The sequence below is a fragment of the Streptomyces sp. x-19 genome (assembly GCF_046549115.1).
In the GTDB taxonomy this organism is placed as follows: domain Bacteria; phylum Actinomycetota; class Actinomycetes; order Streptomycetales; family Streptomycetaceae; genus Streptomyces; species Streptomyces albulus_C.
In genome coordinates this window covers 1-112972 of sequence record NZ_JAJPWK010000008.1, presented here as the reverse complement: position 1 = coordinate 112972, position 112972 = coordinate 1, and the positions used below count along the sequence as shown (strand labels likewise).

Sequence of the window (112972 nt, the reverse complement as noted above, 5' to 3'; positions counted from 1 at the left end):
ACCTGTCGGACGCTGGGCGAGCGCGGTCCACGAGCGCAGGAGCAGATCGAAGGCGTCGACGACGTCGTCGTCGGGGATGCCGTCGGGGGCCAGCAGGCGTTGGACGAGCAGGCCGTCCTCCAAAGCGTGGACGATCAGGGCGAGGAACGCGGGGTCTGCGGGCGATGCGACGCCGCGGGCGGCGAACGCCTGCTCCAGGCCGCGATGCCAAGGCTGTTCACCAATCGCTCGATCCCGTTCGCTCTGGGACTGCCACTGGTGGCGTCGCGAGGTCAGACGCGGAGCAGGTTGGTCGAGTCCGTCCAGAGGCGCTTGGCGGTGGCGGGATCGAGTGCCCACTCCTTGACGCCGTGCGGGTGCTGCGCGAGGTCGGCGTCGTTCGGCACGGTGTAGGCCACTTGTGCATCGTCGAGGTAGTGGCCTCCGGAGTGCGCGAACTCCGGGGCGACGGCCGCGACGATGCTGGTGGCGGCCCCTTGCTCGACCGTCTTGTACCTGAAGACTCCCGCGGCCTCGGCCGCGTCGAGGGACTCCTTCTGCTGCGTGGTGAAGTTCCGCTGCAGTCCCGTCGCGACACCACCGGGGTTCACCGCGTTGGCGATGATGCCGTCGGAGGCCCACCGGCGGGTCGCCTCGACGGCGAAGAGCGAGTTCGCGGTCTTCGACTGGGCGTAGGCGATCTGCGGGTCGTAGCGGCGACGCTCGAAGTGGAGGTCGTCGAAGTCGACGCCGGAACGCATGTGCGCTGTCGAACTGACCGAGACGATCCGCGCCCCGTCGCGGTCGAGCGCTCCCTGGGCCAGGGCGCCGTGAAGGCTGGTGGCCAGGGCGAAGTGGCCGAGGTGGTTCGTCGCGAATTGAAGCTCCCAGCCCTCACGGGTTCGTTCGAGGCCACCGGTGACCACGCCCGCGTTGTTGATCAGCAGGTGAAGTGGGCCGTCCCACGCGTCGACGAAGCGGGTGACGGCGGCCCTGTCGGCGAGGTCGAGCCGCACGACGCGAGGCCGGATCCCTCCGGTCGAGCTCGCGATCGCCTCAGCGACGGCGTCGCCCGCAGTCGTGTTCCGGACGGCGAGCGTCACCTCTGCCCCGGCAGCGGTCAAGGCACGAGCCGTCTCGATCCCGAGTCCGGAGGAAGCTCCCGTCACGATCGCGCGGACGCCGGTGAGGTCGACGCCCCGCAGTACGTCGTCGGCGGTGCTGGAGGAGGTGAAGGGCGTGGAGAGGGGTTCGCGAGCAGCCATGGCAGCGACTATACGCACTAGACTTACTCTGTATAGTGCGAATCCTGGTCCCGTATGCTGGTCGCATGAGCAGCACCAGCACCGATGTTGGCCACCCGCCGACGCCAGTCGCCGATACCGCCGGCCGTCGGACCGCGGTTCTGGACTCCGCCATGGTCACGTTCGCGCGATTCGGTTACAGGAAGACCTCGATGGAGGAGGTGGCGCGGGCGGCGCGCATCTCCCGGCCGGGGCTCTACTTCCTCTTCTCCTCGAAGGAGGCCCTGTTCCGGGCCGCTGTCACCCAGGCATTGGAGCGGGACATCGCAGCGGCCGAACGCGCCTTGGCCGACACCGGCCGACCCCTCAGAGAGCGCCTCGTCGAAGCGTTCGACCAGTGGACGGGCCGTTACATCGGACCGCTGACGCGCGATGTCGCGGTGGTCATCGAGGACAACCCCGACCTCCTCGGAGAAGTCGTCGAGACCACGCCGCGACGTTTCGAGGAACTGGTCACAGACGCGATCGCCGTCGAGTCAGGACAAGAGGCAGCCACCCCTGTCGCACAGACGATGATCAGCGCATCGATCGGTCTCAAGCACCAGACCGCATCACGAGAGTTCTACCTCGGACGACTGGAGGTCGCCATCGATCTCCTGATGCACTGAAGACGCAGGCCGCTCTGCCGGTCGTGCCGGTCCGGGAGTTCAGCGGTCGTCCGGATCGCCGGGGAAGGCGCGGACGCGGCGACGGTGGTCGATCCGTTCACCGGTCGACGGCGACGGGCCCCGTGCGGCACGACGAAGCCCCCTGGAGCCACCCGGGCACGTCCGGCTGGCACAGGGCGGGGACGGGGCGTTACGTTTCTCGTTCGTGGCAGTGAGCGCGCGTACCGCGGGTCAGTCGCGACTTCTGGGATGACGACGGGCGGGCCGGGGCGCGGCCGTGACCGATCTGCGCGGCTGCCTCGATGACCCGGTCGTACGCCTGGCGACTCGGCGACTCGCTGGGGCGACTGCGGTGGGCTTGCCCATCGAGGCCCATCGCGGCCCGGCCCGGAGTCAGCCGATCGCGAGCTGTCCGCCGCGTGCTTCGAGAACCGTGCCGGTGATGTAGCTGGCGCGGGACGAGACAAGGAACGCAACCGCTTCGGCGATTTCCTCAGGGTCTGCGACCCGCCCCAGTACGGTGGTTCGCCCGATCGCCTGGAGGGCTTCCTCTCCCATCTCCTCCGTCCCGGGGGTGTAGACGGGGCCCGGGGCGACGGCGTTCACGCGGACGCCCTGGGCGCCGAACTCGTCAGCCCATACTCGGGTGAGAAGCTCGAGCGCGGCTTTGGAGGCCCCGTAAGCGCCCGATTCCCGCACCGGCGTGGTAGCCGCCGCCGTACTCATACTCACGATGGCGCCATGCCCCCGCGCAGCCATTCCCGGGGCGAGGGCGCCGACCAGGAGCATCGGCGCGCGTGCGTTGACGGCCATCTGGGCGTCGAACATCTCGGCGGTGGTATCCGGTGTACTGGCGAACCGGTAGATACCGGCGTTGTTGATGAGAATGTCCACTTCGCCCGCTTCGGCGGCAAGGCGCAGGACGTCTTCGGAGCTGCTCAGGTCCGCGGCAACGAACCGAGCGGCCTTCCCGCCTGCGGCAGCGATCTCTTCGACGATCTCATTACCTCGTTGCTCGTCCCGCCCGTGGACGATGACCGAGGCCCCCGACGCTGCCAGGCGCAGGGCAACGGCCCGGCCGATGCCGGCGGAGGCGCCGGTGACAAGAGCGGTGGATCCGTCCAGTTCTGCAGTCATGGAAAGCTCCTCCAGGTCGAGAGGAACGACATGCTGTTGGTTGTTCCTCGTGTAACTGCTGATCCTGATGGTTCCTTCCATGGCCAGGACGGTCCCACGCCGGGCCGATCGTTGAGCGTGGTCCAGCCCGGGGCCGTGGCCGACGTCGTCTTGGGAGGCCGGTGAGCTCGCCTTCGCCGATCACGTCCGGAGGTGAGTGGAGCGCTCCGCCCTGCTCGTGGAGAGCGACGGGTGCGCTGCGTCCGGATCGGTGACGGCGGATGGCTGGTCGGGGACATCAGTGAGGCCACTGTGGCGCCGTGCGCCAGCCGACTGGACCGCGGCGTCCGTCTCGCCTCGCTCCCGGCTCAGCCGTGGGGTGAGCCTGGCGGGCGCGTGCGGCGGCGACGCCGTGGCGCCCGCCGTCGGTGTTCACCAGGTGCTGCCGCGCCGTTCGGTGGGTCAGGGGAGTTCGGATTCGAGGCGGCGTTGTAGTTCCCTGAGGGTCTCGCGGGCGAGGTGGAGCCTTTCCGCGTCGAGGCCTTCGGTGGTGCGGAGGGCCAGCTGGGTGTAGGCGGTCTGCATCCTGTGCAGTGCGGCGCGGCCGGTCGGGGTGACTTCGAGCAGCTTGGCCCGCTGGTGCGCGGGATTGGGCCGATAGCAGGCGAGTTCGTCCTCGACGAGCAGGTCCGCGACGCGCTGGACGGCCTGGCGCGTGTGGCCGAGCCGACATGCGATGGCCCCGACCGGGGCGGCTTCCTGTTCGACCTCGGCGAGGACCTGCCAGCGCGCCAGGCTCTGGCCGGTGGGTCGGGCGATGCCGTTGCCGATCGCCTCGACGACGTTGGCGAGACTGCCGACCTGGTCGATCAGTGCGCTGTAGGCATCGCAGGCCCGGTCACCATTGTTGACAACATGTTGTCGTCTCGCTAGCTTGTCGGACATGGCAACATGTTGTCATGTTGCGCTTCGTGCCGCAATGAGTTGCGCTTCGCGCCGCCATGAGCGAACCAGGAGAACCGAATGTCCTCCACACCCCGCCCACTCCTGATTTCACGCGACATCGTTATCGCCGCAGCGCCTCCGGCGGTGTTCGCGGTGCTCGCCAATCCGCACCGCCACGCCGATTTCGATGGTTCGGGCACCGTGAAGAACGCGGTCTCGGGGCCGGAACGGCTGAGCCTGGACGACACGTTCACCACAGCCATGAAGCTGTTCGGCGTCCGCTACCAGATCGTCAACACGGTCGTCGAGTTCGAGACGGACCGGCGTATCGCGTGGTGCCACCCCGGCAAGCACCGCTGGCGCTACGAACTGGAGGAGGTCGACGGCGGCACGCGGGTGATCGAGACCTGTGACCTCTCCACCTCGCCGGTGCGCGGACTACTCGTGCGCACACCGTGGCCGCGCTGGAACGCCGAGGGCATCGAGAAGACTCTGCCGCGGCTCAAGGCCCTGGTCGAGAACGGCGTCTGAACCGACCGGTGGGGTCAGCGCCGCCCGGCTCACCCCGCCCGTAGTGAGACCTGCGGCCCGCGGCCGAACACCTCGCCAGCGGCCTGTCGCCGCAGCACGCGCTTCACAACCCAGGAGACTTGCATGACATCCACACCCCGGCCATTCCGGATCGACATACCCGAAGCGGATCTCGCGGACCTCGCGCAGCGTCTGGACCGCACCCGTTGGCCCGATGAATTACCTGGGGCGGGTTGGTCCTACGGCGTCAGCAAGGCATGGCTGCGGGATCTGGCCGATCACTGGCGAGAGGGCTATGACTGGCGGGCGCACGAGGCAGCTCTGAACGCGCACCCGCAGTACACCGTCGAGATCGACGGGCAGAACATCCACTTCCTGCACCTCCGCTCTCCCGAGCCGGACGCGACCCCCTTGATCATCACGCACGGGTGGCCCAGCACGATCGCCGACTTCCAGGCGATCCTCGGACCACTGACCGATCCCCGCGCACACGGCGGCGACCCGGCCGACGCCTTCCACGTCGTCGCGCCCTCACTGCCCGGGTACGCCTTCTCCGGCCCGACCCACGAGCGCGGCTGGGGCGTCCATCGCACCGCCCGCGCCTGGGCCCAACTGATGAGCGACCTCGGGTACGAGCGCTATGCGGCCCAGGGCGGAGACTTCGGCAGTCTCATCGCGCCCGAGCTGGGTCGGGTAGCCGGTGACCGGGTGATCGGAGTCCACGTCAACGCGTTGGCCTTCGCCGCCTGGCCCACGTCCCCCGATGAGCGCGAACTGCTCAGGGAAGCGGACCGCGAACGGGCACTCAACCACGAACGCTGGTGGTACGGGCGCTCCGGCTACATGCACGAGATGAGCACACGCCCGCAGACGATCGCCTATGCGCTCAACGACTCGCCGGTCGGTCAACTGGCCTGGAACCTGGAGTGGTTCGTCGACTACGACCCCACGCAGACGCAGCAGACCGCCATCGACCGGGACGCGATCCTGACCAACGTCACCATCTTCTGGCTGACCAGGACCGCGGGCTCGGCGGCCCGCCTCTACTTCGAGGCCGGAGCCGAACTGCCGGCGGGCAGGCCGTCGCCGTCGGAGGTGCCGACGGCGGTGGCCAACTTCCCCGGCGACAACGCCATCCAGGAACTGGCGAACCTGTCCCACACGGTCAGGCGCTGGCGGGAGTACGACCGCGGCGGGCACTTCCCCGCCCTGCAAGCCCCGGAGCTGTTGATCGCCGACATCCGAGAGTTCTTCCGCTCCCTTCCTGGCAAGCCCTGACTCAGGATTGATCCCACCGCAGAGAGGAACCGCCGTGCAGATCGGCATCGGACTTCCGAATCAGGTACGCCATGTCACCGCGTCGGCCCTGCCACGCTGGGCGGCCCGGGCTGAGGAAGCCGGGTTCTCCACCCTCGCCACGACCGGCCGCTACGCATACCCGGGGGTGAGCGACACCGTCGCGCTCGCGGCCGCGGCGGGGGCGACCACCACGATCGGACTGCTCAGTGCGGTGCTGCTGGCCCCGACGTGGCCTGGTGCCCTGCTGGCCAAGGAGATCGCGGGCATCGACGGTGTCTCCGGCGGCCGTCTCACGCTCGGTGTCGGCGTCGGGTCGCGCGCGGACGAGTTCACCGTTCCCGGGCACGAGCTGCACGGTCGCGGCGCGCGACTGGAATCCGACCTGGACACCTACCGCGCGGTCTGGGGCGGCGAGCCGGTCGGCAACGGACCGAACCCGGCCGTGCCATCGGGCACCCGGCAGGTCCCCATGCTGTTCGGCGGGTACTCCGCTCGCGCGCTGCACCGCATGGTGCGCTGGGGAGAGGGCTACATCGGCGGTTCGCTGCCCCCGGCCATCACGGCGCCCAGCTTCGAGGCGGCGAGGCGGGCCTGGCAGGAGGCAGGCCGCCGAGGCGCTCCGAAACTCGTCGTCCTTGCCTACTTCGCGCTGGGCGACACCGAGGCCGGACAGGCGAACATCCAGGACTTCTACCGGCTGGCCCCCAAGGACATCGCCCGCAATGCGGTGCTCCACACCACCCGGTCGACGATCGAGCAGTCCCTCACGGAGTACACCGACCTCGGGGTGGACGAGATCATCTTCGTGCCCGCCACGGACGACCTCGACGAGGTCACCCGGCTCGCCGACATCACCAACTGAACAGCCGTCAGGTGCGTGCCGCGCATCGAAGATGCGCGCACCACCTCCCCCACGGGTGCAACCCGCTACGTCGACGCCTGCGTCAGCCAGCTCCAGGCGCGCCCAAGGCCGCAGTCCATCTGCTGCGGTAGTGCAGAGAAGGGCTCCGCGCTCTTCCAGCGGACCACCGACCAGAGCGCGGCAGGACCAGGTCCCGCCGCGCGCATGAACCCGGCTCCACTCATCAGGCCCCCGTGGAATCGATCATCTGGGGAACCGGGAGGCCCTCTACCGGCGGACCGCCGAGATCAGTCCGCCGGGCTGCTCCTCGCGCTGCGGCGGGGTGCTGAACGGGCGGCCGTAGGCGGCAGCGCGCTCGCGCAGGGTGTGGCTGTCGGCCTCCCAGCCGTGCCCGGCCAGCCAGCCCGCCGGGTCGTCGGGCATCTCCGAGACCCACATGGACGCCGCCGATCCCGGCGCGGCGTTCGCGCCGAAGCGGTCGAGCACGCCGCGCGAGCCCAACGTCAGCCCCATCCGACTGCCTGCCGCTGACTGCGCGCCGATCCGGGTCAGCAGCAACTCCACCGCGTCCTCGGGCAGATAGATCAGCAGTCCCTCGGCGATCCACACTGTGGGCACGGCCGGGTCGTGCCCTGCGGCGGCCAGCGCGCCTGGCCAGTCCGCACGCAGATCCACCGCGACGGTGATCCGCTCGCAGTGTGCGACGGCCCGCTCCTCGCGCAGCACCGAAGCCTTGAAGTCCAGTGGCGCGGCGGTGTCGACCTCGAACAGCCGGGTGCCCTCGGGCCAGTCCATCCGGAAGGCCCGGCTGTCCATGCCGGCGCCGAGCAGCACGACCTGCCGGATCCCGGACGCGGAGGCCCGCTGCAACAGGTCGTCGAGGAACTTCGTCCTGATGACGATGGAGGCCGACACGGCCAGTCGGCGGCGGCGCGCCCCCTCGTCATCGGGCAGCGGCGCCGAGGAGGGCCACAGGCCGCCGGCGGTGGCGAAGGCCCGTGCCAGTGGGTCGCGGAACAGCGCGTCCTCCCGCTCGGTCTCCAGCGCCCGCACCCTGGCCACCCCCACCGCCGTGGCCCATACGCCCGACGGCTGCACCCGCTCCTGCTCATCAGTCACCGAGCCAGCCTAGACGACCGACTCCAAGGAGCGATGACGGGTGGAGCCAGGCTCATGCGCGAGCGGTGAATGCTCGCCGCCGCGCCGGAGGCAGCAGTCAACGCGTGCATAGCCGAGTTGACCGAGTCGGAGTTGGTCTTCGCTCAGGCGTGATGCCGCAGGAAAGTGGTGAGCGGCCCGTTGGTTGCTTCGGGGTGCGTCAGGTTCGGGGTGTGGCCGGCGCCGGGAACGACGAGCATGTCCAGGGCCCCGGGCAGCTGGGCGCGGAGCATCTGCCCGAGGGCAAGGGGGACCGGCTGGTCACGTTCGCCGTGCACGATCAGCGCCGGCGCGGTGATCTCGCCGAGGCGCCCCGAGACGTCGTCCACGCTCATGAGCACGGCAACCGCGTCCGCCAGCCGCGTGCGGGGCTGCTCGCGCCACGAGCGCAGCCACTCCTCGTGGATCGCGGGCTTGCCGAGCAGCAGGTCGAGCAGCACCGGGGCCACCATGTCAGGGCCGCCGGCCCGGAAAGCCTCGCTGACCCCGCTCATCTGCGCCAGAGCCGCCGGCGGCCAGGCCACCGCCGCGGTGTCCACCAGAACCAGGGCCCTGACCCGCTCGGGCGCCCGCAGCGCCGCGCGCAGCGACAGGAACCCGCCCTGCGAATGCCCGACCAGCGTCGCCCGCGAGACCCCGAGGTGGTCGAGCAGACCGAGCAGATCGTCGGCGGATTCCCAGTACGTGTACAGCTCGCCGTCGTCCCTGGACAGGCCGTGCAGCCGCTCGTCCCACACCACACACCGGAACTCGCCGCGCACCGCCTCGACCTGCGGCGCCCACATCCGCCGGTCCATCAGGTTGCCGTGGCTGAAGACGACCACCGGGCCGTCGCCGCCGCTGTCTTCGAAGTAGAGCTGCTGACCGTTCACAGTCGCGTAAGGCATGCGCGTTCTCCCATCGGGTTAACTTGGTCCTTCCACAGTGCCGGGGGAGCGAGCGGCCGAATTGCCGTCACGCGCACACCCCGTTGTCGCTACGCGCACGGAAGCAGGGGAACGAGCCATGGCGGTCGTGCTGCGGACCCAAGACCACGCGGTGGCCGACCGGCGCGCGTTCTGGCAGGACGTCGTCTGCGACAGCTTCGTGCCGGTCCACGTCAAGCCGCTGACCGGCGAGCCGTTCCACGGCCGGATCCAGGCAGACTGCCTCGGCGCCGTCCAGATCGCCGAGGTGGTGGCCGATCCGAGCCAGGTGGACCGCACGCCCCGGCTGATCACCCGCTCCGACGCCGAGTTCCTGCTCGTCGGCGTGATCCAGGGCGGCAGCGCGCTGATCCAGCAGGACGGCCGGGAAGCCGAGCTACACCCCGGCGACATCGCCTGTTACGACACCACGCGCCCCTACACGCTCGTGTGCCGCGAGGGCTTCTCCATGCTGGAGTTCATGCTCCCGCACCGCCTGGCACACCTGGACAGCGGCCAGACCGGCGAGGTGACGGCGACTCGCTTCTCCGCGACCGAAGGCGTCGGTGCCCTGGTCTTCCCGTTCCTCGTCCGACTGGCCAGGCGCCCTCGCGACTACGCGGACAGCGCGGAGAGCCTCGCCCGGACCACCGGTGACCTGCTCGCCACCATGTTCGCCGAGCGGTGCACCCGCCCGAGCCGGGACGACGCACATGCCGCGCGTCGCACCACGTTCCTCCGCATCCGCGCCTATATCGACCGGAACCTCGGTGACCCCGACCTGTCGCCGGCGCAGATAGCCACGGCACACCACATCTCCCTGCGCTACGCGCAAAAGCTCTTCGCCGAGGAGCAGACCACCATCACCGCCTGGATCAGACAGCGCCGGCTGGAGGGCTGCCGCCGCGACCTCACTAGCCCGTTGGCGGCAGGCCGCACCGTGGCCTCGACCGCGGCCCGCTGGGGCTTGCTCGACCCGGCCCACTTCAGTCGCGTCTTCAAGTCCGCCTACGGCCTCAGCCCTGTCGACTATCGCGCCGCGCACAGCGAGAAGTGACCGCTCGGCAACGCAACATCGGCAACGTCTCGCACCGCCGGGCGAAATGCCCCCGCACCTTGTTGCCGTGCCGCCGTTGCTCGCCGAGCGGTCAGTGTCCGGTGAGGCGGGCCGTCAGGCGGGAGAGCAGGGTGACGGACTCGCTCAGCCGCCGTCGTTCGTCGGGGTCGAAGGTCTCGCGGATGGCGGCGCCGAGGGCGCCCGCGCGGAGAGTGCGCTCCCTTTGGAGGCGGGCGCGGCCGGCGTCGGTGAGGTGCAGCAGAAGCTTGCGACCGTCGGCGGGGTGCTGTTCGCCGTGGACCAGGCCGCCGGCGGAGAGGTCTTTGACCGACTTGGCGGCCGACTGGTGTGTGACGCCGCGCAGGCGGGCGAGGTCGGCTGTGGTCAAGGGGCCGCCGCGGTCGAGGAATCCGAGAATGGCGGCCTCGCCGGGAGGCATGGTGTCCACGGCTCGTACGGCCCGGACCAGTTCACCGAGTGACCGCCGCAGTTCCTCGCCCAGTGCTTCTTCGTCCATGGGGCCATCTTAGCCATAGTTGTGTCACCTAGTTGTACAGTCAGGTTGTAGAAATTGGTTGGATGGAGAGGGAAGGACGTGTCGGCCATGGAGCTCACCAAGTTCGGTCATGCGTGTGTGCGGCTTGAGAAGGACGGGCGCCGCCTGGTCATCGACCCGGGCGGCCTGAGTGACCCGAGGGCGTTGGAAGGCGCCGACGCCGTGCTCGTGACGCACGAGCACTTCGACCACTTCTCGGAGGAGGTACTGCGCCGGGCGGCCGCGGCGCGTCCGGGGCTGCGTATCTGGACCAACTCCTCCGTCGCGAAGCGTCTGGACGGCCTCGGTACACGGGTCGCCACCACCGGGGACGGCGACGCCTTCAGTGCGGCAGGCTTTGACATCCGGGTTCACGGGGCCTGGCACGCGGTCATCCACCCGGATGTGCCGCGCATCCCCAACATCGGTTTCCAGGTGGACGAGGCCCTCTTCCACCCAGGCGACGCCCTGACCGTCCCCGACGGTCCGATCGGAACGTTGCTGCTGCCCGTGCACGCTCCCTGGTCCACCGTCGGCGATCTGATCGACTACGTGCGCGAGGTCGCTCCCCACACCGCCTACGCGGTGCACGACGGTGCCCTCAACGACGTGGGCGCCGCGATGGTCGAGGGCTTCCTCGGCGAGCGGGGCCCCGGGGTCCCGGCCCGCTACCAACGGATCGCCCCGGGCACGACCACCCGGATCGCCTGAGGTCCGGCGCCACCGGCAGCGGCGGCGCCGCACCTGCCGGTCCGATTCCCCGCCACCGTTCCGCGGGCTCACATGCCTGGCGCGGAGGCCGGGAGGCCGTGCCCGGACACCTGCCTGTTATGTCCCCAAGGGGCCGATGTGGCCTCACCGCTGCAGGCCATCGATCCGGCGACCCGCCTGTGATGCCGGACGTGGTCCCGTGGGTCCGAATGACTGCGGCTTCTCCTAATTTCGGTTGTGTTATTCGGACCCAGGGACGCAGTGGGGGCAACCGCTAGGCTCTTTTCAATGCGCTCTTCACGCTTCGTACACACACGCGCGGGCGCGGCGCGGTCTCGAAGGGACGACGACCGCCGCCGGTCGCTGTCGTGCGGAACCGGGCTGGGCCGGGCCGCTTCCATCACGGCCATCACGGCCCTCATGGCCGTCGCAGCGATCGTGTTGAGCGTGGCCGTGGCCGGATACGCGTCCGACACAGGGGTACGGGACGCGGGCACGACGACGGATCTGCCGCAGCCGGCGGGCACGTTCCCGTCGGGGCCGGACTGGACGCCCCCCGAACGCCCTCCCGTCGAGGGGGCAAAGCGGCGTCCACGCCGTGCCGATGCCGTTCTCCTCCGGTACGGCGCGCCCAGGCACCTTCCGGCCTTCGCCGGCGTCTTGCCACCCCTCACCGGAACAGCGAGGACATTGCCATGACCGCCACCCCCGCGCTCCTCGACGAACCCGCCGGTCCGCACATCCTGTTCGTGGAGGACGACGCGGTGATCCGGGACACCGTCCGCATCGCGCTCCAGCGTTACGGCTTCACCGTCTCCACCGCGGCCGACGGCCTCACCGGCCTCGAACTCTTCCGGAGCGCGCACCCGGATCTGCTGCTGCTCGACCTCATGCTTCCGCAGCTCGACGGCATCGGACTGTGCCGGAGGATACGGGAGTTCAGTCTCGCGCCGGTTCTCATGGTGACCGCGCGCGGCGACGACCTGGACGTGATCTCCGGGCTGGAGGCGGGCGCGGACGACTATGTGGTCAAGCCGTGCGAGAGCGCGGTGCTCGTCGCGCGCATACGGTCGTTGCTGCGCCGCGCCTCGTTCCCGTCCCTGTCCGGGGAGCCCGCACGCGAAGAACCCGCACGCGACGAGAGCGCGGCGGACGCCCGGCCCGTCCTCACCTTCGGGGAACTGACCATCGACACCTCCGGAATGGAGGTGCGGCGCGGGGGTGAGATCGTGGCACTGACCCCCACGGAGCTGCGACTGCTGTTGGCGTTCGCCGAGTCGCCGGGCGTCGTACTGGAGCGCAGGACCCTGCTGAGAAAGGTGTGGGACCACACCTGGGACGGCGACACGCGCGTGGTCGACCTGCATGTGAAGCGGCTGCGTGCCAAGGTCGACGCCGAACGGATCGAGACCGTACGCGGCTTCGGATACAAGCTGCGGCGCTGACGATGCCTCCGCACCCGCCGTCCTCTCCGAGGGCCTGGTCCTGGTATCCCTCACGGTCCTTACGGTGGCGCATCGCGGGACTGGTGGCCGCGGCGACCTGTGTGACCGTCATCGTCCTGGAGATTCTGGTCGATCGCGCCTCGCACGCCTTCACGTTGGAACAGTCCCGCTCGGTCACCATGCTCACGCTCGACCGTGCCGCCGTGTCCTACTCGCGTACGGGCCTGGTCGCCGGAACCGGCGCCGAACTCGACGCGACCGAGGTGCCCGGAAAGCTGCGGGCGTTGGTACGCGAGGGGCGTCAGGGCACGCAGTACACGGACGGTCCCGACGGTCCCGCCATGTGGGCCGCCCGCCCCGCCGGCACACGAACCCTGTCGGTACGGCACTCGTTGCGCACCACGCTGGGCGACCTGGAAGGCTTCAACAGGTCCATCCTGCGGGCCGGCCTGTTGGCGATCCTCGTCGTGCTGCCGCCCATCTGGCTCGTCACCGGGGAGATGAGCCGCCGGCTGCGAACGGCCGCGGGCACCGCCCGACGGATAGCGGCCGGTGACCTGGACGCCCGGATCTCCGCGATGCCCCGCCCGTTCGACGAGATCGCCGAGATCTCCGGTGCCGTCGACTCGATGGCGGCCTCCCTCCAGGCGCGACTGCGAAGCGAGCAACGCTTCACCGCGGATGTCGCCCATGAACTGCGCACGCCCCTGATGGGGTTGGTCACCGCCGCCGAACTCCTCCCGGACGGTGAGGCGGAACGCTATGTGCGGGACCGAGTGCGCGCGCTGTGCGCGCTGGTCGAGGATCTGCTGGAGATCTCCAGACTCGACGCGGGCGTGGAGCGCGCGGACCCGCAGCACTGCGCGCTGGTGCCGCTGTTGGAGGAGACCGTGGAGCGGGTCGCGGTTCCGGCGACGGTGCTCGTCGGGGGCCCCACCAACCCGGCGGACGTCCGTGTGTGGACCGACCCCCGCAGGCTGGAGCGCATCGTCGCCAATCTCGTCGTCAACGCGCACCGGCACGGCCGTCCGCCCGTGACGGTCACGGTGGGCGTGGACGCCGACACCGGCGTTCCCACCGTTTCCGTACGGGACCGGGGGCCCGGCTTTCCCACCGGACTGCTGGACGACGGCCCTCAGCGGTTCCGGACCGGCGCCCGTGAACGTGGCAAGGGACACGGACTCGGGCTGACCATCGCGCTCGGGCAGACCCACGTCATCGGCGCCACTCTGACGTTCGGCAACGCGCCGGACGGCAAAGGCGCCGTGGCCCTCGTACGGCTTCCCCGCGGCCCGGCGGCGGACCCGATACGCGACTGACACACCGCCGACCCCGGACGGACGTACCGCTGACACGCCGTCGCGGCACAGCCGAGCCGGCCTCGACCTCTCTCCTACCTCAGGACGACACATTCGCTTCACAGGATGGCACCCGCACCTGAACTGACGACGTTCCAGGGAAGGACTGCCGCAATGAACGCGAAGACCACCCACGGCGCGCGGGAAGAGACCGTGGTCGACCTCGCCGCGTACGGCGCGCAATTCGTCGAGAACCCCTATCCCGTCTACGCGGAGCTACGCGCGAAAGGACCGGTGCACCGGGTCCGTGTCCCCGGCCAGGAGCGGGACTTCTGGCTGGTCGTCCGCAACGAGGAGGGCCGCCGCATCCTCGCCGACGAGCGCCTCAGCAAGGACTGGCGCTCCCAAGGGGTCTGGCCGGCCGACGCGCTGCCGATCAACGAGAATATGGTGGAGAGCGATCCGCCCAAACACACGCGCCTGCGCGCCCTGGTGACCCGCGCGTTCACCGCGCGGCGCATCGAGGCACTGGCTCCCCGGGTGCACACGCTGACCGCGGATCTCCTGGACGCGATGTCCAAGGCCCCCAACGGGCGGGCCGACCTGGTCGCCGCCCTCGCCTTCCCGCTCTCCATGACGGTGATCTGCGAGCTGCTCGGCGTGCCGGACCTGGACCGGCAGTCGTTCCGGCAGTGGACCAACGAGATCGTGGCTTCCTCCTCCCCCGAGGCGACCGCCGAGGCCGTGCGGGCGGTCAACGCCTATCTCACCGGCCTCATCGAGCAAAAGCGCGCAGAACCGCGCGACGACCTGCTGAGCGCGCTGCTGCGCACGACCGACGAGGAGGGGGACAGGCTGAGCCCGGAAGAAGTCGTCGGCATGGCCTTCCTGCTGCTCGCGGCCGGGCACGAGACCACCGTCGGCCTGATCTCGAACACCGTGCTGGCGCTGCTCCGCCACCCCGACCAACTCGCGCTGCTTCAGGCCGACTTCTCCCTCATCGGCAACGCGGTCGAGGAGACACTGCGGTACGACAGCCCGACGGAGAACTCGACCTACCGGTTCGCCACCGAGGCCATGGACTTCTGCGGCGCCCGCTTCGAGAAGGGCGATCCGGTGCTGGTGTCGCTCGCCGCCGCCGGGCGGGACGGCGAACGCTTCGAGGACGGCGAACGCTTCGACATCACCCGCAGCGCACGCGGACACCTCTCCTTCGGCCACGGCATCCACTACTGCCTGGGCGCCCCGCTGGCCCGGCTCGAAGCCGGCGTCGCGGTCCGGGCCCTGCTGGAGCGCTGCCCCGATCTGCGACTCGACACCTCCGAACCCCTCGTGTACATACCGGGGATGCTCGTCCGCGGCGTGCGCCGGCTGCCGGTGCGATGGACCGGGTGACCCCGTGACCGTACCGAACCCTCAACTCCCCGTCCCGAGCACCCCGAGCACACCCCGGAGCACTCCATGAGTACCGACACGGTGAACCCGGCGCACGACACGGCCCGCGGCCCGATCAGCGAAACCGCCAAGATCAGCACGGACGACACCCACACGTTCTTCTTCGACCACCCCCTCGATCACATACCGGGCATGCTGCTCGTGGACACCGCCCTGCACCGGGCGGAGCAGTCCGCCGGCCGGCACGCCGCGGGTCCGCTGCGGGTCCAGGACCTCGATCTGACGTTCAACGGCCTGTGCGAGCACGGTTCCGAGGCCCTCGTCCACCTCAGGGAGAACCGGCCGGGCAGCCGCACGTTCAGCCTGGACGTACGCCAGGACGGGACGAGCGTCTGCACCGGATCGCTGCGACTGGAGCCGGCTCCACGGCGGGAACTCTTCGTCGAACCGCCAGGACGGGCACCGGGACACGACCGCCCGCGGCGCGCGTCCGCGGAACTGGTCCACAAGAGGTCCCTGGACAACGTCCTGATCGGGCCGCTGCGGCAGACCGGCGAGCACAGCTACACCACCGTCATGATCGCTCCGCCCGCCGACCGATGGCCCGACGTGCATCCCACGACCGTGCTGGTGGAGGCGATCCGGCAGACCGCGACCATCACCTCCCACACCGCGTGGGACATCCCCACGGACTGGCAGTACATCCTGATGTCGATCCGCCTGACGCTCACCGACACCGCGACCTGGCCCGCCGCCCCCGAACTCATCTGCCAGGTCAGCCCGTTGAAGGGCCGCGCCCGCGGCGGGATCGACATCGTCGTCCAGGTCGACGGGACACAGGTCGGCCACATGCACCTCAAGGCCCGCGCCGTACCTCCCGCCGCGTACCAACGGATGCGCGAGGCCAGCGCGAAGACGGCGGAGGCGACGGCATGAGGCGCTGGATCACCGAGAAGTTCCCGGCACTCTTCTTCTTCACCGGGCTCCTGGCCGGCGTCGGCGCCCTCGTCCGGGCGGCGCGGGACACCGGGAGCCCCGCCTCCCCGATGCCGGCGGTGATGATCGGCGTCTACCTGTGCTGGGTCCTGCTGGAGGCGCGCATCACCTTCCGCACGGCCAGGATGCAGGACACCGAGGACGACCACGGCACGGAGATCCTCTACGGGCTGTCACGGTTCGCGACCGTTCTCGCCGCGCTCTACGGCCCGCTGCCCGACGCGTCGCCGCTCCTGGCGGCCGGCCCGCTGCTGGTCCTGCTGGCCGGAATCGCGCTGCGGCTCCTCTCGATCCGGACGCTCGGCGCCTTCTACTCGCACCGGGTGCGCACGGACGCCCAGCACCGCGTCGCCACCTCCGGACCGTACCGGCTGCTCAGACACCCGGCCTACGCGGGAATGATCCTCGCGCACATCGGGCTGGTGGCGTACTTCCTGAATCCGTTGAGCGTCGCGCTGTTGCTGCTGCTGTTCGTCCCCGCGGTCGTGCGCAGGATCTCCGTCGAGGAGAAGGTGATGTCGACCGTCGCCGGCTACCGCGACTTCATGGCGAGCCGCAAACGGCTCGTGCCGTTCCTGTGGTGACCGAAGCACCGCACACCGGCCGACTGCCCAGGATCGCCCTGACCGGGGCCACCGGTTACGTGGGCCGCGCGTTGCTGCGGCACCTGTCGGGAATGGCCTCGCCCTGGCCGGTCACGGCGCTGGTCCGGCAACCGCCGCCGCGACGGCTGCCGTTCGTCACCTACGTGCAGGGCGAGATCCCGGGGCGGCTGCCCGCCAGCTTCCCGCCGCCCGGCACCGACGTCCTGATTCACCTCGCCAACGAGAACCGCAGCCGCGACCAGGACCTCCTGCACGCCGTGAACGTGGCGGGCACCCGCGCCCTGATCTGCGCAGCCCCCGACTCGCTGAAGGGCGTGCTGCTCGGCAGCTCCCTGTCCGTCTACGGCAGGGGCGCTCAGATCCGGGTGGCGGAAACGGCACCCGCCCGGCCGTCGACGTCCCTGGCCCACGCCCGGCTGGGCGCCGAGCGCGAGGCCGTCGAGGCCATGCGGCAGCGCGACGCAACGGCCTACCTGCTGCGGCCGCGGTTCATCACCGGCCGGGACGACACCTCGTTCCTGCCCGGCATCAGCAAGCTTCGGCGGCTGCCGCTGCGGGTGCCCGCCGACCGGACCCACTTCAGCCTGATCGACGTGGACGACTACGGCTCGGTGATCGCGCAACTCGTGCGCCGGGTGCTGGAGCGTGCCGCGGCCGGCACGCCCGTCCGCACGGCGGTGAACGTCGCCTACCGCAGACCCGTGACCCTGCGCGCCCTGTTCGACCTCCTGGCGGCCCCGCCGAGCCCCGTCCCCCTCCGCTGGCTGCCAGCCGCTCCGGTACGGGCCCTGAGTTCCGTGCTCCCCGGGCAGGGGGCGTCCCGGCTCGCGGAGCAACTCGACCTGGTCACCCGGTCCCACTGGGCCGACGTCGGCCTCCTGGAGAGCGAGATCGGAACCGCACTGACCGCGAAATCACCGGAAACGGTGGTGCGCTCCTACCGGGCGCACCAACCCCAACCCGAACAGGGAAACTCGTGAACGAGACTCTCATCGAGACACTCGACGACGGCATGACCCCGGACAGCGTCGGCTGGAAGTTCGCCCGGCTCAAGACCCTCCAGGAGCGGGGTGTCCGGGTCCCGGGACTGTTCTGCCTCACCGGCGCGGCCTACCACCGGGCGGTGGCACCGGTCGCGGACGCCATCGACTCCCTGGTGCGCAACACCGATCTGGACGACTGGGACCAGGTGTGCGCCACCAGCGCCCGGATCCGTGAGGTCATCGCCCAGGCCGGACTCGGCCCCGAGGTGGAGCCGGCCCTCGAACGCCGGCTGGCCGCCGATTTCCCCGACGGCCCGCTGCTGGCGGTGCGGGCCTCGGTCATCGGTGCCCTGGGCCAGGGCGAGGACTCGGCACGGAACCCCTTCGCGGGCATGAGCGACAGCTTCCTGTACGTCCCGCCGTCCGGGGTGAAGGAGGCGGTGCTCAAGTGCTGGGCATCGGCGTTCAGCCCGGAGGGACTGCTCTACCGGCACCGTCAGGGGCTGCCCTTCTCCGGGCTGTCCGTCGCCGTCGGCGTCCAGCGCATGGTCTTCGGTGAGCGTTCGCTCGTCCTGTTCACCTGCGACCCCACCAGCTACGCGCGCAACACGGTGATCAGCGCAAGCTGGGGCATCGGCGAGGGCGTCGTCCAGGAGAAGGCCCCCGTCGACCACTACTTCGTGCACTCGCGCACCGGGAACGTCGAGAGCGTCGTGGCCCGCAAGACGACCATGGTGACCCTCGACCGCGAGCGGGGACACGGAACCGTCGAGACCGCCGTGCCGAGCGAACGCGTCGACGTTCCCGTGCTGAGCGACGCGGAGGCCAGGTCGCTGGCCGAACTCGGCCGCGACATCGAGAAGATCTTCGGCGAGCCGCAGGACATCGAGGCGACCTTCACCGAGGACGGTCTCGTGCACGTGGTGCAGTCGCGACCCGTGACCATCGAGGCCGACCGGCACCGGATCTGGAGCAGCGCCAACGTGTCCGAGAGCTTCCCGGACACGACGACCCCGATGACGTACTCGGTGGCGCGCCGCTTCTACTGGCTGCTGAACCACGACTACCTGCGCCGCAGCGGAGTCCCCGAGAGCGAGCTGCACGATCTGCACGAGACGATGACCCGGCTGCTCGGGTTCCTCGACAACCGCATCTACCACAGCATCAACGCCTTCATCCAGATGCTGTCCGCCGTGCCGATGTTCGACAGCGTCCGGCGCGACTGGGAACGCCTCGTCGCCGAACTCGACACGTTCTACCACCACACGTCCGACAAGCCCACGGGCTTTCGCGCCCGCGGTCGCCGGGCGGTCCGACTGGTCACCGGGTGGGGCCGGGTGGCGCGTGCCTACCAGACCCTGCCCCGCGACTTCAAGGATTTTCAGGAGCAGTGGAGCGGGCTGCTGAAGGAGGTGCGGACCGGGGCGACGGCGACCGAGCATCCGCTCAAGCTCGTCGCCGACTACCGGCACACCTGGCGCACGGCGGGACGGCTCTGGGGCGTCACCCTCGTCAACTACCAGTTCATGGTCCTGTTCCACAAAGCCGTCGAGCTGGCCATGGACCGCTGGGGCGTCGACGAGCAGGAGACCCTCTTCAGCCAGTTGCTGTGCGGCGGCCGGCAGCTCAAGGGCGCGGAAATCGCCCTGAGCGCCGTTCGGCTGGCCGAGCGGGTGCGGGCCGACGCGGGACTGCACGATGTGTTCCTGGCCGACCCACCACGCGCGATCTGGGACCGCTTGGAGGCCGGGAAGCTTCCACGCGAGTTCACCGAGGAAGTGCGCCGGCACATCGAGGGGTACGGCGACCGCGGCATCGCGGAACTGAAGCTGGAGAAGTCCAACCTCCGCGACACGCCGTGGGAACTGATCCGCCTCGTCCAGCAGTACGCCGCGAGCGACCTGACCGTCGCGGACATGGAAGAGGTGGAACGCGAGACGCGCCTGGCGGGCGAGGCACTGCTGCGCTCCAAACTCCCTCGGGCCCGGCTGCGGCGCGCGGTGCTGCTCGGTCTGTTCGACCGGCTGCGCACCACCCTGTACTACCGGGAAGTCGGCCGGTACATGCGCAGTGAGCTGTTCGGCTACAGCAAGCAGGTCATCCGCGCCCTGGGTGCGGAGTTGCACCGCCGCGACGTGCTCGGCGACCCGGAGGACGTGTTCTTCCTCGATCTCGACGAGCTCTTCGGCTTCGTGGACGGTACGGGCTCCACCCGCGACCTGGCGGGACTGGTCGCGGTCAGGAGGCGCGATCTGGAGAAGTCCCGGGCGCTACGGCCGGTGCGCGAGTTCGCCACCGGCGACGTGGTGGCGACGTCGGTGCCGCAGCAGGAGGACGTGTCGCCGGACGGCACGGAGGGCGTCGAGGGGCTGCGCGGCCTCGGCTCGTGCCCGGGAAAGGTCCGCGGATACGCGCGTGTCCTGTCGGACCCGGCCCTGGACGGGGAGTTCCCCGCCGACAGCATCCTCATCACCCGGGAGACCGATCCCGGCTGGCTCTACCTCATGCTCGCCTCGAAGGGAATCGTCGTCGAACGCGGCAGTCTGCTGTCGCACACCGCCATCACCGGCAGGAAGTTCGGCATACCGACGATCGTGGGGGTGCCGGACGCGACCCGGAGGATCCCCGAGGGGAGCCTCATCGAGGTCGACGGGGGCACCGGCAGCGTCGTGATCCTGGACGAGGCCCCCCGGTGAGGCCGCTGCGGGCCTTCTGGCGCTTCTTCTCCCGGCGCTTCCCCGCCCTGCGCTACCTGGCGTACGTCGTGCTGTGGCCGGCGGGCGTGCTGGGCGCGCTGGCGGCGTTGCGTCCCGCCGGGGCGGCGGTGGGCCCTGGCGTCGCGAAGCAGGTGTGCGCCGCGCTGGCCCTGTTCGTGATCCTGTTCTTCATGCGCGCGGTCGACGAGGTCAAGGACCTCGACTACGACCGGGAGTTCCACCCCGACCGTCCCCTCGTGACCGGCGAGACGGATGCCGCGACGATCCGTGTCTACCTGGCGGTGGCGGCGGTGGCCGCCGTGGCACTGAGTGCCGTCGTCGGCACGGCGGCCGTCGTGACGGGCGTGGCGATCATGGCCTACAGCGTGTTCCTGCTCCTGCTGGAGAGGACGTCCGAGCGCTTCCGCGAGAGCGTCTGGGGGAACATCGCCATCACGATCCAGCTCAAGACCGGACTGATCTGCTACCTGGCGCTGCTGGCCGCCTCCGGCGGCGCCGGAACGCCGCCGCTGCCGACCGCGCTCGTGGTGCTGTCCTTCCTCCTGGCCTATCTGCACTGGGAGATCGCACGCAAGACGGTACGGGCGCGATTCGCCTTGCCCGGCGAGAAGCTCTACTCGACGGCGTGCGGCGCCCGGTGGAGCCTCGGCGTGGCCGCAGTCCTCATGGTCACCGCCTGCTTCTTGCGCGCGGTGGTGACCTTGAAAGCGGACGCGGGCGCGGTACGGCCCGCCACGCTCGCGTTGTTGGCCGCACCACTCGCCCTCGTGGTCTGGGGCGTGATCGGCTTCCACAGGCGCGGGGAGGCGCGGCACACCGCCGGCGGGCCCGCGTTCGCCGCGTACCTGGCGTTCCTCGCGACCGGGGCGGTGCAGCCCGCCCTGATGGGCGAGGCGCCGCCCTGGTTCGGCTGAGCCGAGCCCCCTCCCCGTCTCCTTCTTTCTCCTTCTTCACTCTCCTCCTTCTCCTCTGACGAAAGGTGTGGCGTGTCATGAACGGACGTGTCATTTACGCCGACTTCGAGTACCCCATCCCGCTGGGCGGCGCGCGCATTCTGTCGGCGCACGTGAAGCTGCTGGCGGAGGCGGGGGTGGACGCCTACCGGTGGTCGCCGACACCGGGCTTCCGGTACGCCTGGTTCGACGACAGCGGCGTCCCGACCCTGTCGGGCATGGAGATCGACCTGACCGCCGACGACCTTCTCGTCGTCCCGGAGATCTCCGTCCTGCCCGGACACGACCCGGCGCCCGGCGCCCGCAAGGTCGTCTTCAACCAGGGGCACTTCCTCACCTTCCTCACCAGCGGCGCGGAGGGCCGGTACCCGGGCTTCACCCCCGATCCCGGCATCTGGACGATCTCCCGGGAGAGCGTCGACGTCCTCAGCCGCGCGCATCCGTACCTGCCGACGCCCCTGCTCATCCCGAACCCCATCGACGGCGAGCTCTTCCGCCCCGCCGAGCGGCGGGTGCCGAGCATCGCGTGGATGCCGCGCAACCGCCCCGCGGAGTCGCTGCTGCTGGAGCGGCTGCTCCGCGCCGATCCGCGCGGCGAAGGCGTCGAGTTGCGCCCCATCCGCGGATTGAGCCACGAACAGGTCGCCCAGGTCCTCGCCGACACGTCGGTCTTCGTCGCGCTCGGCTCACCGGAAGGAGAGGGGTTCGGCCTGCCCGTCGCCGAAGCGCTGGCGAGCGGCTGCCTGGTCGCCGGCTATCCGTTGGGCGGCGGCGAGGAGCTCTTCGACGCGCCCTCGGCCTGGCGCGTACCCGACCTGCGTACGGGCCTGCTGGCGGACCGCGCCCTGGAACTCGTCCGGCGGCCGGAGGACGGCCTGCGCGCCGAAGGGCGTCAGTGGCTCCTCGACCGGTACCACCGCAAGACGGCCACGGACGCCCTGCTGGCGGCGGTCGACGCGGCCCGGGCCCTGCCGGGCGGCCCGGCCACGGCGACGCATTTCCTGGCCTGGTCGGAGGAGTACCGGCCGTTCTTCGTGTCCCAAGTGGCGGCCATGGAGGCGGCACAGAAGGGCAGTTGACCGTTCCCACCGTGCGGAACCCGCCACGGCCGAGGTGACCGGCACGCGCTTCCCCCTCTGTGCAGGGCGGCTGGTGATGGCCACCGGCGGGTTCACCGGACTGGATCCCGCAGAGGGGGACATGCCGTTGACGGGGGTGGTAGTGGGTTGGTGCCCGGCCGGCTCGGCCTGGGCTTCGGTGAGCGTGCACGGTGTGGGGTGGGTTCCCGACCGCGTCCGAACCTTCAGGGGGCGGCTGACGGAACCGAACCCGGTGCCCCTGCGTGGCCCAACCGCCGGTCGAGCGCCGCACCGACGTCGGGGCAGTTCCGGCGGACGGTGTCGAGGAAGGCGCCCAGCACGGGGGAGCGGTCCTGGCCGTTGAAGGACAGGATGAGTTCGGGCAGTGCCGTGCGCGGGGTCACCTCGCAGAACCAGGTGCCCGGGCGCGGGGCCGACAGCATGCGGGAGGGCCCGAGGCCCACGCCGATTCCGCAGGCGGCCAGGCCGATGATCGTGTGCACGTCCCTGGCGACGGACGCGCCGTCCACCGCGTCGTCGCCCAGCAGGGTGCGCAGCCCGGCGGTGACCGCGGGCTCGTCCTCCCCGGCGGCCACGATCAGCGGTTGCCGCCGCACCTGGTCCACGCTCACCGACGCCTGGCCTGCGTAGGGGTGCGTGCTGTGGACGACGGCGATCAGGCGGTCGCGCCCGACCGGGACGGACACCAGGCGCTCGGCCCCGGCGCCCCGGGGCGGTCCGAGGGTGACGGCCACATCCAGTTCGCCGGAGATGAGGGCGGCGGCGCTGCGGCTGGACGCCATCTCGTGCAACTCCAGCCGTACATCCGGACGTTCGCGGCCGAACCGGCTCAGGACGTCCGGGAGCGGGTCGAGCAACGCGGAGGCGATGAACCCCAGGCGCAGCCGTCCCGTCTCGCCGCGCGCCGCCCGGCCGGCGTCCACTGTGGCCGCCGTCATCTCCTCCAGCGCCCGCCGCGCCCGGGCGAGGAACGCCTGGCCCGCTGCGGTCGGGAACACGCCCTGGCGCGTGCGATCGAACAGCCGGGTTCCTATCTCGCGCTCCAAGTCGGCGACCTGTTTCGAGAGCGGGGGCTGCGCGATGCCCAGCGCGTGGGCCGCCCGGCCGAAGTGTCCGTGCTCGGCGAGGGTGAGCGCGTACCGCAGATGCCGCGCCTCCATGACCACCCCTTCATACACAGAAAGTATCGCCACTCAGCCTGCCATATCTTCTGCTGGATGACACGGCCGTCACCGACTGTGATGGCACCCATGACGACCTCCCCCAACTCCGATGTGAACGACACCGTCTTCGTCCTCGTCCACGGTGCCTGGCACGGCTCGTGGCAGTGGGCGGCGACGCAGCGCGCACTCGCCGGTCTCGGTGCCGCGAGCCTGGCTGTCGACATGCCCGGGCACGGCTTCGACGTCCCCCTGCCCAGCGGGTACCTCCTGCCTGGTCAGCCCGCGCTGCTGACCGAGAGGTCGCAGCTCGCCGACGTGACGATGGACGACTGTGCCGATGCCGTCCTGGACACGCTGCGCCGGGTCCGCCACTACGGCCGTGTCGTGCTCGTCTCCCACAGTGCGGGCGGCGGACCTGCGTCGCTGGCCGCGGAGCGCGCCCCCGAGCTGGTCGACCGCATCGTCTACCTCTCCGCGTTCGTCCCCGCCGGCCGCCCCCGGTTCTTCGACTACCTCAGCACCCCCGAGAACGCCACCGCACGGGGACAGAACCTCAACCTCGGTGATCCCGCGGCACTGGGCGCCGTACGCATCAACCCGCTCTCGCCGGACCCCGCTTACGTCGAGGAGCTACGGCAGACCCATTACCACGACACGCCCGTCGACCGCTTCGACCGCTGGCGCTCCGCGCTCAGCCCCGACCTGCCACTGGCCATCCCGACAACCCCGATCACCCTGACCGCGGCGCGGTGGGGCCGCATCCCACGCACCTTCCTGCGCTGCGCGCAGGACCGGGCGCTGGCGCCGGCCGCACAGGACCTGATGATCGCCGAGGCCGACCGGGCCATGCCGGGCGAGCCGTTCACCGTCCACACCCTGCCGAGCAGTCACAGCCCGTTTGCCGCCCGGCCGCGGGAACTCGCCGAGGCCCTGGTCCGGTAATCGGCGGTCGGTTGCTGCCGCCGGTGGTGCTGAGTGCGCCCTTCGTGCAGCTGCTCAACGTCAATCGCGCCGATCGCCGCTCCGGCCACTCAGTCCGGCTTGGGCGCGGGCCCAGGGGCCAAGCTGCACGGGGGCTTCTGACGCACGATCAGGTATGCGGTGCACCACTGTCTGCCGCCAAGCGCGTGAGCCACTCACGCAGTAGGTGCTGTTCGGCGTCGCTCAGGACGTCGGCGTCGTCGGGGAGGGCGGCGCGCAGCGCGCGGGCTGCCGCGGCCGGACCGGACTCCACGGCGATCTCGCCGAAGCCACCGCGGTGATCCTCGCCGAGGAGGCCCGCTTCGAGGGGCCCACCCCGCCGCTCACCGGCCCGGCGGCGCTCGACTTCGACACCGTCGCCGAGATCCTGACCCAGGCCACCGGACGACCCTTCACCCGCACCGTCATCCCTGACGACACCTTCCACGAGCAGGCGCTGGCGCACGGCGCCCCGGCCCCGATCACCGACCTGATGCTGAGCATCTTCACCGCGGCACGCAACGGCGAGTTCGCCGCTGTCGACTCGACACTGGCCGAACTGATCGGGCGAGAGCCCACCACCTTCCGCACCCAACTGGAGCGCGCCTGGGCCGAATAGATCCAGTGGGGCGCACACCCGGCTCCGGCCCCACTCGCCGCCCGCAAAGGCGTATTGACCGCGAACGTTGTTGACGGTGGACGACGGAGGCTACGGACGACGACGCAGTGCATCCAGTGCCGGACCGTTTGCGGGAGAACCGGGTGCCGGGTGTCGTCGGGGGAGAGGGCGGGGCTGGCAAGTGCTCCGCCGCCCCGACAGGTTGCGTGCCATCCCGCTCTCGGCATTGCCGACGGTGGTGGGGGCGCTCACGTTGGTTGGTGCTGGACCGGATTCTCACCGAATCCGCCGATGCCCGGCCCTACTGAGAGGATCTCGTCCGGATCGAGTTCGTGCCCCAAGTTCGGTCACGGAAAGGGGCGTTCAGGGTGTCGGGGTCGCTGCGACGAGGAGCACCTGGCTGTTCTGGGCGTGTTCGAGTAAGCGTACCTGGAGCCCGCAGTCGGTCAGCTGGTCGGCCACCGCCGCACTGTCCTGGTAGAGGTAGCGCCAGACAACCACGGTGTCGTTCGGCTCGAACGACACCGTTCGGTGGCCTCCCGCGGCGTCGAAGGTCACGGTGACCGGCTCCAGGAACCGCGCGCGGACGAAGATTTCGCTGCGCGTCCGGTCGAACCCGGTTTCGGTGACGTACCAGGAGCGGTCGATGGCAAGCAGGTCCAGCCCCGCCAGTTGCTGCGGCTTGTGCGGGCCGCCGACGCTGACCTGCTTCATGAACGCGGGCCTGTCGGCGCCGATGTCGATGCGCAGCGTCAGTAGCAGCACGTCGTGGTCACTCATGGCGCTGCGCACGTGGCGTAGCACCTGGTTCGGTTCGGCGAAGTTGTACAGGGTGCCGCCGGCCAGGATGACGAGGCGGAACGGCTCGGCACCGGAGTGCCCGGAGGTGCGCTCGGGTGCCAGGACCCGCTTGAGATCCGGCCCGGTGAAGTCGCCGTGCCACAGCTCGAAGTTCTCCGCGTGGTCCGGGAATTCGGATTGCAGGTTGTCCCCGGCCAGTTCGAGGATCTCGGCGCTGATGTCGACGGCGCGATAGCCGGCCAGGCGGGTGCGCTCCAGCAGGTGGCGGATCAGACCGCGTACCGGACGCGTGGTGCCCGGCCCGAGATCGACGAGCTGTATGGGCGACGATGGCGGCGCAAGGGCGAGGAGTTGCTCGGCGTGCCGGGTGAGCAGGCTGTTGATGTCACGCAGCATCGGCACGAGGTCGGGGTTGGACGGTGCTTCGCCCGCCCGCCACATTTCGCTTCCCTCGCCGAGGTAGGTCAGTTGGTAGGGGAACTCGGCGTGGAGGCTGAGCGAATCGGCGACTGCGTCCACCTGGGCGGCCGAGTAGAGGCGATAGAAGTCTTCGCGCGGGGTCACCGCATGCCGTTGTCTACCCATGGCGGAGAGTAGACCGTCAGCCGTACGTATCCGTCCAGCATGTGCTATGGCCTTTGGCTGAGTTCAGCCGACTGTTGGCCGCTCCTTCAAGTCCGACCCGAGGTGTTCCCAACGTCGTGACCAGGAGTTCGTTCATTCCCTGGCCGCGGCTCACGGGCTGACGTAACTTCGGGATCTTTCCTCTGGGGTCTGCCGTCAGTTCTCGGGGAGCCGCGGTGGCACGGATTCCAGTCCGTCCAGGGTGAGGTCGAGGAGGCGTTCGGCCTGCTCTCGCTGCTCGGGCTTGGCCGAGGTGAGGGCGATGCCGGCGAGGGCGGCGAACATGTCGGTCGGACTGATGTCAGACCGGATCGTTCCGGCAGCGGCACCGGCGTCCATGAGGGAGGAGAGGGCGGCCTGGATCATCTCGTGACTGTCGGCGTAGGGGTTGGTTCCCGAATCGACGACGGCGCGCAGGGCTTCGGCCATGCCGAGTTTGGCGGTGGCGTAGTCGATGAAGCGGCGAGTCCACGCACGCAGGGCCGCAGACGGCGGCACCGCTGCAAGAAGGCCGGGGGCGGCGTCGCACAGCCGGGCCACTTCGTTGCGGTAGGCCGCCTCGATCAGGGCCTCCCGGTTGGGGAAGTTGCGGTAGAGGGTGCCGGTTCCCACGCCCGCTTCCCTGGCGATGCGCTCGAAGTGCGCATCCAGTCCCTCCTCGGTGAACACGCGCACCGCAGCGGCCAGGATCTTGTCCCGGTTCCGTTGTGCGTCAGCCCTCAGTGGGCGTCCTGCATCTCGGGCCATCGGCGGTTCTCTCCTGTCTCCACTTGCTAAGTGGAGGCGCCGCCACTTATTGTCGATGAAGTGGCGGCGCCTCCACTTTCACTTTAGGGCATGGGCATGTGCATGGGCTTGGCCTGCCCGCACTCCTCTTCTGGAAGGACTGTCAATCGTGTCGGGAATTGAAGGCAAGGTCGTGGCGATCACGGGCGCCAGCAGCGGCATAGGAGAGGCGACCGCGCTTCTGCTTGCCGAGCGTGGCGCGAAGATCGTCCTCGGGGCACGCCGTCCGGAGCGCCTTGAGGCCCTGGCCGCCCGCATCGAAAAGGCCGGCGGTGATGCCGCCTGGGCCCGCACGGACGTGACGCGACGCGAGGACCTCGCCGGCCTCGTCGAACTGGCACGTGATCGGTACGGCAAGCTCGACGTCCTCGTCAGCAATGCCGGGATCGGCTTGATCTCCCGTCTGGACGACCTGCGCGTCGAGGACTGGGAGGAGATGATCGACGTCAACCTCAAAGGCGTCCTGTACGGGATCGCCGCAGCCCTTCCCGTCTTCCGGGAGCAGGGTTTCGGGCATTTCGTCAACACCGTGTCCACCGCCGGACTGCGCATCGTGCCGCTCCAGTCGGTATACGCCGGCACGAAGAACGCCGTGCGCACCATCTCCGAGGGCCTGCGCCAAGAGGCCGGAGACAGCCTGCGGGTGACCGTCGTTTCACCCGGCGCCGTCCGCACGGACTTCGCAGAGCGCATGGGTCCGGCTGCGAAGGCCCAGATCGACAAGATGATGGAGATCGCTCTTTCGCCGGACGCGGTGGCCCGCGCCATCGCCTTCGCCATCGAGCAGCCGGACGGTGTCGATGTGGGTGACATCGTCGTTCGCCCCACCGTCCAGGGATAGGTCTGCGCAGCCACGCAGCCCACCCCGCGTCCCTACCGAACCCACGGACGCCCTCAGCTGATGCACACGGACCGACTCGCGAGTTCCCGCTGAACAAGCTTCAGTTCCGCTGAACCCGTGGGCCTCACCGGTGTCGGGACTGGTGGGCTCGCGTGTTGACGCGTCGTGTATTCCTCGGTGAGGCCAGTCATGGTGTCACCGTGTGTGTCGCCGAGGGCGCCATCGTTTGCTGGCACAAGGCCCCGTTCGTCCGCTGCCTGAATTCGTCCGGTCGGACGCGGGCGACGTCGAGTGTCGCGCCTGCCCGAGGCCGTCCAGTGGGGAACGGCGCCCGGCGCGGTCGTTGGTCAGCGCGGTTCTCGGATGCCGTCGATGATGCAGGTCCAGTTGTGGCCGCCGTGTCCGTTGTCGATCGCGCACTCGTTCAGCCGGCCCGTGTCTGTTCCTGCTCGGCCGGCGGGGCGCTGCGGGCCACCAGGATGTCGCCGACGTCGGACCGACGGCTGCCGGGCCGCAGCAGCACCCCCGACGCCAACTCCTCGCACTGGCAAGGGACATGTGCTCATTCGGCGATGGGGTAGCGCGGGGCCTGCGGGCCTTCGATGGTGATCCACTGGAGTTCGGTGAATGCTTCCAGTCCGGCCCGTCCGCCGGACTTGCCGTAGCCGCTGTTCTTCACCCCGCCGAAGGGGACCTGCGGTTCGTCGTCGAGGGTGGCACCGTTGATGTGGCACATGCCGGTGTTGATGCGTTTGGCGAGGTTCAGGGCGAGGGGGATGTTGCGGGTGAAGATGGCCGAGGTGAGGCCGTATTCGTTGTCGTTGGCTACGCGCAGGGCCTCTTCGTGGCCGTCGACGGTGATGACGGTGACCATGGGGCCGAAGGACTCCTCCTGGTAAACGCGCATGCCGGGTGCGACATCGGCCAGCACGGTCGGGGCGAAGCACGGGCCGTCGGTCGTTCCTCCCGCCAGCAGGCGCGCGCCCGCTCCGACGGCGTCCTGGACCAGGCCGGTCAGACGGGAGACGGTGTTCCGGCCGACGACGGGGCCGAGGACGGTCTGCGGGTCACGGGGGTCGCCGTAGGTGATGGTGCCGGCCAGGGCGGCGAGACGCCGGGTGAACTCGTCCGCGATGACGCGGTCGACGATGACGCGTTCGGTGGACAGGCAGCCCTGGCCCGAGTTGGCGAACGCGCCGAAGCCCACTGCGCCGACCGCGTGGTCGAGGTCGGCGTCGGCGAGGACGATGACCGGTGCCTTGCCGCCGAGTTCGAGGATCGCCGGCTTCAAGTGCGAGGCGGCCTTCTCGCCGATGATGCGGCCGACTCGGGTGGAGCCGGTGAAGTGGACGCGCCGGACGGCCGGGTGCGCGATGAGTGCGTCGACCACGTCGGGGGCGTCCTCGGGTGCGTTGGTGACCAGGTTGAGCACCCCGTCGGGCAGTCCGGCCTCGGTGAAGCACTCGGCGACCAGGCCGTGGGTGCGCGGTGTTTGCTCCGAGGCCTTCATCACGACGGTGTTGCCGAGGACCAGTGCCGCCGGGAGCGAGGCGCCCACCAGCAGCGCCGGGGCGTTCCAGGGAATGATGCTCGCGACCACGCCGACCGGCTTGCGGATCGCGATCGAAGTGCGCCCCGAGGTCTCGGAGGGGATGACCTGGCCGGTCAGGCCCTCGTGGGCGGCGCTCGCCGCGTAGCGGATCTTCTCGGTGAGGACCTTGACGTTGTAGGCGCCCCAGGCGGCGGGGCCGCCCATCTCGGCGGTGAGCGCCTCGGCCAGTTCCTGGGCCCGTGTTTCCAGCTTCTCGGCCGCTGCCCACAGGATGCGGCGGCGCTCGCTCGGTGCCAGCGCCGCCCAGGCGCCGAATGCCTGCTCGGCTGCTTCGGCTGCGCGCACGACGTCCGCGGTGCAAGCGGCGGCGGCACGGGAGGCCACCTGGCCGGTGAACGGGTCGTGTGCCGCGTAGCTACGGCTGTTCGCCGCCGGCTGCCAGGCGCCGCCGATCAGCAGCCGCTGGATGGGGGGCTCGGTGGTGGGGGTCATGTGCTCTCCCGTCCTGCTCGCCCCGCCCTCGGGGGGCGGGGCGAGCGGTGGTGGTGTGCGGGTGTCCGGGTTACCGCTGGGCGGCCAGGCCGTCGCGGTGGATGCGGGTCTGCTCGGCGACGCGGCGGCCGAGGTGGCGCGCGGTGCTCAGGTCCGCGTCGTGCACGGCGGCGGTGTCGTTGAAGCTCTGCGCACCGGCGCCGAGGTAGAAGCCGAGCCGGTTGTCGTCCCCGGGGCTGGAAGCCGTGGTGTTCCAGCCCGGCAGCAGGCCCAGGCTGACCCAGAGCATCCCGTGCTGGGCGGCCAGGAGGGCGAAGTACTGCAGGGTGTGCATCTTGTCGCCGCTCATGGAGCCGGAGTTGGTGAATCCGGCGGCGAGCTTGTCGCTCCAGGCACGGGTCATCCATCGCTTGCTGGTGGCTTCGGCGAAGGCGTGGAAGGCCCCGGAGGCGGTGCCCATGTAGGTGGGGGAGCCGAAGACGATGGCGTCGGAGTCGTCCAGCGTCTCCCAGTCCGTGTCGCTGAGGGAGGCGACGTCCACGCGGTGGACCTGCGTCCCGGAAACGGAGTGTGCGCCGTCGGCCACGGCCGTGGCGATCTGCGCCGTGTGACCGTAACCGGAGTAGGAGGCGATGCTGATCGAGATGTCGGACACGGTTGTTTCCTCTCATGGCGCCGGCGAGTGCTGGCGCGGCGTCTTCGAATGCCGACGAGGTGGACTGGCCGTCCGCTCGGGCGGCGAAGAGGTGTGGGACGCGCTCGTACGGCCCGCGGTGCGTGGCCGGAACGAGAGGCCCATGGACCTCTGTGTGGGTGTGGGCCTGTTGAGGAGCAGCCCTTGATCGACGATCACCTTTATCGGTGATCCGCTATTGAGCGTAGCACTGATAAGGCGGCGATACGCAAGAAGGCGTATCGTTGTTCCATGGATGAGGGAAGGCACGCCGCCAGGTATCGGGTTCTGCAGGTCGCAGCCGAGCTGCTGGAGGAGGGCGGCAGCGAGGCGGTTTCCACGCGGGCCGTCGCGACCGCGGCAGGGATCACAGCGCCGGCGCTGTACCGGATGTTCGGGGACAAGGACGGACTGCTCGCCGAGCTGGCCACCCACGGATTCGAGATGTACCTGGCCGAGAAACACGAGGCACTGTCCCAATCCGAGGACCCGGTGGCCGATCTCTACCGGGGCTGGGACCTGCACGTCGACTTCGGCCTGCGACACCCCGCGTTCTACCTGCTCATGTACGGAACGGCCCGCCCCGGTCGCAAGCCCCCGGCCGCCGACGAGGCGCACGCCCTGCTGGTGAGCCTGCTCGACCGGGCCGCCGCCGACGGGCGCCTTCGGGTGCCGGTGGAAGAGGCAACCCACGTGGTCCACGCCGCGACAACCGGCGCCACCCTGGCGCTGATCGGCGAAGACGCGTCACAGCGGAAACTGTCGACCTCGACACGACTGCGGAACATCGTCATCGGATCCATCACCACCGACCCACCCGTCGCCACCGACACGGACCGGGCATCCCGAGCGCTCGCACTCGATGCCGCCCTCACCCTCGAAGACGGCGCCGCGCCCCCCTTGCGGGCGGCCGAGACCGCGCTGCTACGCGACTGGCTGCGCCGCCTCGCCGAGTAGACCACCCAACGGCGCCCAGGAGTTGTCCGACCGTGCCGGCCGGCCTGGACGCCTCCGGCCGCACTGCGCCCGCCGTCGTTCACCTGCCGGCCGGCGGTGAACGTTCCTTGGTCGTGGTGTTCTTCGCCGACCAGCTAGAGCCCCAGGGCCGTGGCCACGTGGGAGAGATGGTGGTCGGCGTCGCCGAAGGCCAGGGCGGTGGCCGTCGCATGGCGGGTGAAGAGATGCAGGTCGTGTTCGGCGGTGAAGCCGATCGCGCCGTGGACCTGATGGGCCAGTGCGCACACCTCCTGGTACTGCTCGCTGGCGCAGGCTTTGGCCAGCGAGACCTCCAGCGCGGCGGGGAGATCGTGCGACAGCAGCCAGGCTGCTTCGTAGGCGAGCAGGCGTGTGGTGAGGACCTGCACGGCCATGTCCGCGCAGTGTTGTTGGACTGCCTGGAAACTGCCGATGGGGCGGCCGAACTGGGTGCGGGTCTTGGCGTAGTCCACCGTCATGTCGAGGACGCCCTGTGCCGCGCCGGCCATCTCGGCGCAGGTCGCCGCGGCGCCCAGGGTGGCGACCGTCTCGGCCACGGCGCCGCCGTCGCCGACCGTGCCGATCACCTGCGAGGCGGGGACGGCGGCATCGGTGAAGTCCACGCGGTATTCGGGGGTGGTGCCGACGACGTCGAGGCGGTGCCGGCCCAGGCCCCGGGTGGTGGTGTCCACCAGCAGCGCCGTAAGCCCTTCTCGGTCGTCGGTGCGAGCCATGACCACGAGGGCGTCGGCTGCCTGGGCGTACGGTACGAACAGGGCCGTTCCGTCGAGCCGGAAACCCTCGGCCGACGGGGTCGCCGTGATGTCCGAGCCGGCTGCGTCCCAGTGGCCGCGCGGTGCCGCACGGGCGTAGGTCAGGATGCGGCCCTTCGCCGCCGCGCTCAGCCACTGCGCGCACTGGGAGGGGTTGCCGTGGCGGGCGAGGGGGAGGGCCGCACAGGCCACGGTGGTCAGCAGTGGGCTCGGTGTCTGGTGGCGGCCGAGTTCCTCGCAGAGCAGCCAGAGGTCCATGAAGTCGCCGCCCAGTCCGCCGTGTTCCTCGGGCAGTGCGAGTGCGGGCCAGCCGAGTTCGGTCATCTCTTCCCACAGCGCCGGCGAGTGGCCGAGTGGGCTGTCGCGTACTGCCCGTGCGCCGGCCGTGGCGTGTCTGTCCGCCAGGAGGGCCGTTGCCGCCGCTCGGATGTGCCGTTGGTCCTCGGTGGCCGTCAGGTCCATAGCCGCTCCGATGCCGGGGATGTGGGGATGTGGGGGTGTGGGGGTCAGGATCGGGGGAGGCCCAGGCCGCGGGTCGCGATGACCCTTCGCTGGATCTCCGTGGTGCCGCCGAGGAGCGTGGCGGCCACCGCGTCGAAACGCATGTGCGCGAACGCGGTGGCCGTCGGGGCCGTGCTGCGCTGCCACAGTTGTGCGTAGGGGCCGAAGGCACGGGCGCCGGTGTGGGCGAGCCGCTGGTGCAGTTCGGCGCCGAGGAGTTGGCTGACCGACGCCTCGTAGCCGGGCACGGCGCCGGCGGCGTGCCCGGCGGCGGTGCGGCGCGCCACCGCGTACTGCGCACGCACCTCGACATAACGCCGGGCGATCTCGTGCCGGAGGACGGCGGTGTCCGCGCGGACGAGCTCCTGTCCCTCGGCCGAACGTAGCTGCCTGATCAGTCGCCTCAGCACCTGCTCGAACTTCACGGGGGCGCCGATGCCCGCGCGTTCGAAGCCGAGTGCGGCCATTGCCACGTACCAGCCCTCGTCCTCCTCGCCGACCCGCTGGGCGACCGGGACGCGTACGTCGTCGAAGTGGATCTCGGCGAACGGGCTGGCACCGCGCATGTCCTCGATCGGGCGGATAGTGACGCCGTCGCTGGTGGCGTCGATGAGCAGGAAGGTGATGCCCTTGTGCCTGGGCGCGTCCGGGTCGGTACGCACCAGGACGAACAGCCAGTCGGCGTGCTGGGCCGACGAGGTCCACACCTTCTGCCCGGTGACCCGGTACGCCGCGGACCCGGCCGGGCCGGCCGGCTCACGGACCGCCGTGGTGCGCAGTGCGGCCAGGTCCGAGCCGGCGTCCGGCTCCGAGAAGCCCTGGGCCCACACCGTCCGGCCGCACGCGATGCCCGGCAGATGGGCCCGGCGCTGCTCCTCGGTTCCGAACTCCAGCAGTGTCGGGCCGAGCAGCATCGCCCCGATGCCGTTCACGGTGGGCACCTCGGCGCGCATCATCTCCTCGCGGAGGATGAACTCCTGCACCGGGGAGAGTCCGGCACCGCCGTACGCGGCCGGGAGGTGTGGGGCGATCCAGCCCCGCTCGGCGAGGGCCGCCGCCCAGGCGAGGGCGCCGGCGCGCCGCTCCGGGTCCGGGGAGCGCCGGTCGGCCGGCCAGTCGTAGCCCCAGACATCCTCGGGCTCCAGGCTGTTCTCGGCCTCCGGGTCCGGCCGGTAGCAGGCGGGGAAGCACTCCTTGACGAAGGCGCGTACCTCCTGGCGGAACTCCGCGTCCTGAGCCGTCTCCTCCCAGTGCGCACCGGTCACCGGGCACCGTCCCTGGGCAGCAGGTGCTTGGCCACCTTGTCGGTGGCGGTGCGCGGCAGTTCGTCGAGGAACTCCAGGTAGCGGGGGACCATGTGCCTGGGGAGCCGCTTCTGGCAGAACTCCAGCAACTCGGCGGCGTCCAGGCCGGATCCGGGGTGTGCGACGACGAACAGCTTCACGTCCTCCTCCTCCAGCTCCGACGGCACACCGACGGCGGCGCACTCCACCACGGCCGGGTGCAGATTGACCTCGCACTCCAGGTCGAAGGCGGAGATGTTCTCGCCACGCCGGCGGATGGCGTCCTTCATGCGGTCCAGGAAGTAGAAGTAGCCGTCGGAGTCGCGCCAGACCCGGTCGTCGGTGTGGAACCACAGGTTGCGGAAGCAGTGCGCGGTGGCCTCGGGAGCGCCGTAGTACCCGCTGGTGATGATGGACGGCTGCTTGGGGCGGAGCACCAACTCACCCGGCTCGCCAGGGCCGACCTGCCGGTCCAGTTCGTCCACGACGCCGGCCTCGAAGCGCTCGTGGTGTGCCTGGCCGCACGAGCCGAGCCGCCACTCGCCGTACGGGCTGCCGGTCGCGATGCCGGCCTCGGTGCTGGTGTAGCACTCCGCGGAGCGGACTCCGAAGCGGTCGTGCAGCGGCTTGTCGAGGGCGGACTTGCCCATGTAGAAGACTTCGAGGGGGTGGTCCTTGTCCCGCTCGGTCGGCTCCTGGTTGAGCAGCATGGGGATCATCGAGAAGACGCTCAACGCCACCTGTGCGTCGAAGCGCCGTACATCGTCCCAGAACCGCGACACGTGGAACCGGTCGGCGACGGCCAGCGGACTGCCGGACAGCAGTGCGGACAGCACGCCGTCCCACAGGCCCGCGGCGTGGAAGAGCGGCAGTGGGCAGTAGGCCGTCTTGCCCCACCGGTCGAGGAAGTCCAGCGAGTCCAGCGCACAGGCCAGGGCCAGCGAGTGGGAGACCATCGCGCCCTTGGACGGGCCGGTCGTCCCCGAGGTGTACATGATTGCCTGGAGGTCGCAGAACGACACGTCGGCGCGCGGGGTGTCGGCGCCGTAGGACAGCAGACTGGAGAGCGAGACGGCCGGCTTGCCCAGAGCCGTCAACGGCACCGAGGAAGCGTCATGGGTCCGTACGACGAGGTGCGCCAACCCGGGCAGACAGGGGGCGAGGGCCGACAGTTCCTCGGCGTACCGGGCGTCGATGACGAGATAGCGGGAGCCGGAGTCGGCCAGGATGCGGCGCAGGAGGTTGCCGCACAGGGCGGTGTTCACCGGAACGGCAACGGCCCCGAGGCGGCTCAACGCAAAGACGGTGTAGAGGAGTTCGGGGCAGTTGGGCAGCATCACCGCGACGTGCTCGCCGGGGCGGACGCCGAGGGATGCCAGGCCCTGGGCCACCCGGTTGGACATCTGGTGCACATGTCCGAAGCTGAGGTCGCCGTCGTGGAACCTCAGAAAGGTCTCGTCGCGGTGGCTCCGTGCCCGCGTCGCGAGCACATCGCCTATGGTCATCGACTCCAGTGCGATGTCAAACATCGGTGCCTCCGTCGCCACTGCCGTTCCGTCCTGCCGAACTCCCCACCGGGCGCGCCCGGTTCACGGGTGCCGTGCCGTGGAATTCCGGATCGTCCTCGCCGGGCCGGGACGGTCCGACCAGATCGGTGTCGCCTTCCCCGCCGTCGCAGGCGGTGAGGGTGTAGCCGCGCCCCCACGCCGTGCGGATCTCCAGTCGCAGCGGGGTGAGCCGGCGGCGGATTCTCATGATGTGGAGGTCGAGCGCGTTGCGACTGGCGTGGCGGTCGCCCTGGCACAGCCGCTTCCTGAGGGATTCGCGCGAGACGACCTCGCCGAAGTTGACGGTCAGCAGCCGGACCAGTTCCGCCTCGGTGGGGGAGACGGTCACGGTGCACGAGCCGCGGCGGATGACGCCGTTGGGATCGACCTGCGGAGCGTGGCGGCCCAGGTTGCGCGCCTGGAGCGTGGCGATACGGACCTGGATGTCCTCGTTCCTGGTCGGCAACCGGATCCAGTCCTCGCGGATGTCCGCACACACGGGTGCGTCGGTGCCCTCGTCGATGACCAGCAGCCTCAACTGCCCGGACTTCCGGCACCATTCCCGCTTGTACGTCTCCCGCGGCCAGCGGATGATCTTCACGCAGGGGTGACAGCTCGGACTGTTCAACATCGTTTCTCCTCGGCCATCCGCCGGTACCCCCGATCGTCGGTGTCCTGGAAAACCACGGTGCGGCGCGCCGCGGTCGGCTGGTCTGCCGGGGCCATACGGCTACACCACCCTGCGCAACGAGGTGCGGAACCGCCGGGCGGTCGCGACGTAGTCCTCGACGATGTCCGCGACGGAATCCATGGGAAACAGGGTGTTCTCCCGGTTCTTCGCCGGAACGCCGAGTGCAATGCAGCCGGTCGGCACATGTCCGTCGAAGGTGATGACGGCGCCCGCCGCGACCATGGCACCCGACTCGATCACCGCGGAGTTGAGCACGAGCGAACCCGACGCGACCAGGCAGCCGTCCCCGATCCGCGCGCCCTCGATATGGACCATGTGCCCGATCACCGTGCCGGAGCCGATGACGGCGGGCGTCTCGGGGGCCGCGTGAATCACGCTGCCGTCCTGGATGTTCGTCCGCGCGCCCACCTCGACTCGGCCGTCGTCGCCGCGCAGCACCACCTGCGGCCAGACGGACGCATGGGCGGCCACGTGCACATCGCCGATCACGGTGGCGTCGGGGTGGACATAGGCATCGGGATGGATCTGCGGTTCCACGTCGCCCAGGGCGTAAATGGGCATGCCGGAACGTTCCTTTCCGTCGGGGACGAGCGAGGGAGGGGAGGGGAGTCGGGCGAGGAAGCGGGACAGGGGAGGAAAGCGTCAGGCGTAGATGCGGTACACCACCTGGGCGACGCAGGCCGGTTTGGGATCGTCCTCGACCTCGACGGTGACGTCCACCAGCATCTCCATTGCCCCGTCCCGGACTTCGGCGACCGCGTCGACCACGGCGTGCAGCCGCACCCGCGCGCCGACCGGTACGGGACTGGGCAGTCGGAGCCGGTTCACGCCGTAGATCACGTTCATCCGGATCTCCTGGAACTCCAGCAGCCGGTCGACGAGCGTGCCCACCAGGCCCAGGGTGTGGAAACCGTCCGCTACGGGCCCGCCCAGCGGAGCGGCGGACCCCTCCCCGGTGGCGTCGGAGTCGTGGGTGTGCCCATGGGTGGCGTGCGCGAAGGCCGCCACATGCTCCCGGTCGACCGGTACCCACGGCGTCCGGCCCAGATCCGTTCCCGCGAGCCCCGCGAGCTCGGCGAGTCCGCACACGGTGGTCGTCATCGGCTCTTCCGTGCCTGGCCGTGCTGCTGCAACGGTGTTCCGGCCGGCTGTCGCGGACTGCGCGGTGGTTGGGCGTGCCGTCCGTCGCTCCCGCTGTTCGGGCGTGCTTCGGTCCTGCGGGGCTCGCGCAGTCGCCACGCCAGGGCGGCCGGGACGAGGAGGATGCCGATCAGGGTGGCGAGCACCGCGCGCACGCCCCAGGCATCGGCGAGCATGCCGAACAGCGGAGAGAGGAGCCCGCCGGCGGACAGCGTCACGCCCAGCGTCAGCCCGCTCGCGGTGCCGATACGGGTGGGGAGATAGTCCTGGGCCAGGGTCACCTGCGCGGCGAACGGGACGAACAACACCGTTCCGTAGACCAGCGCACAGACCAGCACCCCGGCGATGTTCGGCATGAGCACCATGCCGGCGACCGCGAGGACGGAGACGAGATAGCCGTAGCGCAGGGACGGCAGGCGGCCCCAGCGCTCGGCGCTCCAGCCGCCCGCGAGGGTGCCGACGACACCGCCCGCGGTGAACGCGGTCAATGCCACCGCCCCGGTCGCCGCCGAGACACCGAAGCGGCTGATCACATACGGCGCGGCGAGTGCGCCCATCACGACGTACGGAATCGACCAGAACACCGAGATGACGGAGAGCTTGCCGAACGCCCGCCAGTCATCAGACCTGCCGGCCTGCGCCGTTCCGCCGTCCACTGCCTGCGCGCGCGGGCCCGTCGCGGGGGCCACCCGCCAGAAACGCCGGACCAGACAGCAGGCCACGCCCATCGCGAGGGCGGGGAGCGCGAGCAGCCAAGTGCCCGGGATTCCGGCGCCGTTGATCACCAAGGTCACAAAGAGCGGGGCGAGGGCGACGCCGATGTTGCCGCCGACCGCGAAGACGCTCATCGACCGGGTGTCGCCACTGCCGATGACGCGTGCCGCCATGGCCCCCGACGGGTGGTACGCGGCCAGCCCGACCCCCGCCAGCGCCACGGCCAACCAAGTCCACACGTAGGTGCCACCCAGGCCGGACAGGCCCACGCCCATGCCCGCGGTGACCATTCCCGCCGGTATCAGCCAACCCATCGGCCGACGGTCGGCCAGCAGCCCGACCACCGGCTGTATCAGACTGGACAAGCCGGTGGCGGCGAGCGTGATCCCGGTGATCAGGGTGTAGCTGTAGCCGCGTCCTGCCTGTAGGAAGGGCAGCAATGCGGGGATCGCGCCCTGATACATGTCGTTGACCCCATGGGTCACGGTGAGTAGGCCCAGGTCTCTCTTGCTCTTCACAGGTCCCCCGTTGGTTGATGTACGTTCTCCGGTTCTCGCCTGACGTTGCGTCAGGCACGTTCCTCGGTGCCGCGTACGGGATACGCCTCGCCTCTGGCCACGACGAAGCGCACCGCACGCAGGACCGACAGATCGGCGCGTGGATCACCGTCGACGACCACCAGGTCCGCATCGAGCCCCGGCGCGACACGTCCGGTCGTGCCGGCCAGGCCCAGCGCACGGGCGGAGGAGACGGTGGCCAGTTCGATCACGCGCTCGGCGGGGAAGCCGAGCCAGGCATAGAGCTCCAGCATGCTGACGTAGTCGTCGAACACGGCCCGGGGGATACCCGCGTCGGTGCCCGTGATCAGGGCTACCCCGAGTTCGTCGAGCCAGCTCAACCGGTCGTAGAAGGCGCGGGTGGCGGCTGCCCCGTCCCGCGCCAGTTTGGTCCGCCAGTCATACCCGCACAGGGACCCGCAGACCGCGATTCCCTGTGCGGCCATCGACCGGGCGACGGCGGTGCGGCGGTCGACGCCGTCCGGTCCGTCCATCCACAGGCAGTGCTCGACGGTGCGCACCCCGGCGGCCACGGCCGAGGCGACGGCTGCCGCACTGTGTGCATGGGCGGCCACCGGAAGCCCGAACCGGCGTGCCTCGTCGACGGCCATGGCGAGTTGCTCGGTGGTGAACTGGGACTCCCACATCGCCGCGCCGCCCTCGGTGATGTGCCCGCCGCTGGCCATCACCTTGATCACATCGGCTCCGGCCTCCGCGTTGCGCCGTACCAGCGCCCGTAGTTGGGCCTCGTCGGCCACCTCGCCCCCCAGGAACCAGCAATGTCCGCCCGGAGGGGTCAACGGGGACCCCGCGGCGAGAATCCGCGGTCCCCTGACGCGGCCGGCGGTGATGGCCTCGCGCAGCCGGATCGCCGCGGCCCCACGGTCACCGAGGTCCCGGACCGTGGTCACCCCGCAGTCCAGCAGCTGACCGGCGCGCCCGGCCATGGCGTCCAGGAGCCTGGGCGTGGGCACCTCGCTCTCCAGCAGTGCCGTGAAGGGTTCGGCGCTCGCGTCGAAGCTCAGGTGCACATGGCCGTCGATCAGGCCGGGCAGCAGCGTGCCGCCGGGGAAGTCCCACCGGGCCACGGACGCGGGCGCCTGGGCCACGATCGCTTCGCGTGGGCCGACCGCAGCGATCTTCCCGTCCCGGACGAGGACGGCCGCGTCCGTGGTGCGTTCCCCGACGGGACCGTGCAGTAACTCACCCACCGTGATCAGCACGCGGGCTCCCCGGTCAGGGCGTGGGACAGGCCCTCCCTACCGGATCTGGTGCCTGAACGTGATGCAGCGTCAATGTCCGTACGGGTCAGCGCGCGAGGCGACGTGCACGCAGTGCCCGCCGCCGCATCGCCCGCCGCCAGGCCCGTTCCGGCTTCCACCGTCCCGGCCAAGCGATCGAGGAGCTGTTCCAGCAGCGGCGCTGACGTGGCGAAGTTGAACCGCACGAAACCGTCGCCGCCCGGCCCGAATCCCGGGCCGGAACCGAGCTCGACGGCCCCACGTTCCCGGAATCGGGCTGCCGGGTCCGCGCCCCACCCCAACGCCCGGCAGTCGAGCCAGGCAAGATAGGAGCCCTGCGGCGGATGGTGTCCGATCTGCGGCAGCCGCTCGGCCAGCCCGGCGGCGAGCCGGTCCCGCAGGCGCGTCAGATGCTCCCGAACGGCGGTCAGCCAGGCATCCCCTTCCGTCCAGGCCAGCAACGAGGCATGCACACCGAGCACGTTGGCGGCTCCGTACAGTTCGACGGGCTGGTCGTCCCAGGCCGCACGCAGCCGGGCCGGGCCCAGGTGCCCCACGGCGCAGCGGAGGCCGGCGAGGTTGAATGCCTTGGTTGCCGAGGTGAGCGTGACGGTGCGCCGCTCGATCTCGGGAGAGAGCGAGGCAAAGGGGATGTGGCGGTGCGGGGCGTGGGTCAGGTCGGCGTGTATCTCGTCCGAGATGACCAGCAGGTCGTTCCGTTCGGCGAGTTCGGCGAGTTCGAGAAGCTCGGCCCGGGTGAACACCCGTCCCGTGGGGTTGTGCGGATTGACCAGCACCAGGGCACGACAGCCGTGGTCCGCCACCTGCCGGGCGAGTTCGCCGGAGTCCCAGGTCCAACCATCGGGCCCGTCGTGCAGAGGAATCGGGAGGAGCCGTCGCCCCAACCGGGCGAGGCCCTCACGGAAGGGGCCGTACACGGGGGTGTGCACGGCTATCGCGTCACCGGGTTCGGTGCCCAGATGGACGGCGAGATGAACGCCCTGGGTGACGGTCGCGAACTCCCTGACCGGTCCGGGCTGCGGGTGCCAGTCGAATCGCCTCGCCATCCGCTCGGCGAAGACCTCTCGCACCGGGCTGCCGTCCGGCCAGTACGGATAACCGAGGGCGCCGCGGCCGAGATACCGCCGCAGCCCCTCGCGTATCGGCTCCGCCACGGGGAAGTCCATCTCGGCCAGCCCGGCCGCCAGCACGTCGGGGGCCGTCTGCCGCCACTTCTTCGAACCGAAGCCGGAGCGGAGAACGTCCGGGTCCACCGCGTCGAATACGTCCAAGGGCCTCGACGGCGAATCGGACGCGCCGATCTCCCTCGCGTTCATGTTTTCCTCCCCCGGTCCGTGCCTGTGCGCACGGGGTGCAGTACGGCACGTCACCGCGCCGCATATGCGTACGGCCCTTCGCCCCCCATTGGTTGAATTCACAATTTACTTCGCAAGTAACGGGGCGAAGCGGTTGCGCGTACATCGGTCACGGCGGACGCTAATCGATCGCCGTCGCGCAGCACAGGGAATATGGCAGAGATCTGTCAAAGGTAAATAGAACTTTAACTGCTGACACTTCGACAGCGCTCCAGGCCCAGCCGGTCGAACGGGGAGGATGTCTGCTCGCTTTGCGTCCCCGCCGCCTCCCTCCCGGCCCCCTGACCTGGCATTGCCGGACGATATTCCGTGCCTGCGGGGCGGTGAAACACCGAGAGCCGGTCTCTCTCGCCGGCTCCAAGCGGAATATCGGCGATGCACCCCAAATCCACTTCTCAAGGCCGAATTCCAGACGAAACGCAAAAGCGACAGCCGGGTCTTTTTTCGGGATGCGGGTGCGGGTGCGGGCGTGGGTGCGGTGCGGTGCGGCCGGTAGCTATGGCTGACCTGAAAGGAAGTTGCGGACGGGGACGGCCCATTCCTCCGGCTACTCCCCGGGCGGTCCGGGCCGACGACGGTGTGGTGCGCGGCCGGTACGTCCATGTCGGGCTGTAGCCGGCGTCGATGCCTTCGCCGGCGTCATGGGCAAGCGGTAGGCCCGGCTTTCGGACCACTGTCGTCCGGTCGCCCCTCCACCTTTGCCGCGCGCTGCCTGGCTGCCTGGCCACACTCCGAGGCCGGCCCGGCCTCTGGCCCTGCTGTTAGGGACTGCTTGAGATCTTGGGGCGGGGCAATAACTGATCGCTTCAGATTGAGAGGTGCAGGTTGGGCGGTTACCGGTCATCGAGGCGTTGAAGGATCTGCGTGAACTCGCCGTTCTCGAGCATGCCAGTGAGGACTTGGGTCATGTTGGTGATGCCGGCATCGCGGACGATGAGGCCGTCCGAGATCCAGAAGTAGCGGCCTGCGAGGGCTTCCCCGCTGGCGGCCCATCGCTCCATGAGGAGCTCGATCTGGGCGAGGGTGATGATGGTCGCGTTCCACCGGGAGCCGTCCTGGAGGTCCACGAAGACGTCGACGTTGTCCACCAACTCCACGTCCTCGTCGGCACTCGGCAGGAACGCGGCCTCGAACTGCTCTGTGCGGACGCGGTACCAGGGGCCGTCCCAGTTGCCCGGCGCTGTGCTGTGGCTCATCGGAAGAGTGTGCCGGCCTGATTTGCCCTCCTCAACTGCTCTGCCGGACCCGAGTCGTAACCTCGGGGAAGGGGCCTCGTTGTGCAGCGGAGGGCCCGCGGGAGGGGAGGCGTGTATGGCCTGGATCTGCCCATTGTGTTGCAGTGCCAACGGGGTGCCGTTCATCAAGAGTCCACCTGATGGCCTGCATCCCCTTCCGTGCTTGCACTGCAAGCGCAGTGTCTCCGTGGCGCACGCGCCTATGGCTGAGCTGGTGGCCTCCGCGCCGTGCGGCACTGGCGGTTGTACCGGTGCGGTCGTTGACCGTTTTCGGTATGGCCCGCAGGCTCAACTCGTCGCGGTGGATGAGGGATGCTGCACGTCATGCGGCATCCGCAAGCCGCGGGAAGCGCCCCGAACGGGACGGTGTCTGCCCTCGCCCGGTCCCAGGGGACACCTGCCCTTGCGGGCCGACCGAGTGGGTATAGAGGAGAGCTGAGGAAGTAACGATGACTCCTGCCTGCCCCGCCTGTGGAAGTCCGATGCGGCTGAACCACGCGACCGTACAAGTACCCGCTGGCATCTGGTGGGTGTGCTGCGACCAGTTCTATCGGCGCCACGAAGGCGAGCGCGAAATGCCAGCCGATCACCCACTCAAACGGCTGGGGGTCGTCAGGTGAGCGACCGTCACAAAGGAATGGAGAAGACGAACCGCCCGAGAACATCACCTTGCCGGGGTCCGGTGCTCATCGCGACGATGGCGACGAGTAGCTGAAGGCAACCAGGGACGAATTCTCCCCTCTGGTTGCCTGAACTGCGTCGCCGGCCGCCTACGAGGAACAGATTCGGTTCTGATCCACTTCTTGTGGGTCAGCGGCGCGGCGTCACGCAACCAGTGCACCGATCCTCGTAGGCCGACCTCGCAAGGGCAGTCGGAGAGTGACTGTGCACAGTCATGGTCGGGACGCGCTCCTCGGCACCGCGCATACAGCGACCGGGGCCTGGTCGTGTTCTTCGACGGCGCTGGCATCGCCGCCCCTGGGCGGGACGGTGATGATTCAGCCGAAGGTCGCCTCAAGGAGCCGGTGACGATGCTCGCCGACCCAGAGGGATCGGTGTTCTCCCTGGTCGTACCCCCAATGTCGGCTTGACGCCGCCGCCCGCGGCCGCGGTACCCGGGAACCGCCGAGGTCCAGGCCCATGACAGGCACGGGCTCGGCGGGCCGGCCACGCGTCCGCGCGCACCTGTCGTGGTGCGGGCCGACGGTCTCCTACCACCCGTGCCAGGACGACCGCTGCTCCGCTGCTCGGCCACGCGCGCAGATTTGGCAGGCAGGAGCCTCTTGTTCCCATGGCCGGTTCTCTATGACCCATCTGGGCCAAATCGCTCTGTCTGCGGTGCCGTGGTGCGAATGGTGACGAAGATTGCCCCCAGCGTGTATGGCCGCCGATGTCGGGCGCCTACGCCGTCCTTCCCGAATCCGCAGAGGAGTGCCGTGGCCACCGATGACCGCGAATTACTGCTGAGCCGCAATCCGGACAAGCGCGCCCTGAGCGAGAAGATGCACCGCCTCGGCTTCGGAAGCTATTACGACTTCCCGGAGAAGATCCCAGCCATCAAGTCGACCGAAGTGCCCGCCAACCACTGGAAGGACCCCGTCGGCAACAACAGCGACGGCTACGGGGTCGTCGGCAACTGGAAGGTGATGAGTTACTACCGGGGAGTGCCGGCCTACGTCGGGGACCCGGTCTTCAACGACACCCCTGACGACGCCTCGATGACGGTGGGCGGGTCCCGGACCATCGGCTCGGAGTACACCTTCGGTGTCGAGTACTCGGCCGAGGCGGGCTTCTTCGACCTGGTCAAGGTTTCCACCACGTACTCCTTCAGCGCCAGTTGGAGCGAGTCGACCACCTTCTCCCAGTCGATGACCGTGAACATCCGGCCGGGCTGGGTGTCCTGGATCGAGGTCTCCCCGGTGGCCCGTGTCCTCGACGGCGACTTCGTCTACCTGCGTGCCGCCTCCGGCACCCGGAAGATCGGCAAGTTCAGCGGCGTCATCGAAGCCCCCGGCATCGAGGGCAACTTGAAGGACCTGTACACCCTGCGCTCCACCCCCATGACCGACGCCCTCGCCTCCGAGGTGCGCGCCCTGGCCGGCCAGGGCGAATCCGCAGCGCAGGCGGTCGACGGCGGTGGACTGCGCTTCCCCGCCGAGCTCCTCTCCGACGACCTGCGCACGCAGGCCGAGCGGCACGACCTCGACCACTGACCGGAACGGGCCCAGGAGGCGAAGATGAGCACCGACGACACCGCCCGCCCCGCAGATCCGGCCGCGATCGAGGTGGACGACGCCCAGCGCGCAACCAAGGACGACGAGTCCGGGATCCTGTCCAACCAGCACTTCATCCACTACAAGGACAAGGACAACACCAAGCGGCGGCTCGCCGCCAACATGCCGTTCCTGCTCTACTGGTGCAAGGGCACGGGGGACACCTACTATCCCGTCGGCCTGTGGGACAACAAGGATTTCTCCCCCAAGAACTCGGTGGACAAGTCAGGCATCGTCCAATGCCGTTTCGTGACCGCCGACGGGGACCTGGACAACCACACCGTCAAGGACGCCGAGTTCCAGTACCGCGTCGGCAACGGCTCGTGGTCCCGGCCGGTCCAGCGCAAGGGCAAGTACCATTACATCGCCCACTCCGGTTCCAGCAACACCATGCGCAAGATCAACAACTGGAACATCTATCCGGAGCAGATCCGGTTCGCGCTGCGCTTCGACATCTCCGGCGTAGGCGACTCGTGGATCTCCGAGGACGAGTACACCGGCTCGATCCGGATGCGAGACAGCACCGGCGACCGCGCCTGGCTGGCCGCGGTCCGCCACGGCACCACCTGGGACGACCCCTTCGGCAGCAAGGCCACGTTCGCCCCACGCTCCTGGAACAACGACCTCGGCAAGGGCTGAACCGTAGCCCACCCACCCCGCGTGATCCGCCCCTGAACGACCGCGCCACGGGCGTCGCACCGCACCGTGCTTGTCCGCCCGGCCTGTACCAAGGCCGGGCGGACATCACGCACGACGTCGTGGTGGCCGGCTCCTGCCAGGACTCTGGCGAGCGGGATTCCGTGGTCGTCCGCCATCCTTTGGCGTTTCAGGCCCTGCTTGCCGCGGTCGTTCGGGGAGCACCTGGTGACTTCGCTGGCCGAGCGGTTGCGGGCGGGGCCCTGGCTCGTCGCTCGCGGTCCGGCTGTTCGCATGGCGCGTTCTCGCCGGACTGTCTGCCAGCCGCTGCCGCCCGCCGTCCAGCTGCCATCGCCCGTTCGCCCGTTCGCCGTTGGCTCCGGCCTGCTGCCCGGCCGTTGCCCGTCGCCTGTTGGTGGACGTCGCGCCGTGCCTGCGGACCGCGCCTACTGGATCGACGAGGGCGGCACCCCGGTCGCGAAGAGTGAGGGCGGCCCCGGCCAGAGCTGGACGCTCACCCAATGGAAGTCCTCTGGGTGGCGCCATCGGCAACATCCTCGGCCCCTGACACAGCGCTCACCCCCCCGTAGCCCGGCCACCAGCCGGCCGGCTGGTCGTCGAGTTGCGGGGGTCTGGTCGTTGCTCGGACCGTGGCTCGGCTCGGGCCCGACCTCCCGCGAGAGCCTCTTCGCCATCGACCACAACGGTCCCCACATGGGTCCACCAAGTGAGACGCCTCGCTCGAAGGCCCCAGACGCCGCCTTGGATGCCTTGCTGGGCGTTCGTTCCCAAGATCGGATCGGGACACGGGGACTTGGTGTTCCAGGAGGAACAGGCGCGGCGTACGCTACGTGACCATGTCGCGACTCACGGATGGTGCGGGCGGGGGAGGCACCGGCCTCGGCGCGGTGCGGCAGGCGGTCGTCCTGGCCGGCGGCTTCGGCAGCCGGTTACGGCCACTGACGCGGACCCGGCCGAAAACGATGGTCGAAGTGCACGGCATTCCGATCCTGCGCCATCAACTCGACTGGCTCGCCGAGTCGGGCGTGGAACAGGTCGTCGTCTCCGCGGGACACCTGGCGCCGGTGATCGGCGACTACCTCGCCTCGCGCCAGCTGCCGCTGCGGGCGGACGTGGTCGCCGAGGAACGGCCCCTGGGCCGAGGTGGCGGGCTCAAGTTCGCATGCGCCGCCCTGGACTGGCCCGACGAGCCGTGGCTGGCGCTGTACGGGGACATCTGGACGCGGTTCTCGCTCGCGGGGATGTTCGCCCACCACCGGCGTCACGCCGCGCTGGCCACGGTCGCCCTGCCTCGCCCCTGGTTGCCCAGGGGCAGCGTCGACTGTGACGAGCGGGGCCGAGTGACCACGCTCGTCTCACAGGCGCCACCGCCGTTACGGGTCAATGGCGGCGTCTACATCTTCGACCCGCGCGTTGGGGAACTGCTGCCCGACGAGGGCGACCACGAGGAGGGCACCCTTCCTCGGCTGATCCAGGCACGGCAGCTGATCGGCTATCTGGTGGACGGTCCGTGGCGGGCCATCAACACACCACGCGATCTGGACGACATTGAACACGAACTCGCATCGGCTACGGATGACGGGTAGAAGAGAATCGCCATGCTGCTCGGACGGATCGGTGTATGGAGCGTGGGACTGACCCACGGGGACCGCGGCGAAGCGCGAGAGGCCGCAGCGGAGTTGGAGGCACTCGGGTACGGCACGCTGTGGCTGGGCGGCACCCCCGGCCACAACCCGCAGCCGGATCTCGCTGCGGCGGCCGAAGTGCTGGCGGCGACTGGACGGGTGGTGGTAGGGACCGCCTGTCTCTCGATCTGGGCACACCCTCCGGACCGGCTCGCCGCAGCCTACGACGCACTGCCCGCCGCCGACCGCGCCCGACTGGTCACGGGCCTGGCGGTCAGCCATGCCCCGTTCACCGCGCACTACCGGCAGCCGCTGACCGCCATGCGCCGCTATCTCGACGCTCTGGACGCCGGCGGCACCGGTCCGCCGCCTTCCGCACGGCTCATCGGCGCACACCGCCCGCGGATGACGCAGCTTGCCGCCGCCCGGACCGCCGGCACCCAGCCCTATCTCGTAGACACCAGCTACACCGTGCGGGCCCGTGCGCTGTTGGGTGCGGGCCCGCTGCTGGCGCCGGTGCAGACCGTGGTCCCGCTCACCGACCCGGTCGCGGCCCGAGCAGCCGCGCGCACCGTGCTCGCGCCCTATCTGGCACTGCCCAACCTCACCCGGACCTGGCTCGACTCCGGCTTCACCGAAGCCGATCTCCAGCACGGCGGTAGAGACCGTCTCGTCGACAGGCTTGTCGCCTGGGGGGACACCGAGCGGATTACCGCCCACGTCACCAGTCATCTGCGGGCCGGTGCCGACCACGTCGCCGTCCACGTTGTCACCGAGCACCCCCGAGCCTTCCCACGCGCCGCTTGGCGCGACTTGGCCTCGTTCCTTCCGACCACCTGACGAGATGCTGCCGCCTGCGGGAGCGCCGCGGGTACGGGCCTCGTCCATGGCGGTCCCTGCGGCGGATCCTCCCTGCGTACGGCAGGAGAGGGGCTCCGCACGTTTCACCTGCACATCAATCTCGCGGAAAGGCGGCACAGTTGGTAGCTGAGGAAGACCTGGCCTGTCAAGAGATCATCGGTCGGTACCAGTTCAACGGGGCAGGCGCCGGTGCGATGCCGCAGCTTCTCCAAGCCCTCGGTGACCCGGGACGGCACCTGCGAGGCATGACCGTCACCGGCACGAACGGGAAGGGATCGACCTGTGCGTTCGCCGTCTCAGCGTTGGCTGCGGACGGACTGCGGACCGGAAGTATGCCCAGCCCGCACCTCCAGCGCGTCACCGAACGCATCCGCATCAACGGGACGCCCGCCTCTCCCGCCGCATGTCACCGAGCGTTCCAAAGGGTCGATGAAGCCCTCAGGCGTACGGGGCTCGTGGTCAACGCAGGAGCGGTCCATGCCGCCGCAGCCGCAGTCCATTTCGCCCTCTCGGGAGTGGACTTGGCCGTCCTGGAAGCGAACATCGGCGGCCGACGCACCGCGGTCAACTGCTTCGACACAGGAGTGAAGGTCATCACCGGAGTGGGACTGGACCACCAGCACCTGCTGGGCAACACCCTGGGCGAGATCGCACGCAACAAGGCCGGCATCGTTCGGGACGGCGACCACGTGGTGCTCGGCGAGATGCCGGAGGAGGCGGCACAGGCCGTGGAAGACGTCCTCAGCAACCACGCGGGCGTGACCGTCTGGCGCCTCCACCAAGAAGTCCACTGCCGGCCGCGCACAGTCAGCGACGGGCGCACCGTACTGGAAGTGACCACCCCGCACGCCGTCCACCGGGACTTGACCTGTCCGCTCCGCGGCGAACACCAGCATCACAACCTGGCACTCGCCGTGGCCGGCATCGACGCGCTGACCGAACGCGGATCGATCCGCGCCATCCCGGAAGAGGCACTGCTCAGTGGCCTTGCCGCGACCCGCTGGCCCGGCCGCCTCGAACTCCTGGCACCGGCACACCTCGATTCCTGGACCGGCCGCCTGCTGCTCGATGTCGCGGACAACCACCAGGGTGCAGCCACCGTGGTCTCGGAAATCCTGCGGGAGTCCCGCGCCGCCGAGCGCACCGCCCTCGTCTTCGGCACCCTCCAGTACAAGAACGTGGAAACCATGCTCGAGCCACTGCCGGCGGACTGGCCGGTGGTACTGACCCGGCTCGGACACCCCAATGAAGCGGACCCGACCGACATGCGCAGCGCCCTGACCTCACGCAGAGAACTGCACGTACGGCAGGAAACCGCCGACGCCGTCCGCCACGCCACCGAACTTGTCGGGCCCGGCGGCCTCGTCACCGTTCTGGGAGCCCCCCTCCTGATCGGCCGGGTCCGTGACCTGTTCCAGCTTCCGCCCGGCTGATCGACTCGGTGGGTGCCGCCCTCACACCGACCGCTCGCGGCTGGAGTCCAGCTCCGGCTGTCGGCCGTCGCGACGCTGCGGGCCGGGGCGCCCGCGGGCACGACCGCCGGCGCCGGGCCGCGAGTTAGGGAAGCGGCAGAGGTGCCGCGCGGGCAACTGGTGCGCCCAGGCGGCTACCACCGGGCGAGGGCGGCGCGACCGCCGCGTGGCATCTGGTCCCCGACATCGGTCTGGACGAGGTCCGTCTGCGTGATCCGGCCTGGCGCTCCGGGCGGATCGGGCAGACCCGCCCGGCCGGGTACGGCTCCATGCCCCGCCGAGCGATCCGGATGCGCTGGTGTGCCGCCTCGACGGCGTTCCCTCGTCGCCGGGTCCCGGGCCGTCAACATCGCAGCCTGCCGCCCTCGTCCCGGACCGGTGCCGCGCCTGAACGCCCCTTCGTCAGGACGCCCCACCCTGCTTCGGCAGAGCGGGATGTCTTGACGGTTCAGTTCGGAGTCGAATGGAGATGAACGGAGTTGGCCCAGATGGCGAGCAACTCCTCGTCCTCTGCTTGTTCCCCGGGCCAGAGCGCACGCCCCGCATGGGCGGCCATGAACGCATGCATCCACGCGTTGGCCTCGGCCGTGGCGTCAGGGACACAGGTGGTCATCACGGCGCGCATAGTACGCCTGGCCACTGGCAATGGAGACCGGGGCGTCACCGTAGGCTGACCGCATGATCCGAGCTGTTGCATTCGACGTCGGGGAGACCCTGATCCGCGACGACCGTGGTTGGGGTGCGTGGGCCGATTGGCTGGGTGTGGGCCGGCACACACTGTCCGCCCTGGTGGGTGCAGTAGTCGCGCAGGGACGGGACAACGCAGACGCACTGCGTCTGGTGCGCCCCGGCATCGACATCGAGGCCGAGCGGGCAGCGATGCAACGGGCCGGCCATGGGGAGTTCCTCGACGAGTCGGATCTCTACCCCGATGTCCGGCCCGCTCTGCGTGCCCTCCAGCAGTCCGGGGTTCGCGTAGTGGTGGCCGGTAACCAGACGGCCAGGGCAGGGGAGTTGCTGCGCGCTCTCGACCTGCCGGTGGACGCGCTGGCCACATCAGGGGAATGGGGCGTTGCCAAGCCGGCCCCCGAGTTCTTCGCACGCACGGTAGAGCTGGCCGAGGTGTCGGCAGACGAGGTTCTGTACGTGGGCGACCACCCACAGAACGATGTCGGGCCAGCCCGTGCCGCCGGGCTTCGCACCGCGCACCTGCGCCGCGGCCCGCTGGGGCATCTCTGGGCGACCAGCGACGAGGCGCAGGCCGCGGATTGGCAGGTTCAGAGCCTGACCGAGTTGGTGGACGCGGTCCGTTCGGCATGAGCCGCGACTACACGGCCCGCCCGCGTCGTACGGGCGGGGCCGTTCGCGCTCCCGTTCCGTAACGGAACGAGTACGGTTTGGAGTGGCTGCACCGAACGGAAACCTTGCTCCGCGCTTCACGGCGATGTGCCCGGTCGGCGTCGCGTTCGTTGTGGGCACGCAGATCAGCGGCGTCCCTCATCTGGGTACCTCGCTCGTCCAGTCCCTCAGCTTCGGCGCCGCGGCGCGTGTCCGCGACCGCTTCGAGGTGCCCGTCAACGTGCACTTCGGCGCCTTCGACAACGCACCGCACGAGGTCGTGAGCGATGCTCCGCCGGGCCACGTCATGGTCAAGGGCGGCGACTGGGTGTTCGGCTCACCGCTCGTCGACTACGACATGCAGGCCGCCTGGCCGGGCGTGAACGGACGGCTTCCCGCCCGGCTGTTCTGCCCGCAGGTCGTCACCGACACCGGCGCGAAGCCGAGCAGGTCCCTGATCCGCGACGGTCGTGACCCTCGCGGATGGGGCCGACGCCTGGAGGCTCGACACCCGCATGTGGGCAGGCTCGTTGCACGAGTACGCCGGGGCCTGCTCCACACGGCCGAAGTGCTGCTGAGCGAGCCGAGGCACTTCTCCCGTTCGTACGCGGCCGGCGAACTCGGCCGCCCCATGACCGCGCCTGCGACAAGGAGCATCTCCGCATCATGACCGACACCACGACCCCCGTACACGAGCTGAACTTGTTCCGGCACTACTTCGACCTCGTCGCCGCTGGCCGGAAGAGCATCGAGGTACGCGTCCGGTACCCGCACCTCGAAGACCTCGCGGCTGGCCACCTGATCCGCTTCTGGATCAAGGGCACCGGGGAGACATGCGAAGCGCGCGTGACGCGAGTCGCCCGATACGACGACTTCGAGGCCCTGCTCGACGGTGAGGGGCCAGCGAACATCAACCCCATGGCCAGCCGTGAGCAGCAGCTCGCCGACATCCGGAGCATCTATCCCCCGGAGAAAGAGGCGCTCGGCGCGCTCGCCATCGGTATCGAACTCGTCGCATGAGCCGATGACCAACGCCCTCCAGGGGCCCGCCGCGCTCGTCCGACAACTGGACGAGCCGAGCCACCTGTTGAGCTCCACCTGACGCGTGGAGTGGGACCGCACCCCGCGTGATCCAGAGCGGCAGACCCTGGCGTGTCGCGTCACGCCCTATGGGACGTGGTACAGCACGCCCTACAGCACGCCCTATGACACGCCTTACGGCACGCTTTACGAATCCATGGGGTGTGGATCCGCACCGGTGTTGACGTGGTGTGGTGAGCGTGGTGAGTTCGTGCTCGGGTGCCTGACAACCCTCCGTGTGTTCCCCGACCTGGTGCTGATGGTGATGGTGGTGGGGTGGGTAGTGGACCGTGCCGTCGGGGCGGGGCATGCTCGCCGCGTGGCTCAGCACGATGCACGGCGGCCGCCGCACACACCGAGGTCGGTCGGCGGGCGCGTTGGTGGGACCGGGCTGCGGCGTGGGGCGTGGGGGACGGCGTCCCGGCCTTCCCGCTGGGGCGGAGCGAGAGCGAACGGGCTTCGGGTTGACAGTCCCGACACGGGTGCGGGCCCGCCGACCCGGTTGCGGACCGGGACGGGATCCGGACGAGGCGGTGGTCGACGAAGTGGACGTGCTGCGCGGCTCGTGGGGCGTGGCGGCCGACGGGTGGCATCGGCGTGATAGGGCTCGTTGAAAACGGCCACCCGCGACTCGGGGTGACCCCACACCCGCTCAGTGGATCTCCCCACCCATCTGGCGCCTGACGCGCGGGACCAGTCGACTCTCTACATCTCGGTACGGCGCACCAGGCCGTTCAGGATGAAGGCGAGGCCCGCCTCGAACGCCGACTCGTGGTCGATCACCGGCACATCGACCGGTAGATCAGCGCTGTCGCCGGGGCCGGTGTCTGCCTGCTCTTCCAGGACGCTGCCCACCGTGAAGCGGCTGGCGGCCAGCATCGCCATCTGCGCATCCCACTCAAGAACGCCGGAAGCCACGAGGAAATCCGTCTTGCGGCGGATCCGGTCGAGGTCACCGGTGGGGGTGCTGCCGGCGTGGAGCCGTGCGCCGTCCCGGTGCATCAGCAGGGTGCGCCTGAAGCTGCGCGTGTTGTCCGCGAACCAGTCGTGCCAATCGTCGCCGGGCGTCGGCAGGGGCGCGGTCGCATGGGGTTCCATCGCCGCCTCAGCCATGGCGGCGAGGAGGTCCTTCTTGGTGCGGAAGTACCAGTAGAGCGACGGCTGTTCCACGTTCAGTCGCTTCGCCAGCCGTCTCGTGCTGACGGCGTCCAACCCGACCTCGTCGAGCAGGACGAGCGCCTCGGCGATGACGGCCTCGCGGTTCATCTTGGTCACGTTGACAATCTATCGCTGATAGATGACTCTCGGAAGGAATCTTTCATTGATAGATTTTGGAGGGACGGGCATGGCGAAGGGACCGGGCAAGCAGCCCCTGCGGGTTCTCGTCGCCGGTGGTGGGATCGCGGGGCAGGCCCTGGCCTTCTGGCTCACGCGGGGCGGCCACCGGGTGACCGTCGTCGAACGCTTCCCGGCGCTGCGGGCCGCCGGGGCCCAGGTCGATCTGCGGGGGCAGGGCATCGAGGCCGTCAAGCGAATGGGGCTTCTCGACGCCGTCCGAGGCAAGCTCGTGGACGAGGCGGGCGTCGCCTTCATCGACGCACGCGGCAAGGCCAAGGCGACGATCATGGCCAACACCTCCGGGAAGGGCCGGCAGACCCTGACGTCCGAGTTCGAGATCATGCGCGGGGACCTGGTGCGCATCCTGCACGATGCGGCGAGGGACGACACCGAGTACGTTTTCGGCAAGAGCGTGGAGGGCTTCGAGCAGGACACCGACAAGGTCGTCACACATTTCTCCGACGGGTCGTCCGGCGCATTCGACCTCCTGATCGGCGCGGACGGCCAGGGATCGCGCATCCGGCGAGCGCTTCTCCCGGAAGGTCTCGACCCGTACTGGCGGATGGGCATCCACATGGCCTACTGGTTCGTTCCGCGCATCGCGTCCGACAGCAACATCCGGGACACCTACATGGTCCCGGGCGGCCGTCAGATCATGCGCCGCAGCCACAACCCGACCGAGACCCAGGTGTACTTCGTCATACGGGAAGAATCCGAGGAAGCCTCGGCGATCCACCGGCAACCCGTCGAGCGTCAGCAGGAGTTCTGGGCGAACAGGTTCCGCGACGCCGGATGGCAGACCGAACGCTTCATCGAGGGCATGAAGACCAGCCCGTTCTACTACTCCCAGGAGATCGTCCAGGTCCGCACCGACACCTGGTCCAAGGGCCGCGTGGTCCTGGCCGGTGACGCCGCGCACTGCGCCTCCCCCTACAGCGGTATGGGAACCTCCGGGGGCCTGGTCGGCGCCCACGTCCTGGCCGGGGAGATCAACCGACACCCGGGCGACCTGCCGACCGCACTGGCGCACTACGACCGCATGCTGCGTCCCTTCGTCGACGAGATCCAGGGCGAAGTCAACCCGCGCCTGCTGCGCCTGGGCATGCCGATGACCCAGCGCGGGATCGACACCTTCCAAGCCACCACCGCGCTGGCCTGCTTCCTCCACATCCCCGAACTCGCTGCGCGCCTCTCGAAGGAGGACCGCGGCGGCAACTGGCGCCTCCCCGAGAACCCGGCACCGGCCAGCACCGCCTGAAAGCGACTGCACAGTTCGCACCGACTGTACTGCTGGCTCGGCAGATGGATCCTCTTCGCGTGCAACATGCCCTCATCGCACCATCGTTCCGCCGGTCGGACCCATGCCATCTGTCATGGGGGCGCGGGTCATGGACGGGCCATGCTTACCCGCATGTTGCAGACACCGCTCCCTGGGGCCGTCGCTCGTACTTCCGGCGGGCATCCGGGCCGTAACATGACCGACATGGGCGCACGCGGCCCGGACGAGTTCTCCGCCGGCCAGTGGCCGGACTGGAGTTTCTGGAAGGACCAGCCGGACGGCCCCAGGGCTCGGGGCCGGGGCCGCATGACCGTCGCCGCAGCCATCGCGCTGGCCTCCCTCGCCCTGATCGCACGAGCCGAGGACGTCGCACACGGCACGCGGCCTCCCCTGCTCACCTCGCTCGCGATCGGCCTCATCGCCTGCTACGGCATCGGCTGCATCCTGGCGCCCTGGTACGGGCCGACGGCACTGCGCCGGGGGCGCATCGCCATCGTCGCCGCGCTGTTCCTGCTCGGGTCGGCACCGGCGCTGCTCCTCGCGTCGCCGTCCCACTTGACCAATCTGACGTACGCCCTCTCGATCGGACTCATGCTGCTGCCGCTGCGCCATGCGCTGCTGCTCGGCCTCGTCACGGTGTCGGGGCAGATCGCCTGGATGCGTCTCGCCGAGGGCGAGGTGGCCTGGGCGCAGGTGGCCCTCCTCGTCGGCGTGACCGCGGCACTCGGCACCGTCTTCGCGCTCAACTTCACGATCGGTCACCTGCGGGCCGCGCGCGAGCAGGTCAGGAGGCTGGCCGTGAACGAGGAACGGGAACGGGTCGCCCGGGACATGCACGACGTCCTCGGCCACAGCCTCTCCACGATGACCGTCAAACTGGGGCTGACCCGGCGCATCCTGGAGTCCTCCGGAGACGTGGCCCGCGCCGTCGGCGAGATCACCGAGCTTGAGCACATGGCGCGTACGGCGCTGTCCGACGTGCGGGCCACCATTTCGGACTACCGCACCCTGTCGCTGGACAGCGAACTCGCCGGCGCCCGCGTGGCGTTGCGTACCGCCGGGGTGCGGGCCGATCTGCCCGCCGCGACCGACGCCGTGCGCGCCGAGCTGCGTGAGGTGTTCGGCTACGTCGTGCGGGAGGCGGTCACCAACGTGCTGCGGCACTCCGACGCCGAGCTGTGCACCGTCCGCGTCGGGCCCGACTGGGTCGAGGTGACCGACAACGGCAGTTCCACCCGCGAGGCCAGGGCCGGGAACGGGCTCACCGGCCTCACCGAACGGCTGGCCGCCGTGTCGGGCACGCTCGAACACGGGCCTGTCCCCGGCGGCGGGTTCCGCGTCGTCGCCCGTGTGCCGGCCCCGGCGGTCGACCGCGCACCGTCGCAGGAAGCCGAGCCGACATGATCCGCGTCCTGCTGGCCGACGACCAGGCACTCGTCCGCGGCGCCCTCGCGTCCGTGCTCCGCCTCGAACCCGACATCGACGTGGTCGCCGAAATCGGCACCGGCACCGAGGTGCTGGCCGCCGCACAGCGGACCGCGCCCGACATCGCGCTGCTCGACGTACAGATGCCCGGCCGGGACGGCCTGACCGTCGCCGCCGACCTCCAACGGGCCCTGCCCGGCTGCCGCACCATCATCTGCACGACCTTCAGCCGCCCCGGCTACTTCTGGCGGGCGATGTCCGCGGGCGCGGCCGGCTACGTCGTGAAGGACTCGCCGCCCGAGCAACTGGTCGACGCGATCCGCCGCGTCCACACCGGCCTGCGCTTCGTGGATCCGGCCCTCGCCGCGGAAGCACTGGCCGCTGGCGCGAGCCCGCTGACCGGTCGCGAGGCGGATGTGCTGCGCGTCGCCGCCGAGGGCGGCACCGTGGCCGACATCGCCAGGGCGCTGCGGCTGTCCCAGGGCACCGTGCGCAATCACCTGTCGTCGGCGATCGGCAAGACGCAGGCCCGCACCCGCGCCGAGGCGGCCCGGCTCGCGGAGGCCAACGGCTGGTTGTGATCACCACGCGCCCAGCCGGCACTGGTCGCCGGACATACTCCCAACGGAGAGGGGCCCCGCCGCCGGTGGCGAGGTTGGTGACCCGACCCCACACCTCAGTCCTGTCACAAGCTCCGGGTGACCTCGTCGCCCGGGGCTTCGTCGTGTTCCGGGTGGATCGGCCCGGCGTTGGTGGCAGCGACAACCGACGGGCCGCGGCTTTGGCGCGCACGACGAGAACGGCCCCGGTGACGCCCCGTACGTTGTGCCGACCAGGCCCGAACGGAGAATGGAGCCCAGGATGACCGAACTGATCCCGTCGGAAATCACACGGTCGGCGCCCGGGGCGGGCAGACGCAGGCTCGGCGTGCTGCCCCTGGTCGGAATCTTCTTCTTCACGGTGTCCGGAGGCCCCTTCGGGCTCGAAGCCTCACTCTCCAACGCCGGTCTGGGCATGACCCTGCTGATGATCGTCCTGGTGCCGGTGGTCTTCGGCGTGCCGAACGCGCTGGTGGCAGCGGAGTTGAGTGCCGCGATACCGGTCGACGGCGGCTACTACTACTGGACGAAGATCGCGCTCGGCAGAGGTGCGGCATTCGTGTTCGGGGCCTGGAATTCGATCGGGTCGGTGCTGAACCTCGCCCTCTACCCGTTCCTGCTGGTCGACTACCTGGCCACCTGGGTCCCGGACATCGCCCGTGGGAAGAGGCTGGTGATCGTGGACCTGTTCCACGGCGGTTTCGTCGTGGACCTGCACTGGATCGTCACCGTCGCCCTCATCGTCCCGATGGCGTACCTGAACTACCGCGGCTCCAAGGCGGTGAGCGGGTACTCGGTCGGGATGATGCTGCTGATCCTCGCACCGTTCGCGGTGCTGACGGTCCTCGGCATCTGGCATGCGGTCGGCAACGGGATCAACGTGCTCTCGCCCTTCATGGTGCCGGGGGAGAGCGTCCAGTCGTCGGTGGCCGGCGCGCTCAGCGTGATCGTGTGGCTGTACCTCGGCTTCGACGGCCCGAGCACCGTGCTGGGCGAGGTCGCCGACGCACACCGGACCTACACCCGGGCCCTGGTCATCTCGGTCCCGCTGATCATCGCCGCCTACCTGCTGCCCACCATCGCCGCCATCGGCAGCGGGCTGCACCGGGGTTCGCCCGCCGACTGGGTCCAGGGCGACTTCATCGTGGCCGGCGACGCCCTGGGCGGAATCTGGCTGAAGGTGCTGATCTCCCTGGGATCGATGCTCTCCCTGGTGGGCCTGTTCATGGCGATCCTGCTGACGAGCACCCGGGTCCCGCGGGCGCTCGCCGCGGACGCGTACCTGCCGCGCTGGATGGCCCGGGACAGCAGACGGTTCAACACGCCGGTGGGTGCGCTGCTGACGAGCACCACCGTCGTCGTCGTGCTCTCTGCCGTCGACTTCAGCTCGATCCTGCGGGCCACGGTGCTGCTCACCCTGGCCTCGATCCTGCTGGAATTCGTGGCCTTCCTGGTCCTCCGCTGGAGGTATCCACAGATGCTCCGGCCGGTTCGGGTCCCCGGCGGCTGGCCAGGCGCGGTCCTGGTCGTCGCGCTGCCCACCGCGATGATCATGTACCTGGCGTGGAGTACGGCCGTCAACGAGGCCGCGACGTTCGCCACGAGTCTCGCGGTGGCGCTGCTGGCCGTGCTGCTGTACCCGCTGTGCCGACGGTTCGTCAAAGGCGACCGGCCGGACGCGGAGATCGACTCCTCCCAGGTCGAGCTGGGTCCGGACCGGTTCGCGGGATTCGGTTCGCGGAAGGCGGGCGTCTGATGGATGTGCAACGGGTGCTCTCCGGGCTTGCGGAGCGGTTGCGGACCTGGTGGCCGGTGCCGGGAATCGCGATCAGCGTCGTCGATGCGACCGGCGAGTCCGCGTGCGTCACCGCAGGCTTCGCGAACGCGGAGTCCGGGGCGCCGGTCTCCCGTCACACGCGGTTCGAGATCGGTTCCGTCAGCAAGACCTTCACCGCCTTCCTGCTCGGCATACTGGCGGACGAGGGGAAGGTGGACCTCGACGCGGCGGTCGCCGACCACCTGCCCTGGTTCGCCCCGAACGACGGCTCCCGCGCGATCACCGTCCGGCACCTCCTGCAGCACACCTCCGGCCTGCTGGCCGGGGCCGACGCACTGCCCGATGCCGCCGCACGCGGCTACGCGCTGCGCGATGCGAGGACCTGGGCCGAACCAGGTGAGCTGTTCCACTACTCCAACGAGGGCTACAACCTGCTGGGGTTGATCGTCGAGCAGGTGACGGGGGAATCGCTGGCGGACGCCATGGCCGAACGGCTGCTGCGGCCCCTGGGCATGCGCGACTCGGCGGCGCGGATCACTCACGAGGACATCGCCGAACTCGCCACCGGATACCGGTTCCTGCGCGACGACCGCCCGCCGCTGCCGTCGGCCCCGCTCGCGCCGGCCGGCTTCTTCGAGTATTCCGCGGCCGATGGGAACGTGCTGGCAACCGCTTCCGATCTGGGGCTGTTCGCCCGCATGCTGCTGGGCCGGGGCACCCTGGACGGCACCAGGATCATCGGGCCGGAGTCGTTCCGACAGATCGTCACGGTGCCTGCGGGCACGGCCAGTTCGGGCTACGCGCTCGGCGTGGACGTGGAAGTGATCCACGGCCGCACCTGGCTGACGCACGCCGGCGGGATGGTCGGCTACCGCTCGTACCTCGCCGTCGACACCGACGGCGGGCACGGTGTCGCCGTGCTGACCAACGCACCCGGCGAGTGCCAGATCATCGACCGCTTCGCCCGACATCTACTCGCCGTCGTCCAGGGAGCCCCGGCGGACCCGGCGCTGTTCGACCCGGAGCGGATCCCCGACGCCCAGCGCCACGTCGGGATCCACGGCACGACGCCGCGTCAGATCCGCGTCGAGGCCACGCGGGACGACCGTCTCTCGCTCACCTCGGAAGGGGTGACCGGCAGGCTGTACGACGCGGGGGACGGGCGGCTGGTGTGCGATCACCCAGGATGGTCCGCCTACCACCACTCTCTGGACGGACGCTGGCTCTACGGACCCGAGTCACTGGGCCCCAGCCCCTCCACGCCGACTGCTCCGCCGCACGCACTCGCAGGTCACTACCGGAGCTACACCCCCTGGTATCCCAGCTTCAGCATCGTGCAGCGGGCGGGACGACTGCACATGATCGCCGCGACCGGCGTGGAAGCGCCCTGCGACGAACCGGAACTCGTCCCGCTCGACGACGGGACGTTCCGCATCGGAGCCGACCCCCGGCTGCCGGAGCGCCTGACGTCCGGCCCCGCCCTGGACGGCGCGGTGCTCTGGGTCGACCTGGACGGGTGCCGCTACACGCGCTCGTTCCGGGATCAGCCGGAGCCTTGGGAAGCGCCTGTCCGCAGCTCGCGCACCCGGAGCTGAAGGTGCACGAGCAGCATGGCGTCGGCATCGGCGAAGTCCAGCCCGGAGACCTCGCGGATACGGCGCAGCCGGTAGCGCATGGTGTTGGGGTGGATGTGCAGGGCCTCCGCCGCGGTGTCGGTGGCTCCCGCGGCGGCGAGATAGGCGGCCAGGGTCGCCGCCAGCGGACCGTCCTGGCCCTCTTCCTGGCGCAGTCGGTGCAGCGCGCCGCAGGCGTCCGGCAGGCCGAGCGACTCCGTCGCGTCGGCGAGGTGCAGCAGCAGAACCGCCAGCGCCATGTCCTCCACGGTGCGTACGGCCGGTCCGCGGACGGCCGGATGCCGCAGCGCCCGCAGCGCGGCGTCCGCCTGCGCCCGCACGTCGGCGATCCGGCCCGTCGATTCGGCCGGGCCGCCGACGGCGACCACGTAGTCACCGGCCAGTGGGGTCCGCGCGAGGAAGTCGCGGGCCAGGGCGGCGGCCGACTCCAGAGCCGTGGCGTGTTCCGCAGGCCAGCCGGCCAGTACGTACACCACTCCGGTGCCCGCCACCAGGGCTGAACGGGGGTGCACGGCAGCCAGGAAGTACTCCAGCGTGTCCGCGAACCGGCGTAGCCCGGCGGCGTCCAGCGCGTCGGAGCCCGACGCGTCTGATCCTGTGCGGCCGGCCAGCCGCGGGGCCGCGGCCAGGACGCAGACCGGGCCGGAGCCCAGCTGCAGCCGGCTCGCCTCCACCGGATCGGCCGCCCCGCCGAGTACCGCGGCGGCCAGCTCGCCGCGCTGGCGGCGCGCGTAGCTGGTCTCCGTGCGCAGGCCGACCAACTGCAGCGCGACCACCGGCGCGAATTCGCGCAGCCGGGCTGTGGCCGCCTCGTCGAGCGGACCGGTGACGGCGGCCCAGATGTAGCCGAGGACGTCCGAACCGGCCCGGACCGCGATGGCCACCCTGGCCAGCTGATCCGCCCCGGTCGCCTCCATGTACACCGGTTCGGTGCTGGCATGGAGCCGCTCGAACTCCTGACGCTCGCGCTGTTCGGCGAGCGTCCGCTGGTGCACGGCCCGCCCCAGGATGCTCTCGATCCGCTCGGAGTCGGTCCGGTCCTGCCCCTCCGACCAGGCGACCAGCGCGGAGAAGCGGTCCTCGATGGTGACCGGGGCGCCGACGGCCTCATAAACCGCGTTCGCCAGGGCGAACAGCTCCGCGCCGCTGCCGGCCGAGCGCACGCGCGTCCTCGCGTACTCAAGCAACTGCTCACGGACAGTCGTCGCCACGTGCATCCAGGACGCGCCCTGGTTGACCTCGATGATCGCCGGCTTGTCGTCGGCCGACGGCGGCACGGGGGCCTTCACCGCCAGCACCTCCGCACCAGCCTGCGACATGGCCGCGGTCAGCTCGCGCAGCTCGGCCTCCGTGGTCACGCCCACCCCCAGCACCACGCACCCGGGGCCGAGCTGTGCCGGCGCACCCGGGGCATGGATGGCGATGTCGGTGAGCGGCCCGCCGCTGCCGGTCCCCTCCTGGACCAGGCGCAGCAGCGCCGGGCCGATGTTGTCCACGAGCTGACGGACGGGCAGGTGCCCCCGAGCGCCGGACTCCCGCATGTGCACCCCCGACTCGCAGGATTGTTGTGGGCGTCAAGTCTGGGAGACCCGTATTGACGATGTCAACGAGGATCCGGAGTGACCGTAGCGGGACGATGGCAGGAGAGCGGGACGGATCAGTGGCACAAGGAGCGCGGATGGCAACGACGCAGACGCAGGCAGGCCGGGAACTGCTGGGGCTGTTCCCGCCCGGGACCACCCGGGACGGGAGCGGCAGACTGGTGATCGGCGGCGTACCGGCGGCCGAACTCGCCGAGTCCTACGGCACTCCCGCGCTGATCCTCGACGAGGCGTCGGTCCGCGCCCGCGCCCGCCGGTACGCCGACGGCCTGGCCGCCCGTTGGCCGAACTCCCGCGCCGTCTTCGCCTCCAAGGCGTTCCCCTGCACCGCCGTCATGCGGCTGCTCGCGGAGGAGGGCCTCGGCATCGACGTGGCCGGCGGCGGCGAGCTGACCCTCGCCCTCGCCGCAGGCGCGGACCCGGCCGGCCTGGTCGTCCACGGCAACGCCAAGACCGAGGAGGAGCTGCGCCTCGCCGTCGAGGCCGGCGCCGGGACGGTCGTCGTCGACAACTTCGACGACATCGACCGGCTGGAGAAGATCCTCGCCGACACCGCGGCGGAGCAGGGAGTACTGGTTCGGGTCACCCCCGGCATCTGCCCCGACACCCACGAGGCCGTGTCCACCGGCCAGAACGGCTCCAAGTTCGGGCTGCCCCTGCCGCAGGCCCGGGCGGCGATCGCGCGGCTGCGCGGCGGCGACCGGCTGCGGCTGGACGGCGTCCACGTGCACGTCGGGTCGCAGATCATGGACCTCGAACCCTTCGCGCAGGCCGTCGAGGCGGTCGCCGAACTCGGCGATTTCGCCGTCTACGACGTGGGCGGCGGCCTCGGCTCCCGCTACACCTACGCCGACCGACCGCCCGCGGTGGAGGCGTACCTCGACGCCGTCACCGACGTCGCCCGACGCCTGCTGCCCGCTGACGCCCGCATCCTCATCGAGCCGGGCCGCTCGATGGTCGCCGAGTCCGGCGTCTCGCTGTACCGGGTCGTCTCCGTCAAGCGCGACGGAGGCCACACCTTCGTCGCCGTCGACGGCGGCATGGGCGACAACCTCGAAGTCTCCCTGTACCAGCAGCGCTTCGAGGCCGCCGTCGCCGGCCGCCCGACCGGCGGGGGCGAGCTGTGCCGCCTGGTGGGCCGGCACTGCGAGTCGGGCGACATCCTCAGTGCCGGCGTCCCGCTGGAGGACCCGCGGGTCGGGGACCTGATCGCCGTGCCGGTCACCGGCGCCTACACCTATGCGCTGAGCAACAACTACAACGGCGCGCGTCGCCCGCCGGTGGTCTTCGTCCGCGACGGCGCGCACCGCGCCGTGGTACGCCGCGAGACCTACGCCGACCTGATGCGCCGGGATCTGCCGTAGCGGCGCAGCCGGCCGAGCCGGGCTCAGAAGCCGAGGCGGTTGGCCCGTCCAGCCCGAGATCGGTGATGCGGTCGCCCCGTCCTCTCGCCAGGCCGAGTGGCTCGCCCAAGTCGGCTGCTGCGGCTGGTCACTTCTGTCGCAGTGACGCGGCGGCGGTGACGAGCGCGGTGACGTGGTTGCGGTGGTCGTGTTCGCGACGGGCGATGACGATCCGGCTCGGGCCTGCGTCAGGGACGGGTACACACACGATGCCCGGGGGTGCCGGCGTGATGAGCGAGCGGGGCACGACGGCGACGGCACGTCCGATCCTGACCAGCGCCACGAGTGCGGCGCCATCGGCGATCTCGGGGCCGTTCCCGGCGTCGGGAACACCCGGCCACCGGGGGAAGACCTCGCCGTCGAGTTCGGCCAGGGCGATGCTGTCGCGGGCGGCGAGCCGGTGCCCTTCCGGGAGGACGGCCACGCGGTCCTCGACGTGGAGCGTCTCTGCGGCGAACCCCGTGAGGTCGTCGAAGGGGGCGTAGAGCAGGGCCACATCGGCGCGTCCGTCGTGGAGATGGTCGGTCCGGTCGGCGGCACCGCTGAAGAGGATGTCGACCTGCCGGGCGCAGGGGTGCTGAGCGTAGGCGGCGAGGATTCCGGAGAGCAGGTTCGCGTCCCCGCCGGGTTTGATGACGAACCTGAGCGGTTCGTCGCCGGCAGCCCGCTGTGCGTTCTGCACGGCGATCGTCATCGCGTTCAGAGCGTGCCGGCCGTGTTCCAGCAGAGCGGCGCCCGCCGATGTCAGCGCGACGCTGCGGCTGGTGCGGTCGAACAACTGCACGCGGAGCCGTGACTCGATGCGCTGGATGGACTTCGACAGGGCGGGCTGCGCGATGGAGAGTCTGGCGGCAGCGCGGCCGAAGTGCAGTTCCTCGGCGACGGCGACGAAGTATCGCAGCTCTCTGATCTCCAACAGATCCATTCTCATAGGTTATCGAACGAGGCGTGACGGGTCTTGGACGCGACCGACAATTCGGTGGTCACATGGGGGCATGATCAACCACACACTGTTCGTTCAGTTCACCGAACCGATTCCCGACACCGACCTGGACCAGTACCTGACGGATGTCGAAACGGCAGCGAAGAACACCGGCTCGCTCCTGACGTTCGCCGCGCGGCGCCACATCCGAGTACCCGGCGAGGAGCAGATCCCGGCGTTCATCGCCACCGTCGTCATCCAACTCGGCGTCGCCGACCTGGAGGCGCTGGGGACCCTCTTCGCCTCGCCGGAAGTCGACGAGGTGTTCGACACCTGGCGGGCCCGCTACCCGTACAAGGCGGCATGGGCGAACCACGAGACGCTCGCGTGAGCGACTTCACCGGCAAGGTCGGCCTGGTCACCGGGTCCGGCAGCGGGATCGGACGCGCCATCGCGTCCGGTCTCGCCCGCCGCGGCGCAGCGGTGGCGGTCCTCGACCTGGACGAGGCCGCAGCGCACGAGACCGCCGAAGCGATCACCGCGGCAGGCGGCCGCACGATCGCCGTCCCGGTCGACATCGCCGACGAGGACTCCGTCCGCTCGGCGATCCGCACGACCGTAACGGCGTTCGGACGGCTGGACCTGGCGGTCAACAACGCCGGCGTCGCCTCCAGTGGCCAGGAACTGACCGAGATGACGGCACCGGAGTGGGAGCGCGTGCTGCGGATCAACCTGACCGGCACGTTCTTCTGCGTCAAGCACGAGATCCCGGAGCTGCGCCGGGCCGGAGGCGGGGCGATCGTCAACATCGCCTCCGGCGGCGGCCTGTACGCCATCCCGCGCTCTCCCGCGTACGTGGCCGGCAAGCACGGTGTCATCGGGCTGACGAAGGCCGCCGCCGTCGACTACGCCCCTGACGGCATCCGTGTCAACGCCCTCGCTCCCGGAATGACCCGCACCGCCAAACTGGAGCAGGTCGCCGAGGGCACCGGCATGATCGCCCAGCACGAAGCGCTCACCCCGCTCGGCCGCCTCGCCACCCCGGACGAGATCGCCGACGCCGCGATCTGGCTGTGCTCAGACGAGTCTGCCTACATCACCGGCACCACCCTGTCGGTCGACGGCGGACGCCGAGCCTGACCTCAGGAGCAGGAGCAGGAGCAGGAGCAGGAGCAGGAGCAGAAGTGAGAACAGGAGGATCGGACATGCAGCGCCTGTGGGTTCCCGGAGCGGTCCGCAGGTGATCCGTGGTCGCTCGGCCGGGACGCTCGGGCCCGGCTGGGCGGCGCGGTGCATGTGCTGTTCGGCGTGCCCGGCACGGAGGGTACGTCGGACGCGGCCCGGCGGGCGGCGCCGCGCAGTTGCATCGGGCGGTGGCGGCCAGGGCGCGTGGGCCCGTGAGTGGGAGTGCGAACGAGTCCGCGCCTGGCAGGCAGTCGTCGTAGCGCGTTCCGGAGCAGCGGCCGCGCGGCCGGCGGCAACGACGATGTTCCCGGTCCGCGCCGCGGGTCAGACGCTGCGGCCAGTCCCACGGCCTCAGCGTCATGAGAATCACGGACGACCAGGGCGAAGCCCCCGCCGAGGACGCGATGAACGACCCGCCGCTGCAACCTCATTCCGTCTGAGACCATCGATCGGCCCTGATACGACCGCTGGTCTCAGACGGTCCACCACCAAGCGACACTCGGGTAGGGCAGCGGCCGGGGTGACGTCTGCGTGGTGTCCGTGACGGTCAAGGCCCCGCCGGGGACACCGTGGCGTTGATAGCGGGGGGCCTGCTGCCCCAGGGTGAGGTTGGCGCGCACGAAGTTCCGCACCAGCTCTGCGTAAGCCTGAGCGCTGGGACGAACGCCCGAACCGCCGACCGTGATTCTTCGGCCCCGCTCCGGTCACTTCGGTAGATCGGCGGAGAGGAAGGGAGCAAGGAGCGCGAACAATGCGTCGGGGCGGTCGAGGGGGATGATGTGGCCGCAGTCTTGGAGTTGGTGTCCGACCAGGTCATCGGTGATGGGACGGAGTTGGCGTTCGAGCCCGGTGCCGACGGGGTGGGAGCCGACGGCCATGGTGGGCATGGTCAGCCGAGCCGTCGCGACGGCGTCCTGGATCTGCTGCGCGCTGGTGGGCAGGGCCCGGTAGTAGGAGAACGCGCAGCGAAGGGCCTCGCTCCCGGTGTACGCGTGGACGAAGGCTGCACGAACGTCGTCGGGTACTCCTCGCCCGAGCGTCCCCGAGTCGAGGAACCAGTCGATGTACTGGGCCTCGTTGCCGGCCAGGACGGTCTCAGCGAGGCCGGGGACGGCGTGGAAGCCGAACCACCACGGGGCGCCGCCCGCGACGACGTGCTCTGCTCCGGGTAGACGGCCGAGCAGTGCTTCCATCACGACCAGGCGCCGGACAAGGCCGGGCCGGCGCAGCGCGAGCAGGACGGCGGGGGCGGTGCCCGCGTCGATGCCGACCACCGCTGCCGAGGGCTCGCCCAGCGCGTCGAGCAGCCCTTCGGCGTCGGCGGCGAGGGTGCCTGCGTCGTAACCCTCGACGGCACGTGCGCTGGCACCGAAGCCTCGCAGGTCCGGGGCGATGACCCGGTACCGCCCGGCCAGTCGGCCCATGATGCCGCTCCAGAGTTGCCAGGTGTGCGGGAAGCCGTGCAGCAGGAGGACCGCAGGTCCGTCCCCCGCGATGGCGACGTTGAGTTGGACGCCGTTCGTCACGATGCGGCGCAGGTGGTGTGTGGCGGCTACGGGCATGATGGCTCCTCCGGATGGTTACCATTGGTGACCATAGAACGGTAGGTAACTGTCCGGCCGCTTCCAAGACGGCACTTTCAGGGAAGGTGGTGAGCCACAGGTGACCACCAGAGGAGCCCGGGCCGCCGGTCGTGAGGTACGCGGCGATCTGTTCGATCCCCACTGCCCGACGCGGCAGTTGCTGGACCGCATCGGTACGAAGTGGACGTCCATGGCCGTCAAGACGCTCGCCGATGCCGCACCGGACGAGGTGCGCTTCGCGGAGCTGAGACGCCGGATGCCCGGCGTCTCCCAGAAGATGCTGTCCGTGACGCTGCGAAGCCTGACCCGCGACGGGCTGGTGTCGCGCCGGGTCGAACCGACCGTGCCACCGCGGGTCTTCTACCGACTCACCGGACTCGGGCTGTCCCTGGAAGCCGCGCTTGCGGGGCTGCGGACCTGGGCGGAGGAGCACATGGCCGAGATCGACCGTGCCAACGAAGCCAACGAAGCCAACGAAGCCAACGGCCAGGAGGCCGATGAGGGATAGGCAGGCCGGTTCCGTGCGAAGCACTCCAAGACCCTGAAGTCGCCGTCGAAGGCACCTATCCGCGGTGGCGCTCAGCCGGGTGGTGTTCGCCGGCGCCGACCGCTACGGTCCGCACGGCCCGGCGATCACGCACGAGCAGCTGCGGGACCTGGTCGCCGCCGGCCGTGCGGCCGGCTCAAGCGTATTCGTCGACGGCCGGTCGCTACCGGTGCTCGTCCGCCGCTCGCGGGCTCGGGTCGAGGAGGCCGTAGTCGCGCTTCGGGCATTCGACCTCACGGTTCGCCCAGGCCACGAAGTCCTTGAGCCGCATGGTCACAGCCACCAGTTTGAGCGAGCCAGGGTGGCGGCCCGGGCAGGCGACGTCGTGATGTGCGCTGCTCAACAGGAGTTCGCCGGGCGGGACCATCCGTCTCAGGACGCCGATGACGCGGATGACGCGGACGACCGGGGTGATGGCGACCCAGGGAACCTCGCGCACCTCGCCGGCGGGAATGTGGTTGCCGTCGGCGTCGGTGACGTTGTTGTAGTGCCGGCTGCGGATCAGGTGCCGCCCCGCAGTGCCGTCGTCGGCAGGGGTGAGGTCAGGGCGGCAACCGGAGCGCAGGCTTTGCTCTGCTGGCGGGAGGGGGATTCCGACCGTGCACTATTCCGGCCTTGGGGCGCGGAGGGCCCCGCACGAAACCGGGAGTTTGGGGGTTCACGTGCGGGGCCGCTCACGGGGTGTGGGCCGTCAGACTCCGATCAGGGTGTACGTACCCGTACCGTCCTGCCTGCCGCTGGAGTACTGGCGTATGAACTCCCCGTCCGCGTACCGGTCGTGGCCCATCATGGAGCCGGTGTACTTGTTCTGCACACCGATCTTCGAGCTGCCGGGAACGTCGCGGTAGATGTAGAACCGCTGGAGGTCGTCCTCCGTGCAGGGGGCCGTCTGCAGGACCGCCCGTTCGGTGGCCGCGTTCTGCGCGGCGATGGTCGCGCACCCGCCGTTGCCCCAGTTCCACAGGGACGCCTCGATGACCCCGTTGTTCTCCGTCACGTTGCACAGGCGCCAGTTGTCCAGGTGAGCGCTGAAGATCGTCGAGGGCCGCAGGCGGACGCCGTCGTCCGCCAGGAGCGGGGCGCCCCAGGACAGGGGCTTGCCGGGTACAGCGATCTTGTAGGCGCTGGCCTGGCAGTCGAGAGCGGCCCGCGTGCTGTGCCCGGTGGCCTTGGGCAGTTGGGCGGACGTGCCGCTGGTGAGAGCCGGGCGCTGCGCGAGGCTGTCCCGCTTCTGCTTCTGCTTCGCCGTCGGCGCCACCGCACCCGCCGGGTGCTCGGCCTTCGCGGTGGCCGAGCCGCAGTCGAGGAGGTCTTGTGCCTTGGCCATGATGCTGCCTGCGGGCACCTTGTCCTGGCAGCGCACCGCACCTTCCTCAAGGGTGGTGTAGGTGGTGAAGCTGCCGTTGCCGGACCCCTCGATCCACTTCAACGCCCAGCTGCCGTCGCCCTGTTGGACGCGGTTGCAGTTGAGGCTTCCGTACGTACCGGTGACCTTCTTGGTGCCCTTGTAGGCGCCGTAGTAGCCGGGCTGGTTGAAGTTCCAGGTGACCGCATTCGACTCGGTGCTGGTGGAGGAGTAGTCGACCTTGACGTTCAGCCCCAGGCTCGCGCCGACCTTGCCGAGGGTCTCGACGGCGAAACCGCCCTCGACATTGCCGTTGAGGCCGACGGAGACCGAGATGGTCGTCTGGGTGCTGGTGGTGACGGTCTGGTTGCCGGTCGTGCCCTCGGTGACGTACCAGCCCTTGAAGTGGGTGATCGTCGGGACCACTTCGGTGGACTTGATGTAGGGGTGGCGCGCGCCGAGGTCGGCGGAGGTGCAGACGTCGCCGAGCTTCGGCTGGTCGGCGGTTGCCGCGGGTTTCGGATGCGCTGTCGCGGCGGCTGGGCCGGCCACGGCAGTTACGGCGGCGAGTGTGGATGCAGCGGTCACGGTGAGGGTGACCAGCCCTGTGGCCCAGCGGCCGGAAGGTCTTAAGCGGCTCATCATGCCCTTTCCCTGGCCGAGCGCCATTTTCGCCCCAGGCCGGAACCCTGCCAGTTATTTGGTGGGGAACGGTGGTCGATCAAGGCGAATTTAGCGTCGGCAGCGACGCAGTGACCATGACGGAATCAGCCGGTCCGAGGCGAAACCCGTGCCCCTTCATGGGCCGTTAAGCAGCCTTGACCTGCCCGGGGCTCATCAGAATTTCATCTGGGGAGCTACGATCCGCCACCACCGCCGCACAGATGGGCTGTTTCAATCGTGATTCCGCTGCCGTCACCTCGGCGGCCAGTGACTGCCAGACCGGCCTCTCATCATCCGCCGGCGCGGCCGACCGCCACCAAGCCATCACGATATTCGGCCAACTTGAACGTTCTGAAACCGAGGAGCTCAGGCGGCCGTGGCGCCTTGAATGTTTGCGCGCCAGTGTGAACGGCCCTATGAACGACTGGGGCAGACAATCATCGGCACGACAGAAGGGAATCCAGCGCATCGAGCCAGATGGTGTCTGGCGGTGAGCCGGAAGCAATGACGTCGATCCCGACGGCCGACCCGGCAGCGTCCGCATGAGCCCCGAGCGCATCCAGTACGGGCACAGAACTCGACCAATCAGAAAGCCAGGGAGAAAAACATTCCCTTCCCAGGTTTTCATCGCCACTGAGGAGGACGGAGCCGAAGCCTGAGCAGGCGGCGCCGTCCCCTGCCAGGAGCGACGGTGGCCGTGCTCGGGCATCCTTGCCGTCCGCGGGGGAGTGGCGGGACCGGGCGATCGCTGCCTGGCCGCCCTGGTGTGGGGCTGAGAGTCCGGGACGCGGCGCGCCGTGCGCCGCCCGGCGTGCTGGGCGCGGGGCAAGGCTCGCTGGCTCTTGGGCCGCTGTTGTGGCGAGGTGTCGGCTTCGCCCTGCCGGACGACGGCTGTGCCCGGGCGCCGTCGATACCGACCTGTTCGCCTGGTCCTCGGTGCCCTGGTGGGCTGCCGACTGCGGGCCGGTGAGCAGTTCTCGCGTCCCGGCCGTCAGGTGACCAACGCGGTATCCATTCCGACGACGCAGTGGGCAGGTCGTCGGGGCCCAGGAGGGGCTGCACTCGACCGCAGCCCGGGGCACGCCCTGCTCACACCGGCCGGACGTAGCGGGGGCGGCGCACTGTACTTCGCGCCCCTGCTGCCTCCTTGACCGGTGGGCGGGTTCTGGTGTCTGGCTGTGGGAGGAGCAGTTGACGATGGCGCCGCTGCCGCCGAGGGTCTCCACGGTGCGGCCGACGGCGGCGGCGACCGGGGCTTCGTCACCGCAGCGAGTGGCACGGCCGCTACGCCGAGGCCGCGGCAGCATGCATCCACTGCACCGGCGAGGCCCTCGCCATCACCACTCTGGTGGACCACCAAGTCGCCTATGTCCCAACGCAGCAGCTGGCACGCGCCGCCGCGGCACTTCTCGGATTCGCCTCGGATTCGCCATCGAAGCGGCCTCCGCCCAGCCACGGCCCCAAGGCATCGCCCGCCCGTCAGCCTGACAGCAGACCACCCGCTCCGGCACCGGTGCTGCTCGGGCCCGTTACCTCGCGGCATGCCGAGCAACCCTCTACCGTCGAACCACGCCCGGCCTGGACTGGACGGACGGGAACAGGCTGCGGCGCACTGCCCTCGCACGTTGGTGCGCCCCAGCCAACCGTCATCAACGACCTGCCCGTCCGGCTTCTGGCAGCGGGCTGCGTGGGGACGGGCCGCATCAGCGGGTGCTTGCGGCCAAGAGCGTCGAATCGTCGTCTACGAGGCCGAGCGCCACCCGGCCCGAATCGGTGAACGTCACGAGTTTCATCAGCCAGTTTCCCTTCATGTACACGGGCGGGTGGGCCAGCAGGTTTGCTTGGTGCGGCTACTTCGCTGCGGGCTGGGGACGCCAGCTGCGGCCGAGTCGGATGCCGGCGGCGGCTGCGACCCGGTCACGGGAGGCGGTCAAGCGCGTCTTCAGCGCGGGCAGGTCTACGCCGACCAGGGCTCCATCCCGTTTGACGACGCGGCCGGCGACCAGGACGGTGTCGACGAGACCGGGGTGGCCGTGGCTGACGAGGGTGGCGGCTGGGTCGGTGACGGGGAAGACGGTGATGTCGTCGGCGCGCAGGAGGATGATGTCGGCGTCCTTGCCGGGTGTGATGCTGCCGGTCCGGGTGTCGAGTCCGCAGGAGGCGGCGGCGTCGATGGTGGTGAAGGCCAGCAGGTCCCGGGAGTTGAGGCCGCCGTCCAGGCCGCGCTGGACGGCGAAGGCGGTACGCAGGGTGGAAAACATGTCGCCGCCGACCGACGGGACGTCGTCGACGGACAGCGTCGGACGCAGACCGGCAGCCAGCGCTCGTCCGGTCATCGGCCAGCCGAAGCCCATCTTCAGCTCGACGTCGGGGCTGATCGAGATCGAGCTGCCCGTATCGGCGAGCATCCGCAGCTCTTCGTCGCTGATCCCGTTGGCGTGCACGTATGTGGTGGTCTCCCGCAGCAGTCCGTGCTCGTTCAGGTCGGCGACGGGGCGTTGTGTTCCGTCGGAGCCGGTGTGCAGGCTGGTGCGCAGCCCGAGCTCGGCGGCCAGCTTCAGCTCCCGGGCAAGGGTGTCAATACTCGTGTCTTCGGGACCGCGCAGCCCCCAGGCCATGGTGACCAGGCCACCGTCGGTGAGTTCGGAGCGGACGCGGCGGATGGTGGTGTCGACGGGGTCGGGAGTGGCCCATCCGGCGCCGAGGCAGAAGATGGACCGCCCCGGCACGTCGCGCAGCGCCGCGACGGCGGCGTCCTCGTGGTCGGGGGTCTGCGCCACGTGGTACCAGTCCAGCATCGTGGTCACGCCGGAGTGCAGGGCCTCCAGGCGGCCGAGGAGGGTGCCTACGTAGACGTCTTCGGGCTGGTAGTGGGGCTTGACCGTGCCGTGCATGGCCAGTGCCCACTCGGGGAACGTCCAGTCCGCGCCGACGCCTCGGAACGCGGTCTGCCAGCTGTGGCGGTGGTTGTCGACGAAGCCAGGCATGACGATCCGGTCGGCGGCGTCGATGACCTCGGCGTCCGACGCGTCGATGCGCTCGGCCACGGCGACGATCACGCCGTCTTCGATGAGCACGTCGCCGCGGTCGAAGTCGCCGACCGCCGGGTCCATGCTGACCACGGTGCCGCCAGTGAGCAGGGTTTTCATCGGTTGCACTCCTTCACGGGTGTTTTCGGATGGGTTGAAGATCATGTTGTGCGGTTGCCGCGGCTCCACTCGCGGCCGCGCCGGTCAGTTGCGGGCGGTCAGGGTCTTCTGCCGCAGGTAGCCGACGCGGGAGAGGGCCAGCGCCAGGCCGCCGGTGAAGTGCAGCTGCACGCGGGTGTCGTCCTGGCTCGCCATGAGGGCCAGGATCGCCAGCACACCAAGGGCCGGTTGGGGTGAAACCAACACCGGTCACGTGTGTGCACGGGTGGGTGCGTTGCCGCTGCGCGTGACCGTCGCTCTCATGTGGTTCAGGCGCTCGCCGCCGCGGTGTGTACGGCGTCCGCGGCGGCGAGGGCGTCGGCGACCAGGTCGGCGGTGTCCTCCGTGCCCGCGGCCAGCCGGACCAGGCCCAGCGGCACCGACTCGGCGATCTGGTCCTCGCTGAGCATCCCGCGCCACATGGACGCCGGGTGCACGGCAAGGGACTCGATGCCGCCGAGGCTGGCCGACCGCAGGGAGTAGCGCAGCTTGCCGAGGAAGGCGTCGGCCATCTCGAAGCCGCCGGTGAACTCGATGCCGAGCACCCCGCCGAAACCGCTCATCTGACGGGCCGCCAGCTTGTGCTGCGGGTGGGACGCAAGGCCCGGATAGTGCACCTTCGCCACGGCCGGGTGCTCTCCGAGCTCCTCCGCGAGCGCCTGGCCGTTGGCGTTGTGCCGGGGCACCCGCAGGGGCAGGGTGCGCATGCCGCGCAGCAGCAGCCAGGCGTCGATGGGGCCGAGGGTGGCGCCGGTGAGCAGTCCGACGTCCCAGATCTGGTTCAGCAGCTCGGCCGGCCCGGCGATCACGCCTGCGGAGACGTCGGAGTGGCCGTTGAGGTACTTGGTCGCGCTGTGCCAGACCAGGTCGATGCCGAAGTCCGCCGGACGCGAGTTCAGCGGGGTGGCGAAGGTGTTGTCCGCCAGGGTGAGCACGCCGTGGGCGCGAGCCAGCTCCGCGACGGCGCGCAGGTCGGTGATCTGCAGCAGCGGATTGCTCGGGGATTCCACCAGAATCAGCCGGGTCTGCGGAGTGAGCGCCTTCGCGAACGCCTCCGGATCGGTCTGGTCCACCACGGTGGTCGACACTCCCAGGCGCGGCAGCAGGTTCAGCAGCACCGAACCGGTGCCGCCGTAGGTGGACTTCTGCCCGATGACGTGGTCACCGGCGGACACCAGTGCCAGCACGGCGGTGGTGAGCGCGGCCATCCCGGACGCGGTGACGATCGCGGCCTCGGTGCCCTCCAACTCCGCTACGACGGCCGCCACTTGGGCGTGATTCGGGTTGCCGAAGCGGGTGTAGAAGTCCTTGCCCCGCGGTTCGACGGCGCCCCGCGCGAACGTCTCGCCGTCCTCGGCCGAGAACGTCGCGGTCTGGTAGATGGGCGGTGCCACGGCGCGGCTGGGGTGGATCTCGCGGTCGGCGTGGACGGTGATGGTGCTGTTGCCCGGCATGGCTGGCCTTCCGTGGACATCGGTATGACGTCATGAAGCCTCGCCGACCGAAGTTCAGATCGGGACAGATGGCAGCAATTTTGGCAGCAAATTGCGCCCACGGAGGGCGTGTGATTGTGGTAGTCAACGCCTGCGCGCAATAATCTGCCACCATGGACGAAGTGGACCGGTTGATCCTGGTCGAGCTCGAAAAGAACGGTCGCATCAGCAACAACGAGCTCGCCGCACGGGTCGGGCTGTCACCGTCACCGTGTCTGAGGCGCGTACGCCAGTTGGAGGAAGCCGGAGTCATCCGCGGCTACCGGGCCCTGATCGACCCCGCCGCGGTCGGCCGCAGCCTGCGGGTGTTCGCCGGCGTCAGACTGATGCGGCACACCCGCGCGGACGTGACCGCGTTCGAGCGCGGGATCACCCAGTTGCCCGAGGTGGTCGCCTGCCACCACATCACCGGCAACTTCGACTACCTGCTCCAGGTCGAGGTGGCCGACCTGCCCGCCTACGAGGACTTCCACGCCAACCAGCTGGCCGCCCTGCCCGGCGTGGCCACGGTGACCAGCTACGTCACCATGAAGACGCTCTCCCCGACCCCACATGACGGTAGGGAGGTCAAAGAGTGATGGTGCCCCGGATACAGATGACGGCGGCGCCGCTGACCCAGACAGCGCCGTCCGGATCGGCGGAGACCTCGATGCTCGCGGCCCGTCCCAGCCTCGTGCCCTGGGAGACCCGGTAGTTGGAGGGCGCGGCGCCGGTGGACGTGAGCCACTGGCCGACGGCGCCGTTCATGCTGCCGCACGCGGGATCCTCGGGGACACCAGCGCCCGGGGCGAAAGTGCGCAGCTCAAAGGCGTACTCGGAGCCCTCGGGACAGGCGCCGATCGCGCCGACCATCGCGTCCGGGATGAGAGTCAGGTCGGGGTCGAGGGCGAGGACCTCCTCGGCGGTGGACAGCTGGAGCACGGCCCAGCCGGGACCGTTGTCGACCCACTGATGAGCCACGACCTGCTCCCGTGTGATGCCGAACGCGGCCACGATCCGCTTCAGGTAGCCGTCGTCCAGCGCGCCGCACCGCACCCGCGGCGGGGCGGCGAAGGACAGCACGCCCTCGCCGCGGCGCACGGTGACCAGGCCCGCAGCGCACTCCTGCACGAGGTGCTCGGGGTGCTGCGGCTTGCCGCCGCCGTCCAGCCAGGCCCGTGCGGAGCCGAGGGTGGGGTGCCCGGCGAACGGCAGCTCGCCTCCCGGGGTGAAGATCCGCAGCCGGTAGTCCGCCTCCGGGTTGGTGGGCGGCAGGACGAACGTGGTCTCGGACGGATTCGTCCAACGCGCCAGCCGCTGCATCTCCTCCTCACTCAGGTCCGTCCTGTCCAGAACGACCGCGACCGGGTTGCCGGAGTAGAGGCTCGTGGAAAATACATCGACCTGCACGAACGAACGGGTACCCGGCATGGTCATCGACACCTCTCGGTAGCGGCTACGGCGGGCTCCGCACATTCCGCCCGTCGGCGGAAGCAGGACCATCCCAACGGGCGCCCGCACGACCACGACAGGGCCAGTCGCCACCAAGTGGATTGACTGGCCCTGCCGTGAGGAGGCGGCGTGTTCACCGCGTGCCGGTGGCGGCGACCAGGAGGCCGCCGACGAAGGTGTGCGTGGGTTTCAGGTCGCGCAGGGTGTCACCCGGGCAGTGGGCGGGGTCCCGGTCCCAGATGGTGAGGTCGGCGAGGCGGCCGGGGGTGAGGGTGCCGCGCAGGTGCTCCTCGCCGGTGAGCCGGGCGGCGCCCGTGGTGTGCAGGGTGAGGGCTTCGTCGTACGTGATGGCGTGTTCGGGGCCCTTGACGCCGATGACGGTCTGCCGGGTGGTCATGCCCCACACCGAGCGCATGGCGCCGAACTGGCCGACGGGGAAGTCGGATCCGGCGCTGACCTGGGCTCCCAGGTCGATCCAGCCGCGGGCGGGGAAGAGGCGGGCGACGCGTTCGGGGCCCCAGAAGCCCTCCTCCACCTCGGCGGTGTCGTGCAGCAATGGTTGCTGAATGGTGACGGGGATGCCCAACTCGACGGCGCGGGCCTGCTGTTCGGGCCCGGCCAGGCCGCCGTGTTCCATCACCAGCATGCCGGCGGGCAGGCCGGGGTTGCGCTGAAGGACACGCTCGTAGACGTCCAGGAGGGTGCGGACCGCGCGGTCGCCGTAGGCGTGGGTGCCGACCCGCCAGCCGCGCCGCACCACGGCCTCGACCGCCTCGGTCAGCGCGTCCGGCTCCCAGATCAGCATCCCGGAGAAGGCGTGGTCGCAGGCGTACGGCTCCTCGGTGGCCCCGGCCTCCAGGCCGCCGTCGAGGCCGAACTTCACACCCCACACCGACAGCCACGGGTCGGAGTTGTCACGCCACTCCTCCATGACGTCGAGCAGTTCCTCCACCTGTGCCGCGCTGGTCAGGCCGAGCGCCGAGATCAGCGCGCGCACCCGGGTGCCGAGCGCCCCCGCCGCGCGTGCGGCCAGGAGCGCTGCGTAGTCCTCGGGGGTCACCGCGCAGTCGCGCACGGTCCCGATGCCCGTGGCGGCGTAGTCGCGGCTGGCCAGGCGCAGTCCGTCGATGCGCTGGGCCCGGTCCGGGGCCGGGACCAGATGCTCCACCAGGTGCAGGGCGTTGTCGATCAGCCGGCCGTCGAGCTTGCCGTCGGTGCCGCGGCCGATCGTGCCACCGGGAGGTACGGGTGTGTCCTCGGTGATGCCCGCCAGCCGTAGCGCGTAGGTGTTGACGACGTCGTTGTGGCCGCCGCGCTTGACCAGGACCGGGTGCCGGTCGGTGGCCGTATCGAGTTCGGCCGCGGTGGGCATGCGGCGCTCGACCAGGTTGAGTTCCTGCCATTTGGTGGTGGTGCGGATCCAGTCGCCCTCGGGGGTGACGGCGGCCCGCTGCCGGATCAGGTCGAGGAACTCGGGGATGTTCCGGGCGTGGTGGACGGGGACGTCGTGGGCGCCGAGCGCGGCGAAGATCAGATGGGTGTGGGTGTCGTCGAAGGCGGGCAGCACGGTGGCATCCGGCAGTTCGTGCACCTCCGTTCCCGCGCTCACCAGGTGGTCGAGGCCGTGAGGGTCGGCGGACACGGCGGCGATACGGTCGCCGCGCACGGCCAGTGCCCGCTGCACAGCCTGTCCGGGCACCAGGGTGTGCACCGCGCCCGCGCGGATCAGCAGGTCGGCTCCGTGATCAGTCATGGTCTTCTCCCTCATCCCGCGGGTGCCGAATCCGAACGGGTCGTTCGGTGACGAGACTGTTGTAGGAGAGCTTGGGGGATTTACCGCCAAGCCGAAGGCTCGCGCGCAGAAAGTACGCCAGCATCTCGGCCTATCATGCGGATCATGCGACAGGTGCTCGATGAAACGGATCGGCGGATCGCGGCCACGCTGGTCGCCTCGCCGCGTGCTTCATGGCGCGAGGTGGCCCGCTGCCTGGGGCTGTCCGAACGCACCGTGGTACGTCGTGTCGCGCTGCTCTACGCCGACGGCACCCTGCGCGCCACCGCCGTACGCAACCCGGCGCTTTTCCCGCACCTCATCCCCGCAGCCCTGCGCATCCGCTGCCGCCCCAACAAGATCCGCCAGGTCGCCCAGGCACTGGCCCGCCGCACCGACACCGTCTGGGTCGACATCCTCGGCGGCGGCGACGAGATCTCCACGATCTTCTTCCTGGAGGGACCGGAGGCCCGCAACAACCTGCTGCTGCGCGACCTGCCCGCCACCGACGCCGTCGATTCCTGGACCGCCCACACCCTGCTGCGCGTCTTCCCCACAGCGTTCCGCTGGACCGCCGGTCTCCTCTCCCCAACCGAACTGGCCGAACTCGCCCCCGACCCCACGCCGCCGAAGACGCCGGCACCGTCGTACACGCAAGCCGACGTCGACACCGCGCTGATCGCCGCCCTGACCGAGGACGGCCGGGCCACCTACACGGACCTGGCCCGCCGCGCCGGCACCACGGCGCTGACCGCCCGCCGACGACTGGAGGCCCTGGTGGACGGTCAGGTGCTGCGTCTGGCCACCGAGTTCGATCTCGCGCTGCTCGGCGCGCAGACCGAGGCGTTGCTGTGGATCGTCGTACAGCCCGGCGCACTGCAGGAAACGGCGCGGACCTTGAGCACCCACCCGCACGTCTGCTTCTGCGCCGCCACCACCGGTCCCGCCAACCTGGTCGTCGCTGTCGCCGCCGCGAACCTCGACGCGCTGTACACCTTCCTCACCGACACCGTCGGCCCGCTGTCCGCGGTCACCGCCATCGACACCACCCCGCTGCTGGCAACCGTCAAACGCACGGGCCTGATCCGCCACTGACGAAGGCAACGCCGTCCCCGCATACGGAGTGAACTCACCGCCCCGATCGGCCACATCCGGTTGGATCCACGACAGAGATCCCGCAACGGGCGTATGGGACCGGCTGTGGCTTCGTCGGCGCTTCGGGGCTCTGTGCGCGGCTGTTGGTTGAGTCTGTGACGTTCGATGGGGGATCGTCGGTAGACCTTCCTTCTGACGTCGTGCTCGCGACTGCGTCGACGCGACGGTGGCCCGCCGTGCTGGGTTCAGGACCGACCGACGGTCGAGTCCCGGACGTTCAGCGTCCAGTCGTGGCGCCGTACGACGCCGGGCTCGGCCGTCCCGGCCAGCAGTTCGCTCAACAGGGCCGCGCAGGCACGCCCGTACTCGGCAGGTCGCAGGTCGACCGCCGTCACCTGCGGGCTCGAACCGCGCGCCGCGGCGCCGTCCACACACGCGGCCACCAGCAGACCGGTCCCCGTCCGCAGGCCCGCACGTACCGCAGCCGCGAGTACCCCGGGCACCGCGCCGTCAGGGGCGCACACCACCGCGTCCAGGTTCGGGATCTCGGCGATCAGGTCTGCGGTGGCGGCCTCGGCCTCGGCTGGTGTGGCCGCGAACGGGACCGTCCGCACGACCGTCTCGATGCCCTCGCGCCGGCTCCAGGTGTTCGCGGCGGCGCGCAGTGCGGCAGCCCAGTCGGAGCCCGGGTCGGGAACGAGCAGGGCGGGGCTGCGGGCGCCGCGCTCGGCGAGGTGGTCCAGCAGGGCGGCCAGCGAAGCTGCGTTGTCGCACACCACGGCGCCACTGGGCGCGACACCCCCGCCGAGATAGCGCTCGCCGGTGACCACCGGCACGCCCGCGCCCAGCAGGTCCGGGACAGACGGGTCGCCGACCTCGGGGTCGATGACCAGCACGCCGTCCACCCGGGAGGCGAGCCCTCCGCCGGACGCCGTGCCGGGGGCAAGCAGGACCAGGTCCAACCCGTCCTCCCGGGCCCGCTCCACCGCACCGAACGCCAGGTTCATGTAGTAGTCCAGGCGGGTCCCCGTGCGCGGCAGGTACAGGCCGATCGCTCCGGTGCTGGACCGGCGCAGGCTGCGCGCCGCGGTGTTCGGCCGGTATCCGAGTTCCCGGGCCACGTCCTGGATGCGCTCGCGCGTGGTCTCGGACACCCGACCGGAACCGCCGAGCGCGTTCGAGGCAGTGCTCTTGGACACCCCGGCCGCCCGGGCCACGTCGATGAGGGTCACGGAGCGGCTGGTCACAGCCCGGAGTCTAGACGCAGCCCACACAGACCTCCCACTCCCGTTCGCCACTCCTTGCTGGAACGTTCCAGCATGCTTAGATTGGACCTGCTGGAACGTTCCAGCACCAGCTGCGCTGCCGACCTCTGCACCGGTCGGTGCGGCCGGAAGTTCCCCGGCCGCACCGACCGGCCCGGCGTTCGGCGGTCCGCCCTATCCGACCCACCCCTCAGGAGGCACCCGCATGACGTGCGGATTCGACGTTGTGGAGACCGGCATCGCCGACCTGCGCGCGGCGCTGGAGAAGGGCGAGACCACCGCGGTCGAGCTGCTCGACGCCTACCTCGCGCGGATCGACACCTACGACCGGCCCGGGACCGCCACCGCGCTCAACGCGATGGTCGTGATGAACCCGCACGCCCGCGCCGAGGCCGAGGCCTCCGACGCGCGCCGCGCGCGCGGCGAGACCCTCGGCCCGCTGGACGGCATCCCGTACACCGCGAAGGACAGCTACCTCGCCAAGGGACTGACGGCGGCTGCCGGTTCACCGGCCTTCGAGCAGCTCATCGCCCAACGCGACGCCTTCGCCATCGAGCGGCTGCGCGCCGGCGGGGCCGTCCTCATCGGGCTGACCAACATGCCGCCGATGGCGAACGGAGGCATGCAGCGCGGCGTGTACGGCCGCGCGGAGAGCCCGTACAGCGCCGACTGGCTGACCAGCGCCTACGGCTCCGGCTCCTCGAACGGCTCGGGCACCGCGACGGCGGCCTCCTTCGGAGCCTTCGGGCTCGGTGAGGAGACCTGGTCCTCGGGCCGGGCACCCGCCTCGAACAACGCGCTGTGCGCCTACACGCCGAGCCGCGGCGTGATCTCCGTCCGCGGCAACTGGCCGCTGGTGCCGACCATGGACGTCGTCGTCCCGCACACCCGCACCATGGCCGACCTGCTCGAACTGCTCGACGTCGTCGTCGCTGACGACCCGCAGACCCGGGGCGACCTCTGGCGCGCCCAACCGTGGGTGGCGCTGCCGGCGGCCTCGCAGGTACGCCCGACCTCGTACCCGGCGCTCGCGCCCACCGACGCCACGGCGGCGCGCGCCGCCCTGGCCGGCAAGCGGGTAGGCGTCCCGAAGATGTACCTCAACGCCGACCCCGAGGCCGGAACGAACCCCGAGGGCGGCATCGGCGGCCAGACCGGGCAGCGGATCGACACCCGCCCCTCGGTGATCGCCCTGTGGGAGGCCGCCCGCCGCGACCTGGAGGCCGCCGGCGCCGAGGTGGTCGAGGTCGACTTCCCCGTCGTCACGAACTACGAGTCCGACCGCCCCGGCGCGCCCTCGCTGCTCACCCGCGGCCTGGTCAGCCGCGACTTCCTCAAGGTCGAGATCGAGGACCTGTCCGCCTGGACGTGGGACGACTTCCTGCGCGCCAACGGTGACCCGGAACTCAGCACCCTGGCCGATGTCGACGGCGACCGCATCTGGCCCCAGCACCCGGGCGAACTCCCCGACCGGTACGCCGGTTTCGACGACACCATCACCGACTACCCGCGCTTCGTGCGCGAGCGGCCGTACGCCTCCTTCACCGACATGCCGCACCTCGAAGAGGGACTGCGCGGACTGGAGGAGACCCGCCGGGTCGACCTGGAGCTGTGGCTGGACGGGCTGCGCCTGGATGCGGTGGTGTTCCCCGCCGTCGCCGACGTGGGGCCCGCGGACATGGACGTCTCCGAGGCGTCCGCCGACCTGGGCTGGCGCAACGGCGTCTGGGTCGCCAACGGCAACCTCGTCCCCCGCCACCTGGGCATCCCCACGGTGACCGTGCCCATGGGCACCATGGCGGACACCGGCATGCCCGTTGGCCTGACCTTCGCCGGCCGCGCCTACGACGACAACGCCCTGCTCACGCTCGCGGCGGCTTTCGAGGCGACCGGCACCCGCCGGACGGAGCCGCCGCGCACACCCCGGCTCACGGCCGAGTGACCTGACAGCATCGCGCCGGGCGTAGGCCAGCCGCCGGTTGGGCGGACTCCGGCCCGCCGCCGTACTGATCGTTCCGGCCTGTCCAGGTGGGTGTTGAGGGCGGTCTTCTCCACCGCGGTCGAGAAGACCGGCCTCGGGGAACATCGGTACAGCGGTTATCGGCGAGAACGATCTCGGTCAGGGTGTGAGTGCGCTGACCCGGTTCTCGTACTCGCGTCGGGCCTTGCGCTGAGCCGGTACCGCAGGGGCGCCTTGGGTACCGTCGAGTGGCTGGCAGTGGGCGAGGAGCTGGCGGTGTACGGCGGGGACGGCGCTGACGCGCAGGGTGTAGCCCTGGCCGCGCCGTACGGTCGTCCCTTGGTCGAGCGCGGCGCGCTCGGCCGGCTCCAGCTCGGTGGTGCGGAGGTAGTCGGCGACCTTGCCCGGTATGTCGAGGATGACCGGCACCTCCGGGGCGGGCGCGTCCTCCTCCGAGGCGGTGTGGTCGGGCAGGAGGTCGGCGACGGCGGTTCGGATCGCGCCGCGGCTGCCCCGGTGGTCGCGGGCGAGGGCGGCGATGGAGCGGCCTTCCAGGTACGCGGTGCGCACGTCGTGGGTCTGCGCGGCCGCCACGGCGGGGCGGCGCCCGCCCTTGCTGCCCTTGGCCTCGGCGGCGCGCAGTCCGTCGTAGGTCAGTTCGCGCTGGAGGTCGCCGGCGGCGGCCAGGGTCTGCACCATGAACTTCACGGTGGACAGCAGCTCGCCGGTACGCGGGTGGCGGGCGGTGAGGTCCATCGCGGAGAACGCGCCGTCGTGGATGCGCAGGGCGAGACGGTCGCGGTGCAGGACGTCGAGCACGTCGAGAATGTGCTGGTTGCCGCGCACGAGGCGGAACATTTCGGAGATGTGCACGGTGTCGCCCGGCCGCGCGTACGCCAGCAGCTCGCCGAACTTCGGGCGCTGGAGCGGGTGGAGGCGGCTGGAGGTGCCCGGGTACTCCTCGAAGACGATCGGGTCCTCGATCCCGGCCTCGTCCAGGACGAGGTCTTGCCGGGCGGTGGACTGCTGGTCGGTCGAGACCCGCTCGTAGACCAAGTTCGCCACCGTGGGGCTCCTTCCGTACGGAGGATCGGACCCCATCTGTCGTCAAACCCTGTCAGCAATCACCATCGGATCCGATTGGATTCGGGCCGCCGTGAACCTCCGGATTGCACGGGTTCATTGGGTGCGTCGGCTGCCTGTCGTCAAACGATCATTTGACGACAGCGGCGGCCCGCGGGGTCGCTGGTTCGCGGGCCCCTCCAGCGCTGGGGCTGCGGCGTACGAATTCCTGCTTCGGGTCAGGCTGTCCGATCGGAGGCGTAGCGGGCGAGCATGGTCTCTACCGCCTGCTCGACGGCGTAGCGGATGTCAGAGGCTGCGGGGTTCCAGTCGGTCAACAGCATGCGGGGCCAGAGCACGTAGTTGGCGATCATCCCGAGGAATTGGTTGGCGGCGCTCTCGGAGTCCGGGACGTCGGCGTTACCGGCCTCGCGCTCCGACTCCAGGTAGTGCTGGACTGAGGTGAAGTAGGGCAGCTTGCCGAGTTGGAACTGCATCCGTCCCAGTTCGGGGAAGCGGGGCAGTTCGGCGATGACGATGCGGAACAGGGCTGTCATGCCGGGTCGGCCGATCAGGTCGGCGTAGCGGTGGCCGATGGAGGTCAGGCCGGAGCGCAGGTCTCCGGCCTGGGGTCGCGCGACGGCGCCTGCGGCGTCGCGCTGCCAGGACTCGGTGACGATGGCCTCGAAGAGGGCTGCCTTGGTGGGGAACTGCTTGAACAGGGTGGACTTCGAGACGGCCGCCCCTTCGGCAATGCGGGCGAGGGAAGTGCCGTCGTAGCCGCGGTTCAGGAAGAGGTCCGTGGCTGCGGAGATGATCGCCTCACGCTTCTGCTGGGCGAGACGGCGGTGATGTGCGGAGAGCTCTGCTGCCATGCGTGCAGTATGCCCCAGATCCGAGGCGAGTCACTTGACTCGCCTCTTTTGGCGTGTCTACGCTGCGATGGAAAGGCGAGTCAGGCGACTCGTATCTGATTGCGGCGCCCGCCGTCTCTCGGGTGCCGTGCGATGGGGGAGTAGCTGATGACAGTCGACAGGATCGCTTTGGTGACCGGTGCGAACCGTGGTCTGGGTCGGAGTGCGGCTCTTGCCCTGGCGGCGCGCGGGGTGCGGGTCGTGGTCACCCATCGCGGTGATGCGGCCGGGGCCGAGGAGACGGCGCAGCAAGTGCAAGTTGCGGGCGGGACTGCCGCTGTCATGCGTCTCGACATCAGCGACGTCTCCTCTTTCGGAGCCTTCACTTCCGAGCTGAGCGGACTGCTTGAGCGCTGGGGGGCCTCGCGGCTCGATGTTGTGGTCAACAACGCGGGGGTGGGTGTCTTCGGCCCGCTGGAAGCTGTCACGGCTGACGACTTCGACACGGTGTTCGGCACGAACGTGCGGGGCACGTTCTTCCTCATCCAGTCGCTTGTGCCGCTGCTGGCGCAGGGCGCCCGCGTCATCAACGTCTCGTCGTCGTTGACTCGCCACACCAGTCCCGCGACCTCGGTCTACTCCGCCTCGAAGGCCGCCGTCGAGGCCCTGAGCCGCACTCTGGCCGCAGAACTCGGCCCCCGCGGCATCCGGGTCAACTCCATTGCCCCCGGGCCGACCGCCACTGACTTCAACGGCGGTGCCATGCGGGATGACGCCGAGATGCGCCAGGGTCTCGCCGGGCAGACCGCGCTCGGCCGCGTCGGCGAACCCGAGGAGATCGGCGACGCCATCGCCACGCTGGCGTCCGAGGGCCTGCGCTGGATGACCGCCCAGCGCATCGAGGTCTCCGGCGGCGCCCTCCTCTGACCAACCGGGCGAGCCTGTCCCGGGCCGCAGCCAACGGCGGGCCGGATTCATTCCGCGCCGGTCTCGTCTTCGTCCGGTTCCGACGCGTCCGGGTCGCGCAGCGGGCGCAGGGCGCCTGCGGCTGGTCGACGTGGACAAGGCGGCCCCGGGTCAGGGCCTCGTAACCGGGGTTGACCACCGGGGCCAGGCCGATGTTGCACGCCTCGGGCACCAGCAGCGCGATCACCGAGGTGGGCAGGTCCTTCCTACGGGTGGTGCCGTCGCCGAGGTGGACGAAGGAGTCGAGGAAGCCGGTCCAGGCGTTCACCTCGAACAGCAGGTCCGGCAGGTCGATCTTCGGGAGCATCTTCTCGACCCGTTGGCGCAGCCAGGTCAGGGACTTCGGTTCGCCGAGGGCGCCGAGCTTGTCGACGTTCAGTTTCACCCGCCCGTCGTCCTGGACCTCGATGGAGACCTTCGCCGCCGGCCCTGCCTCCTGAAGGCGTTCGGCGAGCTGCTTCCATCCGGCGTCCAGGCCGCGCACCAGCTCCGCCAGGTGCTCGGTGACGGGCATGTCCAGGCTCAGGGTTGCCAGGACGTCCTCCTCGACCGCGTCCCAGTCGGGGCCGTCCAGCAGGTGGGCGCGCGGGTTGGACCAGCGGTGCGAGGGTGAGGCGAAGACGTCGCGGTTGTTCAGGCCCCGGTGCAGCTGCTCCAGTACGCACACCACGTACGCGTCCCGGTCCACCGCGCCCTGCGGCAGGTCCGGGTTGGCGTACATCGCCTTGCGCCAGGCCGGCGGCACGAGCTTGTCGTCCACCTCGCGTGGCAGTAGCGGCTTGACGCCCACCTTCCGCCGCGCCAGCGCCGGAAGACCCCGCACCCCGGCCAGGACCCGCTTCCCGGCGCTCGCCGCGTCCAGCGCCTTCGACTCACCCAGCAACGCGAGGAACGGGCGCACCGTCGCGTACCGGTTCGCGAGCGCCGCCCGCATGGCGACCTCGGCTGAGTTCTCGTCCTCGGGCACCAGGGTCACCACGGTGGCCGCCGCGGTCATCACGGCGGCGCGCGAGGCAACTTCCTCCACGGCCGCCCAGAGCACGGCCAGGTCCAGATCCGCCTCCTGCTCCTCGACCAGCTCCAACTCCTCGAACAGCGCCTTCGCCGCCCGCGCGAGCATCCGCGACGCCTTCTCCAGCTGCGGCAGCGTCGACAGCCGCTCCTTCTCCGTCTTGCGCTTTGCCGAGTTCAGCAGCCGGGTGGCCATCAGGCCCTGGAACAGGTCCAGGGCCTCATCAATCGCCTTGGCGTCCAGGTGCCGCATCACCCCGGTCAGCATCGCCGTGCGCTTCGGCTCCTGAGCCCGCTCCAGCAGCGGCGCCTTCGACCCCAGCGCGTACCGGGCCAGCGCCGCCATCCGGTTCGGCGGGATCTGCGACAGCCTCAACCTGCCGAGCCGGTACGCGCCGATCTCGTCCACCCGCTCCAGCGCGCGGGCGAACGCCGTGCCCGTCGTCCGCGTCGGCGGCCGGCGCCCGCGACCGTGGCGTGCAGCCGCTTCTCCGCGACCGTCCGCACCTCCGACACCTGCTGGACCAGCACCGACACCCCCGGCAGCAGCACCCGGTTGCGGCGCAGCCAGCCCACCGCGTGGTCGAACAGCGCCTTCGGGCCCTCGGCGTGCGTCCACGCCCGCCCGAGCAGGAACGTTCGGAACCGCCGGCCCCACTCGGCGTCTTCGTAGGGGTGGTAGCCGTAGGCGTCCCGGATCTCCCACGCGTGGTCGTACGGCGTCTGACGCCGCTCCGTGTACTTCTTGACCACCGCGACGGGTCCTCGATGCCGAGCTGCACCGCCAGGTGCTCGATCACCGGCCACGGCACCGCGAGCGGGTCCTCCAAGAACAGGCCGACATACCGAACCGTGCACATCTGGAGCGCGAACCCGAGCCGGTGATGCTGCGTCCGCCGCAGAGCGATCAGGTCCCGGTCCACGTCGTCCAGGAAGAAGAACCGCTTCAGCTCTGGGCGGGTCGGCTCCTCGGCGAACGCCCCGTACGCCTCGGCCTGCTCATCACTCAGAAATTCCACCGGCCGGACCGTAGGCAGCCCCGGACCAGGGCCGGAAGCGTTTCACCGAACCCCAGCGGCGAAGTGGATCACTGTGCTAGACGACCATGATCGTTCTCACCGATAACAGCTGTACCGATGTTCCCCGAGGCCGAAGACCATCAGGGATGCCCGACTTCACGCGGGCGAAGTCCCTGCAGGACGCCGTCGGCGGGCATCGCGATCGGCGTGCACTTGCCGGCTCTGAACCGCCACACCGGCGGGTTCACCGCCGTGCACCCCGAGTTGTACGGTGCCCGCCCCGGCCGGCTGTCGAGTGGCTGCGCGGGGCCCGGGCATGACCCTCTGCGGCTGGCCCCGCCTCGGCTGTCTACTGCGGCTGGGTGGCGATCTGGATCAAGTTGCCGCAGGTGTCGTCGAAGACGGCGGTGGTGATGGGGCCCATCTCCAGTGGCTCCTGAGTGAAGTGGACGCCGAGGCCGTGCAGGCGTTCGTACTCCGCGTGCACGTCGTCGACCGCGAACTGGGCGAGCGGGATGCCGTCCGAGACGAGCGCGTCGCGGTACGTCCTGGCGGCCGGGTGGCCCACGGGCTCCAGGAGGAGTTCGGTACCGTCGGGCGTCTCGGGGGAGACGACGGTCAGCCACCGGTCGGTCTCGCCGACCGGGACGTCGTGCTTCTTCACGAAGCCGAGGATCTCGGTGTAGAAGTGCAGGGCCTTGGCCTGGTCGTCGACGAAGATTTGAGTCAGATGGATCTTCATGGGGTGCTCTCCGGTCCGGGTGAGTCGGGCAGGGGCCATCGCTCGGTGATCTGCCGTAGCGGAGCCGTGTTGAGGTTGTGGAACTTGTAGCGCCCCTCCCGCCTCACTTCCACCAGCCCCGCGGCTTCCAACACGGCGAGGTGCTGAGAGACCCCCTGGCGGGAGATGCCGAGCTGATGCTTCATGGCCAGTCGCGAGCAGATCTCGAACAGGGTCTGCCCGGATTGGCACGCGAGTTCGTCGAGGATGGTGCGGCGAGTGGGATCGGCCAGCGCTTTGAAGAGGTCTTCGGCCACAACCCCAGCATAGGCAAGCTGTCACTTGCCTATCAAGTCGCGGTGTGCCGTATCCCCGATCGCCGAGCCCTGCCCGGCGCAATCTCCGTCGGGCGTCGTCATCGACCTGCAGTTGCCCGCTCGTCGTGCCGCTGGCCCCGTGGCGCTCCGCCGGCCGGCCGTACCCCGCTCCGTCGTCGCTTCGCCGGTGGCCACAAGGCCCCCGCCCGCAGGGGCCCGCCGCGTCCACCGGGTCCGGTCCGCGGCTTGCACCACCGTTGTCGCCCGGGGCCGCGCCACGCAGCGCCGGGCCCCTGTGCCACTCGGGCTCGTGCTCGGCCCTGCCGCTCGTTTGTCCCGCTGCTGGCCGTCGTCCCGTCGCCGAGTGGGCCTTCATTCCGCGCCTCCCGTCGTGGCCCGGCCGATGTCACCCCCTCAGGCGAATCGGGCAGACCGGACGCCGTGCCAGTGATCCCCCCGATTGCGAGCCGTCGTTACCCGAGCATGATCACACGCAGGAAACTCGCCCCTTTCCTCGTGCTCACCACGGCTGCCCTTGGGGCTGAACTCGCCAGTGTCGCACCCGCATCGGCCGGCGGAATCATCGTCTTCCTGTCCCCCTCGTTCGCTGCAACTCCGATCAACCATTGCGGCGGGGCGGACCTTTACCCCGGCCATGGGAGCAGCAACTCTCTCGCACGTGCCAATTCGTTTTCTGGGGGAGGGTTTGGAGGTCTTGGATCGAGTGGCTCATCCGCTGCTGCTGGTTCCGGTGGCTTCCTGGGCTGAGCGTGCTTTCCGGTTGATCGATCGATCAATAAAATTTGCTTGGCCGTGCGAGACGAAACGTTGAGCGCCGTCCGGCGACGGACCGACCAGACCGCGGGGAGGCGAGAGCGCCGGTTGCTGCTGCGCCAGACCACCCGAACGACCCCACGTGCCGAAGAATCACTCACGCAGGAAATCGCCTCTGCCGCCAGGTGTGACTCCGGGGCGGGGCGTGACGATCCGAGATGCCGTGCCTGCGTCCGGATGCCAACCTTGGCTTCGATCCCGCCTCAGCACCCAAGGAGTGAAGCCCCGTGGGCATGAAGGACGAAATGCAGAACAAGGCGCAGCAGGCCCGGCAGAAGGCCCAGCAGGCCAAGCAGCAGGCGCAGCAGAAGGGCCAGCAAGCCCAGGACAAGGTCCGCCAGCAACAGCAGGAACGTCAGCAGCAACAACAGGGCCGCCAGCAGAGCCTCGACGACATCCAGGATGACGACCTCGGCTAACAGTGAAGTCGAGGCACAACGGCGACGGTCGGTCCCCTCTGTGGGTCGGCCGTCGCGCCTCTACGTCGAACGCTGGAATTCGCGGCACGAACTCCGTCTTCACGTTCGCCGCTGGTGCCGACAGGGTGGTGTGCCTGTTGCAGGGCTCCGGTTCGCCGTCCGCCCGCCTGGGTGCCGCCCCGTCGCCGGGCCAACCACGGCGCGGCAGCGGCCAGTTCGATATTTCGTGCTGCCGGCCGGACTCAGGCTGGAATTACGTCTCGTCCACAGGAGTCAGCAGCCCTTCCTCCCGTGCGGCGTGTTCGCAGAGCACCGCTGCGCTTCGCAGTCCCAAACGATCCAATTTCTCTACGAACTCGACAAGGATCTCGGCATCAAGATCCGCCATCGCCTCACCGCAGCGGTTCTGTTCGGCGATATCCTCGGCAGAGGTGGCGCCTCTCAATTCCGTAACCACATTGGCCAACTGATCTCGCCGGATTTCCTTCGCGGCCAAGGCGCGTACGGTCTGGACGATTTCCTCATCAGATATTTCATGCACGTGTCAGTGGACGTTCAGTGGGTTCGCACCGGCTCACTGGGGAAGGTGAGAAGTGACTGACCTCATGGCCATGGGCTCGCCTCCGCGGTCAGCGGCCCATGTGTGGCCGTCCGTGGTTCTTCGGCCCGGTGCTTCCTCGCCCGCCCCTACGAACGCACACCCGGGCACTTCCTCGTCTTCGTTGGTATGGCCGCAACTCTGGCCAGCCAGCCCTCGACCCTACTGAGACTGGCCCGTCCCGGCAGGGGCGCTGCGGGGGCCTTGCCGCGGGCTGTCAGCGCTCTTGGAAGACCGGGGTGACTTCCAGTTTCCCCTCGTCGGTGTTGCTCACGGGCAGGCTGACCGAGACGGGGACGGTGACGTGGTGCGTCTCGTTCGGAGGGGTTACCACGAGGGCGGTGCCGCGGACGCCTGAGCCGCCGGTGTTGTTGATCGGGTAGGCGATGTTGGCGGTGGCCCTCTTCCCCGCCTTGAGGGTGAACGGGATCCCCACTTCCTGCTTGTTGCGGTCCACCGACTGTGTGCCGTAGTTGGTCTTCAGGTCGACGCCCGGGAACCCCTCCATCCGGCAGTTGCTGCCGGTGTTCGTGAACGTGATGAGGATATCGCCCAGACCCTGGCGGGCCTCGCCCTGGTTCTTCGCCGTGATCCGCAGATTCGAGGTGCGGCACGTCGACGCCTTCGAGGAGGCGTGCGAGCCGTTCCCGGACGACGGCGCGGACCCGCTGGAGGAGGAGTTGGCCGACGACTTGCTCTGCGAGTCCGAGGACGACGCCGCGGTCGAGGAGGAGCCGCCCTTGCCGTTCGCGTCCGAGGAGTCGCTCGCCTGACATGCTGTGAGCGCGACGGTGGCGGTCAGTCCGACGGCGGTGGCGGTAACGGCCCTGAGGACGGATGTGCGGTGCATGGTGTTCTCCTCGATAGCTGCGGACGTGGCGCCCGACGCAGTTCGGTGTCCGTTGCCGATCCTCTCGCCCCGGACGACAACCAATCTTCCAGCCCTGCGCTGTCGTCCCGCTAACGTCTGGATAACTCCTGGCCCGGGGCGGCCCGCGCCGGCGCCCTGGTCGAAGTCGTTCGTGGCTTCGTCGTCCCCCCCCCGGCCGGCCGTCTCGCGTGTCGACTGCCCGCTCGGGGCCCGTCCCCGTCCGCCGGCCGTGCCACTGCTCGTTGACGTCCGTCCCTTCGATGCGCCGCTCGGCCGTTCCCAGGTCCGGCGGTGGGGCGTGGGTGGGATGTGTTCGCGGCTGTGTCCGCCCCGGGCCGGGGCTTTCGTCTGCTCGTCCGGTGCGCCCCGGTGCCGCGTCCGGCCATCGCCAGCCTGTGGCTCGTCGTCTGGTCCGTCCCGGATCACCGTCCGCTGCCCCGGCCCGGGCTGCGGGCCGGCCGGGCTCGCTGCCGGCCCCCGTTCGCCGCCGCATCCCGCAGCGCCACCTTCCGGATCGCAGGTTCCGCTGCCCACTTGCCGCGCTGGTCCACGGTTGCCGCGCTGCGGGACGAAGCCGGGCCGCGCCCCGGCGAACGGCTCCTCGTACGGGGCGCGGCGGGCGGCGTCGGCAACGCCGCCGACCAACGCGGGCGGGCGTACGGCGTCGAGGCACAGCTCTCGCCCGCGCCACCAACGTCGACTTCGTCCGCGGGCACGGCTCGAACCAGGCTGGCGACCACCAGGCCGTCCGGCCCGCGGATTTGGGCCGCTTCGACGTGGTCTCGGACACCGTGGGAACCGACCTGCGGGCCTTCCGGCGCCTGCTGAGCTCCGACGGGCGGATGGCCACCGTCACCTTCGACCTGAAACGGCCCGCTGTGGCGCGTAGTCCTCTGTGCAACAGCCTTCAGAGCTGGGTGGCGCCGCCGTCGACGAACAGTTCCGCGCCGGTGGTGAAGGAGCTCTGGTCTCCGGCGAGGTAGAGGGCGGTGGCGGCGACTTCGTCGGGGCGGCCCGCTCGGCCGAGCGGGGTTGGGGTGGTGGGCTCGGCGGCCTGTCCGTCTTGCGGGAAGGCGGCGCGCAGTTCGTCGGCGCCGGGGGTTGTGACGGGGCCGGGGGTGAGGGCGTTGACGCGGATGCCGCGGCCGGCGAGTTCGGCGGCCCAGGTACGGGCGAGGCTGCGGATCGCGGCCTTGGTGGCGGCGTAGACACCGAGGCCCGGGGCGCCGCGCAGGGCCGCGCTGGAGGAGAGCAGGATCACCGAGGCGCCGGCCGACAGCAGTGGGAGCGCCTTTTGGACGGTGAAGACGGTGCCCTTGAGGTTGATTGCTGTGGTGCGGTCGTACGCTTCCTCGGTGATCTCCCCGAGCGGGCCGAAGTCCCCGACGCCGGCGTTGGCCACGACGATGTCGAGTTGACCGCTGCGCTCGGTGATCTCGGTGAAGAGCCGGTCGAGGTCGTCGAGTTGCGACACGTCGCTTCGGATGCCGACGGCGTGGCTGCCGACCTGTTCGACGGCGGCCTCCAGCTCGGCTTTGCGGCGGCCGGTGAGGTAGACGGTCGCCCCCTCGGCGGCGAACCGGCGGGCAATGGCCAGGCCGATGCCGGTGGAGGCCCCGGTGATGAGGGCGGTCTTGTTGTCCAGCTGTCCCATGACGTTCTCCGAATCCTTGACGTAACTATTCTTGTTACATTTTGGGGCGCCGTAAGCGGCGCGGGAGTTCCCGTCGCCGACAGGGCGTGATGAGCGAAACTAGGCGGCTTTCAGGACGTCCTGCAGTACGTCTTCGAGGGTGGTTCTCGTCAGCTCCGTGCGGAGGGTGGCCTCGACCCCTTCGTAGACGGCGGTCATCGCCGGTGTGATGCCGTGACCGACGACGCACTCGGGGTCGGGCGTGGCGGGATGGAGGGCGAAGATCGGCCCCGGCTCCACCGCCTCGTAGACGTCGAGCAGGGTGATCGCCGAGAGTTCCCGTGACAGCGTCCAGCCGGCACCGGCACCCCTGCGCGAGTCGGTCAGGCCGGCCTTGCGCAGTTGGCCCAGTAGGCGGCGGACCACCACGGGGTTGGTGTTGACGCTCGTTGCGATCTGTTCGGACGTGGCGACCTCGTGGCCGCGGCGCTGATACAGCCCGATCCAGGTCAGGGCGTGTGCGGCGACGGTCAATCTACTGTTGGCGCTCATGTCGCTCATCACCTCCGAACATGTCGTAACTGTAAGCGTTACGACTGGCCCGCGGCAAGCCCCCGGAAAGAGCGACGCCTGACGCGGCAGCCGACCCGCCCTGAGAGGGGAGCCGGAAGCCACCCGGGATTTCCGTTGCGGATGCCGCTACCGCTGCCCCGCGACGACGCCTCGGTCGTCCCCCGCGCCGTGGGCGTCGAGCAGGGCCAGGCGGTGGGCGTCAGGGCTCCCGGGCTCCGCGGTGCCGACCAACAGGCACTGGCCGGGCGCGTCCTGTACCTCGAAGGTCTGGTAGACGAGGGTCAGGAGGCCCGCCTGCGGATGGCGGAAGGTCTTGGTCTTGCTGCCCAGGCGGGCGACGTCCTGCTGGCTCCACAGCGCCGCGAACTCCTCGCTCTCCTCGCGCAGGCCATCGATCAGGGCCGACATGTGGGGATCGTGCCGCTCATGGCCGTGGGCCAGCCGCAGCGCGGCGACGGTGTCACGGGCCACGGCGTGCCAGTCGGCGAACAATTCCCGGGCTGTGGGGTCGCGGAACAGGGAACGGGCCATGCCGCGCGGGTCCGCGAGCGGGGAGAGCAGGGCATCGGCCAAGGCGTTCGAGGCGAGGATGCCCAGGCGTCGGTTGATCACGTAGGCCACCGCCGCCGGGAAGGCGTCCATCAGCCGCAGCAGTTCCGGTGCGACCTGGTCCTCGCACGCGGACGAGGTACGGGCCGCCGGCACCAACCCGGCCAGGCGGTAGGCGTGCCAACAGGCGTCGGCGTCCAAGTGCAGGGCTCGCGCGAGGGCATCGACGACCTGACCGGAGGGATGCCGCTCGCGACCCTGTTCCAGACGGGCGTAGTAGTCCGCGCTGACACCCGCCAGGACGGCTACCTCCTCGCGCCGCAGCCCGCTGACCCGGCGGCCCCGGGACCGGGGCAGGCCCACGTCAGCCGGGCTGAGCCGGGAGCGCCGCGCCAGCAGGAATTGCCCCAGTTCGTTGCCGCTCACCCCTGGATCGTACGCGGCGGTTCCTAGGAGCACCGCACCCAGGAAGACCCGTCCTGCCCCCTGCGCGCGATCGCCCGCATCCTGGCAGCACCGGCCGACGCACCACGCCTCGGTCGACGCCTCACACCTCGAAGGGAAGAACATGTCCCACCCGTCTCCCACCGTCGCTCCGAAGGTCGTCCTGATCACCGGGGCCAGCAGCGGCATCGGCGAGGCCACCGCCAGACGGCTCGCCGCCTCGGGCCATCACGTGGTTCTCGGGGCGCGGCGCACCGACCGCCTCGCAGCCCTCGCCGAGGACATCGGGGCCCGGGCTGGCAGCGCCGTCCCGCACGAGCTGGACGTGACGGACCCGACCAGCGTGCGGTCCTTCGTCGCCGCCGCCCACGACCGGTACGGGCGCGTCGACGTCCTGGTCAACAACGCCGGCGTCATGCCGTTGTCACGTCTGGACGCGCTGCGGGTCGACGAGTGGAACCGCATGATCGACGTGAACCTGCGCGGGGTCCTGCACGGCATCGCCGCCGTCCTGCCGCTCATGCAGGCCCAGCGCAGCGGACACATCGTGAACGTCTCCTCCGTCTCCGGACTGAGGGTCGACCCGACCGCGGCCGTCTACAGCGCCACCAAGCACGCAGTCCGCGCCCTGTCGGAGGGACTGCGCCAGGAGAGCCGGGAGTTGCGGGTCACCGTGATCAGCCCGGGCCTGACCCGCAGCGAGCTGACCGGGTCCATCGGCGACAGTGCGGTCAAGGGCGCGGTGGAGGGGCAGATGGGCATCGCGATCCCCGCCGCCGCGATCGGCGAAGCGGTCCACTACGCCATTGCCCAACCAGCCGACGTCGACGTCAACGAACTCGTCGTCCGGCCCACGGCCCAAGGCTGAAGGACTCCGTACATGCGTCACGGAGAGGCAGACGCGGCGCGTGCCGAGGACTTCGGCGGTTTTGCCGGCGGTGGCGACGCAGATCGCCGCCGCGGGGGATGGGGCTGATGAACGCCGCGGAGAGGTACGCGGGCGCGGTGTAGGAGCGGCACTGCCCGCAGGCGTGCCGCCAGTGGGTGGAGCGGCGGCTGTGGCCGGAAGGCTCGCGGCGGGACGCCCGCCAGTCCGCCCGTTGGCCGCTGCTTGGCGCTTGCCGCTGGTTGGTCGAGCTGGGCCCGGTTGCCGCCCCGCCATCGGTCGTTCACCTGCCGGCCGGCGGTGAATCTCCCTTGCTCGTCGTCCTGTTCGCCGACTGGCCAGTGCCGCATCAGCCAACGTTTGCCCTCCTCCGGGTAGGGACTTCGAGTCGGTTGACGGACCATCTCCCTGCGCCGGCGGCCATTCCCCCAACCTTCTTTTCGGAACAGGTGGCGTGGCCGAAGAGCGTCAGGTACTGGCCACCAGTAGGTCCTCTCCACTTGACGGGCGAAGGCCATCGGCCCGATCGGCGAAGTAGCGGTCGGCCAGCGCAGTTCCCGACACGTGCTGGGCGTCTTTGAAGCCGGCGTCGCGGGCCAGTGCCAGCATCTCCTGCGGGGTGTAGAAGCTGATGAACGGCGTTCCGGCTGCTTGCGCCTGTGGCCTGGTCGCCTCGAGTGCGGGGCGATCGGCGTCATCGATGAGTTCGGTCGGCAGCATGAACGTCATGGCGAGCGTCGAGCCGGGAGCCAGCCCGGCGAGCCGGCGCAGGGTCGCCGCGGTGGTGTCTTTGGTGAGGTACATGGTGACGCCGGTGGAGACGACGACCGCCGGCCGGCCGGGATCGAAGCCGGAGTCGGCCAACTCCTTCCACCAGTTCCCGCCCGCCTCGAAGTCGACCGGCACCAGTCGCAGCCAGTCGGGGATCCCGTAGCCGAGCTCGATCAGGCGTCGTCGCTTCCAGGATTGGGTGCCCGGCTGGTCGATCTCGAAGACCCGTAGGCGGGCGGCGATCTCCGGTCTGCGCTGGGCAAAGGTGTCGAGTCCGGCCCCCAGGATGACGTACTGGGTGACGCCGTGGTCGATCTGCTCGGCAACCAGGTCCTCGATGAAACGAGCGCGGCTCACAATGGCCGCCCGGAACCCGCTGGTGGTGCGCGGGTCCATGTCCGGGCGGCGCCGCCATCCATCGTCAGGGGCCGCCAGCCGCAGGCCGATCTCGTCCTCGAGCACGTGGGGTGGCGGGTCGACCTGCACGTGCAGCGCTCGCCAGAGGGCGACCCGCACCGCGGTGCTGTCGGGCACCTCGTTCTCCTCGTCTGCCACGATGTCCCTCTCCCTGCGGTCAGTTCTTGGCCGGGGCCTGGAGGCTCCACAGACGTCCGTCGGGGTCACGGACGGTCATCTCCGTGGTCCCGTAATGGGTGTCCTCGAACGGCGTGACGACCTCGACCGCAGGATCGAGATGGAACGCATCCGCATCGGCCACCTTCAGCACGATCTGCGTCCGGGGCTCCCGGTCCTCGGGGACCTCGGCGATGAACACGTAGGGACCGTCGCCCTTGCGGAGCTGGCCGGAGCTGTGGTCGGTCGAGAACTCCAATTCGAAGCCCAGTGACTGGAAGAACTTCGCTGCCTTGCCCCAGTTGTGGGTCTCCAGGAACACGGCCTCGATACCTTCGGTCGCCATGTCAGGTCTCCTTCTCAGGCGATTGCTGTCGCTGCCCATGGGTGTCGTCGAGGTAGGCGCGCAGGGCGTCAGCGACCACCGCCGAGAGGGACAGGCCCGACTCGATGGCGTGATGCTTGACCCGCTTGATCAGCCCGATTGGCAAGTACACGTTGAACTGCTTGACCTCTTCGTCACTCACACGGCGATGCTAGCATCCTAGCAATCTAGTGTCATGTCAGGTGTGCCGGCCGCTGCCGCGGGCCCGGGCGCGCCGGGCGCCGGGCGCCTCGGAGCGGCGACTGACTGCGGGTCTGGCGGCGGACCCGGTGACCGCCCGCACCTGTTCTTGATCCCGACACGGCAACACGGCCGGCCAGCCAAGTACATCGGCCAGGGCGCGTGCCGACGTCGCCGTGGCCGCCAAGGGCGGGCCACTGTAGGGCTGCCGCGCGTTTCCAACTCCGTTGTCTTGGCGGTGAGTTCGGCTGGGGATTTCTGCGGCTGCTTGCGGCTGCCCGCGGGGATCCCGGTGGCTCCGCAGGGGTGCACGCGAGGTCTGTCGGTGTGTCAAGTTCGGCTCTCGGAGGGTGGTTTGAGAGCTTTTGGTGGGAGGCTGAACTCCAAATCCCCGACCAGTGCCACGTCGTCCACCGGCAACGAGTCCGCTTGCCTCGGCGGAAGACTGGCCCCCGTCGGCCGGTAGGCGTGATCGCGGCGTGGGAGGAGTTCGTGCAGGGCCGTGACGACGGCGAAGTCGATCGCCAGTACTGCGAAGAGCAGGCCGACGGTGTTCGCGGTGCCCACCCTTGGGGGGAAGGGGGCATACGTGATCGTGCGCGGCCTCGGCGGCGGTTCAGGCGGTCGAAGTGATCGCTCGGGTGACGGCGGTGATCGCCGGGGCGGGGTGGCCGAGGAGGCGTGCCACGAGTACGCGGCGGATCTCGGGGGGTGTGCCGTCGACGCGCAGCAGGCTCACTCCGGGCGGTAGCACCGGTGAGAGCCGGGACGGCACCGTCGTCACGCCGAAGCCGCCGGCGACCAGGTGGAGCTTCGTCAGCCAGTCGCGTGCGGAGTGGATGACGCGAGGCCGTCCGGGCAGGCCGGGCCAGACGCCGAGCAGCGACTCAGTACTCGATGACGGGCTGGCGATCCAGGCGGCGTCGACCAGTTCGTCGACGTGCACCGTGGTGCGCCCGGCGAACTCTCCGGGCGAGGGAACCGCCACGACCAGTTCGGTGTCCGCGACGGTCTCGACGTGCAGGCGCGGTGAGTCGCCGTCGAAGGGCCGGTGGGGTGGGCGGGAGGTCAGCACGGCGAGGTCGAGTGAGCCGGCGCGCAGCGCCCGGATCAGGGTGGGTGTGGTGCCCTCGCGGGTGGTGACCGTGATCTGCGGGTCGGCCGCCGCGAGGTGTGCGAGTGCGGCGGGCAGGATCGCCGCGCCGGCGATCGGGACCGCCCCGAGCCGCACCAGTTCGGTCCGCGGGGCGGTGCCGGTGAGTTCGCGCTCGGCCGCGGCGAGCGAGGCCAGGACGGTGTGGGCGTGCCGCAGCAGGGTCAAGCCGGACGGAGTGAGTCGTACCCCGTCCGGGCGGCGTTCGAACAGGGTGGTGCCGGTGCTGCGTTCGAGGGCGGCGGCCTGGCGTGAGACGGCCGACTGCGTGTAGCCGAGTCGGGCGGCTGCCGCGGTGAAGCTGCCGGACTCGGCGATCTGCCGCAGGACCCGCAGTCCGGCGCTGGAGATGTCCATGCGGCATACGCATACCACAGATGCCAGATCGTCGCTTCCCGCATACTCACCCAGCTCCTAGTGTCGATCTCACGAGCACGGACGAACACGGAGGCCATCACGTGCGAGCAGCAGTTCTGACGCAGTTCGGCGCCCCGCTCACGGTGCGGGAGGTGCCTGATCCCGAGGCCGGGGGAGGAGAGGTGGTGGTCGAGGTCCTCGCCGCCAGCGTGGCGCCCTACGCGGCCGAAGTCTTCAGCGGCGAGCGGAACTACCCCCTGGTCCCTCCTGTCGTGCCCGGTGTCGGCGGCGTGGGGCGGATCGTCCACGTCGGACCGGACGCCACCCGGCTGCGCGTCGGCGACCTGGTGTGGTGCGACTCCACGGTGCGCTCGCGGGACGACGCCCTGACGCCCGACATCACGCTCCAGGGCTGGAGTTCGCGCGGCGAGGGCGGCGCGCGGCTCGCCCGCCACCTGCACGACGGTTCGTTCGCCGAACTCATGCGGGTCCCGACGGAGAACGTTTTCCCGCTCCCCGCCGTGGCATGGGACGACCCGGCCCGCTGGGCCGCACTCACCGTGCACGCCATCTCCTACGGCGGGCTGCTGGCAGGCGGGCTCGCAGCCGGCGAGACGCTGCTCGTCAGCGGGGCCACCGGCAACCTCGGCAGCAGCGCGGTCGCGGTCGCGCTCGCGATGGGAGCGGGCCGCGTGGTCGCCCCGGGCCGCAACCAGGCCGCGCTCGACCTCCTCGCCGACCGGTTCGGTCCGCGGCTGCGCCCGGTCCCGCTGACCGGGGACGAGGCCACCGACCGCGCGGCGATGTCCGCGGCGGCCGACGGCCCGATCGACATGGTGATCGACCTGCTCCCGCCGAGCGCACCCAGCTCGGCTGCGCGCGCGGCGGCCATGACCGTGCGCGAGTACGGCCGCGTCGTCCTCATGGGCGGCGTCGGCATGCTCGGCGGCGACGACCTCGCACTCCCGTACCCATGGCTCATGCGCAACTCGATCACCGTGCGCGGGCAGTGGATGTACCCGCGCACGGCCAACGTCGGCATCATCCGCCTCCTCGCCTCGGGCACGCTGGATCTCGCCCCCGAACGAGTCCGGACGTTCGGCCTCGATGCCGTCAACGACGCCCTCGCGTACGCCGCCGCGCACGGCGGCCCGTTCGACCGCACCAGCCTCACCCCATCGGCCGGCTGACGAGGCCCACTGACCCCCACCACCCGCACGACCACCATTCCTACCTACGGGAACAGGCGGCCATACGGCTGCTGTGTGACGTGAACGAAACCCAACGAGGCTCGGCCGGCTACCGCTTCCTGGCGAAGCTGCCGGTGTCCATCTCGGTGCGGATGCCGAGTTCGACCAGGCGTTTCAACTTGGCTCGGGTGCCTTCACAGTCCTTCGGCAGCAGGGTGTGGTGGAGGGCTTCGACGGTCGGTGTCGGTTTTGCGCGCCCCGGCCCGGCTGGAGTTGTCCGACCATGCGTGGGAGGTGCTGGCGCAGGTGGGCGGGAACGTGGCGGTGCTGTACCGGCATCTGAAGCAGTCGGGCCGGCGCCTTCGCTGGCGTCGTCCTACAGCCTGGTCATTCGTCGCGGGCTCGTCGGGGACCGGGGGCTCGCCGAGCGGGCTGCCTTGCCGCTGGTCCCGGCCGCAGCCTGCCGCCGCTCGGCCGCCGGCCGCCCTCCGGGCTGACGGGTGCCGTCTGACCCGCACCCGCGCCGGGAATCCGTCGGTGCTCAGTCCTGCCGCGGAGCCGCGGTCGGCGCCCCCGGCTCTGCGGTCGCCCCTGGGCGTTTGCCGCTTCCGCCGGGCTGCTGCTCGGGATCCTTTGGGGCCTCGCGGTGACGATCAGTTCGTGGCCGTCTTGTTCAGTGCCTGTTCCAAGTCCGCCCACAGGTCCTCGACATCCTCGATGCCGACGGCCAGGCGGATGGTGCCCTCGTCGATGCCGGCCGCGGCTCTGGCCTCGGGGGTGAGCTGGCGGTGCGAGGTGCTGGCCGGGTGGAGGACGAACGTGCGCACGTCGCCCAGTGAGGCGTTGACGGAGGCGAGTTCGACGCTGGCCATCAGCGCCCGACCGGCGCGTGCGCCCCCTGCGACGTCGAAGGCGAGCAGGCCCCCGCCACCGGTCAACTGGCGCCGTGCCACCTCGTGGTCGGGGTGGGTCTCCAGCGTCGGGTAGTGGACGGCGAGCACGGCCGGATGGGCGGCGAGGCGCTCGGCCAGGACGAGGGCGCTCTCGCACTGCCTGGCGATGCGCAGGCCCAGGGTCTGCATGCCGCGCAGCGTCAGCCAGGCGGCGAACGGGTCCAGCACGGCGCCGTGTTCGAGGGAGTGCTCCCACGCCCTTCGGTGGACGGCGGCATCGCGGAAGACGGCGACGCCGCCGAGGACGTCTGCGTGGCCGCCCAGGTACTTGGTGGCCGAGTGGAGCACGATGTCCGCGCCGTGCTCCAAGGGCCGGCAGAGCAAGGGGGTGGCGAAGGTGTTGTCGACGACGGTCAGCACGTCTGCGCGGTCGGCCACCGAGGCGGCCAGCGCGCTCAGGTCACAGACCCAGGTGGTGGGGTTGGCGATGGTCTCCAGGTACAGCACACGGGTCCGGGGACGCAGCGCTGCGCGCACCTCCTGGGCGTCCTGTCCGGAGACGAAGGTGACCTCCACGCCCCAGCGCTCGGCCAGGTCCGTCAGCGCGGCGTGCGTGCCGCCGTAGAGGCTGCGCTGGGCCACCACATGGTCGCCCGAGCTGAGGAGGGTGCGAAGGACCGTGCTGATCGCGCCCATGCCGGAAGCGGTGGCCAGCGCGGCCGCGCCGCCTTCCAAACCGACCATGGCCAACTCGAAGGCACGGACCGTGGGGTTGCCGTGGCGGGCGTAGACGAAGGCACCGTCCGGGGAGCCGAATGCCTCCGCCAGCGCTTCGGCGTCCTCGAAGCGGAAGACGTGCCCCTGATAGAGGGGCGTGGTCAGCGGGGTGCTCCCGGAAACGTCCGGAAGCACGTGGTGAACGGTTCGGGTCTGCGGGCGAAAGCTCATGACGGGAAGTCTGTGGGGAACCCGGTTGCTCCAACAGAGCCAATCGTGCAGATTGGTTTGCCGATGAGGCCAATGACGCCGGGCGCACCGGTTGAACCCGTGGAATCGCTCACGTCCCGGCTGGGGCGCTGGTCCGCCGGCCGGGGCCCGCTCTACCTGCTGCTGGCGGCACGACTCCGACAGATGATCGAGGACGGGCTCCTGCGGCCCGGTGCGGCACTGCCTCCCGACCGCACTCTGGCCACAGCCCTGGCCGTGGGACGCAGCACAGTCGTCGCGGCGTACGAAACCCTGCGGCAGGAAGGAAAGATCACCCGCCGGCAGGGCAGCGGCACCCGGGTAGCCGAGGCAGCGCTTTCACCAGTCCGCAACATGCCGGAGAAGGCCGCCGGCCCCGCCGGCGTGCGGGACACCTCCAACCCCCTCTTCCTCCACCTGCTCGAACCCGCCCACGACGTCGTCATGTTGAGCTGCGCCGCTCCCGCCGGCCCGCCACCGCAACTCGTGGACGCCTACCGCTCCCTCGCCTTCCCATCCGACGCAGACCTCGGCTACCACCCCGCTGGAGTCCCCGCGCTGCGCGAGGAGATCGCCGCGCGGTACACCGCCCGAGGCGTCGCCACAGGGCCCGAGCACATCCTGGTCACCACGGGCGCCCAACAGGCCCTCTCCCTGCTCACCCGACACTTCGTGACGCCGGGCGACAGCGTGCTGGTGGAGGCGCCGACCTACGCGGGAGCGCTGGACGTCTTCCGGGAGGCCGCCGGAGTGCCGCTGCCGGTGTCCGCCGGCGCGGACGGCATCGACGTGGCCGCCGCCGAGCGCGCCATGGCCGCCGAACGCCCCGCACTCGGCTACGTCATATCCTGCTTCCACAACCCCACAGGCGGCGTACTGCCACCGCTGGCGGGGCGCCGGCTCGTCGAGGCGGCGCGACGGTACGGGGTGCCGCTGATCGATGACGAGGTGCTGGCCGAACTGCCGTTGGGCGGACCAGCCCCCCGACCCCTCGCCGCGTTCGGCGACGTCATCAGCATCGGCTCGCTGAGCAAACTGCTCTGGGGCGGCCTGCGCATCGGCTGGGTACGAGGCGAGGCGGGGCTGATCTCCCGGCTGTCCCGCCTCAAGGCCCTGCACGATCTGGGCAGCGACGTACCCACCCAACTGGCCGCCGTACGACTGCTGACAGACCTGGACGAGCTACTGGGCACGCGCCGCGCCCGGCTGCGGACCTGCCACGACCACCTGCGGGCCGAACTGGAGCGGCTGTTGCCGTCATGGCACTGCCCGCCGGTCCCGGGCGGACAGACGTTGTGGGCACGGCTACCGCACGGCGACGGCACCTCCTTCGCCCAACTCGGGCTGCGGCACGGGGTAGCGGTGCTCCCAGGAGCAGCCCTCGACATCACGGGGCACAGTAACGCCTACCTGCGGCTGCACTTCCTCCATGAGCCGGCGGTACTGACACAGGCGGTCGAGCGGCTCGCCCGCGCCTGGCACGCCTACCGGACCGCACCGCCCCAGCCTCGTACGGGCGCCGCACTCAACGCCATCGTCGTGTGACCCTGACGCACCACCCCCCCACAGGCCAAGACACCTCGCCGGCGCGGGCCCCGCCCATCGATCGACGCATCAGACGTCGCCGTGGGGCCCCGCCTCGTTCGCCCCGCTGGAGCCGGCCGTCCACCGCGCCTGGACGCGGCAGCACGATGGTGGACCGCGGCACTGGAGGCTGGCCTGCTGCCTGGCGCGCTCGCCCGCGCTGGGGAGTTGGCCGATGTCGCCTCGGCGGACGAGTGTGCCTGCCCTGGCCCGGCGTGGCGCCGGCCACACCCCCGCCCAGAGATGACCGGTGACCTTCCCGCGGGCCCCGCGTCGGCTCACTGTGGACGAGCCGTATTCACGGCTTTCCCGGGTCGCCGGGGACGTTGCACGCACTGAACATGCCGAGGCTGGCTGATCCCGTTCCGGAGTGGCTGCCTGTTTCGAAGTCCCGGATGAGAATCGAGGCTCAGGACCGTCGACGAAGGCGAGAAGGCCGTGAGGCACACACTGAACCTATGGCGCCAAAAGCTCGGAGAAGTGCCCGACTCAGTCTGGCAACAGTCCGAACTTCGCGTGCTGATCCTTGCGAATAACGGACTCACGGCCCTCCCGCCAAGGATCGGAGGACTGCACAGGCTGACAACCCTGGATCTTGGACACAACGCGCTCACGTCGCTACCCGACGAATTGGGCAATCTCAACGAGCTCAGTGACTGCCTCTACTTGCACGACAACCAGCTGTCACGAATTCCGGACAGCCTGGGAAAACTGACTCGGCTGCGTTACCTCAACATCGGTGAGAACTCCCTCACTACCCTCCCCGAGAGCATCGGGAGGATGACCAGCCTCATCGAGTTCAGGGCACAGCACAACCGGCTCACCACGTTGCCCGACTCCATCGGCCAACTCCGCAACCTGCGTGAGCTCTGGCTTCGAGGAAACACGATCGAGCACTTGCCGCCGTCGACCGCCCAACTGCACGAACTTCGTCATGTGGACCTGCGCGAGAACTCCGTGGCCGAGCTGCCGCGGTCACTGATCGATCTCCCGCGGCTGCGTCAGATCGACCTGCGGAGCAACCGTCTCAGCCAGCTTCCGGACTGGCTCACCCTGCTTCCATCGCTGGAGAAGCTGGATCTGCGATGGAACGATATTGATCCCGCCCTACCGCTACTGACCGAACTCGACCGACAGGGATGCGTCGTCTTGACATGAACGAGAAGACACGCGATTTCGCACATAGCAGTGCCGCCATTTCTCGTGAACACCACGAGCGGGTTGTTCACTACTGGCCCGCGCGGTCTGGTGCGGGGGTGGGCCGGCTGCGCCGCGACGTCGAGGCGTTCGCGTCCGCCGCGGCGCGTGGTCTTCGTCGTCGACCTGGTCGAGGTGCGCTTCGGCGACCTGGCGGCCTTCGTGGGGCTGCTGTTGGCCCGCGCGATCCTCGACGTCGCCGTGGCCGGCGGGTCGCTGCTGCGGATGCGCAGTTGCACGCCCGATTGGTTGCCGCGCGTCCGCTCGCCGCCGGTGTCGCGGGCGTGGGGGAGTGGTGGGCCGGGCGGTCCAGGCCGCGCTGCGGCTGCTGGCCGGCCGTCCCCAGAGGGCGCCCGGCTGGTCGCCCTGGTGCTGCGGAGGGGGCCCGCCGGAACTCGCCGGCGGCCTTGAGCGGTGGGTGCGTGCCGTGCTCGGCTCGGCGCCCTTACCGGCCGAGGCGGAGAAGGTCCTGCCTGTTCTGGCCGCGGGTGTGGGCCTGGTCTCCGGTGCTCCGAGACGCCCCCGGCCGGCTTCGCTGCGGCCCGCGGTGCGCCGACGTCAGCCGGTCGGGCCACCCGACCCTGTCCTGTCGACTGCTGGATGCCTCTCAGGCGCCTCCAGTACCGAGGTCTGGCTGCTGCAGGTCACCGACGTCGACCCGATGACTCACACGGTCCGGTCGGCAAACGGCCGCACCCTGGGCCGCTGGACCTGCCTCTTGGACGGTGCTGCGACGCCGCCTCGTCCACCGCGAGGCATGGCCCACCCTGCCTGATCCGCAGTACCCGACTCGTCGACCTGGTGAACACCACGGACCCAAGCTCGTCGCCGCGGCGTTTGGCATGGACCCGCAAGCCGCCCTGAACTATCTCGCCGACCACGCCGACCACGCCGACTCTGGGCCCCTGGCCAGCACAAATCGTGGTGACGGGTGAGCAACCGACATCTATCCTCTACCGAATGGCCGAGCACATCCCCAAGCACATCCCCAAGCACATCCCCAAGCACATCCCCAAACACCCCGAATCCTCGGAAGCCGTCATCCGTTCCGAGGACTCCCTCGGCGCCCGGGAGAGGCTTTCATGACTGATCTGCAGCTGACCTGGACACTCAGGGGACACGGCTGGGCCGACTGCCGCGTGGCCGACGCGCGGGCCGAGGCCGACGTCACCGCCTCGTACATCACCGAGGCACCCGAGGATTTCCTGACAGCCGTCGCCCGACTTTTCGCCGGTGAGACAGAAACCCGTGTGCAGTTCGAGGCCGAGCCCACTGCCTTCCGATGGATCTTCTATCGCGAAGGCGCTGCCGTATGGATTCGGCTGCTGAAACTGGCGCACGGCAGTGACCACGACAATGCCGGGACCGAGATCTGGTCCACACTGCAGAGCATCGACGTTGTCGCCCAAGCGGTGATCCGGTGCTTCGACGAGGTGGCGAGGCATCAGGGGGAAAGCGGATACCGGGGCAAGTGGGGTGAACACTTCCCTCGTGCTGAACTCGAAGCCCTCAGAGCTGCCCGGCGTGAGCACCCGGGTGAGGCGAAAGCGTCCTGAGTGCTGGTGAACCTGTCGCCCTTCGGCACCGCCTGGCACAGGTTCCCTCAAGCACACCACCGCGCCCGGCGCGGAGGGCCGGTTGGAAAATCTGTGGCCAGCCCGCTCGCGGCCGCAGCCGCCCCGGTGCGCTCCTCGCGGGCCCGGCCCGGCGGCGCCGGTCGCCGTCGCCGCGTTGGTTGTAGTCCTTGGGCGCTCGTGGTGCCGCCCGGCCCGGCGGTCGGTCGGTCGGGCACGGTCCTGTGTTCGCTGGCTGTTGGACTGCCGGCGACTGGTGCCCTGTCGGCTTCGCGCCGCCCGGCCGATGGTTGCGGCCAGGCAGTCCGCCTTGACGACCACCGCTGCGGGTTGTGCCGGGTCGCTGCCGGGCCTGCCTGCGGCGGGCGGCACACCGCCGGGCGACGGCTGGAGCGCCACGGCCGTGCCCCAGTTGAGGCCCGGTGGCGGGTCGAGTCCCGGACGCTGCGCTGTGCTGCCGCGTGCCGTCGTGACGGCCCAGCGGCCCCTCCCGGCCGTGGCGTGTTCCTGGCGAGGCGGGCGCGACGTACCGGCCCGTGGGGGTACGCCACGGGCCGGCAGCGGCAAGGTGAGTTGAGCGGAGGGCAGTCGAACACGGCTGGAACAGCGATGGCGCACAAGCCACCGCTCACGACTGCCCTGTGCAGGGCAGTTGAGTCAGGTTCTCAGGCGCTTTCGGCCATGACGTCGTCCAGCCAGTCGTACACGCGGGCGAAGGCCAGGCGTTGGGCGCCCGCCTGGCAGTGCGCGTCCGCGCCCAGTACGGCGGTGAACTCCAGCAGCGTTTTGGGGCAGGTCAGGTGCTTGTGGAGCAGTTCGGGCTGGCCCTCGAAGAACACGTCGTCCGGGGCCGAGCAGACCAGGGTGGGGCAGGTGATCTTCTGGGCGATGCCGTCGCGCAGGTGATAGTCGAGGAAGGTGGCGAAGACCCCACGCGGGGTGTCGGCCCCCATGACGTACCTGCCCTGGTCGACGAGCCAGCGAATCTTGGGGCTGGCGGCCATGGCCGCCTCCACGGCGGCGTCGAGCTCGGGGTCGCGGTCGGCGCGCAGCCGCCGTTCGGCCTCGGCGCGGTCGAGGGACAGGAAGCCGGTGGCCATGTCGCCCAGGTCGTAGACGCCGTCGAGGGCGATGACGGCGGCGAGGCGGTGCTCGAAGGCCGCGGCGCGTGGCGCGAGCAGGCCGCCCATGCTGTTGCCCAGCAGGGCGACCCGGGTGGGGTCGACTTCGGGGCGGGTGAGGGCGTAGTCGAGGACGGGGCCGACTGCGTTCTCCCAGTCGGGACGGAACACCAGACCGTGGTGGTGGCGGGTGCCCGGCTGGCCGGGGCCGTCGAAGGACAGGACGTTGTAGCCGCGCTCGACTGCCGCGGCGGCGCCGCCGAAGTGCATTTCCTCGGCCGTGCCGTCGAACCCGTTGAACATGACCACGGTCGGCCGGGCGGCGCCCGAGTCGTCGGCGCGGTACAGGTACCCCGGCAGCACGGTGTCCTCGTAGGGGATCTCCACCGGCTCGATGACCGGGGTGAACAGCGCGGCGGCCTGGCGGAAACACCTCACCGACGCGTCGTATGCGTGCAGGATGCGCGGGTCCGTGGCGTCGCCGTGCAGGAAGAACTCGGCGCTTCGGTAGTAGTTCGACGCCCGCAGGAAGGCGTCCCGGGCGCTGACGCGGTGCCCGCCGGCCAGGGCCGTACGTCCCTCGTCGGCTACCAGGTCGGCGGTGGCGAGCCACTCGTCATGCCAGCTGTCGTAGTCGCCGGCGGTGATCCGCTGAGTGGTCACCACGACCTCTCCGAAGTCGGCGCCGCCGTAGGCGATGTGCCCGAAGGACCGCAGTGTCTCGAACCAGAACGAAGGGTTGTGCGGGAAGAACAGGGGTTCCATCGACACTCCTAAAGCAGTTGTTGGCTGCGTTTAGCGGGACTGTAGGGTCGCGGAAACAGCAAACGCAAGTCTCGACTGCGTTAAAGTGGGGATCATGGAGAGGCAACGAGAGCCGGCCCGCCGGCCCGGTGGCCGGGCGGCGCGCGTCCGCGCGGCAGTGCATCAGGCGGTCGCCGACCTGGCCGGCGACCGCGGATACGGGAACTTCACCGTCGGCGACGTCGCCGCCCGCGCGGGCGTGGCCGACACGAGCATCTACCGCCGTTGGGGAAACCTGGAAGCCCTCCTCTCGGACGTGGCCATCACCCGGCTCACCACGACCTCGCCCACCCCCGACACCGGCAGCCTGGAGGGCGATCTGCGCACCTACGCGGCCACCGCCGCCCGCGACGTCGCCGGGCCGGACGGGATGGCGATACTGCGCCTGGCCCTCTCCCTGTCCAACTCCGGGCAGCCGGGCCTGGAGGCCCGCGACGCGTTTCTCGCCGAACGCACCCGCCAGCTACAGGCCATGCTCGACCGGGCCCGGGATCGAGGCGAACACCCGCCGGACGTCCTCCAGGTGCTCGATCTCATCCTGTCCCCGATGTACATCCGCATCCTGTTCGGAACGGGCCCGCTCACTCCCGCCTACACCGACGAACTGGTCGACCGCCTGCTGTGCCTGCACACCGCCGCCGGAGGGGGGTGAGTTGTCCTTGAGTGCTACCGGGACCTCCGGTACGACCTGCCGTCTCAGGCTCTCGAACGGGTCCCGAACTTGGGGTAGGGGTACCGCGGTTCCCGATGGCCGCGGTGGTCTTCGCGCAATCGTGTGCCTGTGATGCGCGTGAGCTCTTATCCGGGTCCCGGCGGGAGGCGTACGCGCTGGTGTCCCGTTTCCGGGGCGCCTTCTTCACGTGCCTGACCAGGCGACGCGATGAGCTGTTCGAGCTCACCGACGCCGTGCCGTGCGCGGAAGGACCGGTGAAGTCCCCGGTCGGCCCGACCTTGCTGGTCGAGCACCGGCGTGGGCACGGCGCGCTGTACAGAGGTCTGGGCCGCGGCGACATCGACGTCGAGCGGCTACGCAGGCTGCTGGCCGGCCTGCCGCTGCCGTAGTTCGACGGCGGGCGTCTGGTGCTGGCGGTGGACGTGTCGCCGTGGCTGCGTCCGGACGGGCCGCGCTCCGCGCGGCGGTCGTTCTGCCACGTCTACGGGCGGGCGAAGGACAACGCGCAGGTCATTCCGGGATGGCCGTACTCGCTCGTCGCCGCCCTCGAACCCGGCGCCACCTCCTGGACCGCGGTCTTGGCTGGTGTCCGGCTGGGGCCCGCGGACGACGCGACCGCCGTCACCGCGGCGGCCCAGCTGTGCGACGTCGTCCAGCACTTGGTCCTCGCCGGGCAGTGGCGGGCCGGGGACGTGGACATCACGATCGTCGCCGACGCCGGCTACGACCTTCCCCGGCTGGCCTGGGTCCTGCGGGACCTGCCCGTCGAGGTCGTCGGACGCCGGTGCAGCGACCGGGTGCTGTGGCGACAAGCTCACAGCCATACCCAGAACCCCTGGGCCCGCCGATCTTACGAAGGACCAGCTCAGACTCACGCTTGGAAGGTAGGACAAGCCGAGCCGAGCGACATCAGTTGATCGGAGACAGCCTCGGCGGGTCTTGAAGTCCGAGGGGGCCGGGGCAGAGAGCCGGTTGTCGGGCGGGCCTCAGGAGGGGGACGAATCTCAACACGCTGAGCTCGACAGGGAAGCCTCGTGGGAGCTCTCGTCCCGCCCATACGCCCGCGACAGACCGAGCGCCCACAGCACCGGCCCGGACCCTTCACCGGGTTGACGGCCGGCCGGTCCCGCGCCGGGGCTGTCAACCGTTCACGGTGCCGCCGGCGGCTCGTTCCGCTGGGCCCACGCGGCCTGGGGTGCGCTTGCGGGCCTGCTGCGCCGCGGCGTCGAGGCCGCCGTGCCCTGGACGGGGTCTGCCTCCGCGGCCCGGCCGCTTTCCTGGACCGCCGTTGGCCCGCCCGGTCCGCGGCCTCGCTATGGCGGACGCCGCGGCCGGTCTCCCGCTCGCCGAGCGGATGTGAGCGTTGTCGACGGGGCGACGCTGCGGATGTGCAGTTGCAGGCCCGACTGGTCGGCTCGCATCTGGCCGCGTTCACGCCTGCCGCGAGCGCCACAGGCACGGGTATCGTGGCCACCGGCGGTGTCGCGAGCGTGGGGGCACGGTGGGACGGGGCGGTCGCTGCCGCGGTGCGGCTGCTGGTCGGCCGGCCATGAGAAGGCCGTCACCGCTATCGACGCCCCGCCTGCCCGGCCCGGCCACGCCGGCGAGTTCACCGCCGCGCACCCCGAGTGGTACGCGCTGGCCGTCGCCGGCCGCGGCGTGGCTGTGCTGGGCCGGGATGTCCCGCTGCTGCTGGCCGCCGACCGGCTGCGTGACGCAGCGCGTGGGCACCCGCCCGACGTCACGGGTACCCCGCGCACGCCCTGCTGACCAGCGCCGGTGACATCTTGGGCGATCCGGCAACCGCCGGGCGCGAGTTGACCGCCGGCCCGGGCCCCGGCGGCGCGGCCGCGGCCTCCCGATCCCCGCAACGCCCCGATCGCCCGCCTCAAGGACCAGATGGACAAGGACGAGGAGTTGCTGTGCGGTCGGGTCTACGGAGGAGACCACGACCACCCCCGGCCTGGCCCGAAGCCTGGCCGGGCCTATGCCGAGCTGGTCGGCGGCCCGCTGGACGGCCTGCTGCTCGACATCACTGGCTGGACACAGGATCAGATCGACAGCGGCGTCGCCCTCCAGACGGAGCTGGGACGGTTCGGCGTCGGCGGCCGCGCCACGTACGACCCGCGCCCTGGCGACTCAGCTCGCTTCGACTGGAGCGGCGACACCCCCTGACCGCGGCTCGTCGGATCACCTTCTCCCCCTTCTTTCGGTTACGTGAACCGACCATGTCTCACGGCTGCGCCGTGGCAGAGTCTCCTCATGCAGATCTCCGGATCCAGACGCGTTGCTGCCGTTCTCTTCCTGGGTGCCACGGTGGCCCTGACCGCGTGTGGACAGCAGCGCGTGGGCCCGGCGGCGAACGGCCCAGCCGCGAGCCCCGTTGGCACCCTCTCCCCGTCGCCGTCACCTACCCCAGCAGGCCCCGCACCAGGCAACGTGGAGTCCGATGCCCATGACGGAGCTCCGCACTACCGCGAGAACAACGGCTTCAAGATCCCCAGGAACATGTCCGCGGCCAGCGAGGATGCCGCCCGCACAGAAGCCGCCCGCATCGAACCCGTCCTCAAGCGGCTCTGGAAGGCGAAGGCGTGGGACGCCCAGCGGGTGCGCGAGGAGTTGCTCAAGCTCGGTTACCGCAATGAGGGCCCCGACAGCGAACAGGGACGTGGAACGCTCGTGGTGCAGGCCCACGAGCCCGGCAGCAACCCAGGCGCCAGCGTCGCCCTCTACGTCCGCCGCGACGCCTGCGTCACCGCGTTCGTCCAGTCGACGAACTACGAGGTCAAGGTCAACGGCCGGTTCCTGGAGACCGGTTGCTTCGAACCACGCGGCGGTCACTGAGCGCGCGCGGGCGACGTCCCGCGCGGTCGGCACTGACCCCTCTCAGCGAAGTCAGTCTCCGTCTCAGTCAATCCAGCCGGGATAGAGGTCTGAGGGGCATCCGCGTCCGGCTGCCACGCGGGTCGCTACCCGACCGGCCAGTCCCCGGTACGGGCGAAGAGCTCGATGTCGGCCTCGTACGGCGCGGGGTCGAGTCCCCGCGCACGCACCCACTCCGTATTGAGGTGGGTGTTCCGGTACGGATCAGCGACGTCGCCGATGACGGTGACGACGCTGCCTTGCATCCCCGCTTGACGCATCCGTGCCACGAGGTGGCACGTTCCCCAGAAGTTGGTGCCGGTCGACGGTCCGGCTTCGATCCCGGCAGCAGTGCGAAGCCACCGCAGGGCTGCGATGGACGCCGCGTCCGGCACCGGGATCATCAGGTCGATCACCGCTGGCAGGAAGCCGGGCTCGGTGCGTGGACGACCGATGCCAGGTATCCGCGAAGGCATCCCCGCGGTGTAGTCGCCACACCCGCTCGCCCACGCGGGGAAGTATGCGGAGTTCTCCGGGTCCACTACGGCCAGCCGAGTCGGATGACCGTGTCGCCGCAAGTGGCGTCCGATGGCTGCCGAAGTCGCCCCGGTTCCGGCCCCAGTGACGATCCACTCCGGGATCGGGTGCGGTTCCCCGCTCATCTGATCGAAGATCTCGTCGGCGATCGTCGGCTCACCACACCCGGCCACCGCCCGCTCCGCGTCGCGGAAATGGTCCAGAAAGTGGCCGCCAAGCTGCTTGGCCAACGCCCTCGCCTCCTCCTGCACCGCGGCGGGCGGCTGCTCACCCACCAGCCACCGTCCGCCCTCCCCTTCGATCCTGGCCAGGACGTCCGCAGAGGTCTTCGCCGGTACGACGGCGGTGAACACCAGGCCCAGCAATCTCGCGAAGTGAGCTCCGGCGACAGCAACCGCTCCGCTCGTAGCCGCGATCACCGGAGTGTCCGACCTGATAGCGCCGCTGGCGATCGCTTCACAAAACATGGCCCGCACCAGGCGATACTTCAGGCTGCCGGTGGGATGCGCGGACTCGTCCTTGATGTAGATCTCGACGTCCCGGATCGCGGCTAGCGGAAGCGGGCGCAGGGGCGTCGGTGTCCGATGCAGGCCGCCTGTCCGTATCCGCCGGAGCGCGTCGGCAGCCCACGAGTTGGGGTGATCCGTGGTCATGACCGGACCCTACTGGAGGCGCGGCACCGGGCCGGTCGCGATGCTCAGCAGTCATTGTCGACAACGAAGCTGTCACTGGGCCTACTACCGCGCTTCAGCTCGGCCAATTGCCTGGTCGACTGGATTGGATGACATGGCGGGCTAGCTTCGGCGAGAACGGTTCCAGCCGGTCCTCGACAGTATCCGAGTGCCCAGGACCGGCCCCGGTCGGCCTCGCACGAAGCCGAAGGGGGTGCGCGCGGACAAGGCGTACGGCTCCCGCACGAACCGCGTCTACCTCCGCCAATGCGACGTGGCGTGCACCATCCCGGAGAAAGCAGACCAGATTCGCAACCGCCGAAAGCTCGGCTCCCGCGGTGGTCGTCCGCCCAAGTTCGACAAGGACGACTACCAGCAGCGGCACGCGGTCGAGTGCGGGATCAATCGGCTCAAGCGCCACCGTGCGGTCGCGACGAGGTACGACAAACTCACCGTCCGCTGTCACGCGACGGTGCTGGTCGCCGCAACAAACGAGTGGCCGTGAGACATCCGCCGCTGCGACCATGCGGCAGTGGGCGCAGATCTCCCTGACGGATGGACGATCGGGCGGGTCCGTTCCGTATCGGGCGATGCCGAAGCGGTCCTGCTCTCGCTTGAACGACTCGTCGTTGTCGAACAGTACGGTGCGGCCGACTATGACGTCCTCCAGCCTGACGTCATTCTGTCCTTCCATGACCTGTGCCTTGCACGTGCCGACGACGACTGGTTCATGGGACAGCTTGACGGCGGAAATGCGAAGCTCCCCGTAGGCGGTTCGATCGCCTCCCCGCAGGCGGACACGGGATCTCCCCGTTGATGGACGCGTGATCCTTCCGGTGTCTTTATGTACCGGCCTGTTCCTTTGGTC

General features: G+C 70.1%; 104 protein-coding genes and 6 pseudogenes (1 of these 110 cut by a window edge). 57 read left to right on the top strand and 53 right to left on the bottom strand.

What is annotated here, in order from left to right:
• On the bottom strand, window positions 1-123 hold the 5' portion of the coding sequence (locus tag ACLJT4_RS21000; protein ID WP_411123991.1) for a hypothetical protein. It extends 18 nt beyond the left edge of the window; the window shows 123 of its 141 coding nt (coding positions 1-123); the start codon lies at window positions 121-123; its stop codon lies beyond the left edge, outside the window.
• A 149-nt stretch (window positions 124-272) separates the two neighbouring features.
• On the bottom strand, window positions 273-1244 hold the full coding sequence (locus ACLJT4_RS20995) for an SDR family NAD(P)-dependent oxidoreductase (protein ID WP_411123989.1): 972 nt from the start codon (window positions 1242-1244) through the stop codon (window positions 273-275).
• A gap of 152 nt (window positions 1245-1396) precedes the next feature.
• Between ACLJT4_RS20995 and ACLJT4_RS20990 the strand changes: the two genes are divergently transcribed.
• Complete coding sequence (locus tag ACLJT4_RS20990) at window positions 1397-1891, top strand: TetR/AcrR family transcriptional regulator (RefSeq protein ID WP_411124282.1); 495 nt, start codon at window positions 1397-1399, stop codon at window positions 1889-1891.
• Between the two features lie 393 nt (window positions 1892-2284).
• Here the strand turns inward: ACLJT4_RS20990 and ACLJT4_RS20985 are convergent, their stop codons facing one another.
• Both ACLJT4_RS20985 and ACLJT4_RS20980 read right to left on the bottom strand, forming a co-directional pair.
• Window positions 2285-3109, bottom strand: coding sequence for an SDR family NAD(P)-dependent oxidoreductase (locus ACLJT4_RS20985; RefSeq protein ID WP_411123987.1), 825 nt, complete (start codon window positions 3107-3109; stop codon window positions 2285-2287).
• A gap of 360 nt (window positions 3110-3469) precedes the next feature.
• Window positions 3470-3952: a MarR family winged helix-turn-helix transcriptional regulator gene (locus ACLJT4_RS20980; protein WP_411123985.1), complete on the bottom strand. Its 483-nt coding sequence runs from the start codon at window positions 3950-3952 to the stop codon at window positions 3470-3472.
• Window positions 3953-4030: 78 nt separating this feature from the next.
• Here ACLJT4_RS20980 and ACLJT4_RS20975 point away from each other — a divergent pair, with 78 nt between their 5' ends.
• The 3 genes from ACLJT4_RS20975 to ACLJT4_RS20965 all read left to right on the top strand — a co-directional run bounded on the left by ACLJT4_RS20975 (window position 4031) and on the right by ACLJT4_RS20965 (window position 6644).
• The gene (locus ACLJT4_RS20975) at window positions 4031-4483 is read left to right on the top strand and encodes an SRPBCC family protein (RefSeq protein WP_411123983.1); all 453 of its coding nucleotides are present in this window, start codon (window positions 4031-4033) and stop codon (window positions 4481-4483) included.
• A 123-nt stretch (window positions 4484-4606) separates the two neighbouring features.
• Complete coding sequence (locus ACLJT4_RS20970) at window positions 4607-5761, top strand: epoxide hydrolase family protein (protein ID WP_411123981.1); 1155 nt, start codon at window positions 4607-4609, stop codon at window positions 5759-5761.
• A gap of 34 nt (window positions 5762-5795) precedes the next feature.
• Window positions 5796-6644: an LLM class flavin-dependent oxidoreductase gene (locus ACLJT4_RS20965; RefSeq protein ID WP_411123979.1), complete on the top strand. Its 849-nt coding sequence runs from the start codon at window positions 5796-5798 to the stop codon at window positions 6642-6644.
• 267 nt (window positions 6645-6911) lie between these two features.
• Here the strand turns inward: ACLJT4_RS20965 and ACLJT4_RS20960 are convergent, their stop codons facing one another.
• Window positions 6912-7763, bottom strand: a complete 852-nt coding sequence (locus ACLJT4_RS20960) for a class I SAM-dependent methyltransferase (protein ID WP_411123977.1) — start codon at window positions 7761-7763, stop codon at window positions 6912-6914.
• A gap of 143 nt (window positions 7764-7906) precedes the next feature.
• The gene (locus ACLJT4_RS20955; RefSeq protein ID WP_411123975.1) at window positions 7907-8689 is read right to left on the bottom strand and encodes an alpha/beta fold hydrolase; all 783 of its coding nucleotides are present in this window, start codon (window positions 8687-8689) and stop codon (window positions 7907-7909) included.
• A gap of 118 nt (window positions 8690-8807) precedes the next feature.
• Here ACLJT4_RS20955 and ACLJT4_RS20950 point away from each other — a divergent pair, with 118 nt between their 5' ends.
• On the top strand, window positions 8808-9764 hold the full coding sequence (locus tag ACLJT4_RS20950; protein WP_411123973.1) for a helix-turn-helix domain-containing protein: 957 nt from the start codon (window positions 8808-8810) through the stop codon (window positions 9762-9764).
• Between the two features lie 91 nt (window positions 9765-9855).
• On the opposite strand, the gene ACLJT4_RS20945 is transcribed toward ACLJT4_RS20950, so the two are convergent.
• Window positions 9856-10281 carry a MarR family winged helix-turn-helix transcriptional regulator gene (locus ACLJT4_RS20945; protein ID WP_411123971.1) on the bottom strand — a complete coding sequence of 142 codons (426 nt, stop codon included), beginning with the start codon at window positions 10279-10281 and terminating at the stop codon, window positions 9856-9858.
• Between the two features lie 87 nt (window positions 10282-10368).
• On the opposite strand from ACLJT4_RS20945, the gene ACLJT4_RS20940 reads away from it, so the two are divergent.
• From ACLJT4_RS20940 to ACLJT4_RS20895, 10 genes are all read left to right on the top strand, one after another.
• Entirely contained in the window at window positions 10369-11010 is a 642-nt protein-coding gene (locus ACLJT4_RS20940) for an MBL fold metallo-hydrolase (RefSeq protein ID WP_411123969.1), read from the top strand.
• A gap of 695 nt (window positions 11011-11705) precedes the next feature.
• Complete coding sequence (gene cseB / locus ACLJT4_RS20935) at window positions 11706-12455, top strand: two-component system response regulator CseB (protein WP_411123967.1); 750 nt, start codon at window positions 11706-11708, stop codon at window positions 12453-12455.
• A gap of 2 nt (window positions 12456-12457) precedes the next feature.
• Window positions 12458-13774 (top strand): sensor histidine kinase, encoded by a 1317-nt coding sequence (locus ACLJT4_RS20930; RefSeq protein ID WP_411123965.1) that lies wholly within the window; start codon window positions 12458-12460, stop codon window positions 13772-13774.
• Window positions 13775-13927: 153 nt separating this feature from the next.
• A complete protein-coding gene (locus tag ACLJT4_RS20925) occupies window positions 13928-15148 on the top strand; it encodes a cytochrome P450 family protein (RefSeq protein WP_411123963.1) in 1221 nt (406 codons plus the stop codon).
• A gap of 66 nt (window positions 15149-15214) precedes the next feature.
• Window positions 15215-16084 carry an AfsA-related hotdog domain-containing protein gene (locus tag ACLJT4_RS20920; protein ID WP_411123961.1) on the top strand — a complete coding sequence of 290 codons (870 nt, stop codon included), beginning with the start codon at window positions 15215-15217 and terminating at the stop codon, window positions 16082-16084.
• Window positions 16081-16728, top strand: coding sequence for a methyltransferase family protein (locus tag ACLJT4_RS20915; RefSeq protein ID WP_411123959.1), 648 nt, complete (start codon window positions 16081-16083; stop codon window positions 16726-16728). The genes ACLJT4_RS20920 and ACLJT4_RS20915 overlap by 4 nt, the downstream gene beginning before the upstream one ends.
• On the top strand, window positions 16725-17729 hold the full coding sequence (locus ACLJT4_RS20910; protein WP_411123957.1) for an NAD-dependent epimerase/dehydratase family protein: 1005 nt from the start codon (window positions 16725-16727) through the stop codon (window positions 17727-17729). Before ACLJT4_RS20915 ends, ACLJT4_RS20910 begins: the two co-directional genes overlap by 4 nt.
• Window positions 17726-20428, top strand: coding sequence for a PEP/pyruvate-binding domain-containing protein (locus ACLJT4_RS20905; RefSeq protein WP_411123955.1), 2703 nt, complete (start codon window positions 17726-17728; stop codon window positions 20426-20428). The genes ACLJT4_RS20910 and ACLJT4_RS20905 overlap by 4 nt, the downstream gene beginning before the upstream one ends.
• On the top strand, window positions 20425-21363 hold the full coding sequence (locus ACLJT4_RS20900; RefSeq protein ID WP_411123953.1) for a hypothetical protein: 939 nt from the start codon (window positions 20425-20427) through the stop codon (window positions 21361-21363). Before ACLJT4_RS20905 ends, ACLJT4_RS20900 begins: the two co-directional genes overlap by 4 nt.
• 77 nt (window positions 21364-21440) lie before the next feature.
• Window positions 21441-22481 (top strand): hypothetical protein, encoded by a 1041-nt coding sequence (locus tag ACLJT4_RS20895; protein ID WP_411123951.1) that lies wholly within the window; start codon window positions 21441-21443, stop codon window positions 22479-22481.
• A 224-nt stretch (window positions 22482-22705) separates the two neighbouring features.
• Here the strand turns inward: ACLJT4_RS20895 and ACLJT4_RS20890 are convergent, their stop codons facing one another.
• Complete coding sequence (locus ACLJT4_RS20890; protein WP_411123949.1) at window positions 22706-23662, bottom strand: LysR family transcriptional regulator; 957 nt, start codon at window positions 23660-23662, stop codon at window positions 22706-22708.
• A gap of 90 nt (window positions 23663-23752) precedes the next feature.
• Between ACLJT4_RS20890 and ACLJT4_RS20885 the strand changes: the two genes are divergently transcribed.
• Complete coding sequence (locus ACLJT4_RS20885; RefSeq protein ID WP_411123947.1) at window positions 23753-24607, top strand: alpha/beta fold hydrolase; 855 nt, start codon at window positions 23753-23755, stop codon at window positions 24605-24607.
• A 148-nt stretch (window positions 24608-24755) separates the two neighbouring features.
• Here ACLJT4_RS20885 and ACLJT4_RS20880 read toward each other — a convergent pair.
• A pseudogene (locus tag ACLJT4_RS20880) lies at window positions 24756-24902 on the bottom strand (TetR family transcriptional regulator); the annotation flags it as partial.
• A gap of 216 nt (window positions 24903-25118) precedes the next feature.
• Between ACLJT4_RS20880 and ACLJT4_RS20875 the strand changes: the two are divergent.
• Window positions 25119-25244, top strand: a complete 126-nt coding sequence (locus ACLJT4_RS20875) for a hypothetical protein (RefSeq protein WP_411123945.1) — start codon at window positions 25119-25121, stop codon at window positions 25242-25244.
• Between the two features lie 363 nt (window positions 25245-25607).
• On the opposite strand, the gene ACLJT4_RS20870 is transcribed toward ACLJT4_RS20875, so the two are convergent.
• Complete coding sequence (locus ACLJT4_RS20870) at window positions 25608-26609, bottom strand: L-histidine N(alpha)-methyltransferase (RefSeq protein WP_411123943.1); 1002 nt, start codon at window positions 26607-26609, stop codon at window positions 25608-25610.
• A gap of 216 nt (window positions 26610-26825) precedes the next feature.
• The gene (locus tag ACLJT4_RS20865; protein WP_411123941.1) at window positions 26826-27416 is read right to left on the bottom strand and encodes a TetR/AcrR family transcriptional regulator; all 591 of its coding nucleotides are present in this window, start codon (window positions 27414-27416) and stop codon (window positions 26826-26828) included.
• A 148-nt stretch (window positions 27417-27564) separates the two neighbouring features.
• Here ACLJT4_RS20865 and ACLJT4_RS20860 point away from each other — a divergent pair, with 148 nt between their 5' ends.
• Window positions 27565-28296 carry an SDR family oxidoreductase gene (locus ACLJT4_RS20860; protein WP_411123939.1) on the top strand — a complete coding sequence of 244 codons (732 nt, stop codon included), beginning with the start codon at window positions 27565-27567 and terminating at the stop codon, window positions 28294-28296.
• 562 nt (window positions 28297-28858) lie between these two features.
• Here the strand turns inward: ACLJT4_RS20860 and ACLJT4_RS20855 are convergent.
• Both ACLJT4_RS20855 and ACLJT4_RS20850 read right to left on the bottom strand, forming a co-directional pair.
• Window positions 28859-30340, bottom strand: coding sequence for an aldehyde dehydrogenase (locus ACLJT4_RS20855; RefSeq protein ID WP_411123937.1), 1482 nt, complete (start codon window positions 30338-30340; stop codon window positions 28859-28861).
• Window positions 30341-30410: 70 nt separating this feature from the next.
• Entirely contained in the window at window positions 30411-30995 is a 585-nt protein-coding gene (locus ACLJT4_RS20850) for a flavodoxin family protein (protein ID WP_411123935.1), read from the bottom strand.
• 270 nt (window positions 30996-31265) lie between these two features.
• On the opposite strand from ACLJT4_RS20850, the gene ACLJT4_RS20845 reads away from it, so the two are divergent.
• Window positions 31266-31970, top strand: coding sequence for a TetR/AcrR family transcriptional regulator (locus ACLJT4_RS20845; RefSeq protein WP_411123933.1), 705 nt, complete (start codon window positions 31266-31268; stop codon window positions 31968-31970).
• 134 nt (window positions 31971-32104) lie between these two features.
• On the opposite strand, the gene ACLJT4_RS20840 is transcribed toward ACLJT4_RS20845, so the two are convergent.
• From ACLJT4_RS20840 to ACLJT4_RS20795, 10 genes are all read right to left on the bottom strand, one after another.
• Window positions 32105-33223: an acyl-CoA dehydrogenase family protein gene (locus tag ACLJT4_RS20840; RefSeq protein ID WP_411123931.1), complete on the bottom strand. Its 1119-nt coding sequence runs from the start codon at window positions 33221-33223 to the stop codon at window positions 32105-32107.
• Between the two features lie 44 nt (window positions 33224-33267).
• Window positions 33268-34527, bottom strand: coding sequence for an acyl-CoA dehydrogenase family protein (locus tag ACLJT4_RS20835; protein ID WP_411123929.1), 1260 nt, complete (start codon window positions 34525-34527; stop codon window positions 33268-33270).
• The gene (locus tag ACLJT4_RS20830; protein WP_411123927.1) at window positions 34524-36074 is read right to left on the bottom strand and encodes an AMP-binding protein; all 1551 of its coding nucleotides are present in this window, start codon (window positions 36072-36074) and stop codon (window positions 34524-34526) included. Before ACLJT4_RS20830 ends, ACLJT4_RS20835 begins: the two co-directional genes overlap by 4 nt.
• Window positions 36067-36723, bottom strand: coding sequence for a helix-turn-helix domain-containing protein (locus tag ACLJT4_RS20825; protein WP_411123925.1), 657 nt, complete (start codon window positions 36721-36723; stop codon window positions 36067-36069). The genes ACLJT4_RS20830 and ACLJT4_RS20825 overlap by 8 nt, the downstream gene beginning before the upstream one ends.
• Before the next feature lie 99 nt (window positions 36724-36822).
• Window positions 36823-37344, bottom strand: a complete 522-nt coding sequence (locus ACLJT4_RS20820) for a gamma carbonic anhydrase family protein (RefSeq protein ID WP_411123923.1) — start codon at window positions 37342-37344, stop codon at window positions 36823-36825.
• Between the two features lie 81 nt (window positions 37345-37425).
• Window positions 37426-37884, bottom strand: a complete 459-nt coding sequence (locus ACLJT4_RS20815; RefSeq protein ID WP_411123921.1) for a MaoC/PaaZ C-terminal domain-containing protein — start codon at window positions 37882-37884, stop codon at window positions 37426-37428.
• Entirely contained in the window at window positions 37881-39155 is a 1275-nt protein-coding gene (locus ACLJT4_RS20810; RefSeq protein WP_411123919.1) for an MFS transporter, read from the bottom strand. The genes ACLJT4_RS20815 and ACLJT4_RS20810 overlap by 4 nt, the downstream gene beginning before the upstream one ends.
• A gap of 50 nt (window positions 39156-39205) precedes the next feature.
• Window positions 39206-40417 (bottom strand): amidohydrolase family protein, encoded by a 1212-nt coding sequence (locus tag ACLJT4_RS20805; protein WP_411123917.1) that lies wholly within the window; start codon window positions 40415-40417, stop codon window positions 39206-39208.
• Window positions 40411-41772: a MalY/PatB family protein gene (locus tag ACLJT4_RS20800; RefSeq protein ID WP_411123915.1), complete on the bottom strand. Its 1362-nt coding sequence runs from the start codon at window positions 41770-41772 to the stop codon at window positions 40411-40413. The genes ACLJT4_RS20805 and ACLJT4_RS20800 overlap by 7 nt, the downstream gene beginning before the upstream one ends.
• Before the next feature lie 872 nt (window positions 41773-42644).
• Window positions 42645-43007, bottom strand: a complete 363-nt coding sequence (locus ACLJT4_RS20795) for a hypothetical protein (protein WP_411123913.1) — start codon at window positions 43005-43007, stop codon at window positions 42645-42647.
• Window positions 43008-44482: 1475 nt separating this feature from the next.
• On the opposite strand from ACLJT4_RS20795, the gene ACLJT4_RS20790 reads away from it, so the two are divergent.
• Together ACLJT4_RS20790 and ACLJT4_RS20785 are read left to right on the top strand one after the other, a co-directional pair.
• Window positions 44483-45259, top strand: coding sequence for a hypothetical protein (locus ACLJT4_RS20790; RefSeq protein WP_411123911.1), 777 nt, complete (start codon window positions 44483-44485; stop codon window positions 45257-45259).
• Between the two features lie 24 nt (window positions 45260-45283).
• Window positions 45284-45958, top strand: a complete 675-nt coding sequence (locus ACLJT4_RS20785; RefSeq protein WP_411123909.1) for a hypothetical protein — start codon at window positions 45284-45286, stop codon at window positions 45956-45958.
• 116 nt (window positions 45959-46074) lie between these two features.
• Here ACLJT4_RS20785 and ACLJT4_RS20780 read toward each other — a convergent pair.
• A pseudogene (locus tag ACLJT4_RS20780) lies at window positions 46075-46176 on the bottom strand (IS5/IS1182 family transposase); the annotation flags it as partial.
• Window positions 46177-46812: 636 nt separating this feature from the next.
• Between ACLJT4_RS20780 and ACLJT4_RS20775 the strand changes: the two are divergent.
• The 3 genes from ACLJT4_RS20775 to ACLJT4_RS20765 all read left to right on the top strand — a co-directional run bounded on the left by ACLJT4_RS20775 (window position 46813) and on the right by ACLJT4_RS20765 (window position 49895).
• Window positions 46813-47562, top strand: a complete 750-nt coding sequence (locus ACLJT4_RS20775) for an NDP-sugar synthase (protein ID WP_411123907.1) — start codon at window positions 46813-46815, stop codon at window positions 47560-47562.
• A 12-nt stretch (window positions 47563-47574) separates the two neighbouring features.
• Window positions 47575-48441, top strand: a complete 867-nt coding sequence (locus tag ACLJT4_RS20770) for a TIGR03620 family F420-dependent LLM class oxidoreductase (RefSeq protein WP_411123905.1) — start codon at window positions 47575-47577, stop codon at window positions 48439-48441.
• Between the two features lie 215 nt (window positions 48442-48656).
• On the top strand, window positions 48657-49895 hold the full coding sequence (locus ACLJT4_RS20765) for a bifunctional folylpolyglutamate synthase/dihydrofolate synthase (protein ID WP_411123903.1): 1239 nt from the start codon (window positions 48657-48659) through the stop codon (window positions 49893-49895).
• Between the two features lie 487 nt (window positions 49896-50382).
• Here the strand turns inward: ACLJT4_RS20765 and ACLJT4_RS20760 are convergent, their stop codons facing one another.
• A complete protein-coding gene (locus ACLJT4_RS20760) occupies window positions 50383-50550 on the bottom strand; it encodes a hypothetical protein (protein WP_411123901.1) in 168 nt (55 codons plus the stop codon).
• A 62-nt stretch (window positions 50551-50612) separates the two neighbouring features.
• Between ACLJT4_RS20760 and ACLJT4_RS20755 the strand changes: the two genes are divergently transcribed.
• From ACLJT4_RS20755 to ACLJT4_RS20745, 3 genes are all read left to right on the top strand, one after another.
• On the top strand, window positions 50613-51254 hold the full coding sequence (locus ACLJT4_RS20755; protein ID WP_411123899.1) for an HAD family hydrolase: 642 nt from the start codon (window positions 50613-50615) through the stop codon (window positions 51252-51254).
• Window positions 51255-51336: 82 nt separating this feature from the next.
• Window positions 51337-51942, top strand: coding sequence for a hypothetical protein (locus ACLJT4_RS20750; RefSeq protein WP_411123897.1), 606 nt, complete (start codon window positions 51337-51339; stop codon window positions 51940-51942).
• Window positions 51939-52292: an ASCH domain-containing protein gene (locus tag ACLJT4_RS20745; protein WP_411123895.1), complete on the top strand. Its 354-nt coding sequence runs from the start codon at window positions 51939-51941 to the stop codon at window positions 52290-52292. Before ACLJT4_RS20750 ends, ACLJT4_RS20745 begins: the two co-directional genes overlap by 4 nt.
• Window positions 52293-53057: 765 nt before the next feature.
• Here ACLJT4_RS20745 and ACLJT4_RS20740 read toward each other — a convergent pair.
• Window positions 53058-53618, bottom strand: coding sequence for a TetR/AcrR family transcriptional regulator C-terminal domain-containing protein (locus ACLJT4_RS20740; RefSeq protein ID WP_411123893.1), 561 nt, complete (start codon window positions 53616-53618; stop codon window positions 53058-53060).
• 79 nt (window positions 53619-53697) lie between these two features.
• Between ACLJT4_RS20740 and ACLJT4_RS20735 the strand changes: the two genes are divergently transcribed.
• The 5 genes from ACLJT4_RS20735 to ACLJT4_RS20715 all read left to right on the top strand — a co-directional run bounded on the left by ACLJT4_RS20735 (window position 53698) and on the right by ACLJT4_RS20715 (window position 60365).
• Window positions 53698-54948: an FAD-dependent monooxygenase gene (locus ACLJT4_RS20735; protein WP_411123891.1), complete on the top strand. Its 1251-nt coding sequence runs from the start codon at window positions 53698-53700 to the stop codon at window positions 54946-54948.
• Between the two features lie 225 nt (window positions 54949-55173).
• On the top strand, window positions 55174-56373 hold the full coding sequence (locus ACLJT4_RS20730) for a sensor histidine kinase (protein WP_411123889.1): 1200 nt from the start codon (window positions 55174-55176) through the stop codon (window positions 56371-56373).
• Window positions 56370-56975 carry a response regulator gene (locus ACLJT4_RS20725; protein ID WP_411123887.1) on the top strand — a complete coding sequence of 202 codons (606 nt, stop codon included), beginning with the start codon at window positions 56370-56372 and terminating at the stop codon, window positions 56973-56975. The genes ACLJT4_RS20730 and ACLJT4_RS20725 overlap by 4 nt, the downstream gene beginning before the upstream one ends.
• A gap of 280 nt (window positions 56976-57255) precedes the next feature.
• Window positions 57256-58749, top strand: coding sequence for an APC family permease (locus ACLJT4_RS20720; protein WP_411123885.1), 1494 nt, complete (start codon window positions 57256-57258; stop codon window positions 58747-58749).
• Window positions 58749-60365, top strand: a complete 1617-nt coding sequence (locus tag ACLJT4_RS20715) for a serine hydrolase domain-containing protein (protein ID WP_411123883.1) — start codon at window positions 58749-58751, stop codon at window positions 60363-60365. Before ACLJT4_RS20720 ends, ACLJT4_RS20715 begins: the two co-directional genes overlap by 1 nt.
• Here ACLJT4_RS20715 and ACLJT4_RS20710 read toward each other — a convergent pair.
• Entirely contained in the window at window positions 60314-61945 is a 1632-nt protein-coding gene (locus ACLJT4_RS20710) for a helix-turn-helix domain-containing protein (RefSeq protein WP_411123881.1), read from the bottom strand. The two genes, ACLJT4_RS20715 and ACLJT4_RS20710, sit on opposite strands and share 52 nt — an antisense overlap.
• Before the next feature lie 137 nt (window positions 61946-62082).
• Here ACLJT4_RS20710 and lysA point away from each other — a divergent pair, with 137 nt between their 5' ends.
• Window positions 62083-63369 carry a diaminopimelate decarboxylase gene (lysA, locus tag ACLJT4_RS20705; RefSeq protein WP_411123879.1) on the top strand — a complete coding sequence of 429 codons (1287 nt, stop codon included), beginning with the start codon at window positions 62083-62085 and terminating at the stop codon, window positions 63367-63369.
• 127 nt (window positions 63370-63496) lie between these two features.
• On the opposite strand, the gene ACLJT4_RS20700 is transcribed toward lysA, so the two are convergent.
• Window positions 63497-64333: a LysR family transcriptional regulator gene (locus ACLJT4_RS20700; RefSeq protein WP_411123877.1), complete on the bottom strand. Its 837-nt coding sequence runs from the start codon at window positions 64331-64333 to the stop codon at window positions 63497-63499.
• A 70-nt stretch (window positions 64334-64403) separates the two neighbouring features.
• Between ACLJT4_RS20700 and ACLJT4_RS20695 the strand changes: the two genes are divergently transcribed.
• Both ACLJT4_RS20695 and ACLJT4_RS20690 read left to right on the top strand, forming a co-directional pair.
• Window positions 64404-64721 carry a hypothetical protein gene (locus ACLJT4_RS20695; RefSeq protein ID WP_411123875.1) on the top strand — a complete coding sequence of 106 codons (318 nt, stop codon included), beginning with the start codon at window positions 64404-64406 and terminating at the stop codon, window positions 64719-64721.
• Window positions 64718-65470 (top strand): SDR family NAD(P)-dependent oxidoreductase, encoded by a 753-nt coding sequence (locus ACLJT4_RS20690; protein ID WP_411123873.1) that lies wholly within the window; start codon window positions 64718-64720, stop codon window positions 65468-65470. The genes ACLJT4_RS20695 and ACLJT4_RS20690 overlap by 4 nt, the downstream gene beginning before the upstream one ends.
• 749 nt (window positions 65471-66219) lie before the next feature.
• Here the strand turns inward: ACLJT4_RS20690 and ACLJT4_RS20685 are convergent.
• Window positions 66220-67077: an alpha/beta fold hydrolase gene (locus ACLJT4_RS20685; protein ID WP_411123871.1), complete on the bottom strand. Its 858-nt coding sequence runs from the start codon at window positions 67075-67077 to the stop codon at window positions 66220-66222.
• 100 nt (window positions 67078-67177) lie between these two features.
• On the opposite strand from ACLJT4_RS20685, the gene ACLJT4_RS20680 reads away from it, so the two are divergent.
• A complete protein-coding gene (locus tag ACLJT4_RS20680) occupies window positions 67178-67606 on the top strand; it encodes a winged helix-turn-helix transcriptional regulator (protein ID WP_411123869.1) in 429 nt (142 codons plus the stop codon).
• 202 nt (window positions 67607-67808) lie between these two features.
• Here ACLJT4_RS20680 and ACLJT4_RS20675 read toward each other — a convergent pair whose 3' ends face one another.
• The 4 genes from ACLJT4_RS20675 to ACLJT4_RS20660 all read right to left on the bottom strand — a co-directional run bounded on the left by ACLJT4_RS20675 (window position 67809) and on the right by ACLJT4_RS20660 (window position 74295).
• Complete coding sequence (locus tag ACLJT4_RS20675; RefSeq protein ID WP_411123867.1) at window positions 67809-68084, bottom strand: hypothetical protein; 276 nt, start codon at window positions 68082-68084, stop codon at window positions 67809-67811.
• Window positions 68085-68336: 252 nt separating this feature from the next.
• A complete protein-coding gene (locus tag ACLJT4_RS20670; protein WP_411124280.1) occupies window positions 68337-69632 on the bottom strand; it encodes a hypothetical protein in 1296 nt (431 codons plus the stop codon).
• 1871 nt (window positions 69633-71503) lie between these two features.
• Complete coding sequence (locus ACLJT4_RS20665; protein ID WP_411123865.1) at window positions 71504-72802, bottom strand: amidohydrolase family protein; 1299 nt, start codon at window positions 72800-72802, stop codon at window positions 71504-71506.
• Between the two features lie 308 nt (window positions 72803-73110).
• Complete coding sequence (locus ACLJT4_RS20660; protein ID WP_411123863.1) at window positions 73111-74295, bottom strand: trans-sulfuration enzyme family protein; 1185 nt, start codon at window positions 74293-74295, stop codon at window positions 73111-73113.
• A 152-nt stretch (window positions 74296-74447) separates the two neighbouring features.
• Here ACLJT4_RS20660 and ACLJT4_RS20655 point away from each other — a divergent pair, with 152 nt between their 5' ends.
• On the top strand, window positions 74448-74912 hold the full coding sequence (locus ACLJT4_RS20655) for an Lrp/AsnC family transcriptional regulator (protein WP_411123861.1): 465 nt from the start codon (window positions 74448-74450) through the stop codon (window positions 74910-74912).
• Here the strand turns inward: ACLJT4_RS20655 and ACLJT4_RS20650 are convergent.
• Window positions 74902-75744, bottom strand: a complete 843-nt coding sequence (locus tag ACLJT4_RS20650) for a PhzF family phenazine biosynthesis protein (protein ID WP_411123859.1) — start codon at window positions 75742-75744, stop codon at window positions 74902-74904. The genes ACLJT4_RS20655 and ACLJT4_RS20650 overlap by 11 nt on opposite strands.
• Window positions 75745-75898: 154 nt before the next feature.
• Entirely contained in the window at window positions 75899-77518 is a 1620-nt protein-coding gene (locus tag ACLJT4_RS20645) for an amidohydrolase (RefSeq protein WP_411123857.1), read from the bottom strand.
• A gap of 135 nt (window positions 77519-77653) precedes the next feature.
• On the opposite strand from ACLJT4_RS20645, the gene ACLJT4_RS20640 reads away from it, so the two are divergent.
• Window positions 77654-78631, top strand: coding sequence for an AsnC family transcriptional regulator (locus tag ACLJT4_RS20640; RefSeq protein ID WP_411123855.1), 978 nt, complete (start codon window positions 77654-77656; stop codon window positions 78629-78631).
• Between the two features lie 245 nt (window positions 78632-78876).
• Here the strand turns inward: ACLJT4_RS20640 and ACLJT4_RS20635 are convergent, their stop codons facing one another.
• Window positions 78877-79878 (bottom strand): LacI family DNA-binding transcriptional regulator, encoded by a 1002-nt coding sequence (locus ACLJT4_RS20635; protein WP_411123853.1) that lies wholly within the window; start codon window positions 79876-79878, stop codon window positions 78877-78879.
• Between the two features lie 223 nt (window positions 79879-80101).
• Here ACLJT4_RS20635 and ACLJT4_RS20630 point away from each other — a divergent pair, with 223 nt between their 5' ends.
• A complete protein-coding gene (locus ACLJT4_RS20630) occupies window positions 80102-81838 on the top strand; it encodes an amidase (protein WP_411123851.1) in 1737 nt (578 codons plus the stop codon).
• 177 nt (window positions 81839-82015) lie between these two features.
• Here ACLJT4_RS20630 and ACLJT4_RS20625 read toward each other — a convergent pair whose 3' ends face one another.
• Window positions 82016-82921 (bottom strand): recombinase family protein, encoded by a 906-nt coding sequence (locus ACLJT4_RS20625; protein WP_411123849.1) that lies wholly within the window; start codon window positions 82919-82921, stop codon window positions 82016-82018.
• Window positions 82922-83157: 236 nt separating this feature from the next.
• Entirely contained in the window at window positions 83158-83793 is a 636-nt protein-coding gene (locus tag ACLJT4_RS20620) for a TetR/AcrR family transcriptional regulator (RefSeq protein WP_411123847.1), read from the bottom strand.
• Window positions 83794-83940: 147 nt separating this feature from the next.
• On the opposite strand from ACLJT4_RS20620, the gene ACLJT4_RS20615 reads away from it, so the two are divergent.
• The gene (locus ACLJT4_RS20615; RefSeq protein WP_411123845.1) at window positions 83941-84699 is read left to right on the top strand and encodes an SDR family NAD(P)-dependent oxidoreductase; all 759 of its coding nucleotides are present in this window, start codon (window positions 83941-83943) and stop codon (window positions 84697-84699) included.
• A gap of 121 nt (window positions 84700-84820) precedes the next feature.
• Here ACLJT4_RS20615 and ACLJT4_RS20610 read toward each other — a convergent pair.
• The 3 genes and pseudogenes from ACLJT4_RS20610 to ACLJT4_RS20600 form a co-directional block, all read right to left on the bottom strand.
• Window positions 84821-86786 (bottom strand): annotated as a pseudogene (locus tag ACLJT4_RS20610) (DUF4158 domain-containing protein); the annotation flags it as partial.
• A 331-nt stretch (window positions 86787-87117) separates the two neighbouring features.
• Window positions 87118-87510, bottom strand: coding sequence for a VOC family protein (locus tag ACLJT4_RS20605; protein ID WP_411123843.1), 393 nt, complete (start codon window positions 87508-87510; stop codon window positions 87118-87120).
• Window positions 87507-87806, bottom strand: coding sequence for an ArsR/SmtB family transcription factor (locus ACLJT4_RS20600; RefSeq protein WP_275467848.1), 300 nt, complete (start codon window positions 87804-87806; stop codon window positions 87507-87509). Before ACLJT4_RS20600 ends, ACLJT4_RS20605 begins: the two co-directional genes overlap by 4 nt.
• A gap of 1067 nt (window positions 87807-88873) precedes the next feature.
• On the opposite strand from ACLJT4_RS20600, the gene ACLJT4_RS20595 reads away from it, so the two are divergent.
• The gene (locus ACLJT4_RS20595; protein WP_199788369.1) at window positions 88874-89059 is read left to right on the top strand and encodes a hypothetical protein; all 186 of its coding nucleotides are present in this window, start codon (window positions 88874-88876) and stop codon (window positions 89057-89059) included.
• A gap of 253 nt (window positions 89060-89312) precedes the next feature.
• On the opposite strand, the gene ACLJT4_RS20590 is transcribed toward ACLJT4_RS20595, so the two are convergent.
• Complete coding sequence (locus tag ACLJT4_RS20590; RefSeq protein WP_411123840.1) at window positions 89313-89600, bottom strand: hypothetical protein; 288 nt, start codon at window positions 89598-89600, stop codon at window positions 89313-89315.
• Between the two features lie 274 nt (window positions 89601-89874).
• Window positions 89875-90213, bottom strand: a complete 339-nt coding sequence (locus ACLJT4_RS20585) for a DUF4232 domain-containing protein (RefSeq protein WP_411124278.1) — start codon at window positions 90211-90213, stop codon at window positions 89875-89877.
• A 31-nt stretch (window positions 90214-90244) separates the two neighbouring features.
• Between ACLJT4_RS20585 and ACLJT4_RS20580 the strand changes: the two genes are divergently transcribed.
• Together ACLJT4_RS20580 and ACLJT4_RS20575 are read left to right on the top strand one after the other, a co-directional pair.
• Window positions 90245-90430 (top strand): hypothetical protein, encoded by a 186-nt coding sequence (locus tag ACLJT4_RS20580; RefSeq protein WP_411124294.1) that lies wholly within the window; start codon window positions 90245-90247, stop codon window positions 90428-90430.
• 623 nt (window positions 90431-91053) lie between these two features.
• Window positions 91054-91433: pseudogene (locus ACLJT4_RS20575) on the top strand (NAD(P)-dependent alcohol dehydrogenase); the annotation flags it as partial.
• 2 nt (window positions 91434-91435) lie between these two features.
• Here the strand turns inward: ACLJT4_RS20575 and ACLJT4_RS20570 are convergent.
• The 3 genes from ACLJT4_RS20570 to ACLJT4_RS20560 all read right to left on the bottom strand — a co-directional run bounded on the left by ACLJT4_RS20570 (window position 91436) and on the right by ACLJT4_RS20560 (window position 93709).
• The gene (locus tag ACLJT4_RS20570; RefSeq protein WP_411123838.1) at window positions 91436-92182 is read right to left on the bottom strand and encodes an SDR family NAD(P)-dependent oxidoreductase; all 747 of its coding nucleotides are present in this window, start codon (window positions 92180-92182) and stop codon (window positions 91436-91438) included.
• Between the two features lie 99 nt (window positions 92183-92281).
• Window positions 92282-92713, bottom strand: coding sequence for an Rrf2 family transcriptional regulator (locus ACLJT4_RS20565; RefSeq protein ID WP_411124276.1), 432 nt, complete (start codon window positions 92711-92713; stop codon window positions 92282-92284).
• A gap of 147 nt (window positions 92714-92860) precedes the next feature.
• Complete coding sequence (locus ACLJT4_RS20560) at window positions 92861-93709, bottom strand: helix-turn-helix domain-containing protein (RefSeq protein WP_411123836.1); 849 nt, start codon at window positions 93707-93709, stop codon at window positions 92861-92863.
• Between the two features lie 142 nt (window positions 93710-93851).
• On the opposite strand from ACLJT4_RS20560, the gene ACLJT4_RS20555 reads away from it, so the two are divergent.
• The gene (locus tag ACLJT4_RS20555; protein WP_411123834.1) at window positions 93852-94595 is read left to right on the top strand and encodes an SDR family oxidoreductase; all 744 of its coding nucleotides are present in this window, start codon (window positions 93852-93854) and stop codon (window positions 94593-94595) included.
• 486 nt (window positions 94596-95081) lie between these two features.
• On the opposite strand, the gene ACLJT4_RS20550 is transcribed toward ACLJT4_RS20555, so the two are convergent.
• From ACLJT4_RS20550 to ACLJT4_RS20535, 4 genes are all read right to left on the bottom strand, one after another.
• Window positions 95082-95939 carry a class I SAM-dependent methyltransferase gene (locus tag ACLJT4_RS20550; RefSeq protein ID WP_411123832.1) on the bottom strand — a complete coding sequence of 286 codons (858 nt, stop codon included), beginning with the start codon at window positions 95937-95939 and terminating at the stop codon, window positions 95082-95084.
• Window positions 95940-95958: 19 nt separating this feature from the next.
• The gene (locus ACLJT4_RS20545) at window positions 95959-96303 is read right to left on the bottom strand and encodes a VOC family protein (RefSeq protein WP_411123830.1); all 345 of its coding nucleotides are present in this window, start codon (window positions 96301-96303) and stop codon (window positions 95959-95961) included.
• A 1-nt stretch (window position 96304) separates the two neighbouring features.
• Window positions 96305-96484, bottom strand: coding sequence for a CopG family transcriptional regulator (locus ACLJT4_RS20540; RefSeq protein ID WP_267055278.1), 180 nt, complete (start codon window positions 96482-96484; stop codon window positions 96305-96307).
• Window positions 96485-97138: 654 nt separating this feature from the next.
• Window positions 97139-98032 carry a LysR family transcriptional regulator gene (locus tag ACLJT4_RS20535; RefSeq protein WP_411123827.1) on the bottom strand — a complete coding sequence of 298 codons (894 nt, stop codon included), beginning with the start codon at window positions 98030-98032 and terminating at the stop codon, window positions 97139-97141.
• A gap of 101 nt (window positions 98033-98133) precedes the next feature.
• Here ACLJT4_RS20535 and ACLJT4_RS20530 point away from each other — a divergent pair, with 101 nt between their 5' ends.
• Complete coding sequence (locus ACLJT4_RS20530; RefSeq protein ID WP_411123825.1) at window positions 98134-99222, top strand: alcohol dehydrogenase catalytic domain-containing protein; 1089 nt, start codon at window positions 98134-98136, stop codon at window positions 99220-99222.
• 653 nt (window positions 99223-99875) lie between these two features.
• Here the strand turns inward: ACLJT4_RS20530 and ACLJT4_RS20525 are convergent.
• Window positions 99876-101027 carry a trans-sulfuration enzyme family protein gene (locus ACLJT4_RS20525; protein WP_411123823.1) on the bottom strand — a complete coding sequence of 384 codons (1152 nt, stop codon included), beginning with the start codon at window positions 101025-101027 and terminating at the stop codon, window positions 99876-99878.
• Window positions 101028-101162: 135 nt separating this feature from the next.
• Here ACLJT4_RS20525 and ACLJT4_RS20520 point away from each other — a divergent pair, with 135 nt between their 5' ends.
• The 5 genes from ACLJT4_RS20520 to ACLJT4_RS20500 all read left to right on the top strand — a co-directional run bounded on the left by ACLJT4_RS20520 (window position 101163) and on the right by ACLJT4_RS20500 (window position 105418).
• Complete coding sequence (locus ACLJT4_RS20520; RefSeq protein ID WP_411123821.1) at window positions 101163-102626, top strand: PLP-dependent aminotransferase family protein; 1464 nt, start codon at window positions 101163-101165, stop codon at window positions 102624-102626.
• A gap of 519 nt (window positions 102627-103145) precedes the next feature.
• Window positions 103146-103823 carry a leucine-rich repeat domain-containing protein gene (locus tag ACLJT4_RS20515; RefSeq protein WP_411123819.1) on the top strand — a complete coding sequence of 226 codons (678 nt, stop codon included), beginning with the start codon at window positions 103146-103148 and terminating at the stop codon, window positions 103821-103823.
• Window positions 103824-103970: 147 nt separating this feature from the next.
• Window positions 103971-104273 (top strand): hypothetical protein, encoded by a 303-nt coding sequence (locus ACLJT4_RS20510; protein WP_411123817.1) that lies wholly within the window; start codon window positions 103971-103973, stop codon window positions 104271-104273.
• A gap of 549 nt (window positions 104274-104822) precedes the next feature.
• A complete protein-coding gene (locus ACLJT4_RS20505) occupies window positions 104823-104948 on the top strand; it encodes a hypothetical protein (protein WP_411123815.1) in 126 nt (41 codons plus the stop codon).
• Entirely contained in the window at window positions 104945-105418 is a 474-nt protein-coding gene (locus tag ACLJT4_RS20500) for a hypothetical protein (protein ID WP_411123813.1), read from the top strand. The genes ACLJT4_RS20505 and ACLJT4_RS20500 overlap by 4 nt, the downstream gene beginning before the upstream one ends.
• 683 nt (window positions 105419-106101) lie before the next feature.
• Here ACLJT4_RS20500 and ACLJT4_RS20495 read toward each other — a convergent pair.
• Window positions 106102-107322 (bottom strand): alpha/beta hydrolase family protein, encoded by a 1221-nt coding sequence (locus ACLJT4_RS20495; protein WP_411123811.1) that lies wholly within the window; start codon window positions 107320-107322, stop codon window positions 106102-106104.
• 94 nt (window positions 107323-107416) lie between these two features.
• Here ACLJT4_RS20495 and ACLJT4_RS20490 point away from each other — a divergent pair, with 94 nt between their 5' ends.
• From ACLJT4_RS20490 to ACLJT4_RS20470, 5 genes and pseudogenes are all read left to right on the top strand, one after another.
• Window positions 107417-108013, top strand: a complete 597-nt coding sequence (locus ACLJT4_RS20490; RefSeq protein WP_037632836.1) for a TetR/AcrR family transcriptional regulator — start codon at window positions 107417-107419, stop codon at window positions 108011-108013.
• 95 nt (window positions 108014-108108) lie between these two features.
• Window positions 108109-108951, top strand: a pseudogene (locus tag ACLJT4_RS20485) (transposase).
• A gap of 562 nt (window positions 108952-109513) precedes the next feature.
• Window positions 109514-109804 carry a hypothetical protein gene (locus tag ACLJT4_RS20480; RefSeq protein WP_411123809.1) on the top strand — a complete coding sequence of 97 codons (291 nt, stop codon included), beginning with the start codon at window positions 109514-109516 and terminating at the stop codon, window positions 109802-109804.
• Between the two features lie 129 nt (window positions 109805-109933).
• Window positions 109934-110209 carry a hypothetical protein gene (locus ACLJT4_RS20475; protein WP_411123807.1) on the top strand — a complete coding sequence of 92 codons (276 nt, stop codon included), beginning with the start codon at window positions 109934-109936 and terminating at the stop codon, window positions 110207-110209.
• Window positions 110210-110473: 264 nt separating this feature from the next.
• Complete coding sequence (locus ACLJT4_RS20470) at window positions 110474-110878, top strand: hypothetical protein (RefSeq protein ID WP_038515962.1); 405 nt, start codon at window positions 110474-110476, stop codon at window positions 110876-110878.
• 125 nt (window positions 110879-111003) lie between these two features.
• Here the strand turns inward: ACLJT4_RS20470 and ACLJT4_RS20465 are convergent, their stop codons facing one another.
• Window positions 111004-112086: a PLP-dependent cysteine synthase family protein gene (locus ACLJT4_RS20465; RefSeq protein WP_411123805.1), complete on the bottom strand. Its 1083-nt coding sequence runs from the start codon at window positions 112084-112086 to the stop codon at window positions 111004-111006.
• Between the two features lie 169 nt (window positions 112087-112255).
• Between ACLJT4_RS20465 and ACLJT4_RS20460 the strand changes: the two are divergent.
• Window positions 112256-112609: pseudogene (locus tag ACLJT4_RS20460) on the top strand (IS5/IS1182 family transposase); the annotation flags it as partial.
• Between the two features lie 27 nt (window positions 112610-112636).
• The gene (locus ACLJT4_RS20455) at window positions 112637-112921 is read left to right on the top strand and encodes a hypothetical protein (RefSeq protein ID WP_411123803.1); all 285 of its coding nucleotides are present in this window, start codon (window positions 112637-112639) and stop codon (window positions 112919-112921) included.
• Window positions 112922-112972: the final 51 nt, after the last annotated feature.

Bases quoted from the DNA above. Each gene is read 5' to 3' on its own strand.
- ACLJT4_RS20995 (WP_411123989.1), bottom strand. From the start codon at position 1,244: ATGGCTGCTCGCGAACCCCTCTCCACGCCCTTCACCTCCTCCAGCACC.
- ACLJT4_RS20990 (WP_411124282.1), top strand. From the start codon at position 1,397: ATGGTCACGTTCGCGCGATTCGGTTACAGGAAGACCTCGATGGAGGAG.
- ACLJT4_RS20985 (WP_411123987.1), bottom strand. From the start codon at position 3,109: ATGGAAGGAACCATCAGGATCAGCAGTTACACGAGGAACAACCAACAG.
- ACLJT4_RS20980 (WP_411123985.1), bottom strand. From the start codon at position 3,952: ATGTCCGACAAGCTAGCGAGACGACAACATGTTGTCAACAATGGTGAC.
- ACLJT4_RS20975 (WP_411123983.1), top strand. From the start codon at position 4,031: ATGTCCTCCACACCCCGCCCACTCCTGATTTCACGCGACATCGTTATC.
- ACLJT4_RS20970 (WP_411123981.1), top strand. From the start codon at position 4,607: ATGACATCCACACCCCGGCCATTCCGGATCGACATACCCGAAGCGGAT.
- ACLJT4_RS20955 (WP_411123975.1), bottom strand. From the start codon at position 8,689: ATGCCTTACGCGACTGTGAACGGTCAGCAGCTCTACTTCGAAGACAGC.
- ACLJT4_RS20950 (WP_411123973.1), top strand. From the start codon at position 8,808: ATGGCGGTCGTGCTGCGGACCCAAGACCACGCGGTGGCCGACCGGCGC.
- ACLJT4_RS20945 (WP_411123971.1), bottom strand. From the start codon at position 10,281: ATGGACGAAGAAGCACTGGGCGAGGAACTGCGGCGGTCACTCGGTGAA.
- ACLJT4_RS20940 (WP_411123969.1), top strand. From the start codon at position 10,369: ATGGAGCTCACCAAGTTCGGTCATGCGTGTGTGCGGCTTGAGAAGGAC.
- cseB (WP_411123967.1), top strand. From the start codon at position 11,706: ATGACCGCCACCCCCGCGCTCCTCGACGAACCCGCCGGTCCGCACATC.
- ACLJT4_RS20930 (WP_411123965.1), top strand. From the start codon at position 12,458: ATGCCTCCGCACCCGCCGTCCTCTCCGAGGGCCTGGTCCTGGTATCCC.
- ACLJT4_RS20925 (WP_411123963.1), top strand. From the start codon at position 13,928: ATGAACGCGAAGACCACCCACGGCGCGCGGGAAGAGACCGTGGTCGAC.
- ACLJT4_RS20920 (WP_411123961.1), top strand. From the start codon at position 15,215: ATGAGTACCGACACGGTGAACCCGGCGCACGACACGGCCCGCGGCCCG.
- ACLJT4_RS20915 (WP_411123959.1), top strand. From the start codon at position 16,081: ATGAGGCGCTGGATCACCGAGAAGTTCCCGGCACTCTTCTTCTTCACC.
- ACLJT4_RS20895 (WP_411123951.1), top strand. From the start codon at position 21,441: ATGAACGGACGTGTCATTTACGCCGACTTCGAGTACCCCATCCCGCTG.
- ACLJT4_RS20890 (WP_411123949.1), bottom strand. From the start codon at position 23,662: ATGGAGGCGCGGCATCTGCGGTACGCGCTCACCCTCGCCGAGCACGGA.
- ACLJT4_RS20885 (WP_411123947.1), top strand. From the start codon at position 23,753: ATGACGACCTCCCCCAACTCCGATGTGAACGACACCGTCTTCGTCCTC.
- ACLJT4_RS20875 (WP_411123945.1), top strand. From the start codon at position 25,119: ATGCTGAGCATCTTCACCGCGGCACGCAACGGCGAGTTCGCCGCTGTC.
- ACLJT4_RS20865 (WP_411123941.1), bottom strand. From the start codon at position 27,416: ATGGCCCGAGATGCAGGACGCCCACTGAGGGCTGACGCACAACGGAAC.
- ACLJT4_RS20855 (WP_411123937.1), bottom strand. From the start codon at position 30,340: ATGACCCCCACCACCGAGCCCCCCATCCAGCGGCTGCTGATCGGCGGC.
- ACLJT4_RS20845 (WP_411123933.1), top strand. From the start codon at position 31,266: ATGGATGAGGGAAGGCACGCCGCCAGGTATCGGGTTCTGCAGGTCGCA.
- ACLJT4_RS20840 (WP_411123931.1), bottom strand. From the start codon at position 33,223: ATGGACCTGACGGCCACCGAGGACCAACGGCACATCCGAGCGGCGGCA.
- ACLJT4_RS20830 (WP_411123927.1), bottom strand. From the start codon at position 36,074: ATGTTTGACATCGCACTGGAGTCGATGACCATAGGCGATGTGCTCGCG.
- ACLJT4_RS20825 (WP_411123925.1), bottom strand. From the start codon at position 36,723: ATGTTGAACAGTCCGAGCTGTCACCCCTGCGTGAAGATCATCCGCTGG.
- ACLJT4_RS20820 (WP_411123923.1), bottom strand. From the start codon at position 37,344: ATGCCCATTTACGCCCTGGGCGACGTGGAACCGCAGATCCATCCCGAT.
- ACLJT4_RS20815 (WP_411123921.1), bottom strand. From the start codon at position 37,884: ATGACGACCACCGTGTGCGGACTCGCCGAGCTCGCGGGGCTCGCGGGA.
- ACLJT4_RS20800 (WP_411123915.1), bottom strand. From the start codon at position 41,772: ATGAACGCGAGGGAGATCGGCGCGTCCGATTCGCCGTCGAGGCCCTTG.
- ACLJT4_RS20795 (WP_411123913.1), bottom strand. From the start codon at position 43,007: ATGAGCCACAGCACAGCGCCGGGCAACTGGGACGGCCCCTGGTACCGC.
- ACLJT4_RS20785 (WP_411123909.1), top strand. From the start codon at position 45,284: ATGAGCACCGACGACACCGCCCGCCCCGCAGATCCGGCCGCGATCGAG.
- ACLJT4_RS20775 (WP_411123907.1), top strand. From the start codon at position 46,813: ATGTCGCGACTCACGGATGGTGCGGGCGGGGGAGGCACCGGCCTCGGC.
- ACLJT4_RS20770 (WP_411123905.1), top strand. From the start codon at position 47,575: ATGCTGCTCGGACGGATCGGTGTATGGAGCGTGGGACTGACCCACGGG.
- ACLJT4_RS20765 (WP_411123903.1), top strand. From the start codon at position 48,657: ATGCCGCAGCTTCTCCAAGCCCTCGGTGACCCGGGACGGCACCTGCGA.
- ACLJT4_RS20755 (WP_411123899.1), top strand. From the start codon at position 50,613: ATGATCCGAGCTGTTGCATTCGACGTCGGGGAGACCCTGATCCGCGAC.
- ACLJT4_RS20745 (WP_411123895.1), top strand. From the start codon at position 51,939: ATGACCGACACCACGACCCCCGTACACGAGCTGAACTTGTTCCGGCAC.
- ACLJT4_RS20740 (WP_411123893.1), bottom strand. From the start codon at position 53,618: ATGAACCGCGAGGCCGTCATCGCCGAGGCGCTCGTCCTGCTCGACGAG.
- ACLJT4_RS20735 (WP_411123891.1), top strand. From the start codon at position 53,698: ATGGCGAAGGGACCGGGCAAGCAGCCCCTGCGGGTTCTCGTCGCCGGT.
- ACLJT4_RS20730 (WP_411123889.1), top strand. From the start codon at position 55,174: ATGGGCGCACGCGGCCCGGACGAGTTCTCCGCCGGCCAGTGGCCGGAC.
- ACLJT4_RS20725 (WP_411123887.1), top strand. From the start codon at position 56,370: ATGATCCGCGTCCTGCTGGCCGACGACCAGGCACTCGTCCGCGGCGCC.
- ACLJT4_RS20720 (WP_411123885.1), top strand. From the start codon at position 57,256: ATGACCGAACTGATCCCGTCGGAAATCACACGGTCGGCGCCCGGGGCG.
- ACLJT4_RS20715 (WP_411123883.1), top strand. From the start codon at position 58,749: ATGGATGTGCAACGGGTGCTCTCCGGGCTTGCGGAGCGGTTGCGGACC.
- ACLJT4_RS20710 (WP_411123881.1), bottom strand. From the start codon at position 61,945: ATGCGGGAGTCCGGCGCTCGGGGGCACCTGCCCGTCCGTCAGCTCGTG.
- lysA (WP_411123879.1), top strand. From the start codon at position 62,083: ATGGCAACGACGCAGACGCAGGCAGGCCGGGAACTGCTGGGGCTGTTC.
- ACLJT4_RS20700 (WP_411123877.1), bottom strand. From the start codon at position 64,333: ATGGATCTGTTGGAGATCAGAGAGCTGCGATACTTCGTCGCCGTCGCC.
- ACLJT4_RS20695 (WP_411123875.1), top strand. From the start codon at position 64,404: ATGATCAACCACACACTGTTCGTTCAGTTCACCGAACCGATTCCCGAC.
- ACLJT4_RS20685 (WP_411123871.1), bottom strand. From the start codon at position 67,077: ATGCCCGTAGCCGCCACACACCACCTGCGCCGCATCGTGACGAACGGC.
- ACLJT4_RS20670 (WP_411124280.1), bottom strand. From the start codon at position 69,632: ATGAGCCGCTTAAGACCTTCCGGCCGCTGGGCCACAGGGCTGGTCACC.
- ACLJT4_RS20665 (WP_411123865.1), bottom strand. From the start codon at position 72,802: ATGAAAACCCTGCTCACTGGCGGCACCGTGGTCAGCATGGACCCGGCG.
- ACLJT4_RS20660 (WP_411123863.1), bottom strand. From the start codon at position 74,295: ATGCCGGGCAACAGCACCATCACCGTCCACGCCGACCGCGAGATCCAC.
- ACLJT4_RS20655 (WP_411123861.1), top strand. From the start codon at position 74,448: ATGGACGAAGTGGACCGGTTGATCCTGGTCGAGCTCGAAAAGAACGGT.
- ACLJT4_RS20650 (WP_411123859.1), bottom strand. From the start codon at position 75,744: ATGCCGGGTACCCGTTCGTTCGTGCAGGTCGATGTATTTTCCACGAGC.
- ACLJT4_RS20645 (WP_411123857.1), bottom strand. From the start codon at position 77,518: ATGACTGATCACGGAGCCGACCTGCTGATCCGCGCGGGCGCGGTGCAC.
- ACLJT4_RS20640 (WP_411123855.1), top strand. From the start codon at position 77,654: ATGCGGATCATGCGACAGGTGCTCGATGAAACGGATCGGCGGATCGCG.
- ACLJT4_RS20630 (WP_411123851.1), top strand. From the start codon at position 80,102: ATGACGTGCGGATTCGACGTTGTGGAGACCGGCATCGCCGACCTGCGC.
- ACLJT4_RS20620 (WP_411123847.1), bottom strand. From the start codon at position 83,793: ATGGCAGCAGAGCTCTCCGCACATCACCGCCGTCTCGCCCAGCAGAAG.
- ACLJT4_RS20615 (WP_411123845.1), top strand. From the start codon at position 83,941: ATGACAGTCGACAGGATCGCTTTGGTGACCGGTGCGAACCGTGGTCTG.
- ACLJT4_RS20605 (WP_411123843.1), bottom strand. From the start codon at position 87,510: ATGAAGATCCATCTGACTCAAATCTTCGTCGACGACCAGGCCAAGGCC.
- ACLJT4_RS20595 (WP_199788369.1), top strand. From the start codon at position 88,874: ATGAAGGACGAAATGCAGAACAAGGCGCAGCAGGCCCGGCAGAAGGCC.
- ACLJT4_RS20570 (WP_411123838.1), bottom strand. From the start codon at position 92,182: ATGGGACAGCTGGACAACAAGACCGCCCTCATCACCGGGGCCTCCACC.
- ACLJT4_RS20565 (WP_411124276.1), bottom strand. From the start codon at position 92,713: ATGAGCGCCAACAGTAGATTGACCGTCGCCGCACACGCCCTGACCTGG.
- ACLJT4_RS20555 (WP_411123834.1), top strand. From the start codon at position 93,852: ATGTCCCACCCGTCTCCCACCGTCGCTCCGAAGGTCGTCCTGATCACC.
- ACLJT4_RS20545 (WP_411123830.1), bottom strand. From the start codon at position 96,303: ATGGCGACCGAAGGTATCGAGGCCGTGTTCCTGGAGACCCACAACTGG.
- ACLJT4_RS20535 (WP_411123827.1), bottom strand. From the start codon at position 98,032: ATGGACATCTCCAGCGCCGGACTGCGGGTCCTGCGGCAGATCGCCGAG.
- ACLJT4_RS20505 (WP_411123815.1), top strand. From the start codon at position 104,823: ATGGCCGAGCACATCCCCAAGCACATCCCCAAGCACATCCCCAAGCAC.
- ACLJT4_RS20500 (WP_411123813.1), top strand. From the start codon at position 104,945: ATGACTGATCTGCAGCTGACCTGGACACTCAGGGGACACGGCTGGGCC.
- ACLJT4_RS20495 (WP_411123811.1), bottom strand. From the start codon at position 107,322: ATGGAACCCCTGTTCTTCCCGCACAACCCTTCGTTCTGGTTCGAGACA.
- ACLJT4_RS20490 (WP_037632836.1), top strand. From the start codon at position 107,417: ATGGAGAGGCAACGAGAGCCGGCCCGCCGGCCCGGTGGCCGGGCGGCG.
- ACLJT4_RS20475 (WP_411123807.1), top strand. From the start codon at position 109,934: ATGGACAAGGACGAGGAGTTGCTGTGCGGTCGGGTCTACGGAGGAGAC.
- ACLJT4_RS20465 (WP_411123805.1), bottom strand. From the start codon at position 112,086: ATGACCACGGATCACCCCAACTCGTGGGCTGCCGACGCGCTCCGGCGG.